This is a genomic window from Lentzea rhizosphaerae (assembly GCF_042649515.1).
GTDB classification, from domain to species: domain Bacteria; phylum Actinomycetota; class Actinomycetes; order Mycobacteriales; family Pseudonocardiaceae; genus Lentzea; species Lentzea aerocolonigenes.
In genome coordinates this window covers 242,137-330,367 of sequence record NZ_JBHRZI010000023.1, presented here as the reverse complement: position 1 = coordinate 330,367, position 88,231 = coordinate 242,137, and the positions used below count along the sequence as shown (strand labels likewise).

The window sequence follows — 88,231 nt, the reverse complement described above, 5'->3', positions numbered from 1 at the left end:
CGTGACCGGCTCGCCGCCGTGTTCGGGCAGCTGGTCGGCGCGCAGCATCAGCTCGATCAGCTCGGCCAGGGCGTCGCCTTCGCGTTGGGAGCGGGTGCGCGGGTCCGGGCCCTCGCCGGTGTCCGGGCGCGGCTTGGCCAAGGGATCGAGCAGCGCCTCGTACTTGGCGCCGGTGACCTTGTCCAGCTTCGCGCGGATCTCCAGCCGCCCGTTCTTCCACTGCATCAAGTGCTCGTTCGCAGGCGGCGGCACGGGTTCGGGGTCGCGGGGCTCGGGGTCGTCCTGGTAGAGGGAGTAGGCGAGTTTCCCGCCCAGGGTGCGCACGGTGCGGGGCTCGAAGGTGCGGGCGTAGCCCACCACGGTCGCCTCGTGCTCGGCGGGCACGGTCTTCATGACCGCGGCCACCGCCGCGACGTGCTCGACCGACAACGCGCCCTCGGCCACCGCCTGCGCCGTGAGCGGAAGCACCGGGGCGAGTTCGCTGCCGGTCGGGGTGATCTCGCCGGTCAGCAACAAGGCGGTGTCGATCCACCGTGTGGCGACGTGCAGATCCCAGCGGACGACGTGCCGCAGCACCTGCGGCAGATTCCTGTACCCGAGTTCGCTCGCGGCTCCACGCCGATCCAACTCGGCGACGATCTGCAACGCGGTATTTTCACGGACCCGGATTTCCGTCACCTCGTCGACGAGACTGCTCAGCAGCTCGTCGGTGGAGAGGAGTCGGGTTTCGATCACGTGTTCTACTCTACCGCAAGATCACAACAAGATAACGGGAAATGTCGAACGCAATCGAGTGAATCACCCGCCCGACCCCACTGGGAACGCGATGCCGAAGGCGATCCGTACAGGGCAATGCGTCATCGGGTAAGCGGTAATGGCGTGAGCCGAACAACCCAACGCGACCACGCACGCGTGCGATTGGGGCTTGACTTTGGGAGCGAGGTGCTAGCCTTTTCGGATCGGGCGGGTGCGGAGCATCCGACCTTTTCCGCCCGACACAGCGCCTCGCAAGGGTCCCGAAGTCAAGCCCCAATCGCAATCGTCGCGAAGCGGCGATGAAATGACCCGGCTCGTCATTTGACCCACGTGACCACGACGCAAGGCGACACGTTCTCCCCCTGCAAAACCGGGGCGGTGTCACGCTGAGCGGAGTCACACGGCCAGCGTTCCAGGCCGCGACAACGCCCCCGCTGCGCGCGCCAACGTGCGCAGCGCGGCGGGTTCGCCTTCCCTGTTGCCCGTGCGGCGGTACGTCTCCAACGCCTGCTGCACCAGGTCGTGCGCCGCCTGCGGATGGCCGTTCGACAGCAGCGCCTCGGCCAGCTCGACCTGGGCGAACGCCGTGCACCGCTCGTCGGTGAGGCCCATCAGGATCGTCACCGCCCGGCGCGCGCTGACCAGTTCCTCCTCGTGTTCGCCGGTGCTGCGGTACAGCGCCGAGAGCCGGACCAGCACGAGCGCTTCCCGGTGTGCGTCACCGAGATCGGCGGCCAGCTGCCGGGCGTCGGTGAGCCACTCCCGCGCCTCCTCCAGCGAGCCGAGTGCGCCGAAAACCGCACCGATCGACGCCCGCACGTGTGCGACGGAGTGCAGGTCACCCGCGGACTCCAGGAGTCGCAACGCCTCGACGTAGAAGTCCATCGAGCGCTCGTACTCCGCCCGCAGCCGGTGCACCACACCGATTCCGGCGACCGCGGTGCCCTCACCGCGCTCGTCTCCGACCACCCGATAAAGCTCTTGTGCCGCAAGCATTCCGCGTTCGGCTTCGGAGAACTCGTTGCGGTAGATGTGCACCTGGGCGAGGCCGCGCAGCAATGCCGCCTCTCCCGCCCGGTTGCCCGCCGCGCGAACGCACTGCAACGCCCGCGTGTGCGTGCGGGCCCAGTCCTCGTAGTGGCTGTGCAGGTCGAAGAACGGCACGCAGGCCGCCGCGAGCTGCCACGCCAGCTCGTCGAGCCCCGCGGCCGCCGCGACGTCGACCGCCCCGCACAACGTCCGCCGTTCCGCCTCGAACCACGCGACCGGGTCGGCCAGCAGGTGTTCGGGCGCGCGCACCCGGTCGACCGCGGCGATCGTCGTGCCGAACGTGACCGGCAACCGGTGCGCCGCCGTGACTGCCAGCCACAGCCACGCCCGCAACGTCCGTTCGAGCGCGTCGGGCAACGAGCCGGCGAGTTCCAAGGCGTGGCACCGCAACAGGTCGTGCAGCCGATACCGCGGCTGCCCGATGCCGTCGGCGCCGCAGGACTCGAGCAGGTTGGCGTCGACCAGTCCGTCGAGGAGGTGTTCGCTGCCCGGCTCGTCGAGCAACGTCTCGACGACCCAACCCGGGAAGTCGTGCGGTCCCAGCAACGACAGTCGCACGAACGCGTCGAACTCCTGGGCGGTGAGTTGCCGGACACTCAGGTCGAAGCTCGCCCGCACCGCCAGCTCGCCCGAGCTCAGCTCGCGCAACCGCGTCGACTCGTCGACCAGCCGTTCCCGCAGGACCTGCATCGACCACCCGCTGCGGCCGGCCAGCCGTGCACCCGCCACCCGGATCGCCAGCGGGAGGTGCCCGCACGCCAGCGCGATCGCCGCGGCCTCGTCCGGCTGGGCGCTGACGCGGTCCTCACCCGCGATGCCGGCGAGCAGCTCGACGGCCTCCCCGGGCTCGAACGGGTGCAGCTCCACCTGGACCGCGCCGGGCAGCTCGGACAGCCTGCGTCTGCTCGTCACCAGGACCGCGCAGCCGGAGTCGGCAGGGAGCAGCGGCACGACCTGGCTCACCGAGGCGGCGTCGTCGAGCACCACCAGCACCCGCCGCCCGGCCAGGCGGGAGCGGTAGAGCGCGGCACGGGCCGCGAGCTGCGAGGGCAGGCCGGCGCCGGTGATCCCGAAGGCGTGCAACAGTTCCGTGAGCACGTCGCTCGCGTCGCGCGGGTGCTCGGACGTGCCGCCGAGGTCGACGTACAGCTGACCGTCCGGGAAGTGGTCCCCGACCTGGTGCGCCACCCGGATCGCGAGCGTCGACTTGCCGACACCGGGAGCGCCGGTCACGCCCGCGACCGGCGCGGACACCGAACCGCGCCGCAACGCCGCCACGAGCGCCTCGACCTCCTGCGCACGACCGCAGAAATCGGACACCGACGGTGGCAGCTGGCGGATCGGTGCGCCCGCCGGCTCGTCCCGCAGCACCGCGAGCTGGGCCTCCCGCAACGCCGGTCCCGGCTCCAGTCCGAGCTCGCCGGCCAGCCGTTCGCGCATGTCCGCGTAGACCTGCAGCGCCTCGGCACGCCTGTTCTCCTGCTGCAACGCGACCACGAGCTGCCCGCACACGCTCTCCCGGTACGGGTGCTCCGCCAGCAACGCGCGCAGCTGCGGGATCGCGGCCGCCCCCTCACCCTGCGCCACCTGCAACGCGAGCCGTTGCTCCGTCGCGGCGAGACGGGCCTCCTCCAGCCGCGCGATGGCGGGTGCCCACGCGTCGTGGCCGGGCAGGTCCTCCAACGGTCGTCCGCGCCAGAGGGATTCGGCCTGCCGCAACAACTCCAGCGCGGCATCAGGCCGCCGTCGCGCGTCGGCCACCACCTCGTCGAACAGCAACGCGTCGAGCTCCTGCGGCGCCACGTCCAGCACGTAGCCGGTGCCGTGGGTGCGCAGGCGCTCGTCGAGCAGTTGCCGCAGCTGCCAGACGTACGTGCGGACGTTCGACACCACCGACCGCGGCCGGGACACCGGCCAGAGCGCCTCGACCAGCCCGTCGAGCGAGACGCCGGTGTTCGCGTGCAGCGCGAGGTGCGCGAGCAGGCTGCGCTGCTTGACACCGCCCAGGCTCACCGCGCGGCCGTCCCGCCAGACCTCGAGCGGCCCCAGCAACCGCACGCTCACCCCGCCGATGGCTCCTCCGATCCTCGCGCACCGCCGCCGGAGGATAGTGGTGGCGCCGCCGCCGTCGAGCGGATTCGCGGAAATCCTGTGGAAGGATCGACGGCATGAACGCGGCACCGACGCGGCTGAGCACCCGCGTTCTCAACCGGGCCCTGCTGTCGCGGCAGCACCTGCTGGAAAGACGAGATCTGCCCGAAAGGGACGTGGTCGAGCACCTGGTGGGCCTGCACGCGCAGATCCCGGTCGGACCGTACGTCGCGCTGTGGTCGCGGCTGGAGTCGTACCGGCCGGCACCACTGTCCACAATGGTCACGGAACGCGAGCTGGTGCGCACCGCGCTGATGAGGTCGACGATCCACCTCGTGACCGCGCAGGACTGCCTGACGCTGCGCCCGCTGGTGCAGCCGGTCCTCGACCGGGACCTCTACCAGAACTCCAGCCACAAGAAGGTCGTCCAGGGCCTCGACCTCGACGCCGTCGTCGAGCACGGTCTCGCACTGCTCGACGAACGGCCGCGCACTCCGAGCGAGCTCGGCAAGGCGCTGCACGAGCGCTGGCCGGACCGCAAACCCGACACCCTCGCCTACGCGGTGCGCAACCTCGCGCCGCTGGTGCAGATCCCGCCGCGCGGCACGTGGGGCGGCACCGGTCGCACCACCCACGCGGCCGCACGGACGTGGCTCGGCAGGCCGGTCGACCCGGAGCCGTCGCTGGAGCGCATGATCCTGCGGTACCTGGCGGCCTTCGGGCCGGCGAGCGTGGCCGACGCGCAGGCGTGGTGCGGGCTGACCAGGCTGAGCGAGATCTTCGACCGGATGCGGCCGCAGCTGCGCACGTACCTGGACGAGAGCGGGAAAGAGCTGTTCGACGTGCCGGAGGCCGAGCTGCCGGATCCGGACGTCCCGGCGCCGCCGAGGTTCCTGCCCGAGTTCGACAACGTCTTCCTCTCCCACGTCGAACGGGACCGGATCATCCCGGAGGGCCGGTCGTTCGCGGAGTGGTCACGCGAGCACGGGCTGATGATGACCGTGCGGGGCGGTGTGCTGCGCGGGAACCTGCTGATCGGCGGACTGCTGCAGGGGATCTGGCGGCTGGACAAGAACAAGGACGGCCACACGCTCGTCGTCGAACCGTTCACCGAGGTGTCCGCGGCGGACCAGGAAGCGCTGGAGAGGGAAGGCCGCGAGCTGCTGACGTGTTCGTTCTGGGCAGCGCTCGGAGCGCTGTGTCCACAGTGGAAACAACGAAGAATTCTGTTGTGCAGCAAGGAAAAGAGTGAAAACTCCGCTAGAGTTGAGGTATGTCGACCATCACGAGTGAGCCGCGGGTCAACCTGAAGTCGGTCACCCCGGACGTGTCCGCCGGGATGCGGGCTCTGCACCTCGCGGCCGCGGGCAACGCGGCTCGCGCCGGACTGCCCGACCAGCTGCTCGAACTGCTGCGCCTGCGCGTCTCCCAGATCAACGGGTGCGAGTTCTGCATCGACCTGCACGCCCGCGACGCGAGGACCGGTGGCGAGGCGCCGCAACGGCTCGACGCGCTGTTCGCCTGGAAGACGTCGACGTTGTTCGACGCGCGGGAGAAGTCCGCGCTCGCGCTGGCCGAGGCGATCACCCTGGTGCACGACGGCCGGGTGCCGGACGAGGTGTACCGGGCCGCCGCCACCGAGTTCGGCGACGAGGGCGTCGCCGCGCTGATCTGGGTCTGCACCGTCATCAACGCCTACAACCGCATCGCGATCAGCACCCGCATGGTGCCCCCGAACTCCCAGTCATAGCCCGCTCGGGGGCGGGTCCAGCGGCGTGCGCAGCCGTTCGACCCGCTCCCGCCAGGACGTGAAGTGCGCGCCGCTGCCGGGAGTCGTGCCGCAGCCGATCAGCTCGGTCACCAGGCGGATGCCGTGCAGCGCGTTGAGCAGCCACACCTCCCGACCGGCCAGCTCGTCGACGCGACGTGCGCGCCTCGCCGTCCGGACTCCGAGCGAGGCGGCCAGGTCCAGCACGAGTCCGGCGGTCGTTCCCGGCAGCGCTGGAATCTCCTCGGGTGGCGAGCACAGGACGTCGTCCTCCCACCACAACACCGACGAGCTCGCGGCTTCGACGACGACACCGTCCGCCGTGCGCAGCAACGCCTCCTGGGCGCCGTGCTTCTCCGCCTCGGCCCGCAACGCGGTCAGCGACTGGAGATCCGGTCCCTTGCGTGCCGGACTGCGCCGGTGGTCGGGCGTGTCCGGCACCCACACGCGCACGTGTTCGCCGCGCGGGGGCGCCGGACGGATCCGCAGCCGCAACGTCGCCGGGTCGCCGGCGAGCTCCACCCGCGGGAACCACGCGCCGGTGCGCGGCAGGACGGAGATCGTCTCGCGCCAGAACCCGTCGAGCTGCTCCGCCGTGACGGCGCCGACCTCCAGGCAGGATCGCGTGAACCTGCCGACGTGCCGCTCCAGCGACCGCACCGATCCGTCCAGCACGAGCCAGGAGTCGGCCACCAGCAGGGGAGTGTCCTCTGTCGTCATCAGTGCCTCGCCAGTGCCGCGCGCGGTCCGTAGGGGGCGTGTTCCAGCCACTCGCCGAGTCGTGGCACCACGGGCGCCAGCGAGGCCGCCGCCCTGCGCCGCAACCGTGCCGCCGTGCTGGGTGGCCTCAGGTGCCGCAGTGCCGCGCCGGCGGCGGCGCTGTTGACCTCCGCCGCCTCACGCCTCGACGCGGCGAACGCGGTGACGGTCTCGGCGTTGGCCGTGGGGAACAGACGGCCTGTCGCGATCGCTTCCGCCGCGGCGTGTGCGTCGACGAAGCCGCTGTTCATGCCGCGTGCGCCGAAGGGCGGGAACAGGTGGGCGGCTTCGCCCACGAGGAGGATCCGGTGGTGCGGGTCGGTGAAGTCGTCGGCGATCAGCTGCAGGAACCGGTAGACCGAGATCGCGGTGATGCGTTCGGGAGCGGTCGGCCCGATCAGCTCGGGCAGCCACCGCCGCACTTCCTCGGGTGAGGCGAGAACGTCGGCCGAGTCGCTGTCCCGGCTCTGCACGTCGACCTGGAAACCCTTGGCGTAGGGCACGACGAGCACGCCGCGGCCGTCCGCGGCCGGGTGCTCGTAGTGCATGATCCGTTCCAGGCTCGGAGCCACACCCGGCTCGTCGGCGACGTCGACCACGACGTGGAAACCGTCCGCGGCCGAGCCGTCCAGCGCGGTCCCCGTGCACTTGCGCACGGTCGACCTGGCGCCGTCGGCTCCGACGACGTGGCTGCCCGACCAGGTCGCGCCGTCGGCCGTGGCGACCGTGACGCCACCGGGATGCGTGACGACCTCGGTCACGGGGTGGTTCCACCTCACGTCCACGCCCGCTCGTGCGCAGGCGTTCAGCAGTATCCGCTCGGTCTCGCTCTGGCGCAGGCTCGTGAACGGAGGCAGGCCGCGGGTGGGATCGTGCGGCGGGAACTCCCGCGCGTACACCTCTTTCCCGCGGAACAGCGTGCGGCGGACGTTCCACAGCACACCCTCGGACGCCAGCTCCGCTCCGAGTCCCTCGCTGGTGGATTCCAGCAGTGTCAACGACTTCCCGTGGACGTAGAGGGCGCGGCTGCCGGTGCGGTGCCGTTCGGCCGGGTCGGCTTCGAGCAGGACGACGGGGACGTGGTGAGCGCGCAGGGCCAGTGCGGCGAAGAGCCCGACCGGTCCGGCGCCCACCACGATCACCGGGACCTCGTCAGCCATGAGCCACCGCGCTGTCCCCGGCGGCGATCAGCTGGGCGAGCGCCACCCGCTTGATCTTCCACGTCGACGTCCTCGGCAGGTCGTCGAACGCCCACTGCTGCGGCGTGGCCAGTGCCGGGAGGTCGGCCGTGGCACTGCGCCAGCGCGCCTGTGCCAGCGGTGCGCCGGTGCGGGTGCAGACCACGGGTACCGCGACACCGTCCGCGCCGGGGACGACGACCACCTCGCGCAGTTCGTCGAGGCGGGACATCAGCACGTCCTCGATGCGGAGGTTGCTGTCCACGTCGTCGATCCTGTCGATCTCGCGGTCGATCAGGTTCAGGCCGCCCCACCAGCTGCGGGTGCCCATGTCGCCCATGCGCCACCAGCTGCCGTTGAGCTGTGCGTCGTAGCGGTCCTGCGCGCCCTGGTAGGTGATGATCCGCCCGCGGGTGCGTGCCTCGATGTGCCCGACCGTTCCGCGCGGCACCGGGGCGCCGGAGTCGTCGGTGATCCTGACCTTGGTGAAACCGGGGATGCCGATGCCCACGAGCCGGCCGTTGCGGGCGGCGCCGCGTTCGGTGAACAGGCGCACGGCGACGGGCCCGGTCTCGCTCTGCCCGTAGAGCTGCATGAGGTACTTGCCGCGCCGACGTGACGCGCCGAGCAGCCGTTGCACGGTGCGCGGGTGGATGGCGTCGAAGGTGCTGCCGAAGCAACGGACGTTGCGCAGTGGTGCGCCGGGTGCGTCCGCGAGGTCTTCCCACAGCACGAACGTGTTGGGGTGCGTCTCGACGACGCCGGGCTGCCACCGCGCCAGCAACGGGCCGACCGAGGCGGGGTCGTGGTCCACCAGGAGCAGCAGGCGGCTTCCGCCGGACAGGAACGTGCCGAGCGCGTGGTAGAAGCGCGAGTGGACGAACGACATGCAGAAGGCCGCGGTCTCCCCGCGCACGGGCAGCGCCATGGCCTTCTGCGGCACCAGCCTGTTCCACAGCGCACGGGCGCAGTGCACGGCGAGCTTCGGCACGTCGGTGGTGCCGGAGCTGTGCGTGATCATCGCGGGCTCGTCGGGGTGCAGCCGGACGAGCCTGGCGCGTCCGGTCACCTCCAGGCCGTCGAGCGTGACGGCGCCGGGGAAGACGCCGTTGACGAGGACGCGCTTGCTGGTCAGCGCGGCGATGTCGGTGTGCGCGGCCAGGCGGGACAGCGTCGCCTCGTCCGTGACCAGGAGCGGCCGGTCGAGCCTGCCGAGCAGGATGCTCGCGGCCGCGGCGTCCAGGCCGGGGGACAGCAGGACGGGGATCGCGCCGATGCGTGCCGCGGCACAGCCGAGCAGCGCGATGTCCGCGTTGTCCCGCTTGTGGATCGCGACGTGGCTCGCGGGCCGGACCCCGGCGGTCCACAGCTGGTCGGCCAGCCGGTCCACCAGGTCGGCGAGGGAGCGGTAGGTGTGCTGCAGCCCGGACTCGGGAGCCACGTCCAGGGGACGGTCCAGGACGACGGGCACGGCGCCGTGACGCGACGCGGCCTCGCGGAACATCTGTCCGATGTAGAAGCCGCTGCCGGAGAAAAGCTTTTGCTGCACGGGAAGCTCCTTGCTGGGTTACCAGGATCCGGTGCGCACGACGTGCCGGCGCAGCTTGCCTGTGGCGGTCCTCGGGAGTTTCTGGACGAGTCGCACGGTTCGCGGGACCTTGAACGAGGGGAGGTGGGACCGGGTCCAGGTGATGAGTTCGTCCTCCAGCCCCGGAGCGTTGTGCGCGGGAACGACGAACGCCCGCAGACGTGACGCGTCGTGGTGGTCGAGCACCGCGGCCACGGCGGCCTCGCGCACCAGCGGATGCGCGGCCAGCACGCGTTCGATCTCCAAGGGGGACAACGAGATCCCGCCGACCATCTCCATGTCGTCGGTGCGGCCGAGGTGGGTGAGCGTGCCGTCCTCGTTGTGGCGGACGCGGTCGTGGGTCGTCAGCCAACCGTCGACCAGCGTGGTTCTGGTGAGCTCTGGCTGGTTGAGGTAGTGGGAGAACAGTGTCGGCCCGCGCACCCACAGCTCGCCGTCCTCGGCCGGGAAGCCCTGCTCGTCCCGCACCTGCACCTCCCAGCCGGGCACGGGACGGCCGAGCGTGCCGGGGGTGTTGTCGCCGATCCTGTTGGCGCAGAAGGCGTGTCCGGCCTCGGTGGAGCCGATCTGCTCGAGCGTCTCGACTCCCAGCTCGTCGCGCAGGAGTGTGCCGAGGGACTCCGGCAGCGGTTCGCCTGCCGAGACGGCGGCACGCAGGGACGTCAGCGCGTCGCGGCTGTTGGCGGACACCAGTGCGGCGTAGGAAGAGGGCACGGAGTACAGCAGGTTGACCCGGTGCCTGGCCACGAGCCCGGCGATCTCCTCCGCGCCGGGCCGGTGCGGGGTGAGGACCGCCGACGAACCGGAGTGCAGCGGGAACGCCAGCGCGTTGCCGAAACCGTAGGCCCAGAACATCTTCGACACCGACAGCGCGACGTCGCCGATGCCGATGCGCAGGACGTCACGCCCGACCGACGTGCCGTACAGGGCTAGGTCCTTGTGCGCGTGGACGACGCCCTTGGGCCGGCCGGTGGTGCCGGAGGTGTACTGCACGTAGAGCGGACTGTCCGGGGTCACGTCGGCGACCGGCCCGGCCGAGGTCGTCCAGGCCTGGTCGAGGAGGTGGTCGACGTCGATCCACGTGCCTTCGAAGCGTTGTTCGAGGGCTTCGTCGGTGATGCAGGCCTTGGCGCCGCAGTCGGATTGGAGGAGCTGGTGGTCTGCCTCGGTGAGCTCCGGGTTCACCAGCACGGCCACCGCGCCGAGACGGGTGATCGCGAGGAAGGCGACGACCCAGGCGACGCCGTCCGGGGCGGCGAGCAGCACGTGGTCACCGCGGGTGATGCCGCGGTCGTGCAGAACGCCGGCGGCTCGGGCGCCGAGGTCGTGGATCTGGCCGTGGGTCCAGGTCTCGTCGCCCACCAGGTAGGCGGGGCGGGAGGACCAGCCGGCGCGGTCGGCGTGCCGGGAGAGAGAGGAGGAGGCGTTGGACGTTCGGTTCATCAGCCCGCCTCCACCTCTGCGCCGAAGGGGGCGGTGCGACGACGCCTGCGGTGCCTGCCCCGCCGGTGCAGGCGCGGCTCGGCGGACAGCACCGCGGCCGGACGGTGAGCGCCCGAGCTCCAGTACGCCCGCATCGGCGCGGCCAGCTTCAGCAGCATCTCCTGGTACTCGCCGTCCGGATCGGAGTCCAGCACGACCGCCCCGCCCGCGCCGATGCGCACCCGTCCGGACGAGAAGACCGCGGTGCGGATGACGATGCTCAGATCAGCGGATCCGTTGCAGCTCAAGTAACCCAGCGCACCGGAGTACACGCCCCTGGCGCTCGGCTCCAGGTCGTCGATGATCTCCATCGTGCGTTCCTTGGGCGCTCCGGTCATCGACCCGCCGGGGAAGCACGCCTGCACCACGTCCAGCGCGTCGAGGCCCGGCTTCAGGTCGCCGCGCACCGTCGACACGAGCTGGTGCACGGTCCGGTAGGTGCGCGTCCCCATCAGTTCCGGCACGTGCACCGTGCCGACCTGGCACACGCGGCCCAGGTCGTTGCGCAGGAGGTCGACGATCATCAGGTTCTCGGCGCGGGTCTTCGGGTCCTCGGCGAGGGCGTCGCGCAGGGCGGCGTCCTGGTCAGGGGTCTGGCCGCGGGCGGCGGTGCCCTTGATCGGCTCGGCCTGGACCACGCCGTCGGCGCCGACGCGCAGGAACCGTTCCGGCGAAGAGCTGGCCACGTCCACCTCGCCGAAACGCAGGTAGGCGGAGTACGGCGCGGGGTTCACCCGGCGCAGCACGCGGTAGTAGTCGGCGGACTCGCACGTCGCGGGCAGCTCCACGGCGGTGGTCAGGCAGATCTCGTAGCTCTCGCCGGCGCGCAGTTGTTCCTGGCAGGCGACGACGTCCAGGCGGTAGTCCTCCGCCTCGCGCAGCAGCCAGCGCTCGGTGATCTCCACGGCGTCTTCCTCCTCCGGCCACCACCGGACGGGCGGTGCCTCGTGCGCCGACAGCGACGAGAGGAAGGCGAGCGTCGAGTCGAGCCAGCCAGCGGCCTCGTCGCGGGCCGCCGGCGTGTCCTCGGCCAGGCACAGCAGATGTGCCGTCTGCTCCTCGTGGTCGATGACGATCACCCGGTCGGCGAACAGCCACGCGGCGTCCGGCGTGCTGCTGCGGTGGGCGGCACGACCGCCGAGCGCGGCCTTGAGCTCGTAGCCGAAGTAGCCGACCCAGCCGCAGGTGAAGTCGAACGGGAGGTCCGGCTGGGAGTGCGCGCGATCGGCCAGGCCGCGCCGCAGGTAGGTGAAGACGTCCTCGCGCAGCCTGGTCGCCGGCCGGCCCGCGCGTTCGACCGTCACCACGCCCGCCCGCACGTCGTAGCTGCAGTACTCGGCGAGCGGGCCCGTGTCGTCGCCCAGGTAGGAGAACCGCGCACCGCGTTCGTCCGCACCGGCGCCGTCCAGCCAGAACGCGCGTTCCGACGCCGAGTGCAGTTCCGTGAACACCTGCTCGGGATCGACGACACCGCGGTACACGGCGGTGTGCAGCCGATGACCGATGGGCTGGACGGGAACCTCGACGTCCGCCGGCTGCGGGGAAGCGCGCACGGTGATCGACGGTCTGGCCTTTTCGGACAGTCCGCGGAAGTTCGCGAGCAGCCGCGTTCCGTGCTCGGTGAGGATCGACTCGGGGTGGAACTGCACTCCCCAGTGCGGCCGCGACCGGTGCCGCAGCCCCATCAGCACGCCGTCCTCCGCCCAGGCGGTGGCCTCCAGGTCCGGCGGCAGGGGTTCGGGCACGTGCAACGAGTGGTAGCGCACCGCGGTGAACCCCTGAGGGATGCCCTCGAACAGGTCACGACCGTCGTGCGTGACGGCGGTCGGGTGGCCGTGGCGTGCCTGCGGTGCCAGCGCGATCCGTGCGCCTGCCTGGAACCCGAGCCCCTGATGACCGAGACACACGCCGAGCACCGGAAGCACGTCCTGGTCCAGGAACCTGGTCGACCCGGCGAGGTCCCGGCTCCTGCCCGGTCGTCCGGGCCCAGGGGAGATCACCACGTTGTCCACGTCGTCGAACGACACCCTGCCGAGCGCCGGGTCGTCGTTGCTCAGCACCAGGGGGTCTTCCCCGTTCACACTCGCGACGAGGTGGAACAGGTTGTAGGTGTACGAGTCGTGGTTGTCGATCAGGAGAGTCCGCACTGAATACGCTCCGAGGGGGGTCGGCGGCGACGGGTCAGGGTGGCTGGAGGCCGCGCCAGGTCGTGGTGGACGAGATCGAGGTGGATGCCTTCGCTGGAGCGGGATCGACTTCGGGCCGGGGCGCGGGTGGCGCCGCTGGGGTGCCTCTGCGCAGCCACGGGCCGAGCACCTTCATCACCTGCGGCATGAGCACCCAGGTCATCAGCACCGTCACGCACACGCACAGGACCAGCGTGCGCGCCAGCAGCGGCAGGCCGGTGACGCGCGGGATGACGGTGACGTTGACCAGCAGGACCGCGGGGAAGACAGCGACCAACGTGACCAGCGCCGTCTTCCACCGCGGTGGGGGCTTCGGCGGCCCGGCAGCCGGTGGTGCCTGCACCGGCGGTTCGACTCGGGTGGCGAAGCGTCCCACGTACTCGCGCCAGGTGGCGTGAGATCGCGACCGGGCCCACTCGCCGGCGCTCTCCGCGCTGTCGAACCAGCAGATGACCAGCCAGTCGCCCGAATCACCCGATGCTTTCTCCATTCTGCCGTCGAGATAGCCCTGTGATCTGGAAGCCGCGCTGAGCAGTCCCTTTACCGACGTGGTGAAACTCGGCATCCTGCCCGGTCGCACCCGGTGCGCGCTGATGACGACACCTTCGTTTTCCCCGGGCATTGGATCGACTGCCTCCACTTGCGCGACGGCTGCTCCGTTCGGTGTCACCGAAAAGCGCGCACATGGATTCATACGGGCGTGTGCACAGGCGGGTTCAACTGATTCTGTGAGCGCTAACCTCACGTGGATCACACATCGCCGGGCGGAGTATCGGCAGCCCGCGTGCTGGCGCACACGCTCAGTAGTAGCCCCTGGTGCCGTTCAGGTGACCGTTCGGGGTCTTGTTCCGGAAGTTGGTAAATCCATTCTCACCAAATACAGCATTGCGGTCATCGGAATGGGTCCCAGAGGGCTCTCGGTGCTGGAAAGAACGTGTTCCAATTGGGCGCCGCTCGTTCTGGGTGATGAGCTCGTGGTGCACGTCGTGGATCCCGCGGAGCACGGTTGTGGATCTGTGTGGAACACGCGGCAGCCCGCCGGTTTCCTGATGAACACGGTGTGTTCGCAGGTCACGGTTTTCCCTGATGACAGCGTGCCGATGGAAGGTCCGGTCCGGCGCGGCCCCTCGCTGTACGAGTGGTCTCGCTCGGTCGCGTCGACAGCGAGTCACGGCTGGGACGACACGATCCGGGCTGAGGCCAGACGTTTGGGGCCCGACTCCTACCCCACGCGGGCGTTCTACGGGCACTACCTCGTGTGGGCGTTGGGGGAGGTGGTCCGGAACGCGCCCGCGGGCGTGCGAATCGTTCACCACCGGCAGCGAGCGGTGGACGTGACCGGGCGTGAGGTTCGGCTGGCCGACGGGGAGGTGCTCGGCTCGCTGGACGCGGTCGTCCTGGCACAAGGCCACCTGCCGGCCCTGCCGGGTGCGCGGGAGCGTTCGTTCGGCGAGTTCGCCGCGACCCACGGCCTGCGGTACGTGCCGCCGGGCAACCCGGCCGACGCCGACCTCACCCTGATCGAACCAGGTGAGCCGACGTTGCTTCTCGGTCTGGGCCTGAACTTCTTCGACCACCTGGCGGTCCTGACCACCGGCCGCGGCGGACGGTTCGAGCGCCGCGACGGCGTTCTCGTGTACGTCCCATCGGGCGACGAACCGCAGCTGTACGCGGGGTCGCGGCGAGGCGTGCCGCTGCACGCTCGCGGTGAGAACCAGAAGGGCGCCCACGGCCGTCATCAGGCGGCCGTGCTGACCGAGGACGTGGTGCGCACGTTGCGGTCCGCGCCCGTCGACTTCCGCGCACACCTGTGGCCGTTGATCGCGAAGGAGGTCGAGACGGTCTACTACGCGACGTTGCTGGCGTCGCGTCTGGAACCTCTTGGTGCGGCTCGGTTCTCCGCCCGGTATCGGGCGTGTTCGTCAGGCGAGGAAGCGGCACTGCTCGACGAGTACGGCGTCGCGGATTCTTTGCGCTGGGACTGGACGCGGATCGAGCAACCGCTGGACTCCGGGTTCGGGTCGCTGGACGAGTTCCGCCCCTGGCTGCTGCGCCACCTGCGCGAGGACGTGGCCAGGGCAGCGCAGGGCAACGTGCGCGGACCGGTCAAGGCGGCCCTCGACGTCCTGCGCGACCTGCGCAACGAGATCCGGGCGGTCGTCGACCACGGCGGCCTGCACGGCCGCTCCCACCGCGACGACCTGGAGCGCTGGTTCAGCCCGCTCAACGCGTTCCTGTCGATCGGCCCGCCCGCCCGGCGGATCGAGGAGATGGCGGCCCTGATCTCCGCCGGCGTGCTGGACGTCCTCGGCCCCGGCACCCGTGTCGAGCCAGGCGAGGGCACGTTCCTCGCGGTAGCCGACCTGCTGGCTGAGCCGCTGCCGGTCTCTGCGGTGATCGACGCGCGCATGCCCACGCCGGACGTCCGCACCACTTCCGACGAACTGCTCAGGAACCTGCTCGCGGCCGGGCGGTGCAGGCCGCACCGGGTGCCGGACGGGGAGGGCGGCGTGCTGGAGACGGGCGGGCTGGACGTGACGCCGAGGCCTGCTCGGGTGATCGCCGCGGACGGGGTCCCGAACCCTGGGCTGTTCGCGTTGGGGGTGCCGACCGAGTCGGTGCACTGGGCGACGGCGGTGGGGATCCGGCCGTGCTCGGCTTCGGCGACGGTGAGCGACGCGGACGCGATCGCGCGGGCGGCGCTGGGGTCGCGTCGGGTGCCGGGGCGGGTGCGTGAGGACGTGAGGAGGGCGATGTGACCGTGCGCCACGACCCCAGGAGGACGACGTGATCCACACCTTGCGCGACACCGGACTCCTCTCACCGGTCCGCGCCACCACCCAGGTCGAGGCGATGACGTCCGACGACGCCTGGCTGCGGGCCATGTGCGAGGCCGAGGCCGGGCTCGCCCGCGCCCAGGCCAGGGTCGGCACCGTTCCCGCCCCCGCCGCCGAGGTCATCACCACGGTCGCCCGCGACGCCTGCCTCGACACCGCCTCGATCGCCGCGCGGTCGCGGGGAGCGGCGAACCCGGTCGTCGCGGTGGTCGAGGACCTCACCGCGCGCGTCGCCGCGATCGACCCCGTCGCCGCCGAGTACGTCCACCGCGGCTCTACCAGCCAGGACGTCCTCGACACCGCCTGCTGCCTGGTCATCGCGCAGGTGGTGACCCACGTCCGGCGGGACCTCGCCGCAGCGATCAGCGCGCTGGAGGATCTGGCCGATCGGCACCGGCACACCGTCATGGCCGGCCGCACGCTGACCCAGCACGCCGTGCCCACGACGTTCGGGCTGAAGGCGGCGGGCTGGCTGCACCTGGTGCGGCAGGCGGACGTCAGGGCGCGGACTCTGGTCCACAGTGGACTGCCCGTGCAGATCGGTGGCGCCGCCGGGACCATGGCGGGCTACCTGGAGCACGCCCGGCCGCACTTCGACCGGCTGCCCGCGGACTACACCGCGAACCTCATCACCGCCTACGCCGACGAGCTGGGGCTGGCCGAGCCCGTGGTGCCGTGGCACGTGCTGCGGACGCCGATCGTCGACACCGCCGCCTGGTGCACCGCGACAACCGGCGCGCTCGGCAAGATCGCCGTCGACGTGCAGTCGTTGTGCCGCACCGAGATCGCCGAGCTCAGCGAGTCCACCGCCGACGGCAAGGGCGTCTCGTCCGCGATGCCGCAGAAGCAGAATCCCAGTCTCGCCACGCTGATCCGGTCCGCGGCGCTTCAGGCGCCGGGGCTCGCGTCGACTCTCGCGCACTGCATGCTCGCAGAGGACGAGCGGCCCGCCGGGACCTGGCACGCGGAGTGGCAGCCGTTGCGCGAGTGCCTGCGGCTCGCGGGCGGGGCCGCGCACACCGCGGTGGAACTGGTCACCGGTCTGCGCGTCCACCCCGAACGGATGCGGGCCAACCTGGAGATCACGGGCTGGACGATCGTCGCCGAACGGCTGTCCGCGCATCTGACGCCACAGCTGGGTAAGGCCGAGGCGATGCGCACGATCGCCACCGCTGCCCGCAGTGGCGGAACACCACCGGCCGCGCTGGAAGGCCTGTGCGAGCCCGCGGACTACCTCGGTGCCGCCGACGAACTCGTGCAGCGCGCGCTGGACGCCCGGTGACCGCGGCCACCCGCACGTCGTGGGACCCGGCGGTCTGGCGCGACAAACCCACGGCGCACCAGCCGGACTGGCCCGACTCGTGCGAGCTCGCGCGCGCCCGGTTGCAGCTGGCGAGCGCGCCGCCGCTCACCACTCCCGAGGACGTCCGGGCGGTCCGCGACGCGCTCGCCGAGGTTGCCACCGGCCGGGCGTACGTGGTGCAGGGCGGCGACTGCGCCGAACCGTTCGGTGTCGCCGCACGCCGGGGCGCGCTGGCCAAGGACAGGATCCTGGGCGTGCTGGCGGAGCGGATCAGCCGCGCGATCGACGTCCCGGTGCTCACCATCGGACGGTTGGCGGGGCAGTTCGCGAAACCGCGTTCGGAGCCGACCGAGGTCGTCGACGGCCAGGTGGTGCCGACGTTCCGCGGGCTCGCGGTGAACAGCCCGCATCCCGTTGCGGCACTGCGGATTCCGGACGCCCGGCGCATGATCACCGCCTACCGCACGGCCCGTGCGGTGATGAGGGAGTTGCGCGGCATGTGGGTCAGCCACGAGGCCTTGCTGCTGGACTACGAGGAGGCCCTGGTTCGCACGGATCCGCGCACCGGCAGCTCGTACCTGGCGTCCACGCACTTCCCGTGGATCGGCGAACGCACCCGCGACCCCGACGGCGGGCACGTCGCTTTTCTCGCCGGAATCGACAACCCCGTCGGCTGCAAGGTCGGCCCGAACGCCGTGCCGGACGACGTCGCCGCACTGTGCGCGAAGCTCGACCCGGAACGCGAACCAGGCAGGCTCACGTTGATCTGCCGCCTCGGACCGCGCGCCCGGACCCTGCTGCCGCCGTTGGTGCGCGCGGTCCGCGAGGCGGGTCATCCGGTCGTGTGGATGTGCGATCCCATGCACGCCAACACGAGGATCACCAGCACCGGCGTCAAAACCCGGTACCTGGACGACGTCGTCGGCGAGGCGGCAGCGTTCCACGAGACCGTCAACGAACTCGGCGAGTGGCCGGGAGGGCTGCACCTGGAACTCGCGGGGGAGGACGTGACCGAGTGCGTCGGCGGCTCTCGCGTGCCGGACGAGACCGCGCTCGCCCGCCGCTACACCTCGCTGTGCGACCCGCGGCTCAACAACGAACAGGCACTGCTCGTGGCCGACGAGGTCAGCGCACGAGCAGGTCGATGACGCCGGGCAGCTCGCCGCGCATCTCCGCGACCGTCTCGGGCCTGTCGGTCAGGTGGTGCAGCAGCGCCCGCTGGAAGATCCCGTCGAGCGTCACGTAGGTGGTGGCCGGTGAGGCCGCGGGCTCGGTGTCGCGCAGCTCGGCGTACCGGCTGATCACCCGCCACACCATGGCTTCCCGGTGGCTGTCGATCTCCAGCACGTCCGCGCGGAACGAGGAGTCGAACAGGCTCTGGTTGCGCAGGTCGTACCAGAGCCGGTGCAGCGTCGCGTCCTCGCTCAGGGTGTCGAAGAACATCGCCACGAACTCGTCGCGCAGCTGCTCGGGACTCGAAGCGCGGGCGACCACCTCGTCGTACCGCGTCACGCAGACCGCCTCGTACTGGCGGACCGCCTCGGTGATCAGGTCGCGCTTGTCGGCGAAGTAGTAGTGCAGGACGCCGTGCGAGAACTCGGAGTTCTGCGCGATCTCGCGCAGGCTCGTGCGGGCGTAGCCCAGCTCGGCGAGCGTGTGCAGCGTGGCCACGGCGAGCTCGGTCCGCCGGGCCTCGAACTTGTCCACCTGCCGGCGAGCGATCCGGTCCTGCTTGCTGTCGGCGACTTGTGTCACGTCCGGATCCTAACCTCTCCGCGCCGATTCGTTGGGCGGTCGTCCAAAGAATCTTGGACAGTTGTCAAGGAAAAGCTTGACGACTGTCCAAACGCGTTTAGGGTGTGAGCCAGCTCACCGAGGAGGCCTTGATGACGAGTTATCAGCTGAGCGGGCGAAAAGCACTGGTCACGGGCGGTGCCCGCGGACTCGGCGCCGGGATGGCGGAGGCGCTGGTAGCGGCCGGCGCGGCCGTCGTGATCGGCGACGTTCTGGAGGAGGAGGGCAAGCACACCGCTCAGGCGTTGCGCGACGCGGGCGCGACCGCGGAGTTCGTGCCGTTGGACGTGACCGACGACGAGAGCTGGGCCTCGGCCGTCAGCACCACGGTCGACGTCATCGGCGGACTCGACATCCTCGTGAACAACGCGGGCATCGAGATCACCAGCCTGATCACCGAACTTGACCCGGCCGACGTGCGCAAGATGCTCGACGTCAACGTGCTGGGCACGGCGCTGGGCATGAAGCACGGTCTGCGCGCCATGCGTCCCGGCGGCCCCGCGGGCAACGGTGGTGCGATCATCAGCGTCGCGTCCGTCGCCGCCACCATCGCCTTCCCCGGCATCAGCGTCTACTCGGCGACCAAGTCCGCGATCGACCGCCTGACCAGGGTGGCCGCCGCGGAGTCCGGCAAGCTCGGCTACGGCGTGCGGGTCAACTGCATCTACCCCGGCCTCACGCCCACGGCGATGGGCAACCAGCTCGCGGTGGACTGCGCGGAACTGGGCCTGTTCCCCTCGCCAGAGGCGGCCGCGGGTGCGGTCGTCGAGCTGACCCCGCTCGGACGGCTCGGGCAGGTCGACGACATGGCCGACGCCGTGGTGTTCCTGGCTTCCGACGCGTCGAAGTTCATCACCGGAGCGGGGCTTCCGGTCGACGGCGGAATGGGGATGTGACGTGCCCACGAACAAGCCTGTCGTCGTCTACGGCGCTTCTGGTTACACCGGCCGCCTGATCTGCGAGTACCTGCGCGAGTACGGCGTCCCGTTCCTCGCCGCGGGCCGGGACGGCAAACGGGTCAAGGAAGCCGTCGACGCGGTCCCCGGCATCCAGACCGTCGACTACGAGATCGTGGAGGTCGAGCACTCCGAGGAGGCGCTCACCGAGGCGTTCTCGGGAGCGAAGGTCGTGCTGAACACCGTCGGGCCGTTCTCCCGCTACGGCCACGAAGCGGTGCGCGCGAGTCTCAACATCGGCGCGCACTACACCGACACCAACGGCGAACAGGACTGGATGATCGACACCGACGCGCAGTACGGCGCCGAGTTCGCGAGCCAGAACCTGCTGCTGTCGCCCGGCATCGCGCAGATGTACACGGTCGGCGAGATCGCCGCGCAGATCTGCCTGGAGACGCCCGGACTGGACACTTTGGACATCGGGGTGTTCTGGAAGGGTTACCCGACAGTCGCTTCCACCAACACGATCCTCACCAACGCCGCGTTCGCGAAGGCCTACTACCTCGAACAGAACGAGTACGTGGAGTGGCCGCAGGACGCCGGGCTGTACGAGCTCGTCGTGCCCGGACAGCACGAGCTCGGGCTCGCGCTGCCGTGGGGCGGCACCGCGCATCCGGTGTGGTTCAAGAGGGATCCGCGGGTCGCGTCGGTGCGTGCGCTCGGCGGTGTGTTCAACCGGCCGTTGATGCTCGGTGTGCCGCAGATCGTCAGTGCCGCGCTCCAGCAGATGGAAGGCAAGTCGGACGCGGAGAAGTACCAGATCGTCGACGAGTTCTCCGCGCAGGTGCGCAGCGAGATGCCGCCGAGGGAGAACCCGCGGATCAACATCTCACTCGACTCGGTGCACGCCTCCGGTCCGCTCGGGCGCGCGCATTGCGTCATCCACGGCAACTGCAACTACAAGCAGACCGCGTTGCTGAACGTGCACGCCGCCGTGCACCTGTTGCAGGACGCTCCTCGCCGGGTCGGGTTCGCCTCGGGCTGCCAGGCGTTCGGTCACCGGGAGCTGCTGGGCGCGCTGCGGTCGTTCGGCCTGGTGCTCGACCCGATCGTCGAAGTGCACCGCTGATGCGACTCAGCGACTACCTCGACAAGGGCGCGTCGCTCGGCGGCGACGCGCCCTGCCTGACCGTCGGTGACGTCTCCCAGAGCTACGCGGAGGTGCGGCAACGCTCGTTCGCGATCGCGGGAGCGTTGCAGGACAGCGGAATCAACCCGGGTGACCGGGTCGCCGTGTTGTCCGCCAACGACCCGCTCGCCCTCACGTGCGTGTTCGGCATCTCGCGCGCCGGGGCGGTGTGGTGCCCGGTCAACCCGCGCAACGAGGCGGCGGAAAACCGCGAGCTGCTGGAGCTGTTCGGTTGCCGGTGCCTGTTCTTCCAGGCGAAGTTCGCGCCGCTGGTCGACCGCATCCGGGGCGACCTGCCCGCGCTCACCACACTGGTGTGCCTGGACGGTGAGGTCGACGGCGCGGTCACGTTCGACGAGTGGATTTCCGAGCACGGCAGGGAACCCGACGAGGTGACCGTGGCCGACGACGATCTTTGCGTGCTGGCGGGCACCGGCGGCACGACCGGCAGGCCCAAGGGCGTGCGGCTCACCGGGCACAACCTGGAGACCGCCACCGCGCTGACCCTGATGAGCTACCCGTTCGGCGACCGGCCGCGCTACCTCGCGCTCGCCCCGCTGACGCACTCGGCGGGCGTGCTCACGTTCCCGATCATGGCCAAGGGCGGCGAGACGGTGATCATGCCGGCGCCGGACCTCGGCGAGTTCCTGCGGCTGATCGAGCACCACCGGATCACGCACGCGTTCCTGCCGCCGACCGTGATCTACGGCCTGCTCGACCACCCGGCGCTGGACGCGACGGAGCTGAGTTCGTTGCTGTGCCTGTGGTACGGCGCCGCGCCGATGTCACCGGCACGGCTGACCGAGGCGCTGCACCGGATCGGACCGGTGATGGGCCAGCTGTTCGGCCAGACCGAGGCGCCGAACATGATCGCGACCCTCGCACCGGCCGACCACTTCCTGCCCGACGGTTCGATCGCGGCCGCGCGCTTGTCCTCCGCGGGCAGGCCGACCCCGCTGACCCAGGTGGCGATCATGGCTCCGGACGGTGCTCTGCTGCCCGCGCGCGAACGCGGCGAGATCGTCGTCCGCGGGCCGCTGGTGATGGCCGGCTACCACGAGAACCCCGAAGCCACCGCCGAGGTGAGCAGGCACGGCTGGCACCACACCGGTGACATCGGTTTCCTCGACGAGGACAACTTCCTCTTCATCGTCGACCGGGCCAAGGACATGATCATCACCGGTGGGTTCAACGTCTATTCGGCCGAGGTCGAGCAGGCGTTGCAGGCCCATCCCGCGGTGCAGGACAGCGCCGTGGTCGGCCTGCCCGACGACAAGTGGGGCGAACGGGTCACCGCGGTCGTGCAGCTGCGTGCCGCCTGGCAGGCCGACGCCGCCGAGCTGACGGCGTTCGTCAAGGAACGGCTCGGCGGCGTGAAAGCGCCCAAGCAGGTGGAGATCTGGCCGGACCTGCCGCGGTCCAAGGTGGGCAAGGTGCTCAAGGCGGAGATCCGGCAACGGCTCATGTGATGCGTTCGGGGATGGCGAGAATCCGGTGGAACTTGGCGTTCTGGCCAATGGTTGCCGGACGTGCGGCTGGCTAGCTTGCCGATCATGACAATCGTGCTGCCGATCCTTATCGGCCTGGTCTTCGTCGTGCTGATGTCGTTGCTGAAGGAACCGCACCGCCGCCGGTTCAACGCGGTCTTCGTCGCGGGCGCGGGCGCGGCCTACCTGAGTGGCGGCGGTATGGGCGGCTGGGAGTTCGTGTTCACGGCCGCCGTGACGTACTGCGCCTATCGCGGGCTGGAGTCGTGGACGTTCATCGGGATCGCGTGGCTGCTGCACACCGGCTGGGACGTCGTTCACCACGTCAAGGGCCACCCGGTCATCCCGTTCGCCGAGCACTCGTCGTTCGGGTGCGCGATCTGCGACCCGGTCATCGCGCTGTGGTGCCTGACGGGCGGACGGTCGGTGATCCACGCCACCGCTGCCCTGTTCGGTAGAGGACAGGAGGTGTCCTCTACCGCCGAGAAGGTGTGACACCTGAAGGAGCTTCGTCGGCGAAAGGGTGGCTGTCATGACTCAGGCATCGGGCCGGTTGCTCTCCCTGCTCTCGTTGCTGCAGGCGCGCCGCGACTGGCCGGGCCACCTGCTCGCCGAGCGGCTCAACGTCACCCCGCGCACGGTCCGTCGTGACATCGACCGGTTGCGCGAGCTCGGTTATCCCGTGGTGGCGGTGAAAGGACCGGACGGCGGCTACCGGCTCGAAGCGGGCACCGACGTGCCACCGCTGCTGTTCGACGACGACCAGGCGGTGGCGGTGACGGTCGCGTTGCAGCTCGCGGCCGGCTCGGGCGCGGACATCGCCGACGCCGCGACACGTGCGCTGGCGACGATGCGCCAGGTGATGCCGAACCGGTTGCGGCACCGCATCGACGCCGTGCAGGTGACCGTGGTCGACCGAGCACCGCGGAAGGTCGACAGCGCGGTGCTGTTGGCGCTCAGCGCCGCCGTGCGAGCGCGCGAGGTCCTGCGGTTCGACTACGAGGACGAGTCGCCTCGCCGCATCGAACCGCACCACCTGATCAACCGGGCCGGGCGCTGGTACCTGGTCGGCTGGGACCTCGGCCGCGACGACTGGCGCGTCTACCGCGCCGACCGGATGACCCCGAAAACACCTACAGGGCCCCGGTTCAGCCCGCGCGAGGTCCCCGGCGGTGATGTCGCGGCGTTCGTCAACGCCAGGTTCAAGGGCGCCGCGGGTGGGAGGGACGCTTGGCCGTGCCAGGGGGAAGCGGTGATCGACCTGCCCGCCGCCGAGGTGGCACCGTTCGCCGGCGACGGCATCGTCGAGCCGATCGGCGACGACCGGTGCCGCCTCGTCGCGGGGTCGTGGTCGTGGGTCGGGCTGGCGGCGTCGCTGGGTCGTTTCGACGCCGCCGTCCACATCGTCGGTCCGGCGGAGCTGCGGGACGCCGCTTTGGTGCTGGCGCGCCGTTACCGCGACTCCGCCGGATGATCAGGCCGCGACGTCCAGCACCCACGTGATGCCGAAACGGTCCTTGAGCATGCCGTACAACGCCGCCCACGGTGAGGCCGCCAGCGGGGCGACGACGGTGGCGCCGTCGGACAGCTTGTCCCACAACGCGGAGATCTCTTCGGCCGAGTCACCGCGCAGCGACACGAAGAACGGGTCGTCGCCGCGGCTGAACGGCCTGGCCGCGGGCACGTCGTAGGCCATGACGTGGAAGCCGTTCCCGCCGCGGACCTGACCCCACACGACCTGGTCGGGGTCCTCCGCGTTGCCCATGTCCCCGTAGGTGATGACGGCCAGGTCCCCGCCGGAGACCTTCTGGTAGAACTCGAGCGCCTCGCGGGCGTCGCCGCGGAAGTTGAGGTGAGGCGCTGTGGTGACGGACATGACGTGCTCCTGACTGACTGGAGTTCCGGCGTTCAGGAGCCACTTTTCCGTCCGTAGAGGACACTGGATGTCCGCTACCTCAACGGAAATCAACCAATTTCGACCACCCGCGCCCACTCGGGTGGTGCGTCCGGCTCGTAGTCGGGGTCGTCTTCGTCGTACCGACGGTCTCGTGGGAACAGGCCGACGACCGTACGGCAGGCCGGTTTCGTTTTCGGCCAAGGAGTTTGGCCGTCGGTCAGTGCGACGACGACGTCCGGGCGCGGACTCCGGCGCAGCGCCTTGGCGAAGCCCTCCCGCAGGTCCGTGCCACCGCCGCCCACCAACGGGATCCCTTCCGCGCGGCACAACGGCTGGGTGATGTGCGCGGCGGCGTCGCAGGACATCACCGTCACCAGATCACGCCGGCCGCCCACCGCGCGGGTGATCGCGGCGATCTCGACGATCGCGCTGCCCAGCTCGGTGTCGCTCACGGATCCGGACGTGTCCACGATGACGACGACACGGGGCGGTCGGCGGCGCAGACTGGGCAGCACGACCCCCGGCAGACCGGCCGAGCGGCGTGAGGGCCGGCCGTAGGTGTAGTCCTCGCCGACGCCGGGTCCGGACGCGGCCGAGCGGACCGCCGCCCCCAGCAGCTCCCGCCACGGCTGCGGGGGCTGGAACGCCTCGTCCGCCCACCGCCGCCAGCTCCTCGGCACTCTGCCGGGGCTCGCGGTGATGCCCTGCGCCACGCGGAACCGGACGGCGTCCCGTTCCTGGGCGCTGAGCCCGTGCGCGCCGCAGGGACCCAGGTCCCATTCCCGCTCCAGACCGTCGGCGCCGCTGCCGCAGTCCAGCCAGGCCCACCCGTTCGTGCCGGGGCCGAGCCGGAACTGGCGCAGGTAGTCCTCCATCAGCTCGCCCTCGGACAACCTGAGCAGTCCCGGCCGAACGGCGTCCTTCGGACACACCAGGCCGTCGCCGAACACGTCGTCGTTGATCTCGCAGTCCGCGGCGATGTTCATCCGCAGCCGCTCACCCGGCCCGGTCAGCTCGTGCGCGGCCGCGAACCTGTCGCTGCGCCCGTGGTGGTCGCGCAGCAGGTGGGACACCTCGTGCACCCAGACCCCGGCCAGCTCCTCGACCGGGGTGCGGTCCACGAACGCCGCCGACACGTAACAGCGCCAGTGCCGGTCCACCGCCATCGTCGGCACCTGCCGCGACTCCACCACGTGCAGGGCGAACAACGCGGTCGCGAGGTACGGCCTGTTCCGGACAGCGTGCAGCCGGGCGGCGAACAGCTTCTCCTCGTCGAGGCTCGTCATGCGCGGGCACCCACGGCGGCGCGGTCCGCTCGCTGCGACACCGACACGGCGCCGGCGAGCCGCTCGATCGCGGCAGGGACCACCCAGTCGTCGCGGCGCAGCGCGGCGAGCGTGGCCGCCGGTACGACGACCAGGTCCGGGGCCCCGGTTTCCAGTGCCAGCACCAGCAACGACCACGCCGCGTCCCACCGGTCCTGCTCCGGGCGCTTGCGCACTGCCGCCACCACGCCGTCGAGCACGGTCTGGCGCAGGTCGCCGCGCTCGGGCAGCACGGCCGCTGCCGGATCCGCCAGCAGCACCTCGGGGTCCGGCAGGTCCATGCGGTCCAGGCTCGCCAACAGCTCCAGACCGGGGCCGTCGCCCACCGCGCCCCGCACCAGCGTGGACAGCACCTCGCGCGAGGTGTCCGCCGCGGTCGCGAACGCGATCAGGCGCAGCGCCATGTCCCAGCTCCGCGGTGAGGGCCAGGGACCACCGCGACGAGCTTCGCTCTTCGGCAGCTGGTGCACGAGTGCGGGCCGCACGGCCAGAAGCCCGCACACAGCGCGGCGTGCGAACGTCACGGCGTCGGGCAACCGGTCGGGGTTCAGCCGCGGCAGCGGTGCCGTGGGCCACGTCCCGCCGAGCCCGCGCACCACGACGTCGTGGTCGTGCATCCACTGCAGATGGACGAACCGGTTGGCCAGCGGTGGGCTGAGCTCCCAGCCGTCGGCGGCGGAGGAGCGCGGGTTGGCGGCGGCCACGATCCGGACGCCCGGAGGCAGTCGCAGGGCACCGACGCGGCGTTCCAGCACGACTCGCAGCAACGCGGCCTGCACCGCCGGTGGTGCGGTCGAAAGTTCGTCCAGGAACAAGAGCCCGCGGCCTGCCTGGACCAGGCGCACCGCCCAGTCCGGCGGCGCCATGGGAACGCCCTGCGTCGCCGGGTCGTCGCCGACGACCGGCAGGCCGGAGAAGTCGGAGGGTTCGTGCACGCTGGCGATCACCGTCGTCAACGGCAGTGCGAGAGCGTCGGCGAGCTGGGTGAGGGCGGCGGTCTTGCCGATCCCCGGCTCACCCCACAGCAACACAGGCAGGTCGGCGGAGACGGCCAGCGTCAGGGCTTCCAGCTGCGGGTCGGCCCGCAGCTCGGTGCTCGTGTTCTGAAGCAGGGCAAGCAGATCGGCGGCAACGTCGAGCGTGGCAGAAGACATGTGTTCGATCACCTTTGGGTCGTGTGAGGCCGTGCGCCGGCCAGGCGAGGAGGAAGTGAGGTGTCAGCTGAAGGTCGCGTGGCGCGGACGCGAGCGACGACGACTGTCCCGAGTGGACTTGGCGGGACCGGCTCCGGCGAGCCCGGCCCGGTACAACCCGTGCACCACCTTGCGGTGCACCGCGGTCTCGAGCTCGTCGCGCAACGCACCGCTGCGCAGCAGCACGTCCGGTCCGAGCAGACCTTCGACGGCGGCGATGGCACCGGCGGTGTCCCCGTGGTCCAGCAGGCCGCGGACGTCTGCCAGGTTCTCCGGGTGGCGGTGTGCCGCGTCGATCGCCTGCAGGCACGGCAAACCTGTGCCGCCCAACGCGACCAGCAGCTCCTCGCGGCGGATCTCGGCGGCGTCGTGGTCGAGCGGGACGAGCACACCGTCGACCACGCCGATCCGGTGCGTGGAGCCTCGGCACTCGACGAGACGTGAGTTCGTTGCGCCGTAGGGACTTCGTGACGCCGGCCGGTGGTCCGGCAGGAGCGCGGAGGCGACGAGCGGGTGCAGCCGGTCGGCGTCGATCAGTCCGGCGTGCAGCAGTTCGAGGTCGGGCGGCACCCAGGTCGCCGCGTCGGGCAGCACCGGATGCGCCGGGACACGATCCCGTGGCGGCACTTCGACCAGTTCGTCCGGCAGACGCAGCACGAGCTGGAGCCGGGAACTGAGCCGCACGGTGACGGCGCCGTCCGCGCATCCGTCCGCGTGCAGGAGCAGCGCGGCCTCGGCAGCCCATCCGGCGCCGGACCGTTCCCGGAGCTCGGAGGTCCTGCGCGCGTCCCACAGGTGGCGGTGCAGGTCGAGCCGGAAACGCCGGTCGGGCCGGGGATGGGGGTGTCCGCCCGCGCCGGCCAGGGGAGAGGCCGGTTCCCACAGCGCGAGGCTGATCCGCTGACCGGCGTCCGCCCAGGCCGGTGGTGTGCGCGCGACGAGGTGCACAGCGCGGCCACCGTCAGGAGGACGGTACCGGGCCAGCGACACGGTGAGACCCGGCCGCAGCAGGCCGTCGGGACTGATTCTCGGAAAGTGCCAGCGAAGCAGGTCAGGGGCCAGATGACGCAGATCGGCGCGGACGGTTTCCGCGAACTGCCTGCCGTGGGTGCGACCCGCCGCTCGCAGGTTCAGATCCACGTCCACCCGCGCGGCAGCGCAGGCACCTGACCAGTCGCCCACCGCACGGCGGGCAGTCGAGGAATCGATCATCGACGTCGGCACGGCGAACTCGCGCACGTGCGACCAGAAACTGAGGCGGGAGTGTCCGTTCACGGTCGAGTGGTGCATCAGCACTCACCTTTGGTGAACGTGACCCCCGATCCGCTCGAGTAGGTGATCATCGTGGCAACGGTAGCAGGGCGTGCAAGGGGGTTTCGGTGCAAGCCCGCCAAGACCTGGAAGTTCTTCACCCAGTTCTGATCGATGCAACGCATTGGCGCTCTGGCTGCGTGTGTACCTGGTGGAAGCACGCAACACTGAGGGGCGAAGTTGAACGACGAGCAGTTCACCAAGGGCCACGTGATCACGCTGATGATCACATCGTTGATCGGTGTGGGATTCGGCACCGGGTGGTGGTTCTCCGCCGCCATTACGCTGCCCGGCCCCGCGGCGGTGGTCCTGGGCGTTGTGATCGCCGTGTGCCTGGTGGGCTGGGTGCTCCGCGTCGGCCGGTCCGGTCGGCAACTGCCTCCCGGTGGCGGGCGTGCGGACAGCCCGTTCGGGAAGACGTACGGGATCGCCGTGCTGCTGATGGTCGTAGGGATCTTCGCGGGGTCGCGGCTGCTGACGCTTGTCGAACTGCCGCAGGCGATTCCCGCGTGGGTGCTGTTCGTCGTCGGCGCGCACTTCGCCCCGTTCGCGAAGCTCTTCGACTCCACCAGGTTCCTGTGGCTGGCGGCGGCGCTGTCCGGTACCGCTGTGCTGACCGTCGGGCTCGGTGTGGCCGGGCTGGAGCCGGCGTGGCGGCTGGTGCCCGGATTCGGCGGCGCGGCCGTGCTGTGGACAACGGTGGTGGCGGGCCTGCTCGACGGGCAGGCCCGGATTCAGTCCTTCTTGCGAGCCACTCCCGCGAACGTCGACGTGCGCCTCGCGTCACCGATGTCGTCCCCGGCGTCCGGCCGCCACTCCGGCAGGTAGACCACACCGGGGTCGAGCAGTTCCAGCCCGTCGAACAGGCCGGTGATCTCGGCGCGGGTGCGCATGGAGAAGTCGGTGACGCTGCGCCGGAACTGCTGCGTGGCCTCCTCGACCCTCTCCGGTTCCGGCCCTTCCAGGCTGGCGTGGGAGATCGCGAGGTAACTGCCCGGAACCGTCGCGTCCAGGTAGGAACGGATGATGCCGGCCGGGTCGTCCTCGTCCGCCACGAAGTGCAGCACCGCGAACATCAGCACCGCGATCGGCTGCGAGAAGTCCAGCAACCGCTGGGTTTCCGGGTCGCCGAGAATGTCCCGTGGCCGACGCAGGTCGCCCTGGACCGCCGTGGCCAGGGTGCTGCCGGCGAGGATGTTGCGGCTGTGCGAGACGGCGACCGGATCGGCGTCGACGTAGACGATCCGGCACAGCGGGTTCGCCTTCCAGGCGATCTCGTGCACGTTGCCGACCGTGGGGATGCCGGAGCCCAGGTCGAGGAACTGCGTGACCCCCCGGTCCACGAGGTGGCGGACCGCGCGGCGCAGGAACGACCTGTTGGCGCGCATGATGTCGGGGAGCTCCGGCATGAACGCGACGATCTTCGCCGCGGCGTCCCTGTCGACCTGGAAGTTGTGGAAGCCACCCAGGTGCGCGTCGTAGATGCGGGCCGCACTCGGCTTGTCCACGTCGATCTCCGGACCTGCCCACGCCGGTCGGTTCACCTGACCACCCTCATCGCCGAGTACCTGCCGTGACTGGTCCGGCACCACACTAGCCGTTGTCGTGCCCGGACCGGGACACGGCGTCCGAACGAGGGACGGCCGTTCACCCGTCGAGCATGCCGGGACCGAACACCTCGTACCTGATGTCGTCGGACAGCACCCCGCGGCGGAGGAGCCCGGCACGCACGTCGCGCATGAACGCGATCGGGCCGCACAGGTAGACGATCGCCCCGGCGGGCAACGGGATCGCGTCCACGTCGACGAGTCCTGCCCGGCCGCCCTCGTCACCGTTCTCGTACCAGGTCAGGTGCGGGTGGCGGGAGTACTCCGCCAGGTGCGCGTGCCGATCCGCGGACAGTTCCGCGTGCACGGCGACGACCTCGCGTTCCGGCGTGGCGGCGAGGTGGTCGAGCATCGAGAGCATCGGGGTGATCCCGATGCCCGCGCTGGCCAGCACCACGGGCCGTTCACCGGGCGTCAGCGTGACCTCACCGGCGGGCGGTCCGACCAGCAGGACGTCGTCGGCGTGCACGTGGTCGTGCAGGAACGTCGACACCGCGCCGTCCGGGGCGCCGTCGACACCGCGCACCCGTCGCACGGTGATCCGCAGCTCACCCCGTCCGGGTGCCTGCGACAGCGAGTACTGGCGCGGCTGCCTGTGCCCGTCCGGCAGGTCGACCGCGACCGACACGTACTGCCCGGGCTCGAACACCGGAACCGGGCCGCCGTCGTCGGGCACCAGCGTGAACGACACCGTGTCGACCGCCTCCTCGTCCCGCTTCGCCACGCGCCACGGACGCCACAGCGTGTCCGCGGTGACACCGGCCTGCTGGTACAGGCGCGCCTCGGCGGCGATCAACGACACCGCGAACAGCCAGTAGACCTCGTCCCAGGCGGCCGCGACCTCGGGCGTGACGGCGTCGCCGAGCACGGTGGCGACCGCGCCGATCAGGTGCTTGCCGACGATCGGGTACTGGTCGGGCCGCACGCCGAGCGAGACGTGCTTGTGGGCGATGCGTTCCGCGATCGGGCCGAACGGCGTCCCGTCGAGCAGGTGCTGCGCGTAGGCGACCACCGCGGCGGCCAGTGCGATCTGTTGCTTGCCGCTGGCCTGGTTGCCGCGGTTGAACAGGTTCAGCAGCTCCGGGTGCGCGGCGAACATCGACGGGTAGAACTCGGCGGTGATCGCGGCGGCGTGCTCGCGGACGACGGGCAGCGTCGCGCGCACCACAGCGGCTGAAGCAGCGGAAAGCACAGAGGGCTCCTCGGAAGTGGGGAACGGGCGACTTCGAGCTTGCGTGATCAGGTGCGAGCGGACGCAGGTCGGAACGTCGCCTTCGTGGCGGGACCTTCGTCCCGGAACACGCGCCCGGAAGGCTTTGGTGCCACTAACAAGCCGCGTGCTCGTCGGAGAGGAGGAGTTCGGAGACGGAACGCCGCGGAGTGGGCGGCACGGGAGCGCCGAAACCCAGGCGCAGCACGGTTTGCGGGATCAGCATGCCGCCGAGCGACCGCCGCAGCTCCTCGCGGACGCGCCGGACCTCGACCGGTTGGGACAGGAACGACGCGGACAGCCCGTGCGTGGTCGCGGTCAGCAGGACGCGTTGCATCGCCTGTCCCGCTTGGAGATCACCGAGCGGCCCGTCGTAGAACGAGCAGAGGACCACGACGAGCGGGTCGGACTCGTAATCCTTGCCGGCGTGCCGTTCCGAGCCCTGGAAGTCGCGGAACACCCACTCGTCCTGCGTCTCCGGCCGCACCCCCGCCGACTCGGGCGGCACCCCGTCGGTCGCGCCGGGACGGTGGCCGGTGAACGCGGCGAGCTCGTCCTGCACACCCTCGTCGTCGAGCTGGATCTGGTGCGCCCGCTGGACGAACCGCTTCAGATCGGCGCGGCCCTCCCGCGTGGTGACGACGTGCAGCCAGGCCCGCTCCAGCTCGGCCGCCCTGACCAGCGCGTGCCGCTGCCGTGGATCGATGGCCGTGTCGAGGAACGGCCGACGGTTGGTCCGACGGCGAGGCACCGCCCGGAGCAACGCCCGCTGCTCGTCGTCGACCTTGATCGTGCCGCCGCGACGCACCACGGCGAGCGCACCGGGCGCGTCCTGCCCCGGCAGCATCGACACCAACGGGCGCACACCGGCGTCCTGCAGAGCCAGCCGCAGGTTGAACAGCGCCGCACCGCAGGAAAGCCGCAGCTCACGCTCTTCCGGATCGGTCGCCGCCAGCTTGCGGCTGGGGTCGGGGTGCAGCTCGATGCGGTCCGGCCGGACGCGGAACCGCCACGGTTGCGTGTTGTGCACGGACGGCGCGAGCGAAGCGGCCGCGAGCGCGCTCTCGATCTGTCCGGACCTCAGCCCCAGAGCGGCCGGTACTTCGGTCATGTCGTTCACCCCGTCCGCGTCGCCTGGAACGTTCTGGCGTCCACTGTCGGCGTGGCTTCGGGGCGGTCCCACCGTCGAAGGTCCCGAGGTGGCCGGGACCGGGCTCCGCCGCGGTGCCGTTCGGCCTGGGGTGGTTCGGCGCGGGTTCCAGCGGGGTTGGTCACCTTCTGCTGGTTGCGTTGCCTTGTGTTGGTGGTCGCTTTGGGTCGTATGACGAGCTTTGGTTGCGTCATCGCCGCTTCGCGACGATTGCGATTGGGGCTTGACTTCGGGGCCCTTGCGAGGCGCTCATCGGCCTTGAAAAGCCGGGCAATAAGAGCCCGGCCGATCCAACCAGCGTAGCACCTCGCCCCCAAAGTCAAGCCCCAATCGCAAGCGTGCGTGGTTGCGTTTGTTGTTCCGCTTCCGTCATTACCGGTTGCCCGATGACGCATTGCCCTGTCCGGCTCGCCTTCGGCATCGAGTTCCCGTTGAGGTGTGGCGGCTGGGTAATTCACTCGATCGTGTTCGAGTTTTCCCGTTATCTTCCCGTGATCTTGCGGTAGATTAGAACACGTGATCGAAACCCGCCTCCTCTCCACCGACGAGCTGCTGAGCAGTCTCGTCGACGAGGTGACGGAAATCCGGGTTCGCGAGAACGCCGCATTGCAGATGCTCGCCGAGTTGGATCGGCGCGGGGTTGCGGGCGAGCTGGGTTACAAGGATTTGCCGCATGTGTTGCGGCACGCCGTCCGCTGGGATCTCCACACCGCCAAGCGGTGGATCGCCAATGCCGCGCTGCTGGCCAATGAGATCACCCCGACCGGCAGCGAACTGGCTCCGGTGCTTCCGCTGACGGCGGAGGCAGTGGCCGAGGGCGCGCTGTCGATCGACCACGTCGCGGTGGTGGCCGAGATCATGAAGACCGTGCCCGCCGAACACGAGGTCACCGTGGTGGGCTACGCCCGCGACTTCGAACCCGCCACGGTCCGCCGCCTGGGCACGAAACTCGCCTACACCATCCACCAGAACGACCCCGAGCCCCGCGACCCCAAGCCCGCGCCACCGGGCAATCAGCACTCGATGCAGTGGAAGAACGGCAAGCTGGAGATCCGCGCCAAGCTCGACAAGGTCACCGGCGCGAAGTACGAGGCACTACTCGACCCACTGGCCAAGCCCCGCCCACAGACCCCGGACGAGGGCCCGGACCTGCGCACCCGCGAGGAACGCCAAGGCGACGCCCTCGCCGACCTCATCGACCTGATGCTGCGCGCCGACCAACTCCCCGAACACGGCGGCGAACCAGTCACCCTGACCCTGACCATGCCCTACGAAGACCTCGCCAACCAGGTCGGCCACGCCACCCTGGACAACGGCGACCGCGTCCCGGCCGACCAGGCGCGTCAGCTGGCGTGCAACGCGGGCATCATCCCCATGGTCCTGGGCGGAGCAGGCCAGCCCCTGAACGTCGGCCGCAAGACCCGCACCTTCCCCGCCGCAATCCGCAGGACACTGGTCACCAGGGATCGAGGCTGCGCCTTCCCGGGCTGCGGCAGACCACCACGACAGTGCGATGCCCACCACATCCAGCACTGGGCCAACGGCGGCGACACGTCAGTAGACAACGCCGTGCTGCTCTGCCGACACCACCACACGCTGATCCATCAGAGCGGGTGGGAAGTCAGGCTGGTCAACGGCATCCCGACCTTCTACCCACCGGCCTGGCTCGCCCGACAACGAAGTCCCAGACGCAACCTCATCAACACCGCCTAACCACAGCGAGGCGGTGTTGATAAAGGCCGCCCTCGCCACGGCGAGGCATCCATCGCAGCTAATCTCCCGAACCTCGAAGGTAACCGGCAATGGCCAGCCGAGCTGAATCTCCCACCGCAACGCTGGCAATGGCGAAGCCGAGCACCCCCGCCAACCGCGATGGCGAAGCCGAGTCGGACAGGGCAATGCGTCATCGGGCAAGCGGTAATGAGGTGAGCCGAACAACAAACGCGACCACGCACGCTTGCGATTGGGGCTTGACTTTGGGTGCGAGGTGCTATGCTGGTTGAATCGGCCGGGCTCCTTATGCCCGGCTTTTTAAGGCCGATGAGCGCCTCGCAAGGGCCCCGAAGTCAAGCCCCAATCGCAATCGTCGCGAAGCGGCGATGAAATGACCCGGCTCGTCATACGACCCCACGCAACCACCAACACAAGGCGACACGAACAGCAAAAGGCGACCACCCCGCTGGAACCCGCGCCGAACCACCCCAAACCGACCCGCGCACACCCCAACGCACCTCGACCCCTGCAAGCCCGACCTGCGCAACACCACGGGGCGCCCTCCAACGCAAGCCAACCGCCGGAAGCCGAACTGCTGCGCGACCCGCCTGCCGGAGGACCTGAACATCAGCTAGGGGCAGGCCATCCGGACCATCGGTGCTTCAGCCCACGCCACTACGGGCAGGCCACCTCGACCGCCGGCGTCACGACCGGTTCCACCTTCTGCCGTTCCGCCCGCACCGACGCGATCCCGGCGAGGATCAGCCCACCGCCCGCAAGCTGCAGCGGCGAGAGCCCCTCACCGAGCAGGAGCCACGCGAACACCGAGGCGGACACGACCTCCAGCAGTGCGATGAACGACGCCACCCGCGACCCGAGCAGGCCCGAGGCGGTGATGCCGGTCGCGTAGGCCAGTGCCGTGCCCACGACCGCGACGACCAGCAGCGGCACCCACCACGCCGTGGTCGTACCCAGCAGCGGGAGGTCGTCGAACGTCGCGGTGAACGGGAGCAGGCCCATGAGCCCGACGACGGCCAGGACGGGGGCGGCCACCAGCAGGCCCGCGCCGGCCAGTGCGACCGGGGGCAGGCCGTGGTTGGGGCGGGCGGCGATCGCGAAGTACACGGCGCATCCGATGGCGGCGCCGAACGCGGCGGCCAGGCCGATCGGGTCCACGGCTTGGATCGCGCCGGGGCCGATCACCAGCAGGAGGCCGCCGACCGCCAGCAGCGAGCCGAACAGGACTACGGGTGCGGGCGTTCGTCTGCTGACTGCCCAGGTGAAGCCGACCAGCAGGATCGGCGCCAGGAACTCGATGAGCAACGCTGTCGCCACCGGGATGCGCGCGATCGCGGCGAAGTACAGGACCTGGGTGATCGCCACGCCGAACAGGCCCATGCCCAGCACCGGCCACCGGGCCTGCCAGAGGACGTTCCACTTGCCGCGCAACGACATCAGGACGAACGGGAGCAGCACGAGTCCCGCCGTGAGCGCGCGGGCCGTGACGGCGGCGGTTGGCGACCAGCCGTGGTCCAGGAGCGGTTTGACGAACGCTCCGGACGTGCCGAACGAGATGAACGAGACGGTCGCCGCGATCAGGCCGGTGGACTTCGGTGGAATCCCCATGCTTGCCTCCCGGCCCTGTGTCGTGTCATGGCCTAACCTGAATGACGCCCCTGACGGTAGGCCGATGACGGTAAGGAGTCAATTTGCGTTTTGCCCCTGACACGGAGGACTCCCTCAACTTCGTCGTCGCGCTGTGCAACACCGAACCTCAGGCCTCGCGCAGCGGCACGGACGAGCTGGCCACGGTGGACCAGCTCGCGGCCCTGCTCGCCCACTACCGGTACACGGGACGCATCGACCACGACGAGGCGGAACTGCGCGACGTCCACCGCACGCGCGCGCTGCTCCGGCAGGTGTGGTCACTCAGTCGCGACGACGCCGTCGAGGCCGTGAACAAGATGCTCCGCGACGCCAAGGCACTCCCGTACCTCGTGCGGCACGACGACCTCGACTGGCACATCCACGCCACCGAGCCCAGCTCGCCGCTCGCGGAACGGATCCGGGTCGAGGCCGCGCTCGGGTTCATCGACGTGATCCGCATGAACGAGATGGACCGCCTGCGGATCTGTGCGGCCGACGACTGCACCGGGCTGCTGCTGGACCTGTCCCGCAACGGCCTCAAGCGGTTCTGCAGCGTGCGGTGCGGCAATCGGATGAACATGATCGCGTTCCGGGAACGACAAGCGGAAGGTCGTTCCTAACCGACCGCGGCCGCTCGGCAGCGGTCTTCCTCGATCGGCCTGCGCAGGGTCGAGTACAGCTCGGCCGCTTCGAGGAACAGCGCGGCCGCCTGCGCGTTCTGTCCGGCCGCGCGGCGCAGCTCCGCCCTGACCTCCCACAGAGCGGCCGACCACGGACCGCCCTGCCACAGCCCGCTGATCCGTTCCGCCTCCGCGAGGTGGCGCCGGGCCCGGCTGAGGTCGTTCGCCCGCGCGCAGGCCCGTGCCGCCTCGATCCGGAACGCCATCGAGCACGGATCGCAGACGTGGGTAGCCGACGTGAGCAGGCGCTCGCCGTGGCGGACCGCGCCGAGTGACTCCACGAGACCGCCGGCGGCCAGCACCCGCAGCCCGTGGATCCGGATCACGAGGTGGGACCTGATGCCCGACGAGTGCGCGAGCGGCATCGCCCGGTCGAGCAGGGAGCGGGCCAGGGCCAGGTCTCCGCGCCGGACGCGTGCCTCCGCGGCACGTTCGAGCGCGATGCTCTGGGCGGAGAGGCACCCGGCCCGTTCCGCGTCCGCCAGCGACCGGTCGAGGTGCTCGCACGCCTCGTCGACGTGGCCGGACAGCAGCGCGAACTCGCCGAGCAGCAGGTGGGCCAGCGCGAGGCCGGCCGGTGAACCCGCCTCGGTCGCGATCGCGAGCAGGTCTCGGCCGAACGACTCCGCGCCCTCGTGGCCCTCTGGTCCGTAGAGGTAGAACTCCTGGAAGCACAGGTGGGCGTCGAACACGGCGCCCTCCAGGTTCGCGGAGCGCCGAACCGAGTCGGCGAACTCTTCCCGGAACTGCTGGTGCCACGTGCCTTTCGCGTACGCGACGAGCGCCAGCAGCGTGGACGCCTCGCCCAGCTCGTGCCCGAGGTTCGCGTCCAGCGCCAGCGCGCGTGCCCTCTTCGCCAGCCGCTCGGCCTCCTCGACGTTGCGGCGTCCCCAGGCGACCAGTCCGTTGGCGAGAGTCACCGCCACGGTCTGCCGCACCGACGGCGGTTCGGCGCCCTCGGCCAGCGCCGTCTCGAAGAGGGCGACCGTCTCGGCGTCCGGGCCGACGCCGACGCGTTCGCGCAGCGCCTCGCGGAGTTGCTCGAACTGCCGCAGCGCCTCGCGCCGCCGCCCGGCCGCGAGGTGGCGCCGCATCATCGCGCGGTGCGCTTCCTCGTCGGTCTCGTCGAGCTCCAGCAACCGCGCCCAGTCACCGGCGGCGCGCAGCAGGGTGATGTAGTGGGTCCTCGCCTTCGCCCGCCGTTCCTCCGCCCACCACTCGTACCGGTCGTCCGGCAGCACGTCCCCGCCGTACGTCGCGGCCGCCGCGGCACACGCCGACGCGTCACCCGACGCCAGCGCGGCGTCCGCGGTCCGGTCGAACCGTTCCAGATCGCAGTCGAGACGCCCGTCCGGCCAGAGCACCAGCACCTGACCGTCGACGGCGATCGCGCCGGGGTCGCCGAGTGCGCGGCGGGCGTAGTGGACGGCCTTGCGCAGGTTCGCGCCCGCCGCCTCGACGGGCAGTTCGGGCCACAGCAGCTCCATGACCTGCTCGCGGTGCAGCCGGTGCCCGGTCTCCGTCGCGAGCAGCTTCACCACGTCCGCGGCCCGACGGCTGCGCCACGCATGGGTGGGGACGGGCTGGCCGTCCACCGCGACGCCGAACCCGCCGAGCACACGCACCTGGCAGGTGGCAGGCATGGGCCGACCATACGTCCGCCGGCGTGGGAACGCTCGGGGAACGCCGTGCTGCCTAACCTCGCCGCACAGTCGTAAAAGGAGGAAGCCATGCTGTTCATGGACGTCCACAACGCACTGCCCGACGGAGCCACGGCGAAGGACGTCGCCGAGGCCCACGAGGCCGACCTGCGCACCCAGGACCAGCACGGTGTGCGGTACCTCAACTACTGGGTCGACGACCAGGCGGGCAAGGTCTTCTGCCTGGTGGAGGCCCCGGACGCGGAGGCCGCCCACCGAGTGCACCGCGAAGCGCACGGTCTCGTCGCCGACGAGATCTACCCGGTCGTGCAGGGCTAGACGCCACAGGGATCCGGCGGCCGGGTCGCACCGGCCGCCTCGGCCCCGAAAATCATGACGATCCCTCTGTTTTAGCTGGTCACGAGCCGGGTCCTGCTAGGCCGTTCGAGTGGTCTTGACGTCGGACGCCTGTGGGCCGTTCGCGCTGTGTGCTTCGCTCCGTCTGCCGTAGAGCTAGGGGGAACGCTCTACTGACTTCGGGGGAATCTCGTGGCTTCAGCACGCCTGCGCGTCTGCACGATCGCCGTGATCACAGCCTTGGCCGGCACGCTCGTCGTCGCACCGGCCCAAGCCGAGCCAACACCACCACCCGCACCGCCACCCACAACCGCGACGACACAGCCGCCGACGACACAGCCGCCGCAGCTGCCTCAGAGTCCCGCGCTGACCGAGAACAGACTCGGAGCGCAGGCGACGGCAACGCCTCCCGCGGCACCGGGTCAGCTCGGCCCGATCGACCCCGGCCCGGACGGCTCGCCGAACATCGAGAACGAACCCTCGAAGGCGCAGCCCATCGCGCCGTTGCCCGCGCTCGACCCCGGACCCGACGGCCGCGTGCAGATCGACCGCGTGCCGATCGCGCCGAACCCTCCGGTCACACCGTCCACACTGGACCTCCCGCTGCGTCCGGGTCAGGAACTCGTCGACGCCACGAGCGCCGAAGCACTCGCCACGCTCGCCAAGGCGGGCCGCACCACGCCGGACGGCAAACCCGCGCTCGACGCGAACGCCTTGCAGCCGCAGGTCCGCTCGGCCCAGGTCGTCGACCCCGGCCGGCGGGCCACGCTGCAGGAGCTGATCGATGCGCTGACCTCGGGCAACCTGCCACCGCCGCTGCCGGTCGACCCGCTGGCGCTGCTGAACCAGCTGCCCGACGGCATCCCGAGGATCACCTACCGGGTCTGCTCCGAGTCGCAGACCAAGGCCGTGTCCTGCTCGCTCACCCTCCCGCTCGGCGTGCCCGCGATCGTCGACGTCACCGGTGACCGCACCCCGGACGTGCTGACGGACCTCGTGCCGGTCGCCGCTCCCGGTGACATCGCCGCGGTGGTCAGGGAGATCACGAACCTCGACCGCGAGATCGCGATCGCCAGGGACCGGCTCAACGTCGTCACCGAGCTGCTCAAGGACCCGCTCAACGTCATCCTGCACCCCGAGCTGCTGGTCGAGAAGCTGAACCTCGAGAAGCTGTTGCAGGACCTGGGGAACACGCTCCAGGCCAAGACCGAGGCGCTGCTGAACCTCGTGCACCTCGGCCTCGGCGTGGTGAACCTGCGGCTGCCCACCAGCGAGTTCGCCGGACGCGACCTGCCAGCGCACGTGTGGGCCGTCTACGACCTTCCGACCCACAAGCGGATCTCCGTCGGCTTCGACGGCTTCCGCCGCGGCGCCGGTCTGCCCACGGCCGCGATCGGCGTCTACACCTTCGCGCCGTTGCAGGTGTTGCGCGGCATCTTCGACATCAAGGCGAGCGTGCTCCAGGTCGGCGCGGCGAGCTCCCTCGCGGTGACCGCGGGCCTCGCGAACGTCACGGACGACGACCAGGGCCTGCCCTACGACCCGACGGTGGCGAGCGCGCGCTTCGAACCAGTGCCCGGTGTGTTCACCGCGCACGCGTTCATCGACCCCGGCGCGACCGACCGCGACCAGAGGGCGACCGTCGACGCCAGCGTCAGCACGCGCACCAAGCTCGACGTGCAGGTGCTGTCGAACTCCAGTGCTGCCAACAGGTTCGACCAGCTCGTCGTCGACCAGCTGCCGAAGCAGGTGTCGGCCGCGCTGATCCGGCCGCGGGACGGCGGCGACGACATCGTCGACTACACCGCGACCGACGCGATCAACGACGTGCTCTTCGCCGACTTCGTCTACGCGGGGGAGCGGCTGGACGCATCCGTGCGTGCCGCGGCGAAGAACCTCCCGACGCAGTGGCGTGGTGCGCTCAACTCGGCGAACGACCACGTGACGCTCGACTACGACTCCGCCGGGGCACTGTCCAGTTTGGACGCCTCGTTCTTCGACCGCGAGCCCGCCATCGTGCTGCGCGGTGCGTTGCGCGAGCTGCCGACCACGATCAACGTGGACGCCAACCTGCCCGGCAGGCACGTGCTCTTCGACGCCAACACCCCGCTCGGTTCGGCCGAGGTGTTCGTGTCGAAGGAGCTCGGTGACTACGCACCGCTGGGCGGTGACCACGCGACGGCGGTGCTGAACGGGACCAAGCTCGGCGCCAGCGCCCGCGTCACCGGCCTGCGCAAGATCGACGTCTACTTCGACCAGCACCCGCGCGGTGGCACCGAGTTCACGCCGGGCGGCCAGCCGTTCGTCGCCGCCGGGATCGTCGACGGCAAGCAGAAGACGCGGCTCGACGTGTCGAACCTCCCCGCCACACTGGGCTTCGACCTCGACACCGTCGCCCGGCGGGTGCAGTTCAACGCGAGCTCCGTGGTGGAACGGGTGAAGGCCGCCTACGTCGACACGGCGGCCGGACCGAGCGCGGTCGCCGCGATCAACGGGCTGCCGCGGACCGTCGACGTGCGCTACGACCTCGGCGACAAGCCCAAGGTGAGCTACCGGGCGTCGAGCGCGGTACCGAGGGCGGAGCTGTTCGTGAGCCCGCAGGGAGTCGAGCGGCTCGACCCGAACGGCCACCACTACCTCTCCACGGCGCTCACCGACCTGCCGACGGAGGTCGACGTGCTGGTCGACCTGCCGGCGCGGCACCTGGACGGCACGTCGTCCGCGCCGATCGGCTCGATCGCCGCGGTCGCACGGGTGCCGTTCGCCGGTCGCGACTACCTCGCGATCGGTGAGCTCACCGGGGTTCCCGCCCGGTTCGACGCCGACTTCGGCGACGGGCTCATGCGGTTCCGCGGTCTCTCCGGCGCGCTCGGGGCGGCGCGGTTCTCCGTCACGAACCACGGCGGCGCGACCATGCCCGCCGGACAGCACGTGTCGGCGCACTACCGCCAGGTGACCGGCGACTTCGACGGCAGCGTCAGCATCCGCAACCTCACGCTGGCCGAGTACGCCCGCGGCCCGGCGAAGCAGGTGGCGAACCTGCAGCTCGACACCGACGGCCAGCCGGTGTTCGTCGACGCGGACGTCCTGCTCGCCGCGAACGGCGCGGACGACACCCGCCTCGCGGTGACGTCGCGCATCGACCACCTGCCGACGAACCTCACGCTCACGATCGACCTCGCCGACGGCAAGCTCACCTACACCGGTGACAAGTCGATCGGCCTGCTCGCGGACGTGCACGTCGGCAAGGTGGCGGCGTTGAACGGTCTCGGCGCGCCGCTGTTCGACAACGGCGTGGCGGTCCGGGCGCGCGGTTGTGCGGAGGGTGCGGGTTGCGTGAAGGACACCTCGCCGATCTGCACGCTGTTCGGCCGGTGCCTCGGGCTCGTGGGCACGATCAGGTTGCCCGGTCTGCCGACCTCGCTCGCGATCGACCTGGTGGGCAAGGAGATCGAGCTCACCGGGTACACCGCCACGGCACCGCTGACGGCGTACGTGGAGATCAGCGGACTGCTGCCGAACCTGCCGAGGCTCGAAGGCCAGGTGACCCTCGACGGGCTGCCGTCGGGCGTGGACCTGACCGTCGGTCCGATCACGGTCGACGGCAACCCGGCGCGGGTCGACGTCGGCTACCGCGCGTCGGCACCGCTCGGGGTGCTGAAGATCGCCGCCGAGGCCGACACCCAGACCTCGTTCGGCACGCTGAGGGCCCGCGCTTCGGTCGACAAGCTGCCCGCGACGGTGCACGTCGTCGGCACGTTCGACGCCCGCACCACGCTCGGGGTGCACAACTCGGCTCCCATCAACGAGATCACGGCCGCACTGTCCGGAGTGGACGCTGGCTACCTGAGTGCGTCCGCGACCGGCGTGCCCGCCGACCTCGACGTGGTGGTCGACGCACCGGCGAAGCACTTCGAGTCGTCGGCGTCGTCCGCGCTCGGCGGCATCACGTTCCGCGCGGCGAAGGTGCCGTTCGGCGGACGCGAGTACCAGGCGTTCGCGCAGGCCCTGAACATCCCCGCGAAGATGACCGCGGACTGGGCGGACGGCAACTTCAAGTTCCAGAGCACGTCCGGTGCGATCGGGTCGGCGGCGTTCGCGGTGACCAACCACCAGGGTGCGACCGCGCCACGGGGTCAGCACGTCGCCGCGCACTACAACCAGGGCAACGGTGATCTCGACGCCAGCGCCGCGGTCGGCTCGCTGTCGCTGGTCGCGGTGGCGCCCAAACCGGACGGCGTCGGGTTCGACATGCGCTCCGGGGACGGCACGTTCGCGTTCGACGGCGACTTCCTGCTCGCCGCGGACAACCGGTACACGGCGTTCGGCAGGGTCAGCCTGCCGAGCTCGCTGGACGTGCGGTACGGCGACGGGAAGCTGAGCTACCGCACCGACCGCCCGGTGGGCCTGCTCGCCGAGGCCAGGGTCGGCAAGGTGGCCGCGCTCAACGCGATCGGGCAGGTCCCGTTGTACGAACACGGCATCGCGGCGGAAGCCAGGTCGTGCACCGGCGCGGGCTGCACCCGTGACGACGGCCCGATCTGTTCGTTGCTGGGCAAGTGCTTCGGCCTGGTGAGCACGGTGTCGTTGCCGGGCCTGCCGACCGTCGTCGAGGTCGACATGGCGGCCAAGAAGATCGACGTCGTCGGCTACCGCCCGCCCGCCGGCGCGCCGCTCAACGCCTACGTGCGTCTCGACGGCCTGTTCGACGTCGCGCCGTACGCCGCGGCCAAGGCCACGCTGCGCGGCCTGCCGTCGCCGTTCGACCTGCACATCGGCCCGTTCGGGTTCGACCAGACCGATCCGAAGCGGGCGCACGACCTGCAGGTGCAGTACAGCGCGTCCGGTGGCATCGACGTGCTGGAGCTGCGGGCCGAGGCGAACACGACGACGGAGTACGGGAACCTGCGCGGTGCGGCGGACGTGCACGGGGTGCCGGCGAGCCTGCAGGTGACGGGGAAGTTCGGCGACAACAGCCACGTGCGGGTCGCCGCGAGCAGTCCCATCAGCATGGTCAACGCCCACGTGACAGGCCTGTACGCGGGTGCGCCGGCTTCCGCGCGGGCCCGGTTGACGGACATTCCCGCCTGCGACGCCGGACCGAACGCGCCGTGCGTCGACGTGGACATCAAGGGCACCGACGACCGCGGCAACGCGCTGAAGGTGCCCGTGATCACGGTGACCTCCGCGGCACCGGGTCTCGACGCCGAGGCGTTCGTGCAGGGCACGTTCGCCCAGAAGAACGACGAGGACCACGACGAGGGCCAGCAGGGGCTCCAGATCAACGACGTGTTCGCGAAGCTGGTCGACCTCGGTGAGCGGGTCACCGTCACCGTCGCGGAGAACGACCTCAAAACGTTCAGCACGCGGCTGGTGTCCCAACCCGGCCCCACCGGCTCGGTCCTGGTGGGCGGAGCGTTCGAGCTGAAGGAGGAGCAGGGCGGGGACATCAAGGAGTTCGAGCAGGACATCCTGGCCTGCGTCGGAATCCCGATCCTCACGCTGCACGTGAACGACGGCCACATCAAGGCGAGGAACCTGCGCATCGACGGCGTGTACGTGGTCGTCGACGGGGTGCGGGACATGACGATCCGGCCCGGCCTCTTCTACGTCGGGATCGGGGTCGAGGGCTCCTACGACCGGTTCAGCATGGTCGCGCCGAGCGTGCGCGCCCAGCTCGACATGGACCTGAGCCTGCGCATCGAGAAGTTCGACCAGCCGCTGTTCCCGTTGTACAAGTGGGACTTCAAGACGAACCCCGACGACGTCTACAGTGGACTGCGCTTCCACGTGTTCGACATGAAGAAGAGGACGAACGCCCAGTTCCTGGTGATGATAGGCACGACCCCGGTCTGGCTCTACCCGGTCGAGGCGAGCCCCGGCAAGCTCGGCTACCAGATCCCGGCCGACCAGGGCGTCTCCGGCATCACGGTGCTCCCGCCGCCGGGCATGGGCGACCCGAGCACGCGGAAGTTCGTGTTCAGCATGATGGATCCGGGCAGGCTGGTGAACGGGCAGATGCAGTACCTGGACGGCGAGTCCGCCCAGTTGCTCGACATCGCGGTGTCGCAGGCGTTCAGCCCGTTCCCGCCCGAGGGCGACAGTGGAGGCGGTCCTTGCTGAGGAAGACCCGTGTGGCGGCGCTGGCACTCGTGCTGGCGTCGCCCGCCGCCGTGACCGCGTGCAGCGGCTGCGGCTACCGGCTGAGCGTCGAACCTGTCACGGCGCGGGGATCCGACCTCACGCTCACGGCGCGGTTGTCCGGTGACGGCCCGCTCGGAGGGGTGAAGATCGAGTTCTCGGCGCTGGGACCCGACGGCGTCGTCCTCGGTCTGGTTCCGGCCGGTGCCGACGGGGTGGCGAAGCTGGAGTCGCGCAACTCGATCGGGCCGGACTCGGTGAACGGGCGGGCGGTGACCGGCTGGACCGAGTACCAGGCGAAGGTCTGGTACCTGCAGGACACCGATCAGGCGGCGGACGCGGTGTGCGCCCAGCCCGCCAAGGCGTCGTTCCGGTACGAGTCGGGGTGACGGGTATTCGCTTGCCGCGGCCCCGAGACCGGGGTCGTGTTCGATGTGATCATCGCAGGCTGTGGGCCGACCGGTGCGACGCTGGCCGCTGAACTGCGGCTGCACGACGTGCGCGTGCTCGTGCTCGAGAAGGAACCCGTGCGCAGGCTCTTCGAGGAGCTGATGGACCTCGACGAGGTGAACCGGTACCTCCTCGAGAAGATCACCGCGATCGGCGTCCGCTACGACTTCGGCCCAGGTCCCGACCTGCTCGGCCGCCGCCTGCCCGATCTCGCCCTGTTGCAGGGCCGCCTCTACGACCAGCTGCGCCGGGCCGCGGTCTGGTGCTCGACCGCACCGAACGGCTCACCGCCGGGGGATGGTCGGACCGGGTCGACGTCATCGCGGATCCCACCGCGGCACTGGACGAGCACCTCGCGCGCTGGTTCGGCTAACCCAGGTACGCCTTGCAGGCGTTGCCCTCGGCGAACGGCACGAGCCTCGAAACGGTGACGGGCGACCCCAACTCGGCCAGCGCGCCCCTGATCAGCCCGAGGTGCAACGGGCACACCACGTCCCGGTTGTGCTCGGCGAGCTCCAGGAACGGGCAGTGCCACAGCCTGATGCCGTCGGGCACGCGTTCGGGCGCGAACCCGATGCGGTCGAGCAGCGCGACCACGCCGCCGGTCGCGTCGGCGGTCCGTCCCGGCGCGGGCCGGTCGACGAGGTGGTGGCCCCACGACTCGCCGATCCGCTCGGGGGACGCGTTCTCCTTGACGACCCCGAGCAGCATCTCCGCCAGCAACCGGTAGTCGCGGTGGCCGCCGCGCGCCATCACCGGGCGCAACGCGTAGGTCGCCGGCGGGCGGCCGCGACCGGACGACGTGCCCGCGACCGGGTCGACCAGCTGCTCGGACACGAGCGCGTCCAGGTGGAACCGTGCGGTGTTGGGGTGGATGCCGACCTCGCGGGCGATCTCGGCGAGGGTGCGCGGACCGTCGCGCAGCACCGCCAGCACCTCGTCCCGCCGAGCCATGCGAGCAGTATTACACGAGTCCCACTCGTGGAAATAGTTAGAATGGGGTCATGACAGGGGCGACGGTCGACTGGCGGCTGACAGATCCCGGCAGGCAGCTGGACGCGAACCTGGTGCGCCTGAACCCGGAGCACCACATCGGCGAGCACGTCGAGCCCGACCTCGACGTGCTCCTGGTCGTGGTCGAGGGCGACGGCGTGGTGCACCTCGACAGCGGTGACCAGCCGCTCGTGCCCGGTGCCGTGGTGTGGCTGCCGCGCGGCAGCCGCCGGTCGGTGCGGGCCGGTGCGGGTGGGCTCGCCTACCTCACCTCGCACCAGCGCCGTCCCGGCATGAGGATCACGGCACCACCACGGCCCTAACGGTCGTGCCCCTGAGGGGAAGTCACGCGTGCCAACGTGGTGCGCAGGACGGTCAGGAGCGCGTCCCGGACCGAGAGTTTCACGCGGGCGTCGAAGGTGATCAACGGGACGTGGTCGCCGATCGCCAGCGCCCAGCGGATGTCCGCCTGGGCGTGGCTGAGCTTGCCCTCGAAGAGGTTGACGGCGACGACGAACGGCAGCCCTGTCTTCTCGAAGTAGTCGACGGCCGGGTAGCAGTCGTCGATGCGCCGGGTGTCGACGATCACGAGTGCGCCCAGCGCGCCCAGCGCGAGGTCGCGCCACATGAAGCCGAAGCGGTCCTGGCCCGGTGTGCCGAACAGGTACAGCTTGACGTCGTCGTCGATGGTGATGCAGCCGAAGTCCAGCGCCACCGTGGTGGTGGTCTTGTCCGGGACGTGGGCGGTGCGGTCCACGTCCTCGGAGACCGTCGTGATGGCCGCCTCGGTCCGCAGTGGCGTGATCTCCGAGATGGACGACACCGCTGTCGTCTTGCCGACCCCGAAACCACCCGCGATGATGATCTTGACCGGTGTCGGGGTGCGGGTCTCAACTGATGGCTTCAAGGCGGCGGATGATCCTCTCGATCATGGCGGGGTCGCCGGCGAGGCCCGCGACCGGTCGGTGGACGACGAGGTACCGGAGCGCGGCCAGGTCCGCCACGAGGATTCGGGCCACACCGATGTGCAGCCCGAGAATCGCCGCGACCTCCGCCACCGACACGGGTTTGGTGCACAGCGCCACGATGTCGCGGCGCTCGAACGACAGGCTCGCGTGGGACGCCGCGCCGAGCTCACTGGTCAGCACCTGGGTCTCGATCTCCAGGTTCCGGTCGATCGGCTCGGTCCGTCCGGACGTGAGCAGGTACGGCCGCAGCAGCGAGACGTCTCGGTCCGGCACGTCCTACCGCCCGACCGTGAACTTGAGCTCCTCGATCACCTGCGGGGTGAGGACGGAGCTGGCGCGGTTGGCGAACATCGCCATCTCGTAGCCGATCGTGCCGAGACTGGCCTGTTTGGACGCCAGCACGCCCAGGGCGCAGCCGATGCTGATGGTGCAGACGATCAGGTAACCGTGCCCCAGCTCGACGATGACCTTGTCCGGCTCGCCGAGCGGGTGGCACTCGGACACGCCGCCCGCGAGGCTCAGCACGGCCGAGCAGATCACCGCCAGCCGGTCGGCGTTCTCCCTCGCCAGGTCCGACGACATCGCGATGAGCAGGCCGTCGGAGGACACGGCGATCGCGCCCAGGGCGCCAGGGGTGCCCTGCGCGAAACGGGTGACCAGCCAGTTGAAGTTCTGCGCCTCGACGCTGGTCCGTGCTGCGGGGAACGCGCTCATTCAGGATTCCTTCGTGGATACCCCGGTCTTCAGACCGGGGAGGAAACGGACCCCTGCGGAGCAGGGCAGGGGCGGTCCTTCGTCGCCAGGGTGAAAGACCGTGCTCTGACCCGTGGGTGCGGCGGTTGGTACGGTTGTCGCGCCCGGTCGGCGACAACCACGTCGGCGGGGTCTACCGCCGGGCTGGTGGGATGTCAGGTCTGTGGAGCTTGTGCAAGACCGTGGGCGGTACACCGTCCCTTCGCTGGTAACCCCAGGCGGCAACGGGCTGTGAAGCAGAAAACTCGACCCGCGAGGGAAGAATCTCCCTGCTTCAGCTGGGAGAGAGGTCAATCAGTGCCCTCTTTCATCGTGTGCGTGCCTGCTCCGGCGGCGGCGCCCTCCGCGAGGCCGTTCGCGAACGCGTCGAGCGCGGCCCGTTCGGCGGCGGGATCGCGCTGCTGCCAGGAGGCGGTGTTCTCCGGAGCGGGTTTTGCGGGTGCCGCGGAGGGATCGGTGCGCAGGCTCGCCGCGAGGTTGGCGCCCGGCACGCGCCGAGTCAGCCCGGCGCGTCCCTGCCGCTCGGGCTCGATCGCGGGTGCTGCGACGGGCTGCGGCAGGACCGCCACGCGCGCGACGGCCGTCGACACCAGCGCGATCTCGGTGGTCAGCTCGCCCGACAGCCGGTCCGGCTGCTCCCACACGTCCGTCGCGGCGGCCGGTTCGTCGTCCATGAACCAGCCGAAGTCCTTTCCGCGGAACGGCGCCACCGGCAGGGCGAGCGGCCTCGAGGGCGGGTCCTCCTGCGTCAGGAGGCCGGGTGGCACGGTCACGCGGGCGGTGACGCCGCCGCCCTCGGTCGGGGACAGCGCGACGGTGAGCGAGTGCCTGCGTGCCAGCCTGCCCACCACGAACAGGCCGAGAACGCTGGTCGGCGCGATGTCCAGCCGCTCGCGCTGCACCAGGCGCAGGTTCTCCTCGGAGAGCCTGGCCTCGGTCATCCCGATGCCGTGGTCGACGATCTGCACGACGCAGGACCCGTCGGCCGCCCGTGCGGCGGCGACCTCCACAGTGGACTCCGGCGGTGAGAACGAGGTCGCGTTCTCCAGCAGTTCGGCGAACAGCTGGATCAGGTCCGCCCCGACCGCGGACGGCATGCTGCTCCTGGCGACGACGTCGAGCCGGACGCGTTGGTAGTCCTCGATCTCCGCCAGCGCCGAACGCAGAACCGTGCCCAGCCCCATCGGGCCGGAGAGCCTGGCGTCCTCGCGGGTTCCGGCGATCACGAGCAGGTTGTCCGAGGTCCGCCGCAACCGGGTGGCGAGGTGGTCCAGCTGGTACAGGCTCGCGAGCAACCGCTCGTTCTGCTCGTCGCGCTCCAGCTCGTCGACGAGGGCGAGCTGCCTGCTGACCAGGCTGCGCGTGCGCTTGGCGACGTTGGCGAACATCAGGCTCACGTTGCGCCGCGTGATCGCCTGCCGTTCCACGAGCTGCGCGGCCGTGCCCTGCACGCGGTTGAACGCCTCGGCGAGCCGGCCCAGCTCGTTGCCGGACGACACGTCGATCGCCCTGAGCCGCGGCACCTGCTCGTCGGGCACCTCGGTGTCGGAGACGCGGACCAGCTCCCTGCCGGCGAGATCGGCCACCGCGCCCGCCGCGTCGGTGAGGCTGCGCAACGGGTTCGCGATCGAGCGGCGCACGACGATCACGAGCCACACGACCAGGACGAACAACGCGGCACCGCCCGCGCCGACGCTCCACGCGACCGCGTTGGCGCTGCTCGCGCGGGCCTCGGCCGCGGCGGTGATCTCGTCGGTGACCCGCTCCTGCGCGACCTTGCGCAGCTGGGCCTGCGCGGTCACCGCGGTCAGCGCCTCCGCCGCGAACGACGGGCTCGGCTGTGTCGGCAGCCTGGTGGCGAGCTCGTCGACCCGGCGGCCCTCGGGTCCCTCCTCCACCGTCACGACCATCGCGGCGTGGCCCGCGTCGGCCTGCTGCACGAACCGCTCGGTGAACGCGCGGGACTGCATCGCGGCGTCGTTCAGCAGGTCCTGTCCCGTCTGCGTCCTCGCCGCGGCGATGATCAGGCTGGTGTCGCGCAGCGAGTGCTGCTCGGTCGCGCGCAGCAGGGCTTCGAGCGCGGTGAGCTGTCTCGTGCCCTCCGCGTCACCGGTCTGCTGCGGAACGAGGCGCAGCGAGTCGATGACCGCGGTGATGGTGGCGTGGTACGTCCGCGCGACACCGTCGGACGACGCGCCGCCGCGCAGGGCGTTCTGCCGCAGTCCGGTCAGCGAACCCAGGCGCACCAACGCGTTCGTGAGCTCGTCGGACATGTCGGACCCGAGCGCGGCACGCACGCCCTCCACCGCCCTGTCGACGTTGCCGTGCTGGCGCTTCAGGTTCTCGCCGTCGCCGGCGGGCGTCGCCAGGTGCGCGGCCGTGAGCACGCGTTCCTGTTGCAGCTCCCAGATCAGGTTCCCCAGCTCACGCACCTGCCGTGCGGACTCTGCCGTGTTCGCGGCCGATCCCGCGTCCCCCGCCTGGCCGAGGAGGAACGGCACCGACACGAGCACCGCGGCGACGAGCGGGGGCACGATCAGCAGGTTCAGCTTCCTGCCGATGGAGTGGCCGTGCAGCACACCTCGCCTCACCTGGTCACCCCGCCGCGGAGCCGGTGCTGGGTGCGGACCATGTCCTCTGTGGACGCTCGCAGTCCGAGGAACGCGGACGTGCGCTTGATCGCGAGATCCCTGTCGTCGCCGAGGGGGATCGGGGTCTCGGCGGCGATGCGACCGGGGTCGCTCGCCAGCACGACCACCCGCGTGCCCAGGAACACGGCCTCCTCGACGTCGTGGGTGACCATGAGCACGGTGGTCCCCGTGTCGCGCCAGATCTGCCTGATCAACAGCTGCATGTCCTCCTTGGTCTGCACGTCGAGCGCGCCGAACGGTTCGTCGAGCAGCAGCACGTCCGGTTCGCAGACCAACGCCCTCGCGATCGCGACGCGTTGCTGCTGACCGCCGGACAACTGACGCGGCAACGATCGCCGCACGTCCGCGAGACCGGTCTCGGCGAGGTACCAGTCGATCCGGCGTGCGCGTTCGGCGCCGTCCAGCTCGAGCAGCTCGAGTCCAAAAGCGACGTTGCGTTCCACGGTGCGCCACGGGTAGAGCGATCCGGTCTGGAAGACCAGTCCGCGGTCGGGTCCTGGCCCGGTGATCAGGTGACCGTCGACGGTGATCTGGCCCGCGGTCGGCATCGCGAGTCCGGCGACCAGCGACAGCAGTGTGGACTTGCCCGAGCCGCTCGCGCCGACGACGCAGAGGAACTCGCCGGGGGACACCGTGAGGTTCACCCCGTCCAGCGCGAGCTTCCGCCCGTACTCCTTGGAGACGTCGGTGAGTGTCAGCGTCATGCCGCCCACCGCCCCACTCGGGCACGCAGCAGGCGCAGGGCCACGTCGATCGTCAGACCGATGACGCCGATCACGACGAGCACCGCGAAGATCTTGTCCGTCTGCAGGAAGCGTTGCGCGCGAACGATCCGGTAGCCCAGCCCGGCCGTGGAGTTGACGAGCTCCGCCACCACCACGAAGTTCCACGCCGCCGCCGCGTTGACGCGGACCGCGTCGATGATGCCCGGCAACGAGTGCGGCACCACGACCTTGCGCAGCACCTCACCGCGCCGCGCGCCGAGCGTGTAGGAGACGTCGATGAGGGGCCGCGGCACGCTCCGGACGACGTCGGCGGTCATCAGCGTGTTGAAGAAGACCGTGCCGATGAACAGGATCGCGATCTTCGAGGGCTCGCCGAGCCCGAGCCAGATGATGAGCAGCGGGATGAACGCGCTCGCCGGCAGGTAGCGCAGCAGCCCGATCACCGGCTCGAACGCGGCCTGCGCTGCGTGGAACGTGCCCATCAGGATGCCGAGCGGCACGGACACCAGCACGGCGAGCCCGAAACCCTCCAGGACGCGCCGGGTCGTCGTGCCCACGTCGACGGCGAGCTCACCCGAGCGCGCCATCTCCCAGCCGGCGGACAGCACGGCACCTGGCGAGGGGAGGAAGGTGGCTGACACGAGGCCGCTCGCGCTGAGCGCCACCCAGGAAGCGAGTGGTACGGCCAGCGAGAGAACTGTGAGGACGACCGCGGCGCGGCGGGGGATCGGTGTGCGGATGGTGAGCACCTTGCGGTGCGGGCGGGGGCGGGTCCGGCGGGGCAGTGGCGGCCACGCGGCGCGGATGTCGGGGGTGCGGTCGGCCAGTGCGGTCTTCATCTCTTCACCGCCTTGACGAACCGGTCGTCGAACAGCCCGTCCAGCGACGGCCGGTTCGGTGTGAGCCCCGTGCTCACCATGAAGTCCACGATCTGGCCCGCCTGGTGGTTGAGGTGCGCGGGCGTGACCCCCGGCGTGAACGCGTCGAGGTTCTGCCGCAACGTGAAGATGGTGGTGCCCGCGTCGTAGCTCCGGTAGTCCTCGGCGCTCACGCCGCCGCGCTTGGCCATGATCTCGACGGCCTGGCTGTTGTTCTGCTTGATCCAGTCGAGAGTGTCGAACCACGTGTTCACCAACGCCTGCGCCGCCTCCGGGCGGTTCTTCGCGAACGCGCCGGACACGACGAGGTGGTCGGGGATGGCGCCGGGGAACTCGGCCGAGGTCGCGATGGTGCGGCTGCCGGGGCGCTGCAGCGCGGTGGTGGTGAACGGTGCGAAGGCACCGACCGCGTCCACCTTGCCCGCGACGAAGGCCGCGGCCGCCGCGTCGGTGGCGAGCGGTACCAGCTCGATGTCCTTTTGCGACAGACCGGCCTCGGTCAGGGCGAGCAGCAGCAGGTAGTGGTCGACAGTGCCCTGTTCGACGGCGACCTTCTTGCCCTTCAGGTCGGCGACGCCCGAGATGCCCTCGCGGGCGATCACCTGGTCGTTGCCCGTCGAGTTGTCGTTGACGAGGACGATCGTCTGCTGCGCGCCACCGCTGACCGACGCGAGCGTGTCGTTGAGCGTCTGGCTGTTGGCGTCGATCGCGCCGCTCGACAACGCGTTGAGGCTGTCGGTGTAGCTGTCGAAGTACTTGAGCTCGACGTCGACGCCGTTGCGGGCGAAGATGCCCTGTTCGTGCGCGACCTGCCACGGGAACCAGCCGGGCCACGCACTCAACCCGAGCGTCACCTTGCCCGTGGAGGCCGGGGTCGACGTGCACGCCGTGGCGCACAGCAACACGAGCGCGATCAATAAACCGTTGATGCGGCGGGAAAACAAACCGAACTCCTGTGAGATTCGCGTTGGGGAAGGGCTACTCGCCGGCAGAGCGGGGCAGATGGCCCGCGCGGACGAGACAGCCGAGGGTGTCGCAGATGACCCTGGTGGCGATCAACGACGTGATCTCCGCGTGGTCGTACGGGGGAGAGCACTCGACGACCTCGATGCCGGCGAGCGGCTGCGCGGCCACCAGCTGGATGAACTTGAGCACCTCGCGCGGCAGGAAACCGCCGGGCTCCGGCCAGCCGGTGCCGGGTACGAACGCCGCGTCGAGGCAGTCGACGTCGAAACTGAGCCAGACGGCTTCCGCGCCGTCCCACGCCACGTCCAGTGCTCGCTGCGCGGCGGCCTCGATGCCCATCTCCACGCAGTCGGTCACCGTCATGATCGTGGTGCCGCGCTCACGCCCCACCTTCACGCCCGGCCGAGGGGCCTGCCAGCCGCCGATGCCGATCTGGACGAGGTTGCGCGGCGGCACGTTCGGGATGTCCGTCGCGTGGAACCACGGCGTGGTGTGCATCCGCTCGTCGAGGTCGGTTTCCTGGGTGTCGACGTGCCGGTCGAAGTGGATGATGCCGAGATTGCCGCGCAGGTGCTCGGAAACACCGCGCACGGTGGGGTAACCGATCGAGTGGTCGCCCCCGAGCACGACGGGAAAGGCTCCCGACGCGTACACGTGACCGACGGCCTTGCTGATCTGGTCGAACGTCTTCTCGATGTTGCCGGGAATGGTGAACACGTCGCCGACGTCCGCGATGCTGATGGACTCGCGGAGGTCGACGCCGAGCTCGAAGTTGTACGGGCCGTACAGCGCGGAGATCTTGCGGATGCCCTGCGGCCCGAACCGGGTGCCCGGCCGGTAGGTGGTACCGCCGTCGAACGGGGCGCCGAGCACGACCACGTCGTACTCGCCGCACGTGCGGACGTCCTCCACGTACGGCGCCTTGAGAAAGGTGTTGATGCCCGCGAAGTGCGGCAGCTCTCCGCGGGAGAACGTGGGGATGCGCCTGTCCACGACGGAGTCCGCGGCGGGGAGTCCGAGCTCGAGGCCGCGTGCGACCTCGCGCTCCCATCCGGTGGTCGGCAGCTGGGCCTCGCGTTCGACAGCGGCGCGGGCTTCCGGGCCGTAATTGTCGTGCAGCGGTCTGCCGCCGGTCTCAGTCATCGGTGTCTGCACGCTTCCTCTGCGCATTCTTGATGTACCGAAATGCGGAGGTCCCCGGAAACTCCGTGTACTTTGTCATGTACCTGGACGGAAAGGCTCGAGAATCCAGGATCAATTGACGTTCGCCAAGACTAGCTGTGCGCGCAACCCCTTCGGCGGGCCCGAACGTCATCGAATGGAGCAACGATTTCCGGTACTTCGCGTGCTCGTTTGGGGACGCGTCCTCGTGGCCTGCGCAGTTGGCATGAAAATGGTCCATGCCAATGGTGGGCCGATTCGCCGGACTACGATGTTTGAGTCCAATCGGGTGATTTGCCGAACGCGTCCGCGCAACGAGCAGGACCTCCCGCACCTCGCCGAGGCGGAGGTGCGGGAGGTCCTGGTCGATGCGTCCACTCGGGACGCTGTTACCTCAGGCCCACCGTGACGTAGTGGATCTGACCGTCCTCGAGCTTCGCGCCGATCCGGTAGAGGTACCCGGCCGCGAGGCCCTTGGTCTGCCAGTTGTAGATGTACTGCTGTGCCGTGGCGTCCCAGCGGAACGCACCGTCAGCGGTCGCCGCGTCGGACGACACCGTCTCGTTGACCGAGGAGGTCAGCAGACCACCGCGGACGGGCACGAGCCACTGGGGTGCGGTCCGCGACGCGACCGGCGCACCGGAGCTGTCGCGCAGCTGGAACTTGACCGGAACCGTGCTGCCCGCCTTGAAGACGCTCGTCGGGCCCGTGGCGTTGATCGGCTGGAGGAAGCCGCCGAAGTCGTACAGCTGGACCTGGTACCGGCCGGACCGCGTGGTGGTGTTGCCCGCCTTGTCCTTCGCGGTCGCGGTGAACGTCCACGCGCCCGGATCCGCTGCTGCCGCGACGACCACGACACAACTGTCCACACCGGACACGGCGTCCGTGGCGGTGCACGCGGGAGCCGGTGCGGTGAAGCGGTACACCGCGCCGTCGGCCACGCTGACCGACTCGATGGCCGGGGCGACGGTGTCGACGTTGAGGCCGCCGACGGTCGCGCTCTGGCTGTTGCCCGCGCGGTCGGTGACCGTGCCGGTGACCGACTGGCCGGCACCGTTCGTGCTGAGCACGACGTCGTCGGGGCAGGCGGTCGCCGGGATGCCGGATCCCGCGTCGGCACAGGTGAAGTGGACCTTCACCGGTGCGGTGAACCAGGGCTTCTGGCCACCGACGATCTCGGCCGTGATGGTCGGCTTGGTCTTGTCGAGCTTGATCGTCACCGAGTCGGTGCCGACGTTGCCCGCCACGTCCTTCGCCGTGCCGATGACGATCTGGCCGTTGGTGTCGGTGCTCACCACGACGTCCGGCGTGACGGATCCGGTGTCCAGGCCGGAACCCGCGTCGTCGTCCTTGGCGGTGAAGTGCACGGTCACGTCGCTGTTGTTCCAGTCGTCGGCGTTGGGCGCCGGCGAGGTGGTGTGGGTGACCGCCGGGGCGATGTTGTCCCACTTCAGCGCCACGGCGTTCGGGGGCTCGGCGTTGCCCGCCTTGTCCACGGCCCAGTACGTGACGGTGCCGGAGCCGCTGCCGTCGAGCGGAACCGAGACGGTCTTGCTGGCGCCCGCGGACACCTGCTCGACGCCGCCGTCGATCCGGTAGTGCAGCTCCTGCACGCCGGACAACGCGTCCGTCGCAGTGAGCACGACGTTCGCCGTCGAGCCGGTGCACCAGCCGTTCGCCTTGGTGCACTGGTTGTCGCTGTTGGTGCTCGGTGCGGTGCCGTCGATGTTGATACCGCCGACGGTCGTGCCCTTGGTGGTGTTGCCGGCGACGTCGGTCGCGCCGCCGCTCGTGACGGACTGGCCTGCGCCGTCGGTCTTCAACACCGCGCTGCCGGGGCAGAGGGCAGTGCCGGAGCCGTCGGTTCCGTCGGCGAGCTTCGGGTCGGCGCAGGCGAAGTCGACGACGACCTCGTCGCGGTACCAGCCCGCGGCGTTCGGCTGGGTGATCGGGCCGCCGGTGATGACGGGACCGGCACGGTCGATCATGACGCCGGTCGCGGACGTCGGCGTGCTCTCGTTGCCCGCCTCGTCCTTCACCGTCACGGTGCCGGACGAGAGGTTCCGGCCCTCCCCGGTGATCACGCTGTCGGCCGGCCGGGTCGATTCGTCCACACCGGACAGTCCGTCGGCCGCCGTCCAGTGCACGGTGACGTCCGAGGTGTGCCAGCCTGCCGTCGAGGATCCGGTGAGCACCGGCGCGGTCCGGTCGATGTTGATGTCACCGACGGTCGTGGACGCGCTCTTGCCGACACCGTCGACGGCGGTGCCGCTGACGCTCTGGCCCTCGCCCTCCGCGGTGACCACGGCGGGCTCGCCGCAGCTCGCAACACCGGACTGGGTGTCGGCGCACTCGAAGGAGACGGCGACGTCGGTGTTGTTCCAGCCGTTGCCGTTGGCGGGCGTGCGGGTGCCGGTGATCGTCGGAACGGCGTTGTCGATCCACAGCGCCAGCGCGTTGCCCTCGGCGCTCTCCTCGTTGCCGACCTGGTCGACGCTCCAGTAGGTGATCACGTGCTTGCCGCTCTCGGTGAAGCTGAACGGAGCCGTGTACTGCTGCACCGCACCGCTGTCGACGCGGTACCGGGTCGCGCCGACGCCGGACAGGCCGTCGGCTGCGGAGAACGTGACCTCGACACCGTCGGCGTACCAGCCGCTGCCCGACGGCTGCGCGACGCTCGCGCTCGTGTTCGGCGCCGCGCGGTCGATCCGGATGCCGGACACGGTCGCTGTCACGGTGTTGCCCGCCTTGTCGGTGCAGCTGGCGGACGCGGACAGGTTGGCGCCCTCACCCGTCACGGTGCTCGGCGCGGGCTCGTTCGTCACACCCGAACCGCCGTCGGTGCAGACCCACGTGACGGTGACGTCCTCGCGGCTCCAGCCGGTCGTGCTCGGCGTCCCGGTGAGCTTCGGCGCGGTCTTGTCGACGTTGACCCGGGTGACGCTCGCGGTGGCGCTGTTGCCCGCCGCGTCCGTCGCGGTGCCGGTCGCCGTCTGGTTCGCGCCCTCGCCCAGCGTCTGGGTTCCGGTGCATCCGTCCACACCGGACAGTTCGTCGGCGCACTCGTACGACACGGTGACGTCCTGGTCGTACCAACCGTCGTTCGCGGTGCCGTTCGCCTTCGCCGTGATGGTCGGCTTGGTGGTGTCGATGCTGACCGTGGCCGGGTCGGACGCCGTGTTGCCCGCGTTGTCCGTCACGGTGCCGGTGACGGCCTGGTCCTTGCCCTCGCTGGTGACCGTCTTGTCAGGACCGCAGCTCGCGACGCCGGAACCGCCGCTGTCGCCACAGGTGAAGGTCACCGAGACAGCGCCGTTGTTCCAGCCGTTCGCGTTCGCTGCGGGGGACTGGGCGTGGGTGATCGTCGGGGGAGTCTTGTCGATGTTGACGGTGACGACCTTCGCGGCCTCGGTGTTGCCGGCGTTGTCCGTGCTCCAGTACTCGACCGCGTAGGTGCCCTGCGCGTTCAGCGTGAGCTCGTTGCCGGTCTGGGGTGCGCCACCGTTGATCTTGTAGTGCGTCTCGCGCACACCGGACAGCGCGTCGCTCGCTTGGAACGCCACGGCGACGTCGGTGTTGTTCCACGCGGTCTGCGGTGCCGTCGCACTGGTGACCGGCGCGGTCTTGTCGATGTCGATGTTCGTGATGCTGGCGCTGGCGACGTTGCCCGCGACGTCCCTGCCGGAGCTGTTGGCCGTCTGGTCCGCGCCTTCACCGTTGAGGAACGTCTCGGTCCCGCACACGGCCACCTGGGACAGCGCGTCGGTGCAGGCGAAGACGGCGGTGACCTTCTGGTTGGTCCACGTGCCGGGCACGTACGGAGTGCCGTTGGGCAGCTTCGCGCTCGTGGTGATGGTCGGTGGCGTCTTGTCGATGTTGATGCCGCTCACGGTGGTGCTCTGCGCGTTGTCGGCGTTGTCCGTGGCGGTGCCGCCGACGGACTGGTTCACGCCTTCCCCGCTGACCGTCGTGGCACCAGGACAACTCTTGATCAGCGACAGCGCGTCGGAACAGGTGAACCCGACGGTGACATCGGTGTTGTTCCAACCGCTCGCGTTCGCCGCAGGTGTCTTCGTGCCGCTGATCGACGGCTTCACGGTGTCCCGCTTGACGACGACGGCGGAGTCGGGCCCGACGTTGCCGAGCGCGTCGGTCGCCTTGCCGATGACCGTCTGCCCACCGGTGTCAGCGGAGATCGCAGTCGGCGCGCTGGTCGTGCCACCACCGACTCCGGTGCCGTCGTTGGCAGTCCAGGACACGGTGACGTTGGCGTTGTTCCACCCGGCGGCGTTCGCGGCGGGGCTGAGCGACGCCGTGGCAGCGGGCCCGGTGTTGTCCAGCACGTACGAGGCAGTCGTGGCGGCGGTGCGCTGGGTGCAGTTGTTGGCGTTGGAGTTCTCGCCGGTGGTCACCGTCCTGGCCTGCACCCCGTCCGCACCGTTGGGCGTGGTGAGCGGGAACGTCCAGGTGGTGGAGCCGCTTTGCGAGGTCTGCTTGGGGAATCCCGAGACCTCGACGCACTTGGCGGTGTTCGCCGTGTGCACGACCAGGCTGATCTGCTTGCCCGACTTGGCGTAGAACACGCCGTTCGACGTGACGCCGTCACCGCTGAAGGTGATGGCGGGATCGCTGAACGAGGTGGCCAGCGCTGCTGGCGTGCTGAGGAGAATGAGTGAACCGGCGACTACTGCTGTGAGCCCCCGACGAGACGTTTGTCGCATGTTTTGTCACCGATCCGGAATGCGGGTGCAGATACGGTCGTCGTGTCGAACCGCGGATGCGCGCTGTTACGCCGGATGGCTCAGGCTGGCGGAATTGGGGACCTTGGTCCCGGGGGGACGGGGACCTCTGCTGTGGTCGGGTTGGGTGCGTTGGTCATGCGAGGGGTCTGGCTGGGTTCGGGTGTGCGCGGCTTCGGGTGGTTCGGCGCGGGTTCCAGCGGAGTGGTCGCCTTGTGCTGGTGTGGTCGCCCTGTGTTGGTGGTCGGCTGGGCCGTAGGACGAGCCGGGTCTTTTCATCGCCGCTTCGCGACGATTGCGATTGGGGCTTGACTTCGGGGCCCTTGCGAGGCGCTCATCGGCCTTGAAAAGCCGGGCATAAGGAGCCCGGCGGATCCAACCAGCGTAGCACCTCGCACCCAAAGTCAAGCCCCAATCGCAAGCGTGCGTGGTCGCGTTTGTTGTTCGGCTCACCTCATTACCGCTTGCCCGATGACGCATTGCCCTGTCCGGCTCGGCTTCGCCATCGCGGTTGGCGGGGGTGCTCGGCTTCGCCATTGCCAGCGTTGCGGTGGGAGATTCAGCTCGACTAGCCATTGCCGTTCGCCTTCGGGGTTCAGGTTTGGGAGATTAGCTGCGAATGGATGCCTCGCCGTAGTCAGGCGGCCTTCATCGACACCGCCTCGCCGTGGTCAGGCGGTGTTGATGAGGTTGCGCCTGGGACTTCGTTGTCGGGCGAGCCAGGCGGGCGGGTAGAAGGTCGGGATGCCGTTGACCAGGCTGACTTCCCACTCGCTCTGGTGGATGAGGGTGTGGTGGTGGCGGCAGAGCAGCACGGCGTTGTCGACGGAGGTGTCGCCGCCGTCGGCCCAGTGCCGGATGTGGTGGGCATCGCACTGCCGTGGCGGTCTGCCGCAGCCGGGGAAGGCGCAGCCCCGATCCCTGGTGACCAGGATCCTGCGGATCGCGGCGGGGAAGGTGCGGGTCTTGCGGCCGATGTCCAGTGGCTGGCTCGCCCCGCCCAGGACCATGGGGATGATGCCCGCGTTGCAGGCCAGCTGACGCGCCTGGTCGGCCGGGACGTGCTCGCCGTTGTCGAGGGTGGCGTGGCCGATCTGGTTGGCGAGGTCGTCGTAGGGCATGGTCAGCGTCAGGGTGACTGGTTCGCCGCCGTGTTCGGGCAGCTGGTCGGCGCGCAGCATCAGGTCGACCAGTTCGGCCAGGGCGTCGCCTTGGCGTTCCTCGCGGGTGCGCAGGTCCGGGCCCTCGTCCGGGGTCTGTGGGCGGGGCTTGGCCAGTGGGTCGAGTAGTGCCTCGTACTTGGCGCCGGTGACCTTGTCGAGCTTGGCGCGGATCTCCAGCTTGCCGTTCTTCCACTGCATCGAATGTTGATTGCCGGGTGGCGCGGGCTTGGGGTCGCGAGGTTCGGGGTCGTTCTGGTTGATGGTGTAGGCGAGTTTCGTGCCCAGGCGGCGGACCGTGGCGGGTTCGAAGTCGCGGGCGTAGCCCACCACGGTGACCTCGTGTTCGGCGGGCACGGTCTTCATGATCTCGGCTACCACCGCGACGTGGTCGATCGACAGCGCGCCCTCGGCCACCGCCTCCGCCGTCAGCGGAAGCACCGGGGCCAGTTCGCTGCCGGTCGGGGTGATCTCATTGGTCAGCAACGCGGCATTGGCGATCCACCGCTTGGCGGTGTGGAGATCCCAGCGGACGGCATGCCGCAACACATGCGGCAAATCCTTGTACCCCAGCTCGCCAGCAACCCCGCGCCGATCCAACTCGGCGAGCATCTGCAATGCGGCGTTCTCGCGCACCCGGATTTCCGTCACCTCGTCGACGAGACTGCTCAGCAGCTCGTCGGTGGAGAGGAGGCGGGTTTCGATCACGTGTTCTAATCTACCGCAAGATCACGGGAAGATAACGGGCAAAGCGGAACACGATAGGGTGAACCGGCCAGTCGAGCAACGTGATCCGCGAAGCCGAAGGCAAGTGGCAATGGCGAAGCCGAGCCGAATCGGGCAATTCCAACGCAGCCAAGCGGTAATGACGGAAGCGGAACAACAAACGCAACCACGCACGCTTGCGATTGGGGCTTGACTTTGGGAGCGAGGTGCTACGCTGGTTGGATCGGCCGGGCTCCTTATGCCCGGCTTTTCAAGGCCGATGAGCGCCTCGCAAGGGCCCCGAAGTCAAGCCCCAATCGCAATCGTCGCGAAGCGGCGATGACGCAACCAAAGCTCGTCATACGACCCAAAGCGACCACCAACGCAAGGTGACATGGCAATGGCAGGCGACCACCCTGCTGGAGCTCGCGCTGACCCGCCCAAGCCGACCCGCGCACGCCCCACCGCGTACGTCGACCGTTAGAGCGACCCCACTGGCACCGGCCGCCCCAACAAGAACCCCTGCGCCTGATCACACCCCAACGACCGCAGAATCTCCAACTGCTCCACCGTCTCCACCCCCTCGGCCACCACGGTCAGATCCACCGCATGAGCCATGGCGACGATGCTGGTGACGATCGCCTCAGCCTCGTCAGACTCCCCCAACCCCGCCGTGAAAGAGCGGTCGATCTTCAAGGTGTCCAACGGCAGAGTCAGCAGCTGGGCCAGCGACGAGTGCCCCGTGCCGAAGTCGTCGATCGCCAGCCGCGCCCCCAGGTCGCGCAGGGCCGCCAGGGTGCGTGCGGCGAGGGTCGGGTCGCGCATCAGGGCGCTTTCGGTGATTTCCAGGCACAGTGCGCTGGGGGACAGGCCCGCCTTGTGCGTGGCGTTGCGGACTGCGGAGACGAGCCACGGGTCGTCGAGTTGGCGGGCTGACAGGTTCACGGTCAGTTGGAGGTCTGGGGCCTGCTCGGCGATTTCGCGGGTGGCGGTGTGGAGCATGTGGGCGCCCACGATGTTGATCAGGTCGCTCTCCTCGGCCAGCGTGATGAACTCGCCGGGGAGGATCAGGCCGTAGCGGGGGTGGTTCCAGCGCAGCAGGCCCTCGACGGACGAGCGCTGGTTCGTTCGCAGGTCGAGGATGGGCTGGTAGGCGAGCCACAGTTCGTTGTTGAGCGGGGCCATGCGGAGGTCTTGTTCCAGCTGGAGTCTGCGTTGGATGCGTTCGCGGAGCTCCACGTCGAAGAACGCGACGCGGCCGCGGCCTCTGGTCTTCGCCTGGTACATCGCGAGGTCGGCGTCGCGCAGGAGGTCGGCGCCGTCGCGGGGGTCGCCGGGGTCGGCCAGGACGATGCCCACGCTGGCGTCCACGTGCAGCTGGCGGCCGTCGACTGCGATCGGGCGGTTGAGCTCGGCTCGGATGTGGTCGGCCAGCGCGGTTGCCTCGTCCGGGTCGGCCACGCCGTACGCGATCACGGTGAACTCGTCGCCGCCGAGTCTGCCCACCACGTCGCCGCGGCGGGTGCTGCGGCTCAGTCGGGTGCCGACCACTCGCAGGACCTCGTCGCCTGCGCTGTGGCCGAGGGAGTCGTTGATGACCTTGAACTTGTCCAGGTCGATGAACAGGACCGCGGTGACGCCCGCGCGGTGTGCTCGTGCGGCGGGACTCAGGCGGTTGATGGTGACCGTGCGGTTGCAGAGGCCGGTCAACGCGTCGTGCGTGGCGTCGTGCTCCAGGCGGCTGTCGATCATGCGGCGTTCGGTGATGTCGGTGAACGACACGACGGTCGCCGCCGGCAGCTTGCCGTCCGCGGTGAGCGCGCGGGCCGAGAGGGACAGCCACACGCGGCTGCCGTCGGGGCGGCGGGCGCCGACGATGCGGCCGTGTTGCGAGCGGCCGGTCGTGCGGGTGATCGCCGACGGGAACTGGGCCAGCGGGATGGGCTGGCCGGTTTCGTCGTGCAGTTCGGTCAACGACGCCGCCTTGCCGACCACTTCTCGCGCGCGCACGCCGAGGATGCGTTCGGCTGCGGGGTTCACGGATTCGACGAGGCCCGTGGCGCCGACGACGAGCACGCCCTCCTGGATGGCGGCGACCACCGCCGTGAAGTGGTTCTCCGCCCGTCTGCGCGCGGTCTCGTCGGCGCAGATCAGCACGTAACCGCCTGACATCGCGGCGACCGAGACCCGCACCGCCAGCGCTTCGCCGTCGGAGCCGCGGTGTTCCGCCTGGACGACTCCGCCCGCCTCCAGCACGGCCGCCGGGTCCAGTGGCGCTCCCACCACCTGGCTGATGGGCCGGCCGATCGCCTCGGTCGCGCTGTGGCCGTACACGTTCTCGGCGCTGGGATTCCAGCTCGTCACGACGCCCTCGGACGTGGTCGCGATGAGCGCATCGCTGACGTGCGCGACCAGTGCGGCCTGGTAGCACAGCGCCGCCGCGGCCGCCTTCTGCTCGGTGACGTCCCGCATGATCACCTGGAACGCCGGCCTGCCTTCCCACGTCGTGCGCACCGAGACCGACTCGATGTCGGTCGTGCCGCCGTCGAACCGGACCAGCACGGCGTCCGCGGGGTCGCTCGTGGCGCCCGGCTCGGTCAGCTTCGCGATCCGCCGCAGCATCTCCGCCTGTGAGTCGGGGTGGACGAAGTCGGTGATCGGCCGTCCGAGCAGGTCCTGGTCGGACCGGGCCCGCACGAACCGGACCGCCGCCGGGTTCGCGTACACGAGCTTGCCGGCCTCGTGCACCACGATCGCGTCCGGTGAGAGGTCCACCAGGAGCCGGTAGCGGTCGGCGAGGTCCGCGAGCTCCTGCTGCTGGACGTGCCGCCGCGTCACGTCGGCGACGACACCGACCAGGGCCCGCGCGGAACCGTGGGTCGAGACGCGGGCGCGGAACTGGAGCCAGCGCGTGCCGGCCGTGGTGCCGAGGGGCTGCTCCAGCTCGAAATCCTGCCACGCGGGCGCGGCCTTGGCCGCCACGGTCAGCGGCTCGACGAGCTCGGCCAGCCGGGCGCGCACCGCGTCGGGGTCCGCGCCGGGCGCGCCGACCACCGCGTCGAGGCCCGGCATCCAGCCGAACTGGTCCGCGCCGAGGTCCAGCCACCACACCACCGCGGCGCCGACCGACACCGCGAGGTCCGCCAGGAGGTCGTGGTCGAACTCGGTGTCGCCGGTCAGGCCGCTCACGTCTTGGCTCCCAGAACCGACGATTCCTCGAATTCCCGGTGGCGTTGCCATCGTGAAGTCCTACTACACACTCGGCCAGAGCCGCATCCGTCTGGCGTGAACATGGTGTGCCGTTATATCCGGTGACCGGATCCGTCCGGCGGTCAGGGTCGGCTTCTATGTCCATTGTGGACGGATGATTTCCTCGTGACGGGACGGTCCGGCCGGTTACGCTGACGTGATGTGTCGGCCCTCGGTGTGGGGGAGCTGGATATGGTCGCGCGAGGTGTGGGTATCTGCGGAATCGGCGTGGTCAGCGCGTACGGGTGGAGCCGCCGGTCGCTCTGGGAGGGTCTGGTGAGCGGGAAACCCGCCGCCGTCGTGGTCCCCGAGCTGGGCAGGTTCCCCGGTGACACCGTCTGGGCGGCGCGTGTCGGGGAGGGCGGTGATCCGGCGGACGGGCCCAGCCGGTTCGCGCGGGCGATGCGCGCCGCCGCGAGAGAAGCCATTGACGACGCGGGCGAGCGCGGCTGGCAGCCCGGCCGCCGCGTAGGCCTTTTGCACGCGGTCGTACTGGGCGAAGTGGACCTGTGGCGCGACTTCTACGTCACCCGCGATGGCAAGCTGCCACTGCGCGACTACCTGGCGTTGATGCCGTCGACTCCCATGTCGACGTTCATGCAGGAATACGGTTTCCACGGCCCTGCGATGAACGTCTCGGCGATGTGCGCGTCGGGCAACGCCGGTCTGATCACGGCGAAAGCCTGGCTGGACGCGGGAATCGTCGACGATGTCGTGTTCGTGGCGACGGACATATCGCTGACTCCCGAGAACGTCGCCCACTTCGTCCGGTTGGGAGTCGCGATCGTGGACGCCGAGCCGCTCGACGCGTGCCGTCCGTTCCAGAAGGGCAGCAGGGGTTTCGTGATGGGCGAGGCGTCGGTGGCGTTCGTTCTTTCGCGCCAGTCCACACGTCCGTACGCCCTGACGCTCGGCGGCGCGATGTCGCACGACGCCTACCACGTCACGTCGATCGACCCGCGGCTCGACCAGGTCACCGCGTGCTTCACCGACGCGCTGGACAACGCGGCGGTCAGCGCGGCCGACGTGCGCTACCTCAACGCGCACGGTCCGGGCACCGCGCAGTGCGACACCGCCGAGGCGGCCGTGCTGGAGCAGCTGTTCGGTCAGGACACCGGCGTCTACTCGGTGAAGCCGCTGACGGGGCACTGCCAGGGCGCGGCGTCGGCGATCGAGGTCGCGGTGACCGCGATGGCCTACGACTGCGGGGTGATCCCGGCACCACCGGTGGTCGCACCGGCACATCCGCGGCTGCTGGACGGGCTCACCCCGGCCCGTGACGGCATCACGGTCAAGTCGTCGCTCGGCATGGGCGGCCACAACTCGGTGGTCGTGCTGGCACCGCCCGGCTGATCATGCGCGCAGGGCGGGCCCGATCCAGCGGCGCACCAGGGCACGCAGCCGGTCGTCGGTGACCGGCGGCGTCGAGGGGTGTTGCAGGAACGACAGGAAGAGGCGCATCAGGACCTCGGCGAGCCCGGCGAAGTCGTCGTCGGTCTTGACGCCCGCCGAGGCCCAGTCGACGGGTACGTCGCGGAGGATCCGCGCGCCGAGGGCGAACCACTGGCCGGACGCGACCGCGTCGGTGAAGAAGTCGCCCTCACCGGCCTCCAGGAGCAGGCCGAGGTACGGCTCGCGGGGAACGGCCCGCACGCCGAACACGACGGACTCGACGGCGACCTCGACGGGGCTGTCGAACGACGTCAGGTGTCGCGCCATCCGTCCGGCGAACTCCTCGGCGCCGGCGATGGCGACGGCGCTCAGCACGTCGGTCAGGCGCGGGAAGTAGCGGTACACGGTCTGGCGGGTGACCCCGGCCTCCGCGGCGACGTCGGAGAGGCTGGTCTTGGCGAGCCCGGCACGGTCGATGCACGCCGTCGCCGCCTCGACGATCCGGCGGCGCGCCTCCTGCTCGGTGCCGGGCGGGTTGCCCTGCCATCCGTGGTGCCCCATGCGCACCATCTTTCCCGAGCGGGATCGGTCAGACGGAAGCAGGTGCCGCGCGGCGCACCCGGTGCAGCGCCGCCAGCACCAGTCCCGCTCCGGCGAAGCAGGCCAGCACGTACAGGCCGCTTCCGATCGGGGTGCCGTCGGCGGTGACGCCGTTCTCCGCGCCGAGGTAGGACGGCAGAGCGCTGATCCAGAACCCCGCCATCACCACCAGGTAGGCCGCGGGGTAGATCCGGGTGAACGCGGGCAACGGCTCGTCCAGCGGTTGCCGGGAGGTCACGATGATCCACGCGCCCGCCAGCCAGACCAGCGCCAGCTCGACGCCGAGCACCCACGCCTGAGCTGTGGGGTTCCCGCGGAAGATGCTCGACGGGATGCCGGCAACCACCATCGCCAGTGGTGTGAGCACTCCGGCCAGCACGGTGCGCGCCAGCCAGCCGCGCCGAGCGAGACGCACCACCAGGTACGTCATGGCTCCCAACGAGACGGAGGCGAACAGCAGCGCGCTCTGCAACGGCACCGACGCCATGGCCGGTTGGTTGACGACCTGGTTGGCCGGGTTCCACGCCCACCACCGCAGCTGCGGTCCGACGTGGTCGAACACCTCGTAGAACACCTGCAAGACGAACGCGACGGCCACCGATCCGGCCAGCGCGCCACGGCGCCGGAAGATCCCGAGACAGCGCACCACCTCGTAGGCGAGCTGGCTGATCATCGGGTAGAACGCCACGATGTACAGCGGCAGGCGGTCCCACATGAACTGCACGGTGAACCTGTTGTGGGCGAAGATGAAGCCGTAGATCTCGTCGAGACCGAACCACTCCGGGAAGTAGAGCGGTGGTTCGATCACGAGGAGGTAGACCAGCGACGCCCACCACAGCGCGAGGTTGACCGGGTCGCCCGCGCGGTGGCGGCGGACCGCGTGCACCAGCGCGAAGACGGCGCCACCGACGACGAGCAGCTCCAGCAACGGCATCGTCGGGTGGGCGAGGTCCCAGGGCGCGCGGACCGAGACCACGGGGGAGACGTCGTGGCAGTCGAAGCCGAGGTCGCGCGCGACGGCCTCGGCGTCCGGCCCGCAGGTGGTGGTCATCGTGCCGCCGCCGAGTAGTCCGTGACCGGCGGTTCGGCCTGGGGATCGAACCCGAACGGAACCCTGTGCCGTCCCAACGCGGTGCGGACGCGATAACGCAGAAATGCCGCGAGTACACGGGGGTTGGTCATCATGTCGCCCAGCGACTCGTCGAGGTTGAACACCTTGGCGAAGTGCTCGTCGACGACCTCGTACTCCCGTGCGGCACCGACGATGAAGCTGAACGCCGGTCCCGACACCGCCGCGACGATGCGCCGCTTCCACTCGCTGATCTTCTCGGTGCCTTCGGCGCACGCGTAGCCGCGGTCCCTGGCCAGTGCCAGGCGCCACGGCACGTTCAGCGACTTCCGCTGTGCCACGAGGAACTTCGAGGAGAACGTCGTACCGACCTCCTCGGCACGCGAGAGGTGCTCGCGCAGCAACAACGCCGAGCTCGCCGCGGAACTGATGCCCTGCGCGTAGAACGGGTTGAACGCGCAGATCGAGTCGCCGACGAACACCAGCCGGCGTGGCGGTGTCGCCCACAGGTCGTAGCGCCGCCACTTGTTGCCGGTGGACCGGGTCAGGTGCACCTCGGAGAGCGGAGAGCACCGGTCCATCGCGGCCGCGAACAACGGCGTCCGGACCCGCCGCGCCGACCCGGTGAACGTCTCGGTGGTGCGCGGCATCTCGTGGCCCCACGAGCCCATGCACGCGATGGCGCGGTTGCCCTCGATGGGGAAGAAGTTGACCAGGAACTCGTGCTCGGCGGGGTGCTCGCCCCGGTGCTGGGTCGGCATGATCACCAGGTGCCGCCACCACCACGACTCCGGCGGCTGCTCGGGAAGTTCGTACCAGCGCGAGGTGTAGGTGACCTTGGCGTCGAGCGTGCGCACCTCCGGCTCCGGCCAGCCCGCGGCCACCAGCCACGAGGAGACCGGCGATCCCCGGCCCATCGCGTCGACGACGAGGTCGGCCTGCACGTGCTCGTCATCGGTGAAGGAGACTCCGGTGACCTCGCCGTCGCGCGTGCTCAGGCCGGTGACCGACACGCCTTCGCGGATGGTCACGTTGGCCAGCTCGCGCACCTTGTCGCGCAGCACCCGCTCGATCAGCAGCCGCGAGCCGTAGATCATCGTCATCGTGCCGCGCTTGCGTGCCGACCAGCCCTCTTCGTCGAGGTAGGCGGCGTCCATGGACGGCATCAGGTGCAGCCCGCCCGCCGCGATCAGCGCTTCCTCGAAACCGGGGAACAGCGCCCCGATCGCACGACGGCCCGAGTTCAGCAGGAAGTGCGGGTGCTTGCTCTGCGGCACGCCGCGGCGGTGCTCGGCGTCGGCCGGCAGCACGTCGCGTTCGAGCACCAGAACGTGGTCGAAGTGCGCGGAGAGCGCTCCCGCGGCGCACAGGCCTGCCGCGCTGCCACCGAGGACGACGGCGGTGGTACCGAGGCGCATGCCGACCAACTCCCTCGATCATACAAAGTGACTTCGAATGTATGATCGGCCGACGCGGGCGTCAAGCGACGAACTGGCTGCTCTCGTTCGTGAGTGGACGTGAACCCCTTGCGGCACAAGGCGGTCTTCGGCGTCGGCCTCCCGGCGGTACCTGTCGGTCAGGTTCTCCCACCACGATGGCCTTTCGGGTGAACCTCTGGCCGAGGGGGCGATGTGGCGGACCTCTTCACCCTGTGGCGCAACAGCGTCGACGCCAACAGCCGCCGTGCTGTCGACGTCTACGTGCGCGAACTCCCCGACTACCGCAAGATCGCGGACGAGTCCGGGGAACGTGCCGCGATGCTGGACTTCGCGGTGTACCTGCGAGAACGCACGGTCGCGCTGGTGAGGGCGAACGAACCGTTCCCCGCCGCCGACCTGGCCTTCATCCGCGCGGTCGGACGCAACCGCGCGGAGAGCGGGCTTTCGCTGGCCTCCCAGCGGCACGCCCTGCAGATCCACACCTCCTTGACGCTGAAGGAGGTGCACGAGGCGGCCAATCCACACGATCTCAACGACATCATGCACACGCTCGCCTCGCTGCCGGCGCTGGGGCTGGCCGCGCAAACCGCCTACACGCAAGGGTTCCTGGACGGACAGGAGGCTGTCCTGCCCGTCGTCGACCGCGTCCAGCAGCTGGCCGGGGCGTTGCTCGCCGACGACCCGGTGGCCGTGGACATGGCGGCGTCCGTGGCCATGAACCTGCCCGGCGACTGCGTCGTGACGGTGGTGCGCGTGCCCGGGGGCGATCCCGACCGCGCGGACGTTCTCCAGGTCCTGCTGAGCCGTCACTGGACACCGGTCTGCTGGACGGGACCCGGCGAGTTCGTCGCGCTGGTACCGGACGAGGCTGCGAGCCTCGCCGTCGTCGAGCACTTCGCTGACCTGGTGGGACTTCCGTGCGCCGCCGGCGCAGCGCGAGGCCGCAGCGGTGAGCTGAGCGAGGCGTTGGCGCGAGCACGACAGGTCAGCCGTGCCGCGCCTGTCCGGTCCGCACCCGGCGCGGTGCACCACCTGACCGATCTGTTCCCCGAGATCGGCGCCGCGCGCATTCCTCCGGTCGACAGGTGGCTGCGCGAGCTGGCACGTGCACTCGCCGACGGCCCTGACCTGCTGGCGACGCTCGACGCCTTCTACCGCAACGACATGGGCCGGACGCGCACCGCCGCCGCGTTGAACGTCCACCCGCGAACGCTCGACTACCGGTTGCAGCGTGTCCACGCTCTCACCGGACTGGACCCGGTTTCCGTGCGCGGTGTCCGGATCCTGAGCGCCACCGTGAGCCGTGCTCTGTCCGGATGGGAAGCGGTGTGAGCGATTTCCTCGGCACGTTGAGAAAACAGGTGCCCGCCAACGCCAGGCGAGTCGTCGAGCTCTGCACCGGCGACCTGCCGGAGTACGCCGCTGCCGCCGGTGACCCCCGCGAGTACGCGGACATGCTCGACTTCGCGGTGTTCATCCGGCGCCGCACCATCGAACTCGTCGCGGGCGACGAACCACTGACCGCAGACGACCTCGCCGTGGTCGCGGCCACCGGGGAACGGCGCGGTGAGACGGGCATGTCCCGCGCTGCCCTGCGGCGCCTGCTCACGTTGCACGCCAGCGCCACCCTCAACGAGATCCAGGAGGCGTCCGGACCCGCCGACCTCCCCGTGACCATGCGGATGCTCGGCTGGCTGGGGCCACAGGGAACCGCCGCCCAGCAGGCCTACACCACGGGGTTCCTGCAGGGGCAGAAGCGTTTCCTGCCGGAGATGGCGCAGGTGCGGCAGTTCGCCGAGATGGTGCTCGCGGGTGAGGTCGCCGCCATCGCGAACGCCGGCGAGCTGGGTGTGCGGGTGCCCGGCTGCTACGAGGTGATCGTCGCTCGAACACCGGACGTGGCAAAGGAAGTGGCCGCCGAAGCCGTCCACGCGGCCTGGCGCCGGTGCGGTGCTCCGGCGACCTGGTTCGGGCCGGGCGAGTTCGTGGCGCTGGTTCCCGCCGGTCAGGAGACGACCGCGGTCAGGCTGGTCAGCGATCTCACCGAGATCATCGGCGGGCCGTTCTCCGTGGGCACGGCCAGCGGTCCGGCCACCGCGCTCTCCGAGGCCTTCGCGCTGGCCAGACGCGTCAGCCGGGTGACACGGGCTGGTCACCTCCACACCGCGGCCGACGTGTTCATCGAGCTCGGCGCCGCGGACCTGCCGGAGATCGACCGGTGGCTGCACCAGCTCGCGGGCCGGCTGACCGTCGGTCCCGACCTGGTGGAGACCCTGGACGCCTACTACCGCCACGACCTCAACCGGCCACGGGCCGCCGCGGCGTTGCGGATTCACCCGCGCAGCCTGGACTACCGGCTCCAGCGGGTCAGGGAGCTGACCGGGATCGACCCGGCCAGCACGCACGGGATCAGGATCCTGAGCGCGGTCGTGTCCCGCGTGCTGGCCGGCTGACCCGTCAGAGCCTCGCGAGCCGGTACTCGTAGGGAGAGGAACCCGGCGAGGCCGAGCAGTTGCTGCCCTGCCGCGCGGAGGTGTAGGTGTAGCCGGACGGGACCCCGCAGGCCCAGACGCCGGTCAGGTTGTAGTTCACGGCGTCGAGCAGGAAGTACTCGTAGCGGAACCCGCAGTTGGGGTTGGTGCGCACCGACGACCAGGTGTAGCCGCCCGGAACCGTGCACGCCCAGCTGCGGTGCAGGCTGGCTGTACCGACGTCCGCGGCCACCGGCTGGGCTGTGGCGGCGGCCGCACCACCGGCCACGATCGACGCCGTGATGGCAGCGGTGGCACCGATCGACGCGCAGAGGCGCCCGAGTCCTTTTCCGATCACGTTGTTCCTCCGGGATGCCGAGCAGGTTCGACTGAATCGAAGCCTTCCAGCGCGGTGGTGACGCGTCTTCGTCGATTCGCGAGAAAGCGGCGCCGCGCGAACACCCGTTTTCGCGTGAAGCCGCAACCGCGTTGGGCCGCCAGGAGCTGTTGATCGTCAGCGGGGCGTGTCACTCTGGAGGTGGCGCACGTCGAGAAGGCTGGGGGAGAGCTGACCATGGCTGCGTTGAGGCGGTATCGAACCGTGGTGTCCGACAGCGCCCTGTGGGCGGACTTCCCGTTCCGGGCCGGGGACGTGGTGGTGAGCCCGCCCGCGAAGTGCGGCACCACCTGGATGCAGATGATGTGCGCGTTGCTGATCTTCGACAAGACCGAGTTCGACCGGCCGCTCACCGAGATCTCACCGTGGCTGGACGCGACCACGTACGACACGGCAGCGACGCTGGCGACGCTCGGAAGCCAGCAGCACCGGCGGTTCATCAAGACCCACACCCCGCTCGACGGCCTGCCGTTCCGCGAGGACGTGACGTACCTCTGCGTCGGGCGCGATCCGCGGGACGTGATGCTGTCGTTCGAGAACGCCACGGCCAACATCCACCCGGACGCCATGCCCCCGGCGGGCCTCGACATGCAGCCACCGCCGCCGGACCAGCTCGACCGGTTCTGGCTGTGGGCCAACTCGGACCTCGTCGACGACACGTCCTCGTTCGGCGTGACCCTGGCGAACCTCGTCAACCACGTGCGGACGTTCTGGGACCGGCGCGACGAGCCCCAGGTCGGGCTGTTCCACTACGCGGACCTCAAGGCCGACCTGCCCGGTGAGCTGCGGCGCCTGGCACAGCTGCTGTCGATCGAGGTCAGCGACGAGCGCATCGAGGAACTCGCGGCCGCGGCGACGTTCGACCACATGCGCGGCCGTGCCGACGACCTGGCGCCAGGCGTCGACGCGAAGTTGTGGCGCAGCAACGAGAACTTCTTCCGCTCCGGCACCAGCGGCCAGTGGCGGCGCCTGCTGGACCCCGTCGCGCTCGACCGCTACCACCGTCGCGTGGCCGAACTGGCCCCACCCGACGTCGCCGACTGGCTGCACCGGCCGTAGCGTTGGTGATGAACGGCGCATTTGTCCACCTGAGGTGAACGAATGCGCCGTTCATCACCAACGGGCAGCGCACAGAACCTCTGGCGAGATGCTTAACCTGCCGCGACGGTCGTCTCGACCACGCGCTCGTTGTCCGCCGGGTTGTTGTCCTCGCGGCCGTCGAGCCGCACCCGTGCCTTCAGCGTCGCCTTGCCGAGCTTCGCGTCGTCCTCGGAGTAGGTGTACTTGGACGGCACGGTCAGGGTGCCGTCCTTCGCCACGTGGCCGCGCACCGTGCTGACGACGTCGTGGTAGCCGTCCCACCGCTGGCGAAGAAGCTCGACGACGACGGCCTCGGCGTAACGGGCGTTGGTGACGGACACCTGGACGTCGCCGGTCTCGCCGACCTTCGCGGTGGCGGGGGCGACGACGTTCGAGACGGTCACGTCGTGCGTCTCGATCTTCACCGGGAGGGTGGAGGTGCCGGAACGACCGTCCGCGGTGCGTGCGGTGAGCGTGACCTCGTAGTCGCCGTCGGCGGCGTACCGGTGCGTGATGTGCGCCGCGCCCTGAGTGGCGGGGATCTGGGCGGACGTGCCGTCACCGAAGCGGATCTCGCCACCCGCGATGTAGCGGCCCGCCGGGTCGCCCGGCTCGATGCCGAACCGGACCTCGTCGAAGACGCCGGGGTGCTCCGGGAGCCGGTACACCAGGTAGGGCTTGAGCTGCGGCGCTTCCGACACCCGCAACGTCAGCGGCGTGGCGCCGTAGTCGTCGTCGTCCGCGACCCTGATGTAGAAGACCTCACCGGGTGTGGTGGTGAAGACCGCCGGGTCGTGGCTGCTGTTCCGGCAGTCCACTTCGGTCAGCGCGTTCACCGCGGTGCCGCGGTAGACGGCCACGGTCGCGCCGCTGGACCGCTGCGTGACCTTCGCCGCGGTGAACCCGGCGCGGTCGGCGGTGTAGCGGAACCACAGCGAACGGGTGGACCAGCTCTCGCACTTCGGCCTGGTCTCGCCCGCCTCCGTCGAGGCGGGGCCGGGGTCTGCCGCGACGTCGGTGTCGAACGGCACCTCCGCAGCCGAGGCGAAGTCGTCGTTCGCCGCCCTCGGCACGACCTCCAGACCGAACGTGACGGGTCCGGCGGAGTACGTGTCCTGCAGCAGGAAGTGGTAGGTGGTGCCCGCTTTCACCGCGAACGTGTTCGAGCCGCCGCCGTGCGGGTACTGGCACGCTCCCGGTGTCCACGTCAGCGCGCCGAGCTGGCCGGTGTAGGCGGAGATCGCCGGCTTCTGCTCGTCCGGGCGGTCGGTCGTCATCCGGACGAACCCGTCGGCAGGAGCGGTGAAGCGGTACCAGACGCTGTTGCTGCTCCACCAGCAGTGGGACGGTTCGCCGGAGTCCCGAGTGGCCCCACGTGTGTCCACAGTGGAGCTGAACGGCAGTGCGCCGATCGTGGTGGCGTTGGCGAAGTCGTCGTTCGACGGTGGTGCCGCGTGGGCGATGCCCGGTGCCAGTGCCGCCGTCAGCGCGACCGCGGCAGCGATGGTCAGTGCACGCAATGAAAACCCCAGTTTCCGCAGGCCGCTTTCGGCCTCTCTTGGGGAGAAACGCGCGCGGTGGCGTGGAGGATGGCTGCGGCGGCAAATTCGATCATCCATCGCAACGGCTGCGGCCGAGCGGGCCCGTCAGGTCGGACGGTCGGTGATGGTGAGGGTCAGGCCCGACTCGGTCACCGTCACCACGGCGTGCTGCCCGCCGCGCAACTCGCCCGCGAGCAACGCGCGGGACAGCCGCCGGTCCAGTTCCCTGCCGATGGTGCGGCGCAACGGCCGGGCGCCGTACTCGGGTACGTAGCCGTGGGACGCGAGCCAGTCGACGGCCCGGTCGTCGACCTCCAGCGTGATGTTCTGCTCGCGCAACCGTTGCCGGGTGCGGTCGAGCAGCAGCGCGGTGATCTGCCGCAGCTGTTCCGCGGTGAGCCCCCGGAACAGGATGATCTCGTCGAGGCGGTTCAGGAACTCCGGGCGGAAGTAGCGGCGGACCGTCGACATCAACGGCTCCCGCAGGTCCTCGACCGGCACGCCCGACGTGGCCGCGGCGAGGAGCTGGTCGGCACCGATGTTGCTGGTCATGATGATCACGGTGTTCGCGAAGTCGGCCGTTCGTCCCTGGGCGTCGGTGAGCCTGCCCGCGTCGAGCACCTGCAGCAGCGTGTTGAAGACGTCGGCGTGCGCCTTCTCGATCTCGTCGAGCAGCAGCACCGAGTACGGAGCGCGCCGGACCGCGCCGGTGAGCTGCCCGGCGTCCTCGTAGCCGACGTACCCCGGTGGCGCGCCGATCAGCCGCGCGACGGTGTGCTGCTGCGAGAACTCGCTCATGTCGAACCGGATCAGCTGGTCCTGCGATCCGAACAGCGCCTCGGCCAGTGCCCTCGCGACCTCGGTCTTGCCCACCCCGGTCGGGCCGAGGAACAGGAACGAACCGACGGGCCGGTGCGGGTGCTTGAGGCCCGCGCGGCTCTGGCGGACCGCGTCGGCGACCGCCTCCACCGCCTCGTCCTGTCCGACGATCCGCTGGTGCAGGTGTTCCTCCAGGTGGAGCAGCCGGTGCCGTTCGGCTTCGGTGAGCTGGGCGACCGGGATGCCCGTGCTGCGGGACACGACCTCGGCGACGTCGTTCGGCCCGACCTGCGGCGCGTCGGCCAGCGCGGCGTGAGCGGCCTCCAGCTCGGCGACCGCCTGGGCGAGCTCGTCGGCGAGACGGTCCGCGTCCTCGCCCTGTGCGGTGGCGCTGTCCCGCTTCAGCCGCCACACCCGCTGTTCCAGCCGGACCGGGTCCGGCGGCATGGGGGACTTCTCGCGCAGCCGGACCCGTGCACTCGCCCGGTCCACCAGGTCGATCGCCTTGTCCGGCAGGAACCGGTCGGTGACGTAGCGGGCCGACAGCTCGACGGCGGACACGATCGCCTCGTCCGAGATCCGCACGCCGTGGTGCATCTCGTACCGGTCCCGCAGGCCGCGCAGGATGGCGATCGCCTCGTCGACGGACGGCTCGGCGACCAGAATCGGCTGGAAGCGCCGCTCCAGCGCGGCGTCCTTCGCGACGTACCGCCGGTACTCCTCGGCCGTGGTGGCACCGATGACCTGGAGCCGTCCCGTCGTGAGCACGGGTTTGAGCATGTTCGCGGCGTCCATCGGCGCACCCTCGGCACTGCCCGCGCCCACCACGGTGTGCAGCTCGTCGATGAACAGGACCACCATCCGGTTCGTCGCGGCCACCTCGTCGAGCACGCCCTCCAGCCGTTCCTCGAACTCGCCCCGGTACTTCGCTCCGGCGACCATGCCAGCCAGGTCCAGCGAGATCAGCCGCCTGCCGCTCAGCGTGCCGGGCACGTCGCCGCGGGCGATCCGTGCCGCGATGCCCTCGACGACGGCGGTCTTGCCCACGCCGGGGTCGCCGATCAGGACGGGGTTGTTCTTGGTGCGCCGCGACAACACCTCGAGCACCTCGTCGATCACGTCCTCCCTGCCGATGACGGGGTCGAGCACGCCCTCTCGTGCCGCGGCGGTGAGGTCGCGCCCGAACCTGTCCGTGCGCCGGGTCGCGGACTGGGGTTGCCCCAGCCCGCCGAAGAGCTTTCCGACCAGGTCCTCCAACGAGTTGGAGCCGAAGCCGAAGATCCAGTCGTCACCCACCGCCAGCCACCTCCGCTCGACCGAGGGGTTCACACCTCCGATCCTCCGCCTCTTCGGCCGTGAGCACCGCTCGGAGGTTTTGCGCTGAGGTGCAAAAGCTTCTACGGGTGCTGACCCCCGGTTGGGCGGTTGGCGGAGCGGTGCCTGCATCGAAGTCGCCACCAAGCGCCTGCTGTTTGGCGCGAAAAGCACGTTCGGGCCGATAGATGGCCCGAACGTGCTTTTCGCGCCAAAAAATGTGTCCGGTAGGACTGAGGCGCTCTACGCACTAGTTGCCGGCTACCGGTTCCAGCTCCTCTGTCGAAGCCAGTTCGGCGATGGCGTTCGCCAAGTCGACGATGCGCTGGTCGCGGGCCAGTTCCGCGGCCAGCTGCGCGCACGTCGGCGAGGTGAAGACGTCCCGCACGGACAGCGTCACGTCGAACGTCTCGTTGAGCTTGTTCGCGTACCGCGTGCCGGTGAGCGAGTCGCCGCCCAGCTGGAAGAAGCTGTCGTGCACGCCCACCTCGGGCAGTTCGAGCACCTCGGCGCACACACCGGCCACCAGCGCCTCGACCGGCCCGCACGCCTCGTCCGACGAGGAGGACGACACCAGCTCGGCCTGGGCGGTGAGCGCCCGCCGGTCCACCTTCCCGTTGCCGGTCAAGGGGAACGACTCCAGCTCGCGGACGTCCGCCGGCACCATGTACGCGGGCAGCTGCGACCGCAGGAAGTCCGCGATGTCCGCGGTGCCCACGACGAAGCACACCAGGCGTTTGCCGCCGCTCGCCGAGTCCGCCGCGACCACCACGCACGACTGCACGTCCGGGTGGCGTTCCGCGGTCGACTCGATCTCGCCGAGCTCGATGCGGTGGCCGTTCACCTGCACCTGGAAGTCGTCGCGGCCGAGGATCTCGATCGTGCCGTCCGGCAGGTAGCGGCCGAGGTCACCTGTCGCGTAGACGCGCTCGCCGGTGGACGGGAGGCGGAAGAACCGTTCCCTGGTGCGCTCGTCGTCGTGCCAGTAGCCGTGGGCGAGACCGATGTCGCTGCCGACCACGATCTGGCCGGGCACCCAGGTCGGGCGGTCCTGCCAGCGGTGGTCCAGCACGTGGTAGCGGTGGTTGGACATGGGCTTGCCGTACGGGATCGACGTCCAGTCGTGCGACACCTCACCGATCGGGTAGACCACCGACCAGCAGATCGTCTCGGTCGGCCCGCCGGAGCCGATCACGCGGACCGACGGTGCCAGCGCGCGCAGGCGGTCCGGCAGGGCGAGCGGGATCCAGTCACCCGCCATGACGACGGTGCGCAGCGAGTCGAGATCGCCGGGCGAGGCGTTGTCCGCCAGCAGTTCCACCAGCGCGGGCACCGAGTTCCAGAACGTGACGCCGTGCTCTCGCACCAGATCCAGCCAGTGCGCGGGATCCGGTTGCTCGGACGGCTCCGGCACGACAGCGCACCCACCCGCGGCGAGCACGCCGAACAGGTCGTACACGGACAGGTCGAAGTGCAGGCCGGAGATCGCGAACGCGCGGTCGTCCGGTCCGACGCCGAGCCGGGAGTTCATGTCGGAGAACATGTTCACCACACCGCGGTGGTCGACCACGACGCCCTTCGGCGTGCCGGTCGAGCCGGAGGTGTAGATGACGTAGGCGAGATCGATGGCGGACTGCACGCTCTCCAGTTCGTCTTCAGACTCATTGTCGAAGTCGGACACGGTGAACGTTCGGACGTCGTCGGGGAACTCCCGCAGACCGTCCGCCGTCAGCACGAACCGGACCTCGCCGTCGCGGAGCAGGAACCGCAGCCGGTCGTCGGGCACGGACGGGTCGATCGGCAGGTACGCGGCACCGGACGCGAGCACGCCGTACACGGCGGCGTACTGCTGCCAGCCCTTCGGCAGCACGACGGCGACGAGCTCGTTCGGTTGTGCACCTGCCGTACGCAGGCCGCGTCCGATGCGCGTCGAGTACCGGCGGAGGTCGGTGAACGACAGCGTGCGATCGGGTGCGATCACGGCGGGAGAGTCCGATTCGGACAGCAGCTCGTGCAGCAGCACGTCCGGCACGTCGGCGGCGGTCTGGTTGACCTCGGTGCGGACCGCGATCTGCTCAGCCGGCACCAGCCTGGGCTGTTCGACGTGCCACTGCGCCTCGTCGTGGATCAGCTGCTCGATCAGCCGCACGTAGGCGGAGAACATCGCGTCGATCAGTCCTGGCGGGAACATGGCGTCCAGGAAGTCCCACTTGAAGTGCAGGATTCCGTCGATCTCGCGGATCTGGAAGTCGAGCAGCACCTGCGGGGTCTGCGAGATGCCGTACGTCTCCCGGCCCAGCGCGGACACCTGGCGGCGCGGCGGGTGACCGAGCAGACTGGTCACGACGATCGGCATGGCCGGCCTGAGCCCGGCGAACTGCTGCTGCCGCAACAGCTCGCGCAGCACCTGCACGCCGTTGAAGTGGCGGTGCTCCAGGTCGCTCCACATCTGCTCCTGGATGTCGCGTGCCCGTTCGGCGAACGTGCCGTCGGTCTTCTCGACGGCCACCAGCAGCGTGTTGGTGAAGTCGCCGAGCAGCCGGTCGATCTCGCCGTGCATCGGCAGCCGGTCGAAGATCGGGAAGTTGATGGTGAAGCGGTCGTTCTTGCACCACGTCCGCAGTACCTCGGAGAACGCCGCCACGAGGATGCCGGACGGTGTCACGCCGGCCTTCTTCGCCCGTTCCTTCAACAGGTTCCAGTCGTCGGGCTGCACGTCGTGGGCGCGCCGGTCGAACTTGACCTCGCCACGCGGGTTGGTGACCAGTGGCAGATCGGGCGCCGCCGGCAGGTTCGGCACGCGCGACACCCAGTACTCGCGCGAGCGGCGGTAGGCCTCGGAGTCCTCCAGCGCCGCCTTGGACTGCAGGACGTAGTCGCGGAACGTGATGTCCAGCGGCGGCAGGTCGTCGTCCGGGTTCTCGTAGAGCTCGATCAGGTCGGGGAACAGGACCTGGAACGCGCTCCACGCGTCCATGATCAGCAGGTCGATGCCGACGTGCAGGCGGACCTTGCCCTCGCCCAGCAACGTGAGCCGGATGTCGTAGAGCGGCCACCGGTCGGAGTCGATGACCTGGTGCGACATCTCTTCACGGGTGGCGAGCGCGTGTGCCTCGGCCTCGTCGGCGGGCAGGTCGCGCAGGTCCGCGACGCGGATGTCGTCGCCGTCGGTGGACGGCAGGACCTTCTGCGTGCCGTCGGGCAGCACGATCGCGCGCAGCATGTCGTGCCGTTGCACCAGCTTCCGCCAGGCGGTCTTGAACTTGTCGACGTCGAGCCCGTCGCGTTCCCACTCGAAGTAGCCGTGGCAGCCGACGTTGCCGAAGTCCACCGCGTCGCCACGGCCGATCCACAGCGCCTGCTGGGTCTCGGTGAGCGGGAACGGCTCGTAGCGGGCGAGTTCGTCCGGGACGACGACCGGGAATTCCTGCACTCCCGCGCCCTGGGCGCGCAGCGTCTCGACCTTGCGCGCGACCTGTGCGACGCTCGGCCCCCGGACGAGATCGGTCAGCGCGAGCTCGACCTTCATCTCGTCGCCGACCGCGGTGAGCAGCCGGATCGCGCTCAGCGAGTCGCCGCCGAGGTCGAAGAAGTTGTCCAGCACGCCGATCTCGTCGATCGCGAGCACGTCGGACCAGATGGCGGCGAGCGCGCGTTCCATCTCGTCGCGCGGCTCGACCAGCTCGACGTCGAGGTCCGGCCGCGTGCGCGGGGGTGGCGGCAGCGCGTCCCGGTCGATCTTGCCGTTCGCCGAGATCGGCATGTCCTCCACGACGACCAGCACGGCGGGCACCATGAAGTGCGGCAGCTGTTGCCGCAACGCCTTGCGCACCGCGGACAGCAGCGGTGGTGCGGCGCGGTCGGGTTCGATGTAGCCGACGAGCTTGCGTTCGCCCTCGACCTGCTCGTACGCGGTGACGGCGGACTGCCGCACGCCGGGCTGCTGGGCGAGCACGGACTCGACCTCGCCGAGGTGCACCCGGTACCCGCGGATCTTGACCTCGTTGTCGGTGCGGCCGACGACCTCGACGATGCCGTCCGGCCAGCGCCGGGCGACGTCACCGGTGCGGTACAGCACCGGGTTCGGGTCGTCGTCCAAAGGGTTTTCGAGGAACTTCTCGTCGTTGGCCTCAGGCCGGTTCAGGTAGCCCTGCGACAGGCTCGCACCGGACACGAACAGCTCGCCCGGAGTGCCCGTGGGCACGGGCTGGAACTCGTCGTCCAGCACGTGGACGCGCACACCCGGCACCGGAAGCCCGACGGGCGGCGCGCGGTGGGCGCGTTCGTCGTCGGTGAGGGTACGGCCGATGACGGACAGGTTGCACGTGGTCACGACCGTCGCCTCGGACGAGCCGTAGACGTTGACGACCTCGAACGGGAGGTGGTCCGGCGGCCAGCTGCGCAGCCGCTCACCGGCGATGCGCACGTTGCGCAGCCTGGCGTGCGCGGGCCAGTCGAGGTGCCACGTCCGCTCGGCCGTCGCGGTGAGCAGCAGGGCGTGCGTGATCTCCTTCTCCACCAGCCAGTCCTTGAGCGCGTCCGCCTTCGCGGCGATGTCGGACGGCGGGATGCAGACCGCGCCGCCGGCGGCGAGCACCGGGAAGCAGTCGACCTCGACCAGACCGGCGCCGGGGGAGGAGAGCCACGTGCCCCGCGTTCCTTCGGTGATGCCGCACTGGTCCTGGAGCGTCGTGATGAGAGTCCTCAGTGGACCGTGTCGCAGCAGGACCGCCTTGGGCACACCGGTCGAGCCGGACGTGTAGGCCACGTGGCACACCGTGTCGTCGTCGACCTCGGCGCCGGGATTCTCTTCGGGGGCGTTGCGCCACTCGTCGCCGTCGGTCAGCACGACGGGGAAGTCCCGGTCGAGGATGATCCGGTCGGCGAGCTCCGACCGCGTGACCAGCGCGACCGCCTCGGCGTTGTCCAGCATGAACGCCAGCCGCGCCTCGGGGTACTCGGGGTCGAGCAGCACGGCCGCCGCACCCAGCTTGAAGATCGCCAGCTGGGCCACCAGGCTGGGCTTGCCGCGTTCCAGGCACAGCCCGACCCGCGAGCCCGCGGTGACCCCGAGCCCGCGCAGGTGCTGCGCGAGCCGGTTCGCGAACCCGTCCAGGTGGGCGAAGTCGAGTTGCTTGTCGTCCTGCTCCACGGCGGTCGCGCGGGGGTCGCGGCGGGCCGCCTGCTCAACGAGCTCGTGGAAGTACAGCTGTCGTTCCCGCACGACGTTCCACCTTTCGCACACGGATTCAGTGCGCCGCAACGTATGTCCGCGCAGTTAGGGCGGGGTTACGCGGAAAAAGGCCGTAACTGGGGGCTAACTCCGCGCGCCTACGTTCCTGCGACATGTCGAGGAAAGGGGTGGTGGTCGTGAGTCCGGCACCTGACACGGCCTCCCGGCTGGACGTCATCTCCGCGATCTGCCAACGGTTGCTGGAGTCCGCCGCCGAGCTGGAGGACGCCGCCGTCGACCTGCTGCCCTTCCCGCGCCAGGTGGTCCGCGCCGACCTGGCGCTCGCGGTGAGCAGGCTGGAGGCGTTCGCGGGTGTCACCCCGCGACTGGCGGGCCGGAGCCCGCTCGGACGGGTGGCGCTGGCGTTGCCCGGCAACGCGATCCTGAGCAACCCGCTCGCCACGATCGCCGCGTCGCACCTCGCGGGCAACAAGACGCTGGTGCGGTTGCCGCGCCAGCGCCAGGCCTGGACCGAGGTGCTCACCGGTCTCGTGGGCGAGGCGGCCGAGTTCGTCGACTACGACGGAGCCGGGTTCCTCTCACACGCCATGCGCCAGCCCGAGATCGACGCGCTGATGGCGTTCGGCGACGACGCCTGGGCCGCGGGCTACGAGAGGCAGGCTCGCCTCACCGGCACGAAGTTCATCTTCGAGGGACCGGGCAAGGATCCTTTCCTGGTGCTGTGCCCGGCGCTGGTGGACGAGGCGGCGCGGGCCGCGGTCGAGGCGAGCACGTTCAACGCGGGCCAGGCCTGCACCTCGCCGGAGCGGTTCTACGTGGTGTCCGCCGCGTACGACGACTTCGTGGAACGCGTGACCGACCTGGTGAGGGAGCTGAGGTCGGGTGACCCCAAGGACCCCGAGACGCAGGTCGGTCCGCTCGCGCCCGGTGTGGCGCGACGGATCGACGACCAGTTGAAGGACGCCGTCGGCAAGGGCGCCGTGGTGCTCAGCACCGGGTTGCGCAGATCGATGAACGTCAACGGCGAGGAACGCGTGCTCGTGCCGCCGATCGTGGTGGCGGGAGCGGACCACCGGATGAAGGTCATGTGCGAGGAGACGTTCGGGCCGGTCATCGCGATCCAGCGGGTCGGGTCGATCCCCGAGGCGCTGGAGCTCGCGGAGGACTCGCCGTACGGGTTGTCCGCGACCGCGTTCGGGCGGGTCGCGGGCGTGGCCGAGCGGCTGGCACGCAGCCACGGGCAGGTGTTCGTCGAAGAGACGTGGTTGTCCCAGCGGCGCAAGAAGCCGCTCGCGCCGTACGGAGGGCGCAGGCGGTCGGGCTGGGTGTGGGAGTGGCAGGACGAGCAGTTCGTGCGGCGCGACGGCCCACGACACAACTTTCTCGAGTTCAGCAGGAGCTAACACATGCGCGACAACGACAACCTGGCGTTCTCCCTGGACGAGTACAGGGGACGACTGGACACCGTGCGGAAGGGGATGGCCGAGCGGGGTGTCGACATCGCCCTGGTCAGCGTCCCGGAGAACATCTACTACCTCACCGGCTACACGACCCTGGGCTACTACATGTACCAGGTGCTGATGGTGCCGGTGGACGACGAGCCGCTCCTGCTGACCTACCGCGAGGAGCGCATCAACGTCGAACGCCTGTCGTGGCTCGACCGCCACGTGGACTACACCGTCACCGACGACCCGGTCCAGGTCACCGTGGACACCGTGCGCGGACTGGGGGTCGCGGGCAAGACGTTGTCCATTGAGGAGGGTGGCTACTTCTTCCCGATCCGCACCTACCTCAAGCTGATGGACTCGCTCGGTGATGTGCGGTGGGTCGACGGCACAGGCCTCGTCGAGACCGCCCGGCTGGTGAAGTCCGACACCGAGCTCGGGTTCATCCGGCAGGCCGCGGACGCCGCGATGGCCGGCATGGTCGACGCGCTCGCCGAGGCACGGCCGGGCAAGACCGAGAACGACGTGGCCGCCGCCGTGTACGCCGCGACCCTGCGGCACGGCAGCGAGTACCCCGGCAGCCCTCCGTACGTCATCAGCGGCGAACGGTCCGGCCTGCCGCACGGCACGTGGGAGGGACGCGAGCTGCGCGACGGCGACATCGTGTTCCTCGAGTTCTCCGGCTGCGTCAAGCGGTACAGCGCGGCGAACATGCGCACCGGGTTCATCGGCACGCCGCCGCCGTCCGTCACCGGACGCGCGAAGGCCGTGATCGACGCGCTGGAGACCGCGATCGCGACGATCCGGCCCGGCGCCAGCTCCGGCGAGGTGGACGCGGCCGCGCGCAAGGCGATCCTCGCGCACGGGTTCGGCGACCACACGCACGAGACCGGCTACTCGATCGGCGTGTGCTATCCGCCCGGCTGGAACGAGAGCCACATCATGAACCTGCACCCAGGGGACGAGACGGTGTTGCGCCCCAACATGGTGTTCCACCTCGTGCCGTCGCTGATCGTGCCGGAGCTCAACGGTCACGTCGGGTTCAGCGAGACCGTGGTCGTCACGGAGTCCGGTTGCGAGGTGCTGACCGACAAGCGGGTGCCGCGTGAGCTGCAGGTGCTGTCGTGAGTGCGCTCGCCGTGCTCGGTGGCGCCCCGGCCGTGCCGGACGGCGTCGACGAGAGCCGCTGGCCGATCGTGGAGGACCGCGACGTCCAGGCCGTCACCGACACGTTGCTGAGCGGGAACCTGAGCTGGCTCAACGACACCAGGGTGCCCGAGCTGGAACGGAAGTGGGCCGCGTACGTCGGTGCCGAGCACTGCATCGCCGTCAACAGCGGTACCGCGGCGCTGCACGCCGCCGTGGCTGCGGCCGGGGTCGGTCCCGGTGACGAGGTTCTGGTGCCGGCGTTGAGCTTCCTCGCGTCGGCCACGTGCGTGCTGCACCACCAGGGCGTTCCGGTGTTCGTGGACGTCGATCCCGAGACTTTCACCATCGATCCTTCCCTGCTGGAGGAGAAGCTCACCGATCGGACCAAGGCGATCATCGCCGTGCACCTGCACGGCCTGCCCGCCGACATGGACCCGATCATTTCTTTTGCACGCGAGCACGACCTGGTCGTCATCGAGGACGCCGCGCAGGCCCACGCCGCGACGTACCGCTGCCGCCGCACCGGTTCTTTGGGCGACCTGGCCGCGTTCAGCGTCATGGCGGGCAAGAACCTCGCCACGGCAGGAGAAGGCGGCCTGCTCACCACGTCGTCGGCGGACCTGCGCAACCGTGCGGACGCCGTGAAGATGTTCGGCGAGACGATCGGTTCGAACGGCGAGCGCGACTACAACGCGCACACGATGGGCTGGAACTACCGGCTCAGCGGGATCGTCGCCGCGTTCACCAGCACCCAGATCGACCGGCTGGACAGCTACACCGCCCAGGTGCAGGAAGGCGCGCGCACGCTCGCCAAGGCGCTCGCCGACGTGCCCGGTGTGACGCCGCCGCACGTCCCGGACGACCGAACGCACGTGTACCACCACTTCCGCGTGCTGTTCGACGGTTCGGTCGCGGGCCTGCCGAACGGTGTGTTCCGCCAGGCCGTGCAGGACGCGTTGCTGGCCGAGGGCATCGGCGTGATGTCGTACCAGAACCGGCCGCTGCCGGGGCAGACGTTGTTCCAGCAGAAGGCGGGCTACGGCCAGGGCTGCCCGTGGACGTGCGGCAAGACCTCGCGCGACCAGTGCTACCGGCAGGAGGACTACCCGGCGACGCTGGAGGTCATCCGGTCGTCCCTGGTGGTGGGCAAACGGCTGTGCATGGCGTCGTTGCGCGACCCGGACTCGGTCGAGCGCTACCGCGACGCGTTCACCAAGGTCCTCTCCAACATCGACGAGCTGCGCGCGTACGCGTCGACGATCGACTACGTCGAGCCGTGGCAGCGGGAAAGCAGGTTGTGGTGAACTTCTTCCACCTCGTGCCGCAGATCCACTACGGACCAGGCGCGGCCGCGGCAGCCGGTGAGGCGTTGCGCGACCTCGGCGTGAGCCACGTGCTCGTGGTGACCGACCAGGGCGTGCTGGACGCGGGCGTGATCGACCCGGTGCTGAAGTCCGTGAAGGACGCGGGCGTGTCGTACACCGTGTTCTCCGACCTGCGGACCAACCCGACCGAACAGCACGTCGCCGGTGCCGCGTACATGTACAAGACGCTGGGCTGCGACGGAATTCTTGGCGTCGGCGGCGGCAGCTCGCTGGACGTGGCCAAGTCCGCGGCCGTGATCATCGCCGACGGCGGTTGCATCACGGCCTACGAGGACGGTGCGCGTGAGGTGACCGGAACGCCACCGCCGCTCGTCCAGGTGCCCACCACCGCGGGCACCGGCAGCGAGGTCGTGGCGGGTGCGATCATCACCGACAGCAGCAGGGCGTTCAAGATGCACGTCGTCGCGACGCCCGCGCAGGTCGCGTTGTGCGATCCGCGGTTGACCCTGACGCTGCCCGCCGGCCCCACCGCCGCGTCCGGTGTCGATGCGCTGGCGCACGCGATCGGCGCGTACACGTCCGTCGAGTCGCAGCCGCTGGCCGACGCGATGGCGTTGCAGGCGATCACCACGATCAGCCGCTGGCTGCCGGATGCCGTGGAGCGTGGCGACGACCTGCGCGCCCGCGACCAGATGATGACCGGCGCGCTGACCGCCGGCATCTCGATGAAGGGCGGTGGCGCCGCGGACCACGCGTTCGCGCACGCCGTGAACGCGCTCTTCGACGTGCACCACGGTGTTGGCGTGGCGTTGTTCCTCGCCGACGCGATGGAGCACAACCTGCCGCACATGCCCGACCGGTTCGCGGACATCGCGCGTGCTCTGGGCGTGCGGTCCTCCGGTGACTCGGCCGCGCTGGGCCGGGCGGGCATCGAGGTCGTGCGCTCTCTGGTCGCCTCGCTGCCGATCCCGTCTTTGACTGAGATCGGTGTGGGGGAGGACGACCTGCCCGCTCTCGTGGACAAGGTGCAGGCCGACGGCTTCCACCTGGGGCTCAACCCCGTTCCCGTCACCGTCGACGACACGCGGCGCATTCTCAGCGCCGCGCTTGCGAGGTCGTGATGTCACTCGACACCTGGGTTTCCGAGCACGGCACGTCGAGCCGCACCACGTGCCGCGTGGCGCAGCTCGACCTGGCGCGCGGGGACGAGCGCGTGTACTCGCTGGAGAACGACCTGGGGCTGCCGTCGGTGCCGTTCGGGAAGGAGTTCCCCGACCGGTACCGGCAGATCGGCATCGCCGAGGCGAACCTGCTCGGCGTCGCCTCCGGTCTCGCGCAGTCCGGTCGCATCCCGTACGTCAACACGTTCGCCGTCTTCGCGTCGATGCGCGCGTGCGAGCAGATGCGCGTGGACCTGTCGTACCCGAAGGCCAACGTGAAGGTCGTCGGGTACTACACCGGGCTTTCGGGCGGGTTCGCCGGGCCGACGCACCACTGCACCGAGGACATCGCGGTGACCACGGCCCTGCCGGGCTTCACCGTGCTCTCGCCCGCCGACGCCTACGAGGCCTATCTCGCAACGCAAGCGGCGGCGTCCGTCGAGGGCCCGGTGTACCTGCGGGCCTCCCGCGGTGACACGCCGATGGTGTACTCCTCCGAGTACCCGTTCGAGATCGGCAAGGCCGTGACGTTGCGCGAGGGTTCCGACGTCACGATCATCGCGACCGGGTGCCTGGTCGTGCCGCGAGCCGTGGAGGTGGCCTCCCGGCTGGCGTCGCGCGGAATCTCGTGCCGGGTGCTGAACATGCACACGCTGAAGCCGCTGGACGTTCCCGCGATCGTCGCGGCCGCGCGGGAGACCGGCTTGATCGTGACGTACGAGGACCACAACTTGCTGGGCGGCCTCGGCAGCGCGGTGGCGGCCGTGGTGCTGGAGAACGAGCCGGTGCCCGTGCTGCGGTTCGGCGTGCCGGACGTGTTCTGCACGCGCAGCGACGAGTACGAGGAGATCCTCGACCTGTACGGCCTCGGCGTCCACGACGTGTACGAGGCCGTCATGAGGAGGCTGCGATGAGCTTGTTGCAGCAGCTCGTGGAGATCGAGTCCCCGTCTTCCGACCACGCGGCTTGTCGTGCCGTGCAGGACGTCCTGGGTGAGCTGCTTTCTGCTTCCGGCGGCCGGATCGAACGGTCTGTTGGTTCTGATGGCACGCCGGTGATGGTCGCCCGGTTCGGCGCGCAACGCTCACCGGTGCTGTTGCTGGGCCACGTGGACACCGTGTGGCCCTGTGGCACGTTGGAGGAGCGTCCGTACGCGGTCTCGGACGGCGTGGCTACCGGGCCCGGTGTTTACGACATGAAGGCCGGGCTCGTGCAGATCGTGTCGGCCTTGTCCTCTTCGGACTCGCCGGACGTGACCGTGCTGCTGAACGCCGACGAGGAGCTCGGCAGCCCTGGCTCACAGGACCTGATCACGGCCGAGGCCGCCCGCAGCCGGTGCGCGTTCGTTCTCGAGCCGTGCGGTCCGGGTGGGGCTTTGAAGACGCGCCGCAAGGGCATCGGCATGTACACCTTGGAGGTGACCGGCCGTGCCGCGCATCCCGGCCTCGACTTCGCGGGCGGGGTGAACGCCGTGGTCGAGCTGGCGCACCAGGTGACTGCTTTGGGTCGTTTGACCTCCGGCGAGACCACGGTGAACGTCGGCCGTGTCGACGGTGGTACGGGCCGCAACGTGGTGCCGGCTCGGGCTTCGGCTTTGTTCGAGAGCCGTTTCTGGACTGCTGAGGAAGGTGCGCGCGTGGACTCCGCCGTGCACGGGTTGTTGCCGGTGGACCCGCGCGCATCGGTGCGGGTGACCGGCGGCGTGCACAAGGCGCCGATGGAACGGACTCCGGCGGTCGAGGCCCTGGTGGAGCTGGCGGCGTCGTGCGCTGACTGGGAGCTCACCGAGATGGCGGTGGGCGGGGTGAGCGACGGCAACGTCACCGCTGCTGCAGGTGTGCCGACGATCGACGGGCTCGGCGCCGACGGTGGCGGAGCGCACGCGGTCGACGAGCACGTGGTGCTGGCGGACATTCCGCGCCGCGCTGCGTGGCTGGCCGAGATGTTGCACCGGCTGGAGAGGACGAGCGAGTTGCCAAGTGCGGCGACAAGTGCACGCCCCTGAGAGCGAAGTCTGGGATGAACGGCGCATTTGTCCACCTCAGGTGGACAAATGCGCCGTTCATCGTCAGCGAACAAACCCCTTGTGCCATAACCGGTTGCTAACTCCCCGGAGCTAGTTTCGCGGCAACTGAGCGACACACCGGCCGAGGAGGAACCGTGAACGATTCCGTCGCCAGGCTCGCCCGGCTCACGCCCGAGC

Annotated in this window: 66 protein-coding genes (1 of these 66 cut by a window edge); 29 read left to right on the top strand and 37 right to left on the bottom strand. The window is 70.1% G+C overall.

Translation table 11 applies throughout. The features are described from left to right. Positions 1 to 735 (bottom strand): DUF222 domain-containing protein (locus ACFOWZ_RS28490; protein WP_382376983.1); only part of this gene is annotated, 735 nt, incomplete at its 3' end. A gap of 417 nt (positions 736 to 1,152) precedes the next feature. Next, on the bottom strand, positions 1,153 to 3,870 hold the full coding sequence (locus ACFOWZ_RS28485; RefSeq protein WP_382376982.1) for an AfsR/SARP family transcriptional regulator: 2,718 nt from the start codon (positions 3,868 to 3,870) through the stop codon (positions 1,153 to 1,155). 104 nt (positions 3,871 to 3,974) lie between these two features. On the opposite strand from ACFOWZ_RS28485, the gene ACFOWZ_RS28480 reads away from it, so the two are divergent. Both ACFOWZ_RS28480 and ACFOWZ_RS28475 read left to right on the top strand, forming a co-directional pair. After that, complete coding sequence (locus ACFOWZ_RS28480) at positions 3,975 to 5,207, top strand: winged helix DNA-binding domain-containing protein (protein WP_382376981.1); 1,233 nt, start codon at positions 3,975 to 3,977, stop codon at positions 5,205 to 5,207. Next, positions 5,171 to 5,647 (top strand): carboxymuconolactone decarboxylase family protein, encoded by a 477-nt coding sequence (locus ACFOWZ_RS28475; protein WP_382376980.1) that lies wholly within the window; start codon positions 5,171 to 5,173, stop codon positions 5,645 to 5,647. Before ACFOWZ_RS28480 ends, ACFOWZ_RS28475 begins: the two co-directional genes overlap by 37 nt. Here the strand turns inward: ACFOWZ_RS28475 and ACFOWZ_RS28470 are convergent. Genes ACFOWZ_RS28470 through ACFOWZ_RS28445 form a run of 6 tightly spaced genes read right to left on the bottom strand, consistent with a single transcriptional unit; the run spans position 5,642 to position 13,348 of the window. After that, a complete protein-coding gene (locus ACFOWZ_RS28470; RefSeq protein ID WP_382376979.1) occupies positions 5,642 to 6,385 on the bottom strand; it encodes an aminotransferase class IV in 744 nt (247 codons plus the stop codon). The genes ACFOWZ_RS28475 and ACFOWZ_RS28470 overlap by 6 nt on opposite strands. Continuing rightward, positions 6,385 to 7,584: an FAD-dependent monooxygenase gene (locus tag ACFOWZ_RS28465; RefSeq protein ID WP_382376978.1), complete on the bottom strand. Its 1,200-nt coding sequence runs from the start codon at positions 7,582 to 7,584 to the stop codon at positions 6,385 to 6,387. Before ACFOWZ_RS28465 ends, ACFOWZ_RS28470 begins: the two co-directional genes overlap by 1 nt. After that, the gene (locus ACFOWZ_RS28460) at positions 7,577 to 9,151 is read right to left on the bottom strand and encodes a class I adenylate-forming enzyme family protein (protein ID WP_382376977.1); all 1,575 of its coding nucleotides are present in this window, start codon (positions 9,149 to 9,151) and stop codon (positions 7,577 to 7,579) included. Before ACFOWZ_RS28460 ends, ACFOWZ_RS28465 begins: the two co-directional genes overlap by 8 nt. A gap of 18 nt (positions 9,152 to 9,169) precedes the next feature. Continuing rightward, on the bottom strand, positions 9,170 to 10,633 hold the full coding sequence (locus ACFOWZ_RS28455; RefSeq protein WP_382376976.1) for an AMP-binding protein: 1,464 nt from the start codon (positions 10,631 to 10,633) through the stop codon (positions 9,170 to 9,172). Further along, positions 10,633 to 12,819: an aminodeoxychorismate synthase component I gene (gene pabB / locus ACFOWZ_RS28450; RefSeq protein ID WP_382376975.1), complete on the bottom strand. Its 2,187-nt coding sequence runs from the start codon at positions 12,817 to 12,819 to the stop codon at positions 10,633 to 10,635. The genes ACFOWZ_RS28455 and pabB overlap by 1 nt, the downstream gene beginning before the upstream one ends. 34 nt (positions 12,820 to 12,853) lie before the next feature. Continuing rightward, positions 12,854 to 13,348 (bottom strand): hypothetical protein, encoded by a 495-nt coding sequence (locus tag ACFOWZ_RS28445; RefSeq protein ID WP_382376974.1) that lies wholly within the window; start codon positions 13,346 to 13,348, stop codon positions 12,854 to 12,856. Between the two features lie 409 nt (positions 13,349 to 13,757). Here ACFOWZ_RS28445 and ACFOWZ_RS28440 point away from each other — a divergent pair, with 409 nt between their 5' ends. The 3 genes from ACFOWZ_RS28440 (at position 13,758) to ACFOWZ_RS28430 (ending at position 18,146) form a co-directional block, all read left to right on the top strand. Beyond that, positions 13,758 to 15,617, top strand: coding sequence for an FAD/NAD(P)-binding protein (locus tag ACFOWZ_RS28440; protein WP_382376973.1), 1,860 nt, complete (start codon positions 13,758 to 13,760; stop codon positions 15,615 to 15,617). 94 nt (positions 15,618 to 15,711) lie between these two features. Next, complete coding sequence (locus ACFOWZ_RS28435) at positions 15,712 to 16,977, top strand: lyase family protein (protein ID WP_382376991.1); 1,266 nt, start codon at positions 15,712 to 15,714, stop codon at positions 16,975 to 16,977. After that, on the top strand, positions 16,974 to 18,146 hold the full coding sequence (locus ACFOWZ_RS28430) for a 3-deoxy-7-phosphoheptulonate synthase (protein WP_382376972.1): 1,173 nt from the start codon (positions 16,974 to 16,976) through the stop codon (positions 18,144 to 18,146). The genes ACFOWZ_RS28435 and ACFOWZ_RS28430 overlap by 4 nt, the downstream gene beginning before the upstream one ends. On the opposite strand, the gene ACFOWZ_RS28425 is transcribed toward ACFOWZ_RS28430, so the two are convergent. Beyond that, complete coding sequence (locus ACFOWZ_RS28425; protein WP_382376971.1) at positions 18,124 to 18,753, bottom strand: TetR/AcrR family transcriptional regulator; 630 nt, start codon at positions 18,751 to 18,753, stop codon at positions 18,124 to 18,126. The genes ACFOWZ_RS28430 and ACFOWZ_RS28425 overlap by 23 nt on opposite strands. Positions 18,754 to 18,884: 131 nt before the next feature. Between ACFOWZ_RS28425 and ACFOWZ_RS28420 the strand changes: the two genes are divergently transcribed. The 5 genes from ACFOWZ_RS28420 to ACFOWZ_RS28400 all read left to right on the top strand — a co-directional run bounded on the left by ACFOWZ_RS28420 (position 18,885) and on the right by ACFOWZ_RS28400 (position 23,838). Then, a complete protein-coding gene (locus ACFOWZ_RS28420) occupies positions 18,885 to 19,688 on the top strand; it encodes an SDR family NAD(P)-dependent oxidoreductase (protein WP_382376970.1) in 804 nt (267 codons plus the stop codon). A gap of 1 nt (position 19,689) precedes the next feature. After that, positions 19,690 to 20,817 (top strand): DUF5938 domain-containing protein, encoded by a 1,128-nt coding sequence (locus tag ACFOWZ_RS28415; RefSeq protein ID WP_382376969.1) that lies wholly within the window; start codon positions 19,690 to 19,692, stop codon positions 20,815 to 20,817. After that, positions 20,817 to 22,346 (top strand): acyl-CoA synthetase, encoded by a 1,530-nt coding sequence (locus ACFOWZ_RS28410; protein ID WP_382376968.1) that lies wholly within the window; start codon positions 20,817 to 20,819, stop codon positions 22,344 to 22,346. The genes ACFOWZ_RS28415 and ACFOWZ_RS28410 overlap by 1 nt, the downstream gene beginning before the upstream one ends. 84 nt (positions 22,347 to 22,430) lie before the next feature. After that, the gene (locus tag ACFOWZ_RS28405; RefSeq protein WP_382376967.1) at positions 22,431 to 22,859 is read left to right on the top strand and encodes a DUF6010 family protein; all 429 of its coding nucleotides are present in this window, start codon (positions 22,431 to 22,433) and stop codon (positions 22,857 to 22,859) included. A gap of 37 nt (positions 22,860 to 22,896) precedes the next feature. After that, positions 22,897 to 23,838 carry a helix-turn-helix transcriptional regulator gene (locus ACFOWZ_RS28400; RefSeq protein WP_382376966.1) on the top strand — a complete coding sequence of 314 codons (942 nt, stop codon included), beginning with the start codon at positions 22,897 to 22,899 and terminating at the stop codon, positions 23,836 to 23,838. Here the strand turns inward: ACFOWZ_RS28400 and ACFOWZ_RS28395 are convergent, their stop codons facing one another. From ACFOWZ_RS28395 to ACFOWZ_RS28380, 4 genes are all read right to left on the bottom strand, one after another. Beyond that, positions 23,839 to 24,240: a VOC family protein gene (locus ACFOWZ_RS28395; RefSeq protein WP_382376965.1), complete on the bottom strand. Its 402-nt coding sequence runs from the start codon at positions 24,238 to 24,240 to the stop codon at positions 23,839 to 23,841. Between the two features lie 89 nt (positions 24,241 to 24,329). Next, on the bottom strand, positions 24,330 to 25,547 hold the full coding sequence (locus ACFOWZ_RS28390) for a vWA domain-containing protein (RefSeq protein WP_382376964.1): 1,218 nt from the start codon (positions 25,545 to 25,547) through the stop codon (positions 24,330 to 24,332). After that, entirely contained in the window at positions 25,544 to 26,740 is a 1,197-nt protein-coding gene (locus ACFOWZ_RS28385) for an AAA family ATPase (protein WP_382376963.1), read from the bottom strand. The genes ACFOWZ_RS28390 and ACFOWZ_RS28385 overlap by 4 nt, the downstream gene beginning before the upstream one ends. Positions 26,741 to 26,803: 63 nt before the next feature. Then, on the bottom strand, positions 26,804 to 28,069 hold the full coding sequence (locus ACFOWZ_RS28380; RefSeq protein WP_382376962.1) for a hypothetical protein: 1,266 nt from the start codon (positions 28,067 to 28,069) through the stop codon (positions 26,804 to 26,806). A gap of 201 nt (positions 28,070 to 28,270) precedes the next feature. On the opposite strand from ACFOWZ_RS28380, the gene ACFOWZ_RS28375 reads away from it, so the two are divergent. Then, entirely contained in the window at positions 28,271 to 28,918 is a 648-nt protein-coding gene (locus ACFOWZ_RS28375; protein ID WP_382376961.1) for a hypothetical protein, read from the top strand. Here ACFOWZ_RS28375 and ACFOWZ_RS28370 read toward each other — a convergent pair. From ACFOWZ_RS28370 to ACFOWZ_RS28360, 3 genes are all read right to left on the bottom strand, one after another. Further along, positions 28,825 to 29,634 (bottom strand): SAM-dependent methyltransferase, encoded by an 810-nt coding sequence (locus ACFOWZ_RS28370; protein ID WP_382376960.1) that lies wholly within the window; start codon positions 29,632 to 29,634, stop codon positions 28,825 to 28,827. The two genes, ACFOWZ_RS28375 and ACFOWZ_RS28370, sit on opposite strands and share 94 nt — an antisense overlap. A gap of 103 nt (positions 29,635 to 29,737) precedes the next feature. Then, positions 29,738 to 30,889, bottom strand: coding sequence for a globin domain-containing protein (locus tag ACFOWZ_RS28365; RefSeq protein ID WP_382376959.1), 1,152 nt, complete (start codon positions 30,887 to 30,889; stop codon positions 29,738 to 29,740). Between the two features lie 133 nt (positions 30,890 to 31,022). Next, positions 31,023 to 32,018, bottom strand: coding sequence for an Acg family FMN-binding oxidoreductase (locus tag ACFOWZ_RS28360; protein WP_382376958.1), 996 nt, complete (start codon positions 32,016 to 32,018; stop codon positions 31,023 to 31,025). 555 nt (positions 32,019 to 32,573) lie between these two features. Between ACFOWZ_RS28360 and ACFOWZ_RS28355 the strand changes: the two genes are divergently transcribed. Beyond that, positions 32,574 to 33,770 carry an HNH endonuclease signature motif containing protein gene (locus tag ACFOWZ_RS28355; RefSeq protein WP_382376957.1) on the top strand — a complete coding sequence of 399 codons (1,197 nt, stop codon included), beginning with the start codon at positions 32,574 to 32,576 and terminating at the stop codon, positions 33,768 to 33,770. 675 nt (positions 33,771 to 34,445) lie between these two features. On the opposite strand, the gene ACFOWZ_RS28350 is transcribed toward ACFOWZ_RS28355, so the two are convergent. Then, on the bottom strand, positions 34,446 to 35,396 hold the full coding sequence (locus ACFOWZ_RS28350; protein ID WP_382376956.1) for an EamA family transporter: 951 nt from the start codon (positions 35,394 to 35,396) through the stop codon (positions 34,446 to 34,448). Positions 35,397 to 35,479: 83 nt separating this feature from the next. On the opposite strand from ACFOWZ_RS28350, the gene ACFOWZ_RS28345 reads away from it, so the two are divergent. Beyond that, complete coding sequence (locus tag ACFOWZ_RS28345; protein ID WP_382376955.1) at positions 35,480 to 36,037, top strand: CGNR zinc finger domain-containing protein; 558 nt, start codon at positions 35,480 to 35,482, stop codon at positions 36,035 to 36,037. On the opposite strand, the gene ACFOWZ_RS28340 is transcribed toward ACFOWZ_RS28345, so the two are convergent. Next, the gene (locus tag ACFOWZ_RS28340) at positions 36,034 to 37,740 is read right to left on the bottom strand and encodes a BTAD domain-containing putative transcriptional regulator (RefSeq protein WP_382376954.1); all 1,707 of its coding nucleotides are present in this window, start codon (positions 37,738 to 37,740) and stop codon (positions 36,034 to 36,036) included. The two genes, ACFOWZ_RS28345 and ACFOWZ_RS28340, sit on opposite strands and share 4 nt — an antisense overlap. Positions 37,741 to 37,827: 87 nt before the next feature. Between ACFOWZ_RS28340 and ACFOWZ_RS28335 the strand changes: the two genes are divergently transcribed. The 4 genes from ACFOWZ_RS28335 (at position 37,828) to ACFOWZ_RS28320 (ending at position 45,116) form a co-directional block, all read left to right on the top strand. Further along, positions 37,828 to 38,076 (top strand): DUF4242 domain-containing protein, encoded by a 249-nt coding sequence (locus ACFOWZ_RS28335; protein WP_382376953.1) that lies wholly within the window; start codon positions 37,828 to 37,830, stop codon positions 38,074 to 38,076. Positions 38,077 to 38,286: 210 nt separating this feature from the next. Further along, positions 38,287 to 44,217: a hypothetical protein gene (locus ACFOWZ_RS28330; RefSeq protein ID WP_382376951.1), complete on the top strand. Its 5,931-nt coding sequence runs from the start codon at positions 38,287 to 38,289 to the stop codon at positions 44,215 to 44,217. Next, on the top strand, positions 44,211 to 44,624 hold the full coding sequence (locus ACFOWZ_RS28325) for a hypothetical protein (protein ID WP_382376950.1): 414 nt from the start codon (positions 44,211 to 44,213) through the stop codon (positions 44,622 to 44,624). Before ACFOWZ_RS28330 ends, ACFOWZ_RS28325 begins: the two co-directional genes overlap by 7 nt. A 36-nt stretch (positions 44,625 to 44,660) precedes the next feature. Next, the gene (locus ACFOWZ_RS28320) at positions 44,661 to 45,116 is read left to right on the top strand and encodes a hypothetical protein (protein WP_449280285.1); all 456 of its coding nucleotides are present in this window, start codon (positions 44,661 to 44,663) and stop codon (positions 45,114 to 45,116) included. Here ACFOWZ_RS28320 and ACFOWZ_RS28315 read toward each other — a convergent pair. After that, a complete protein-coding gene (locus ACFOWZ_RS28315) occupies positions 45,055 to 45,639 on the bottom strand; it encodes a helix-turn-helix transcriptional regulator (RefSeq protein ID WP_382376949.1) in 585 nt (194 codons plus the stop codon). The two genes, ACFOWZ_RS28320 and ACFOWZ_RS28315, sit on opposite strands and share 62 nt — an antisense overlap. A gap of 50 nt (positions 45,640 to 45,689) precedes the next feature. On the opposite strand from ACFOWZ_RS28315, the gene ACFOWZ_RS28310 reads away from it, so the two are divergent. After that, entirely contained in the window at positions 45,690 to 46,001 is a 312-nt protein-coding gene (locus ACFOWZ_RS28310) for a cupin domain-containing protein (protein ID WP_382376948.1), read from the top strand. Here ACFOWZ_RS28310 and ACFOWZ_RS28305 read toward each other — a convergent pair. From ACFOWZ_RS28305 to ACFOWZ_RS28255, 11 genes are all read right to left on the bottom strand, one after another. Next, complete coding sequence (locus ACFOWZ_RS28305) at positions 45,998 to 46,585, bottom strand: GTP-binding protein (RefSeq protein WP_449280284.1); 588 nt, start codon at positions 46,583 to 46,585, stop codon at positions 45,998 to 46,000. The genes ACFOWZ_RS28310 and ACFOWZ_RS28305 overlap by 4 nt on opposite strands. Beyond that, positions 46,569 to 46,919, bottom strand: coding sequence for a DUF742 domain-containing protein (locus tag ACFOWZ_RS28300; protein WP_382376947.1), 351 nt, complete (start codon positions 46,917 to 46,919; stop codon positions 46,569 to 46,571). Before ACFOWZ_RS28300 ends, ACFOWZ_RS28305 begins: the two co-directional genes overlap by 17 nt. A gap of 3 nt (positions 46,920 to 46,922) precedes the next feature. Then, a complete protein-coding gene (locus ACFOWZ_RS28295; protein WP_382376946.1) occupies positions 46,923 to 47,360 on the bottom strand; it encodes a roadblock/LC7 domain-containing protein in 438 nt (145 codons plus the stop codon). Positions 47,361 to 47,689: 329 nt separating this feature from the next. Then, positions 47,690 to 49,990 (bottom strand): sensor histidine kinase, encoded by a 2,301-nt coding sequence (locus tag ACFOWZ_RS28290; RefSeq protein WP_382376945.1) that lies wholly within the window; start codon positions 49,988 to 49,990, stop codon positions 47,690 to 47,692. Continuing rightward, positions 49,987 to 50,754 (bottom strand): ABC transporter ATP-binding protein, encoded by a 768-nt coding sequence (locus ACFOWZ_RS28285; protein ID WP_382376944.1) that lies wholly within the window; start codon positions 50,752 to 50,754, stop codon positions 49,987 to 49,989. The genes ACFOWZ_RS28290 and ACFOWZ_RS28285 overlap by 4 nt, the downstream gene beginning before the upstream one ends. Continuing rightward, entirely contained in the window at positions 50,751 to 51,614 is an 864-nt protein-coding gene (locus ACFOWZ_RS28280) for an ABC transporter permease (protein ID WP_382376943.1), read from the bottom strand. The genes ACFOWZ_RS28285 and ACFOWZ_RS28280 overlap by 4 nt, the downstream gene beginning before the upstream one ends. Continuing rightward, positions 51,611 to 52,570, bottom strand: coding sequence for an ABC transporter substrate-binding protein (locus ACFOWZ_RS28275; RefSeq protein WP_382376942.1), 960 nt, complete (start codon positions 52,568 to 52,570; stop codon positions 51,611 to 51,613). Before ACFOWZ_RS28275 ends, ACFOWZ_RS28280 begins: the two co-directional genes overlap by 4 nt. A 61-nt stretch (positions 52,571 to 52,631) precedes the next feature. Continuing rightward, entirely contained in the window at positions 52,632 to 53,762 is a 1,131-nt protein-coding gene (locus tag ACFOWZ_RS28270) for an agmatinase family protein (protein ID WP_382376941.1), read from the bottom strand. Between the two features lie 407 nt (positions 53,763 to 54,169). Further along, positions 54,170 to 58,501, bottom strand: coding sequence for an OmpL47-type beta-barrel domain-containing protein (locus ACFOWZ_RS28265; RefSeq protein WP_382376940.1), 4,332 nt, complete (start codon positions 58,499 to 58,501; stop codon positions 54,170 to 54,172). Between the two features lie 689 nt (positions 58,502 to 59,190). Continuing rightward, positions 59,191 to 60,387, bottom strand: a complete 1,197-nt coding sequence (locus tag ACFOWZ_RS28260) for an HNH endonuclease signature motif containing protein (protein ID WP_382376939.1) — start codon at positions 60,385 to 60,387, stop codon at positions 59,191 to 59,193. A gap of 477 nt (positions 60,388 to 60,864) precedes the next feature. Next, positions 60,865 to 63,624, bottom strand: coding sequence for a sensor domain-containing protein (locus ACFOWZ_RS28255; RefSeq protein ID WP_382376938.1), 2,760 nt, complete (start codon positions 63,622 to 63,624; stop codon positions 60,865 to 60,867). A 201-nt stretch (positions 63,625 to 63,825) separates the two neighbouring features. On the opposite strand from ACFOWZ_RS28255, the gene ACFOWZ_RS28250 reads away from it, so the two are divergent. Continuing rightward, positions 63,826 to 64,986: a beta-ketoacyl synthase N-terminal-like domain-containing protein gene (locus ACFOWZ_RS28250; protein ID WP_382376937.1), complete on the top strand. Its 1,161-nt coding sequence runs from the start codon at positions 63,826 to 63,828 to the stop codon at positions 64,984 to 64,986. On the opposite strand, the gene ACFOWZ_RS28245 is transcribed toward ACFOWZ_RS28250, so the two are convergent. Genes ACFOWZ_RS28245 through ACFOWZ_RS28235 form a run of 3 tightly spaced genes read right to left on the bottom strand, consistent with a single transcriptional unit; the run spans position 64,987 to position 68,112 of the window. Further along, entirely contained in the window at positions 64,987 to 65,586 is a 600-nt protein-coding gene (locus tag ACFOWZ_RS28245; RefSeq protein ID WP_382376936.1) for a TetR/AcrR family transcriptional regulator, read from the bottom strand. Between the two features lie 28 nt (positions 65,587 to 65,614). Then, on the bottom strand, positions 65,615 to 66,676 hold the full coding sequence (locus ACFOWZ_RS28240; RefSeq protein ID WP_382376935.1) for a hypothetical protein: 1,062 nt from the start codon (positions 66,674 to 66,676) through the stop codon (positions 65,615 to 65,617). Next, a complete protein-coding gene (locus ACFOWZ_RS28235; protein ID WP_382376934.1) occupies positions 66,673 to 68,112 on the bottom strand; it encodes an FAD-dependent oxidoreductase in 1,440 nt (479 codons plus the stop codon). The genes ACFOWZ_RS28240 and ACFOWZ_RS28235 overlap by 4 nt, the downstream gene beginning before the upstream one ends. 213 nt (positions 68,113 to 68,325) lie before the next feature. Between ACFOWZ_RS28235 and ACFOWZ_RS28230 the strand changes: the two genes are divergently transcribed. Together ACFOWZ_RS28230 and ACFOWZ_RS28225 are read left to right on the top strand one after the other, a co-directional pair. Further along, positions 68,326 to 69,465 (top strand): PucR family transcriptional regulator, encoded by a 1,140-nt coding sequence (locus ACFOWZ_RS28230; protein WP_382376933.1) that lies wholly within the window; start codon positions 68,326 to 68,328, stop codon positions 69,463 to 69,465. Beyond that, positions 69,462 to 70,586 (top strand): PucR family transcriptional regulator, encoded by a 1,125-nt coding sequence (locus tag ACFOWZ_RS28225; RefSeq protein ID WP_382376932.1) that lies wholly within the window; start codon positions 69,462 to 69,464, stop codon positions 70,584 to 70,586. The genes ACFOWZ_RS28230 and ACFOWZ_RS28225 overlap by 4 nt, the downstream gene beginning before the upstream one ends. A 4-nt stretch (positions 70,587 to 70,590) precedes the next feature. On the opposite strand, the gene ACFOWZ_RS28220 is transcribed toward ACFOWZ_RS28225, so the two are convergent. Next, entirely contained in the window at positions 70,591 to 70,962 is a 372-nt protein-coding gene (locus ACFOWZ_RS28220) for a hypothetical protein (RefSeq protein WP_382376931.1), read from the bottom strand. A 216-nt stretch (positions 70,963 to 71,178) separates the two neighbouring features. Here ACFOWZ_RS28220 and ACFOWZ_RS28215 point away from each other — a divergent pair, with 216 nt between their 5' ends. Then, positions 71,179 to 72,060, top strand: a complete 882-nt coding sequence (locus ACFOWZ_RS28215) for a sulfotransferase domain-containing protein (protein ID WP_382376930.1) — start codon at positions 71,179 to 71,181, stop codon at positions 72,058 to 72,060. A gap of 92 nt (positions 72,061 to 72,152) precedes the next feature. Here the strand turns inward: ACFOWZ_RS28215 and ACFOWZ_RS28210 are convergent, their stop codons facing one another. The 3 genes from ACFOWZ_RS28210 to ACFOWZ_RS28200 all read right to left on the bottom strand — a co-directional run bounded on the left by ACFOWZ_RS28210 (position 72,153) and on the right by ACFOWZ_RS28200 (position 80,979). Further along, positions 72,153 to 73,601 (bottom strand): PKD domain-containing protein, encoded by a 1,449-nt coding sequence (locus tag ACFOWZ_RS28210; protein WP_382376929.1) that lies wholly within the window; start codon positions 73,599 to 73,601, stop codon positions 72,153 to 72,155. Between the two features lie 126 nt (positions 73,602 to 73,727). Continuing rightward, entirely contained in the window at positions 73,728 to 75,737 is a 2,010-nt protein-coding gene (locus ACFOWZ_RS28205) for an ATP-dependent Clp protease ATP-binding subunit (protein WP_382376928.1), read from the bottom strand. Positions 75,738 to 76,005: 268 nt separating this feature from the next. Then, positions 76,006 to 80,979 (bottom strand): amino acid adenylation domain-containing protein, encoded by a 4,974-nt coding sequence (locus ACFOWZ_RS28200; RefSeq protein ID WP_382376927.1) that lies wholly within the window; start codon positions 80,977 to 80,979, stop codon positions 76,006 to 76,008. Between the two features lie 146 nt (positions 80,980 to 81,125). On the opposite strand from ACFOWZ_RS28200, the gene ACFOWZ_RS28195 reads away from it, so the two are divergent. The 7 genes from ACFOWZ_RS28195 to ACFOWZ_RS28165 all read left to right on the top strand — a co-directional run. Then, positions 81,126 to 82,352, top strand: a complete 1,227-nt coding sequence (locus ACFOWZ_RS28195; protein WP_382376926.1) for an aldehyde dehydrogenase family protein — start codon at positions 81,126 to 81,128, stop codon at positions 82,350 to 82,352. A gap of 3 nt (positions 82,353 to 82,355) precedes the next feature. Next, positions 82,356 to 83,522 (top strand): M24 family metallopeptidase, encoded by a 1,167-nt coding sequence (locus ACFOWZ_RS28190; protein ID WP_382376925.1) that lies wholly within the window; start codon positions 82,356 to 82,358, stop codon positions 83,520 to 83,522. Next, entirely contained in the window at positions 83,519 to 84,847 is a 1,329-nt protein-coding gene (locus ACFOWZ_RS28185; protein WP_382376924.1) for a DegT/DnrJ/EryC1/StrS family aminotransferase, read from the top strand. The genes ACFOWZ_RS28190 and ACFOWZ_RS28185 overlap by 4 nt, the downstream gene beginning before the upstream one ends. Beyond that, positions 84,844 to 85,989 carry an iron-containing alcohol dehydrogenase gene (locus tag ACFOWZ_RS28180; protein WP_382376923.1) on the top strand — a complete coding sequence of 382 codons (1,146 nt, stop codon included), beginning with the start codon at positions 84,844 to 84,846 and terminating at the stop codon, positions 85,987 to 85,989. Before ACFOWZ_RS28185 ends, ACFOWZ_RS28180 begins: the two co-directional genes overlap by 4 nt. Further along, positions 85,989 to 86,942: a transketolase family protein gene (locus ACFOWZ_RS28175; RefSeq protein WP_382376922.1), complete on the top strand. Its 954-nt coding sequence runs from the start codon at positions 85,989 to 85,991 to the stop codon at positions 86,940 to 86,942. The genes ACFOWZ_RS28180 and ACFOWZ_RS28175 overlap by 1 nt, the downstream gene beginning before the upstream one ends. Next, positions 86,939 to 88,033, top strand: coding sequence for a M20 family metallopeptidase (locus ACFOWZ_RS28170; protein WP_382376921.1), 1,095 nt, complete (start codon positions 86,939 to 86,941; stop codon positions 88,031 to 88,033). Before ACFOWZ_RS28175 ends, ACFOWZ_RS28170 begins: the two co-directional genes overlap by 4 nt. A 155-nt stretch (positions 88,034 to 88,188) precedes the next feature. Then, positions 88,189 to 88,231, top strand: partial view of a condensation domain-containing protein gene (locus ACFOWZ_RS28165; protein ID WP_382376920.1) — the 5' portion only. 1,763 nt of this gene lie beyond the right edge of the window; the window shows 43 of its 1,806 coding nt (coding positions 1-43); its start codon is at positions 88,189 to 88,191; its stop codon lies off the right edge, out of view.

Coding starts and splice junctions, on each gene's coding strand:
- ACFOWZ_RS28475 (WP_382376980.1), top strand. CDS start 5,171: ATGTCGACCATCACGAGTGAGCCGCGGGTCAACCTGAAGTCGGTCACC.
- ACFOWZ_RS28340 (WP_382376954.1), bottom strand. CDS start 37,740: ATGCCTGCCACCTGCCAGGTGCGTGTGCTCGGCGGGTTCGGCGTCGCG.
- ACFOWZ_RS28190 (WP_382376925.1), top strand. CDS start 82,356: ATGCGCGACAACGACAACCTGGCGTTCTCCCTGGACGAGTACAGGGGA.
- ACFOWZ_RS28435 (WP_382376991.1), top strand. CDS start 15,712: ATGACGTCCGACGACGCCTGGCTGCGGGCCATGTGCGAGGCCGAGGCC.
- ACFOWZ_RS28235 (WP_382376934.1), bottom strand. CDS start 68,112: ATGCGCCTCGGTACCACCGCCGTCGTCCTCGGTGGCAGCGCGGCAGGC.
- ACFOWZ_RS28335 (WP_382376953.1), top strand. CDS start 37,828: ATGCTGTTCATGGACGTCCACAACGCACTGCCCGACGGAGCCACGGCG.
- ACFOWZ_RS28350 (WP_382376956.1), bottom strand. CDS start 35,396: ATGGGGATTCCACCGAAGTCCACCGGCCTGATCGCGGCGACCGTCTCG.
- ACFOWZ_RS28465 (WP_382376978.1), bottom strand. CDS start 7,584: ATGGCTGACGAGGTCCCGGTGATCGTGGTGGGCGCCGGACCGGTCGGG.
- ACFOWZ_RS28245 (WP_382376936.1), bottom strand. CDS start 65,586: ATGGGGCACCACGGATGGCAGGGCAACCCGCCCGGCACCGAGCAGGAG.
- ACFOWZ_RS28315 (WP_382376949.1), bottom strand. CDS start 45,639: ATGGCTCGGCGGGACGAGGTGCTGGCGGTGCTGCGCGACGGTCCGCGC.
- ACFOWZ_RS28380 (WP_382376962.1), bottom strand. CDS start 28,069: ATGCACCACTCGACCGTGAACGGACACTCCCGCCTCAGTTTCTGGTCG.
- ACFOWZ_RS28295 (WP_382376946.1), bottom strand. CDS start 47,360: ATGAGCGCGTTCCCCGCAGCACGGACCAGCGTCGAGGCGCAGAACTTC.
- ACFOWZ_RS28170 (WP_382376921.1), top strand. CDS start 86,939: ATGAGCTTGTTGCAGCAGCTCGTGGAGATCGAGTCCCCGTCTTCCGAC.
- ACFOWZ_RS28265 (WP_382376940.1), bottom strand. CDS start 58,501: ATGCGACAAACGTCTCGTCGGGGGCTCACAGCAGTAGTCGCCGGTTCA.
- ACFOWZ_RS28410 (WP_382376968.1), top strand. CDS start 20,817: ATGCGACTCAGCGACTACCTCGACAAGGGCGCGTCGCTCGGCGGCGAC.
- ACFOWZ_RS28455 (WP_382376976.1), bottom strand. CDS start 10,633: ATGAACCGAACGTCCAACGCCTCCTCCTCTCTCTCCCGGCACGCCGAC.
- ACFOWZ_RS28420 (WP_382376970.1), top strand. CDS start 18,885: ATGACGAGTTATCAGCTGAGCGGGCGAAAAGCACTGGTCACGGGCGGT.
- ACFOWZ_RS28215 (WP_382376930.1), top strand. CDS start 71,179: ATGGCTGCGTTGAGGCGGTATCGAACCGTGGTGTCCGACAGCGCCCTG.
- ACFOWZ_RS28310 (WP_382376948.1), top strand. CDS start 45,690: ATGACAGGGGCGACGGTCGACTGGCGGCTGACAGATCCCGGCAGGCAG.
- ACFOWZ_RS28250 (WP_382376937.1), top strand. CDS start 63,826: ATGGTCGCGCGAGGTGTGGGTATCTGCGGAATCGGCGTGGTCAGCGCG.
- ACFOWZ_RS28400 (WP_382376966.1), top strand. CDS start 22,897: ATGACTCAGGCATCGGGCCGGTTGCTCTCCCTGCTCTCGTTGCTGCAG.
- ACFOWZ_RS28445 (WP_382376974.1), bottom strand. CDS start 13,348: ATGGAGAAAGCATCGGGTGATTCGGGCGACTGGCTGGTCATCTGCTGG.
- ACFOWZ_RS28470 (WP_382376979.1), bottom strand. CDS start 6,385: ATGACGACAGAGGACACTCCCCTGCTGGTGGCCGACTCCTGGCTCGTG.
- ACFOWZ_RS28280 (WP_382376943.1), bottom strand. CDS start 51,614: ATGAAGACCGCACTGGCCGACCGCACCCCCGACATCCGCGCCGCGTGG.
- ACFOWZ_RS28175 (WP_382376922.1), top strand. CDS start 85,989: ATGTCACTCGACACCTGGGTTTCCGAGCACGGCACGTCGAGCCGCACC.
- ACFOWZ_RS28440 (WP_382376973.1), top strand. CDS start 13,758: ATGGGTCCCAGAGGGCTCTCGGTGCTGGAAAGAACGTGTTCCAATTGG.
- ACFOWZ_RS28385 (WP_382376963.1), bottom strand. CDS start 26,740: ATGTCTTCTGCCACGCTCGACGTTGCCGCCGATCTGCTTGCCCTGCTT.
- ACFOWZ_RS28270 (WP_382376941.1), bottom strand. CDS start 53,762: ATGACTGAGACCGGCGGCAGACCGCTGCACGACAATTACGGCCCGGAA.
- ACFOWZ_RS28255 (WP_382376938.1), bottom strand. CDS start 63,624: ATGGCAACGCCACCGGGAATTCGAGGAATCGTCGGTTCTGGGAGCCAA.
- ACFOWZ_RS28240 (WP_382376935.1), bottom strand. CDS start 66,676: ATGACCACCACCTGCGGGCCGGACGCCGAGGCCGTCGCGCGCGACCTC.
- ACFOWZ_RS28390 (WP_382376964.1), bottom strand. CDS start 25,547: ATGACGAGCCTCGACGAGGAGAAGCTGTTCGCCGCCCGGCTGCACGCT.
- ACFOWZ_RS28405 (WP_382376967.1), top strand. CDS start 22,431: ATGACAATCGTGCTGCCGATCCTTATCGGCCTGGTCTTCGTCGTGCTG.
- ACFOWZ_RS28360 (WP_382376958.1), bottom strand. CDS start 32,018: ATGACCGAAGTACCGGCCGCTCTGGGGCTGAGGTCCGGACAGATCGAG.
- ACFOWZ_RS28285 (WP_382376944.1), bottom strand. CDS start 50,754: ATGACGCTGACACTCACCGACGTCTCCAAGGAGTACGGGCGGAAGCTC.
- ACFOWZ_RS28480 (WP_382376981.1), top strand. CDS start 3,975: ATGAACGCGGCACCGACGCGGCTGAGCACCCGCGTTCTCAACCGGGCC.
- ACFOWZ_RS28395 (WP_382376965.1), bottom strand. CDS start 24,240: ATGTCCGTCACCACAGCGCCTCACCTCAACTTCCGCGGCGACGCCCGC.